The sequence below is a fragment of the Paenibacillus sp. WC2504 genome (genome assembly GCF_052682475.1).
The window spans coordinates 3037642-3152984 of sequence record NZ_JBQZFH010000001.1; the positions used below are offsets into that span (position 1 = coordinate 3037642).

Annotated in this window: 101 protein-coding genes, 1 other RNA gene and 1 pseudogene (1 of these 103 running past the window's edge); 93 read left to right on the top strand and 10 right to left on the bottom strand. The window is 47.1% G+C overall.

Features of this window, described 5'->3' with window-relative positions:
• From ACUN27_RS13260 to ACUN27_RS13305, 10 genes are all read left to right on the top strand, one after another.
• Positions 1–1535, top strand: the 3' portion of a protein-coding gene (locus tag ACUN27_RS13260) for a TCP-1/cpn60 chaperonin family protein (protein WP_326063792.1). 7 nt of this gene lie to the left of the window's left edge; only the last 1535 of its 1542 coding nucleotides appear in the window; the start codon falls outside the window, past its left edge; its stop codon occupies positions 1533–1535.
• A gap of 60 nt (positions 1536–1595) precedes the next feature.
• Positions 1596–2171: a nucleotide exchange factor GrpE gene (gene grpE, locus ACUN27_RS13265; RefSeq protein ID WP_315952260.1), complete on the top strand. Its 576-nt coding sequence runs from the start codon at positions 1596–1598 to the stop codon at positions 2169–2171.
• Positions 2172–2247: 76 nt separating this feature from the next.
• The gene (dnaK, locus tag ACUN27_RS13270; protein WP_326063791.1) at positions 2248–4095 is read left to right on the top strand and encodes a molecular chaperone DnaK; all 1848 of its coding nucleotides are present in this window, start codon (positions 2248–2250) and stop codon (positions 4093–4095) included.
• Positions 4096–4203: 108 nt separating this feature from the next.
• A complete protein-coding gene (dnaJ, locus tag ACUN27_RS13275) occupies positions 4204–5316 on the top strand; it encodes a molecular chaperone DnaJ (RefSeq protein ID WP_315952258.1) in 1113 nt (370 codons plus the stop codon).
• A gap of 242 nt (positions 5317–5558) precedes the next feature.
• Positions 5559–7289 (top strand): alkaline phosphatase, encoded by a 1731-nt coding sequence (locus ACUN27_RS13280; RefSeq protein ID WP_315952257.1) that lies wholly within the window; start codon positions 5559–5561, stop codon positions 7287–7289.
• A gap of 83 nt (positions 7290–7372) precedes the next feature.
• Positions 7373–8050, top strand: coding sequence for an ABC transporter ATP-binding protein (locus tag ACUN27_RS13285; RefSeq protein ID WP_315952256.1), 678 nt, complete (start codon positions 7373–7375; stop codon positions 8048–8050).
• Positions 8047–9270 (top strand): ABC transporter permease, encoded by a 1224-nt coding sequence (locus ACUN27_RS13290; protein ID WP_315952255.1) that lies wholly within the window; start codon positions 8047–8049, stop codon positions 9268–9270. The genes ACUN27_RS13285 and ACUN27_RS13290 overlap by 4 nt, the downstream gene beginning before the upstream one ends.
• Before the next feature lie 17 nt (positions 9271–9287).
• Positions 9288–10082: a hypothetical protein gene (locus tag ACUN27_RS13295; protein WP_315952254.1), complete on the top strand. Its 795-nt coding sequence runs from the start codon at positions 9288–9290 to the stop codon at positions 10080–10082.
• Between the two features lie 78 nt (positions 10083–10160).
• Positions 10161–10310, top strand: coding sequence for a YfhD family protein (locus ACUN27_RS13300; RefSeq protein WP_315952253.1), 150 nt, complete (start codon positions 10161–10163; stop codon positions 10308–10310).
• 1 nt (position 10311) lies between these two features.
• Entirely contained in the window at positions 10312–10587 is a 276-nt protein-coding gene (locus ACUN27_RS13305) for a hypothetical protein (RefSeq protein WP_315952252.1), read from the top strand.
• A 71-nt stretch (positions 10588–10658) separates the two neighbouring features.
• Here the strand turns inward: ACUN27_RS13305 and ACUN27_RS13310 are convergent, their stop codons facing one another.
• Positions 10659–11465 carry a glycerophosphodiester phosphodiesterase gene (locus ACUN27_RS13310; protein ID WP_315952251.1) on the bottom strand — a complete coding sequence of 269 codons (807 nt, stop codon included), beginning with the start codon at positions 11463–11465 and terminating at the stop codon, positions 10659–10661.
• Between the two features lie 237 nt (positions 11466–11702).
• Here ACUN27_RS13310 and prmA point away from each other — a divergent pair, with 237 nt between their 5' ends.
• From prmA to deoC, 5 genes are all read left to right on the top strand, one after another.
• Positions 11703–12677: a 50S ribosomal protein L11 methyltransferase gene (gene prmA, locus ACUN27_RS13315; RefSeq protein ID WP_445559024.1), complete on the top strand. Its 975-nt coding sequence runs from the start codon at positions 11703–11705 to the stop codon at positions 12675–12677.
• A gap of 10 nt (positions 12678–12687) precedes the next feature.
• Positions 12688–13359 carry a site-2 protease family protein gene (locus ACUN27_RS13320; protein ID WP_315952249.1) on the top strand — a complete coding sequence of 224 codons (672 nt, stop codon included), beginning with the start codon at positions 12688–12690 and terminating at the stop codon, positions 13357–13359.
• A 117-nt stretch (positions 13360–13476) separates the two neighbouring features.
• Positions 13477–14244, top strand: coding sequence for a 16S rRNA (uracil(1498)-N(3))-methyltransferase (locus ACUN27_RS13325; RefSeq protein ID WP_315952765.1), 768 nt, complete (start codon positions 13477–13479; stop codon positions 14242–14244).
• A 5-nt stretch (positions 14245–14249) separates the two neighbouring features.
• Positions 14250–15590, top strand: a complete 1341-nt coding sequence (mtaB, locus tag ACUN27_RS13330; protein ID WP_315952248.1) for a tRNA (N(6)-L-threonylcarbamoyladenosine(37)-C(2))-methylthiotransferase MtaB — start codon at positions 14250–14252, stop codon at positions 15588–15590.
• A 118-nt stretch (positions 15591–15708) separates the two neighbouring features.
• Positions 15709–16389 (top strand): deoxyribose-phosphate aldolase, encoded by a 681-nt coding sequence (deoC, locus tag ACUN27_RS13335; RefSeq protein ID WP_315952247.1) that lies wholly within the window; start codon positions 15709–15711, stop codon positions 16387–16389.
• On the opposite strand, the gene ACUN27_RS13340 is transcribed toward deoC, so the two are convergent.
• On the bottom strand, positions 16352–17356 hold the full coding sequence (locus tag ACUN27_RS13340) for a Na/Pi cotransporter family protein (protein WP_326063784.1): 1005 nt from the start codon (positions 17354–17356) through the stop codon (positions 16352–16354). The two genes, deoC and ACUN27_RS13340, sit on opposite strands and share 38 nt — an antisense overlap.
• 120 nt (positions 17357–17476) lie before the next feature.
• Here ACUN27_RS13340 and ACUN27_RS13345 point away from each other — a divergent pair, with 120 nt between their 5' ends.
• From ACUN27_RS13345 to ACUN27_RS13380, 8 genes are all read left to right on the top strand, one after another.
• Positions 17477–18853 carry a class I SAM-dependent rRNA methyltransferase gene (locus ACUN27_RS13345; protein ID WP_326063782.1) on the top strand — a complete coding sequence of 459 codons (1377 nt, stop codon included), beginning with the start codon at positions 17477–17479 and terminating at the stop codon, positions 18851–18853.
• 973 nt (positions 18854–19826) lie between these two features.
• Positions 19827–20945 (top strand): citrate synthase/methylcitrate synthase, encoded by a 1119-nt coding sequence (locus ACUN27_RS13350; protein ID WP_315951521.1) that lies wholly within the window; start codon positions 19827–19829, stop codon positions 20943–20945.
• A 181-nt stretch (positions 20946–21126) separates the two neighbouring features.
• Complete coding sequence (gene addB, locus ACUN27_RS13355) at positions 21127–24654, top strand: helicase-exonuclease AddAB subunit AddB (RefSeq protein ID WP_326063781.1); 3528 nt, start codon at positions 21127–21129, stop codon at positions 24652–24654.
• A gap of 25 nt (positions 24655–24679) precedes the next feature.
• Positions 24680–28642, top strand: coding sequence for a helicase-exonuclease AddAB subunit AddA (gene addA / locus ACUN27_RS13360; protein WP_445559025.1), 3963 nt, complete (start codon positions 24680–24682; stop codon positions 28640–28642).
• A gap of 15 nt (positions 28643–28657) precedes the next feature.
• The gene (locus tag ACUN27_RS13365) at positions 28658–29845 is read left to right on the top strand and encodes an exonuclease SbcCD subunit D (protein ID WP_315951466.1); all 1188 of its coding nucleotides are present in this window, start codon (positions 28658–28660) and stop codon (positions 29843–29845) included.
• Positions 29832–33296, top strand: a complete 3465-nt coding sequence (locus ACUN27_RS13370; RefSeq protein WP_445559026.1) for an AAA family ATPase — start codon at positions 29832–29834, stop codon at positions 33294–33296. Before ACUN27_RS13365 ends, ACUN27_RS13370 begins: the two co-directional genes overlap by 14 nt.
• 122 nt (positions 33297–33418) lie before the next feature.
• The gene (locus tag ACUN27_RS13375; protein ID WP_315951464.1) at positions 33419–34516 is read left to right on the top strand and encodes a hypothetical protein; all 1098 of its coding nucleotides are present in this window, start codon (positions 33419–33421) and stop codon (positions 34514–34516) included.
• Between the two features lie 127 nt (positions 34517–34643).
• Entirely contained in the window at positions 34644–36590 is a 1947-nt protein-coding gene (locus ACUN27_RS13380; RefSeq protein WP_326060578.1) for a stalk domain-containing protein, read from the top strand.
• Positions 36591–36659: 69 nt separating this feature from the next.
• Here ACUN27_RS13380 and ACUN27_RS13385 read toward each other — a convergent pair whose 3' ends face one another.
• Positions 36660–38582, bottom strand: a complete 1923-nt coding sequence (locus ACUN27_RS13385) for an FAD-dependent oxidoreductase (protein ID WP_315951462.1) — start codon at positions 38580–38582, stop codon at positions 36660–36662.
• Positions 38583–38775: 193 nt separating this feature from the next.
• Between ACUN27_RS13385 and rsgA the strand changes: the two genes are divergently transcribed.
• From rsgA to rnpB, 26 genes and pseudogenes are all read left to right on the top strand, one after another.
• Entirely contained in the window at positions 38776–39834 is a 1059-nt protein-coding gene (rsgA, locus tag ACUN27_RS13390) for a ribosome small subunit-dependent GTPase A (RefSeq protein ID WP_445560627.1), read from the top strand.
• 84 nt (positions 39835–39918) lie between these two features.
• A complete protein-coding gene (locus ACUN27_RS13395) occupies positions 39919–40230 on the top strand; it encodes a hypothetical protein (protein WP_445559027.1) in 312 nt (103 codons plus the stop codon).
• Between the two features lie 162 nt (positions 40231–40392).
• Positions 40393–40743 carry a histidine triad nucleotide-binding protein gene (locus tag ACUN27_RS13400; RefSeq protein ID WP_127451851.1) on the top strand — a complete coding sequence of 117 codons (351 nt, stop codon included), beginning with the start codon at positions 40393–40395 and terminating at the stop codon, positions 40741–40743.
• 114 nt (positions 40744–40857) lie between these two features.
• Positions 40858–41031: a 30S ribosomal protein S21 gene (rpsU, locus tag ACUN27_RS13405; protein ID WP_029195880.1), complete on the top strand. Its 174-nt coding sequence runs from the start codon at positions 40858–40860 to the stop codon at positions 41029–41031.
• Positions 41032–41039: 8 nt separating this feature from the next.
• Positions 41040–41483, top strand: coding sequence for a GatB/YqeY domain-containing protein (locus ACUN27_RS13410; protein ID WP_127451853.1), 444 nt, complete (start codon positions 41040–41042; stop codon positions 41481–41483).
• Between the two features lie 140 nt (positions 41484–41623).
• Positions 41624–42295, top strand: a complete 672-nt coding sequence (locus tag ACUN27_RS13415) for an NfeD family protein (RefSeq protein ID WP_445559028.1) — start codon at positions 41624–41626, stop codon at positions 42293–42295.
• 12 nt (positions 42296–42307) lie between these two features.
• Positions 42308–43300 (top strand): flotillin-like protein FloA, encoded by a 993-nt coding sequence (floA, locus tag ACUN27_RS13420; RefSeq protein WP_157321664.1) that lies wholly within the window; start codon positions 42308–42310, stop codon positions 43298–43300.
• Positions 43301–43315: 15 nt separating this feature from the next.
• The gene (locus tag ACUN27_RS13425; protein WP_445559029.1) at positions 43316–43774 is read left to right on the top strand and encodes a hypothetical protein; all 459 of its coding nucleotides are present in this window, start codon (positions 43316–43318) and stop codon (positions 43772–43774) included.
• 159 nt (positions 43775–43933) lie between these two features.
• On the top strand, positions 43934–44212 hold the full coding sequence (gene yqfC, locus ACUN27_RS13430) for a sporulation protein YqfC (protein ID WP_157321660.1): 279 nt from the start codon (positions 43934–43936) through the stop codon (positions 44210–44212).
• Positions 44213–44240: 28 nt separating this feature from the next.
• The gene (gene yqfD / locus ACUN27_RS13435) at positions 44241–45434 is read left to right on the top strand and encodes a sporulation protein YqfD (protein WP_445559030.1); all 1194 of its coding nucleotides are present in this window, start codon (positions 44241–44243) and stop codon (positions 45432–45434) included.
• A 6-nt stretch (positions 45435–45440) separates the two neighbouring features.
• Positions 45441–46406 carry a PhoH family protein gene (locus ACUN27_RS13440; RefSeq protein WP_315951453.1) on the top strand — a complete coding sequence of 322 codons (966 nt, stop codon included), beginning with the start codon at positions 45441–45443 and terminating at the stop codon, positions 46404–46406.
• 40 nt (positions 46407–46446) lie between these two features.
• On the top strand, positions 46447–48675 hold the full coding sequence (locus ACUN27_RS13445) for an HD family phosphohydrolase (RefSeq protein ID WP_315951519.1): 2229 nt from the start codon (positions 46447–46449) through the stop codon (positions 48673–48675).
• A gap of 33 nt (positions 48676–48708) precedes the next feature.
• Entirely contained in the window at positions 48709–49236 is a 528-nt protein-coding gene (gene ybeY / locus ACUN27_RS13450; protein WP_315951517.1) for an rRNA maturation RNase YbeY, read from the top strand.
• Positions 49236–49940 carry a diacylglycerol kinase family protein gene (locus ACUN27_RS13455; protein WP_326060574.1) on the top strand — a complete coding sequence of 235 codons (705 nt, stop codon included), beginning with the start codon at positions 49236–49238 and terminating at the stop codon, positions 49938–49940. Before ybeY ends, ACUN27_RS13455 begins: the two co-directional genes overlap by 1 nt.
• A 16-nt stretch (positions 49941–49956) precedes the next feature.
• A pseudogene (locus ACUN27_RS13460) lies at positions 49957–50385 on the top strand (cytidine deaminase); the annotation flags it as partial.
• Between the two features lie 6 nt (positions 50386–50391).
• Positions 50392–51291: a GTPase Era gene (gene era, locus ACUN27_RS13465; protein ID WP_315951450.1), complete on the top strand. Its 900-nt coding sequence runs from the start codon at positions 50392–50394 to the stop codon at positions 51289–51291.
• A 96-nt stretch (positions 51292–51387) separates the two neighbouring features.
• Complete coding sequence (locus tag ACUN27_RS13470) at positions 51388–51540, top strand: YqzL family protein (RefSeq protein ID WP_127451872.1); 153 nt, start codon at positions 51388–51390, stop codon at positions 51538–51540.
• Positions 51541–51585: 45 nt separating this feature from the next.
• The gene (recO, locus tag ACUN27_RS13475) at positions 51586–52335 is read left to right on the top strand and encodes a DNA repair protein RecO (RefSeq protein WP_315951447.1); all 750 of its coding nucleotides are present in this window, start codon (positions 51586–51588) and stop codon (positions 52333–52335) included.
• A gap of 183 nt (positions 52336–52518) precedes the next feature.
• A complete protein-coding gene (locus ACUN27_RS13480) occupies positions 52519–53334 on the top strand; it encodes a pyruvate, water dikinase regulatory protein (RefSeq protein WP_315951445.1) in 816 nt (271 codons plus the stop codon).
• A 93-nt stretch (positions 53335–53427) separates the two neighbouring features.
• On the top strand, positions 53428–53892 hold the full coding sequence (locus tag ACUN27_RS13485) for a YaiI/YqxD family protein (RefSeq protein ID WP_445559031.1): 465 nt from the start codon (positions 53428–53430) through the stop codon (positions 53890–53892).
• A 49-nt stretch (positions 53893–53941) separates the two neighbouring features.
• A complete protein-coding gene (dnaG, locus tag ACUN27_RS13490) occupies positions 53942–55789 on the top strand; it encodes a DNA primase (RefSeq protein ID WP_315951441.1) in 1848 nt (615 codons plus the stop codon).
• 37 nt (positions 55790–55826) lie between these two features.
• Entirely contained in the window at positions 55827–56942 is a 1116-nt protein-coding gene (gene rpoD / locus ACUN27_RS13495) for an RNA polymerase sigma factor RpoD (RefSeq protein ID WP_127451881.1), read from the top strand.
• A 112-nt stretch (positions 56943–57054) separates the two neighbouring features.
• Positions 57055–57885 (top strand): hypothetical protein, encoded by an 831-nt coding sequence (locus ACUN27_RS13500; RefSeq protein ID WP_445559032.1) that lies wholly within the window; start codon positions 57055–57057, stop codon positions 57883–57885.
• A gap of 3 nt (positions 57886–57888) precedes the next feature.
• On the top strand, positions 57889–58653 hold the full coding sequence (locus tag ACUN27_RS13505) for a tRNA (adenine(22)-N(1))-methyltransferase (RefSeq protein ID WP_445559033.1): 765 nt from the start codon (positions 57889–57891) through the stop codon (positions 58651–58653).
• Positions 58629–59738: a Nif3-like dinuclear metal center hexameric protein gene (locus tag ACUN27_RS13510; RefSeq protein ID WP_326060573.1), complete on the top strand. Its 1110-nt coding sequence runs from the start codon at positions 58629–58631 to the stop codon at positions 59736–59738. The genes ACUN27_RS13505 and ACUN27_RS13510 overlap by 25 nt, the downstream gene beginning before the upstream one ends.
• Before the next feature lie 90 nt (positions 59739–59828).
• An RNA gene (gene rnpB, locus ACUN27_RS13515) (RNase P RNA component class A) lies at positions 59829–60246 on the top strand.
• Positions 60247–60352: 106 nt separating this feature from the next.
• On the opposite strand, the gene ACUN27_RS13520 is transcribed toward rnpB, so the two are convergent.
• Entirely contained in the window at positions 60353–62293 is a 1941-nt protein-coding gene (locus tag ACUN27_RS13520) for a S8 family peptidase (protein WP_326060572.1), read from the bottom strand.
• Between the two features lie 173 nt (positions 62294–62466).
• On the opposite strand from ACUN27_RS13520, the gene ACUN27_RS13525 reads away from it, so the two are divergent.
• From ACUN27_RS13525 to ACUN27_RS13565, 9 genes are all read left to right on the top strand, one after another.
• Positions 62467–62967 carry a YpuI family protein gene (locus ACUN27_RS13525; RefSeq protein WP_127451891.1) on the top strand — a complete coding sequence of 167 codons (501 nt, stop codon included), beginning with the start codon at positions 62467–62469 and terminating at the stop codon, positions 62965–62967.
• Between the two features lie 78 nt (positions 62968–63045).
• Positions 63046–64140, top strand: coding sequence for a glycoside hydrolase family 15 protein (locus tag ACUN27_RS13530; protein WP_326060571.1), 1095 nt, complete (start codon positions 63046–63048; stop codon positions 64138–64140).
• 47 nt (positions 64141–64187) lie between these two features.
• The gene (locus ACUN27_RS13535) at positions 64188–64403 is read left to right on the top strand and encodes a DUF1540 domain-containing protein (protein ID WP_274469359.1); all 216 of its coding nucleotides are present in this window, start codon (positions 64188–64190) and stop codon (positions 64401–64403) included.
• Between the two features lie 2 nt (positions 64404–64405).
• Positions 64406–64831 (top strand): hypothetical protein, encoded by a 426-nt coding sequence (locus ACUN27_RS13540; RefSeq protein ID WP_326060570.1) that lies wholly within the window; start codon positions 64406–64408, stop codon positions 64829–64831.
• A 350-nt stretch (positions 64832–65181) separates the two neighbouring features.
• Complete coding sequence (locus ACUN27_RS13545; protein WP_157322301.1) at positions 65182–66474, top strand: hemolysin family protein; 1293 nt, start codon at positions 65182–65184, stop codon at positions 66472–66474.
• A gap of 145 nt (positions 66475–66619) precedes the next feature.
• Positions 66620–67318 carry a lytic transglycosylase domain-containing protein gene (locus tag ACUN27_RS13550; protein ID WP_326060569.1) on the top strand — a complete coding sequence of 233 codons (699 nt, stop codon included), beginning with the start codon at positions 66620–66622 and terminating at the stop codon, positions 67316–67318.
• Between the two features lie 163 nt (positions 67319–67481).
• Positions 67482–68660 carry a cysteine desulfurase family protein gene (locus tag ACUN27_RS13555; protein WP_445559034.1) on the top strand — a complete coding sequence of 393 codons (1179 nt, stop codon included), beginning with the start codon at positions 67482–67484 and terminating at the stop codon, positions 68658–68660.
• Complete coding sequence (gene thiI / locus ACUN27_RS13560) at positions 68657–69865, top strand: tRNA uracil 4-sulfurtransferase ThiI (protein ID WP_315951431.1); 1209 nt, start codon at positions 68657–68659, stop codon at positions 69863–69865. The genes ACUN27_RS13555 and thiI overlap by 4 nt, the downstream gene beginning before the upstream one ends.
• Before the next feature lie 82 nt (positions 69866–69947).
• Complete coding sequence (locus tag ACUN27_RS13565) at positions 69948–70628, top strand: TerC family protein (RefSeq protein WP_445559035.1); 681 nt, start codon at positions 69948–69950, stop codon at positions 70626–70628.
• 90 nt (positions 70629–70718) lie between these two features.
• Here the strand turns inward: ACUN27_RS13565 and ACUN27_RS13570 are convergent, their stop codons facing one another.
• The gene (locus tag ACUN27_RS13570; protein ID WP_326060566.1) at positions 70719–71927 is read right to left on the bottom strand and encodes an MFS transporter; all 1209 of its coding nucleotides are present in this window, start codon (positions 71925–71927) and stop codon (positions 70719–70721) included.
• A gap of 216 nt (positions 71928–72143) precedes the next feature.
• On the opposite strand from ACUN27_RS13570, the gene ACUN27_RS13575 reads away from it, so the two are divergent.
• The 6 genes from ACUN27_RS13575 to ACUN27_RS13600 all read left to right on the top strand — a co-directional run bounded on the left by ACUN27_RS13575 (position 72144) and on the right by ACUN27_RS13600 (position 76076).
• Complete coding sequence (locus ACUN27_RS13575; RefSeq protein WP_326060565.1) at positions 72144–72626, top strand: LiaI-LiaF-like domain-containing protein; 483 nt, start codon at positions 72144–72146, stop codon at positions 72624–72626.
• A 164-nt stretch (positions 72627–72790) separates the two neighbouring features.
• Positions 72791–74632 (top strand): translational GTPase TypA, encoded by a 1842-nt coding sequence (typA, locus tag ACUN27_RS13580; protein WP_315951427.1) that lies wholly within the window; start codon positions 72791–72793, stop codon positions 74630–74632.
• Between the two features lie 125 nt (positions 74633–74757).
• Positions 74758–75045, top strand: coding sequence for a YlaH-like family protein (locus ACUN27_RS13585; protein ID WP_315951425.1), 288 nt, complete (start codon positions 74758–74760; stop codon positions 75043–75045).
• Complete coding sequence (locus tag ACUN27_RS13590) at positions 75042–75470, top strand: hypothetical protein (RefSeq protein WP_326060564.1); 429 nt, start codon at positions 75042–75044, stop codon at positions 75468–75470. Before ACUN27_RS13585 ends, ACUN27_RS13590 begins: the two co-directional genes overlap by 4 nt.
• A 1-nt stretch (position 75471) precedes the next feature.
• Positions 75472–75753 carry a hypothetical protein gene (locus ACUN27_RS13595; protein ID WP_326060563.1) on the top strand — a complete coding sequence of 94 codons (282 nt, stop codon included), beginning with the start codon at positions 75472–75474 and terminating at the stop codon, positions 75751–75753.
• A gap of 179 nt (positions 75754–75932) precedes the next feature.
• On the top strand, positions 75933–76076 hold the full coding sequence (locus ACUN27_RS13600) for a hypothetical protein (protein WP_315951421.1): 144 nt from the start codon (positions 75933–75935) through the stop codon (positions 76074–76076).
• A gap of 42 nt (positions 76077–76118) precedes the next feature.
• Here ACUN27_RS13600 and ACUN27_RS13605 read toward each other — a convergent pair whose 3' ends face one another.
• On the bottom strand, positions 76119–76664 hold the full coding sequence (locus ACUN27_RS13605) for a YhcN/YlaJ family sporulation lipoprotein (RefSeq protein WP_315951419.1): 546 nt from the start codon (positions 76662–76664) through the stop codon (positions 76119–76121).
• 110 nt (positions 76665–76774) lie between these two features.
• Between ACUN27_RS13605 and ACUN27_RS13610 the strand changes: the two genes are divergently transcribed.
• Complete coding sequence (locus ACUN27_RS13610) at positions 76775–78106, top strand: PhoH family protein (RefSeq protein WP_127451916.1); 1332 nt, start codon at positions 76775–76777, stop codon at positions 78104–78106.
• 54 nt (positions 78107–78160) lie between these two features.
• Here ACUN27_RS13610 and ACUN27_RS13615 read toward each other — a convergent pair whose 3' ends face one another.
• From ACUN27_RS13615 to ACUN27_RS13625, 3 genes are all read right to left on the bottom strand, one after another.
• Complete coding sequence (locus tag ACUN27_RS13615) at positions 78161–78649, bottom strand: hypothetical protein (protein WP_315951415.1); 489 nt, start codon at positions 78647–78649, stop codon at positions 78161–78163.
• Between the two features lie 37 nt (positions 78650–78686).
• Positions 78687–79781 carry a coiled-coil domain-containing protein gene (locus tag ACUN27_RS13620; protein WP_326060561.1) on the bottom strand — a complete coding sequence of 365 codons (1095 nt, stop codon included), beginning with the start codon at positions 79779–79781 and terminating at the stop codon, positions 78687–78689.
• A gap of 103 nt (positions 79782–79884) precedes the next feature.
• Entirely contained in the window at positions 79885–80850 is a 966-nt protein-coding gene (locus ACUN27_RS13625) for a hypothetical protein (protein WP_445559036.1), read from the bottom strand.
• A 90-nt stretch (positions 80851–80940) separates the two neighbouring features.
• Between ACUN27_RS13625 and ACUN27_RS13630 the strand changes: the two genes are divergently transcribed.
• The gene (locus ACUN27_RS13630; RefSeq protein ID WP_445559037.1) at positions 80941–82062 is read left to right on the top strand and encodes a class I SAM-dependent methyltransferase; all 1122 of its coding nucleotides are present in this window, start codon (positions 80941–80943) and stop codon (positions 82060–82062) included.
• A 59-nt stretch (positions 82063–82121) separates the two neighbouring features.
• Here the strand turns inward: ACUN27_RS13630 and ACUN27_RS13635 are convergent, their stop codons facing one another.
• Positions 82122–82352: a DUF2626 domain-containing protein gene (locus ACUN27_RS13635; RefSeq protein WP_028558057.1), complete on the bottom strand. Its 231-nt coding sequence runs from the start codon at positions 82350–82352 to the stop codon at positions 82122–82124.
• Between the two features lie 367 nt (positions 82353–82719).
• Here ACUN27_RS13635 and ACUN27_RS13640 point away from each other — a divergent pair, with 367 nt between their 5' ends.
• The 27 genes from ACUN27_RS13640 to ftsZ all read left to right on the top strand — a co-directional run bounded on the left by ACUN27_RS13640 (position 82720) and on the right by ftsZ (position 115267).
• Positions 82720–83373, top strand: a complete 654-nt coding sequence (locus ACUN27_RS13640; protein ID WP_315951405.1) for an RsfA family transcriptional regulator — start codon at positions 82720–82722, stop codon at positions 83371–83373.
• Positions 83374–83481: 108 nt separating this feature from the next.
• Positions 83482–84441, top strand: a complete 960-nt coding sequence (locus ACUN27_RS13645; RefSeq protein ID WP_315951404.1) for a ketopantoate reductase family protein — start codon at positions 83482–83484, stop codon at positions 84439–84441.
• 15 nt (positions 84442–84456) lie between these two features.
• The gene (locus ACUN27_RS13650) at positions 84457–84858 is read left to right on the top strand and encodes a DUF3397 domain-containing protein (protein WP_315951403.1); all 402 of its coding nucleotides are present in this window, start codon (positions 84457–84459) and stop codon (positions 84856–84858) included.
• 401 nt (positions 84859–85259) lie between these two features.
• The gene (locus tag ACUN27_RS13655; RefSeq protein ID WP_315951401.1) at positions 85260–86942 is read left to right on the top strand and encodes a peptide ABC transporter substrate-binding protein; all 1683 of its coding nucleotides are present in this window, start codon (positions 85260–85262) and stop codon (positions 86940–86942) included.
• Between the two features lie 105 nt (positions 86943–87047).
• Positions 87048–87980 (top strand): ABC transporter permease, encoded by a 933-nt coding sequence (locus tag ACUN27_RS13660; protein WP_315951400.1) that lies wholly within the window; start codon positions 87048–87050, stop codon positions 87978–87980.
• A gap of 3 nt (positions 87981–87983) precedes the next feature.
• Entirely contained in the window at positions 87984–88916 is a 933-nt protein-coding gene (locus ACUN27_RS13665) for an ABC transporter permease (RefSeq protein ID WP_315951399.1), read from the top strand.
• Positions 88917–88932: 16 nt separating this feature from the next.
• The gene (locus ACUN27_RS13670; protein WP_246239275.1) at positions 88933–89967 is read left to right on the top strand and encodes an ABC transporter ATP-binding protein; all 1035 of its coding nucleotides are present in this window, start codon (positions 88933–88935) and stop codon (positions 89965–89967) included.
• On the top strand, positions 89960–90922 hold the full coding sequence (locus tag ACUN27_RS13675) for an ABC transporter ATP-binding protein (RefSeq protein ID WP_157321594.1): 963 nt from the start codon (positions 89960–89962) through the stop codon (positions 90920–90922). Before ACUN27_RS13670 ends, ACUN27_RS13675 begins: the two co-directional genes overlap by 8 nt.
• Before the next feature lie 158 nt (positions 90923–91080).
• Positions 91081–92709 carry a bacillithiol biosynthesis cysteine-adding enzyme BshC gene (gene bshC / locus ACUN27_RS13680; RefSeq protein ID WP_445559038.1) on the top strand — a complete coding sequence of 543 codons (1629 nt, stop codon included), beginning with the start codon at positions 91081–91083 and terminating at the stop codon, positions 92707–92709.
• Positions 92710–92721: 12 nt separating this feature from the next.
• On the top strand, positions 92722–93984 hold the full coding sequence (locus ACUN27_RS13685; protein WP_127451949.1) for an adenosylhomocysteinase: 1263 nt from the start codon (positions 92722–92724) through the stop codon (positions 93982–93984).
• 136 nt (positions 93985–94120) lie between these two features.
• Positions 94121–95215 (top strand): DUF4349 domain-containing protein, encoded by a 1095-nt coding sequence (locus ACUN27_RS13690; protein ID WP_445559039.1) that lies wholly within the window; start codon positions 94121–94123, stop codon positions 95213–95215.
• Positions 95216–95340: 125 nt separating this feature from the next.
• Positions 95341–95778, top strand: coding sequence for a division/cell wall cluster transcriptional repressor MraZ (gene mraZ / locus ACUN27_RS13695; RefSeq protein ID WP_127451955.1), 438 nt, complete (start codon positions 95341–95343; stop codon positions 95776–95778).
• A 27-nt stretch (positions 95779–95805) separates the two neighbouring features.
• The gene (gene rsmH, locus ACUN27_RS13700; protein ID WP_445559040.1) at positions 95806–96756 is read left to right on the top strand and encodes a 16S rRNA (cytosine(1402)-N(4))-methyltransferase RsmH; all 951 of its coding nucleotides are present in this window, start codon (positions 95806–95808) and stop codon (positions 96754–96756) included.
• A gap of 20 nt (positions 96757–96776) precedes the next feature.
• Positions 96777–97211, top strand: a complete 435-nt coding sequence (ftsL2, locus tag ACUN27_RS13705; protein ID WP_315951395.1) for a cell division protein FtsL — start codon at positions 96777–96779, stop codon at positions 97209–97211.
• 15 nt (positions 97212–97226) lie between these two features.
• Positions 97227–99434 carry a penicillin-binding transpeptidase domain-containing protein gene (locus ACUN27_RS13710; protein WP_445559041.1) on the top strand — a complete coding sequence of 736 codons (2208 nt, stop codon included), beginning with the start codon at positions 97227–97229 and terminating at the stop codon, positions 99432–99434.
• 94 nt (positions 99435–99528) lie between these two features.
• Complete coding sequence (locus ACUN27_RS13715; RefSeq protein ID WP_315951393.1) at positions 99529–101457, top strand: stage V sporulation protein D; 1929 nt, start codon at positions 99529–99531, stop codon at positions 101455–101457.
• 111 nt (positions 101458–101568) lie between these two features.
• Positions 101569–103056, top strand: coding sequence for a UDP-N-acetylmuramoyl-L-alanyl-D-glutamate--2,6-diaminopimelate ligase (locus tag ACUN27_RS13720; RefSeq protein WP_326060552.1), 1488 nt, complete (start codon positions 101569–101571; stop codon positions 103054–103056).
• Positions 103053–104435 (top strand): UDP-N-acetylmuramoyl-tripeptide--D-alanyl-D-alanine ligase, encoded by a 1383-nt coding sequence (locus ACUN27_RS13725; RefSeq protein ID WP_445559042.1) that lies wholly within the window; start codon positions 103053–103055, stop codon positions 104433–104435. Before ACUN27_RS13720 ends, ACUN27_RS13725 begins: the two co-directional genes overlap by 4 nt.
• 96 nt (positions 104436–104531) lie before the next feature.
• Entirely contained in the window at positions 104532–105467 is a 936-nt protein-coding gene (mraY, locus tag ACUN27_RS13730) for a phospho-N-acetylmuramoyl-pentapeptide-transferase (RefSeq protein ID WP_127452395.1), read from the top strand.
• 3 nt (positions 105468–105470) lie between these two features.
• Positions 105471–106865 (top strand): UDP-N-acetylmuramoyl-L-alanine--D-glutamate ligase, encoded by a 1395-nt coding sequence (gene murD, locus ACUN27_RS13735; protein ID WP_445559043.1) that lies wholly within the window; start codon positions 105471–105473, stop codon positions 106863–106865.
• 101 nt (positions 106866–106966) lie between these two features.
• Positions 106967–108064, top strand: a complete 1098-nt coding sequence (gene spoVE / locus ACUN27_RS13740; protein WP_445559044.1) for a stage V sporulation protein E — start codon at positions 106967–106969, stop codon at positions 108062–108064.
• 7 nt (positions 108065–108071) lie between these two features.
• Positions 108072–109142 (top strand): undecaprenyldiphospho-muramoylpentapeptide beta-N-acetylglucosaminyltransferase, encoded by a 1071-nt coding sequence (locus ACUN27_RS13745; protein ID WP_326060550.1) that lies wholly within the window; start codon positions 108072–108074, stop codon positions 109140–109142.
• Positions 109143–109342: 200 nt separating this feature from the next.
• A complete protein-coding gene (murB, locus tag ACUN27_RS13750) occupies positions 109343–110248 on the top strand; it encodes a UDP-N-acetylmuramate dehydrogenase (RefSeq protein WP_315951387.1) in 906 nt (301 codons plus the stop codon).
• A 15-nt stretch (positions 110249–110263) separates the two neighbouring features.
• The gene (gene murA, locus ACUN27_RS13755) at positions 110264–111544 is read left to right on the top strand and encodes a UDP-N-acetylglucosamine 1-carboxyvinyltransferase (protein ID WP_445559045.1); all 1281 of its coding nucleotides are present in this window, start codon (positions 110264–110266) and stop codon (positions 111542–111544) included.
• Positions 111545–111659: 115 nt separating this feature from the next.
• Complete coding sequence (locus ACUN27_RS13760) at positions 111660–112550, top strand: cell division protein FtsQ/DivIB (RefSeq protein WP_445559046.1); 891 nt, start codon at positions 111660–111662, stop codon at positions 112548–112550.
• A gap of 302 nt (positions 112551–112852) precedes the next feature.
• Entirely contained in the window at positions 112853–114100 is a 1248-nt protein-coding gene (gene ftsA, locus ACUN27_RS13765; RefSeq protein WP_127451985.1) for a cell division protein FtsA, read from the top strand.
• A gap of 30 nt (positions 114101–114130) precedes the next feature.
• Entirely contained in the window at positions 114131–115267 is a 1137-nt protein-coding gene (gene ftsZ, locus ACUN27_RS13770; RefSeq protein ID WP_157321566.1) for a cell division protein FtsZ, read from the top strand.
• The last annotated feature ends 76 nt before the right edge of the window (positions 115268–115343 follow it).

Below are 115343 nucleotides of genomic sequence, written 5' to 3' on the forward strand. Positions count from 1 at the left end.
GTATCAAGACAGGACACAGCGAGGGCGAAGAACGCTACTCTACATTAGTTAATAATTCAGCCGCCGTTAGGGCTATTTGTTCCGCGGTTGAGGGCACACTGGGGCCTAAGGGGCTGGACACTATGCTGGTTGGCGGACAGGGTGATGTCATCATCACCAATGATGGAGTTACCATTTTAGAGAAAATGGACGTCTCCCATCCCGCAGCCAGATTGATGATTCAAGTCGCGCGGAGCCAGCAGCGACAAATTGGCGACGGCACAACGACAGCGACGGTTCTTGCCGGGGCGCTGGTGCAAGAAGGTGTTGCGCAAGTAACGCGCGGCGTACCGGTTGCCAAGGTCGTCAGCGGGATGCTGCAAGGCATCGAGCTGGCGGTAGAAAGCCTGGAGCGCCGAAGCCGCGCGATCACGGGGCTAAACGATGAGGCGCTGAAGCGCATCGCGATCACGGCAGGCCGAGAGCAGACGGATATCGCGAGGCTCATCGTTCAAGCCGCCGAAGCGGTCGGCGAGGCGAAGCTTCGCGAAGACGGCTATCGCTTCGCAGACAGTGTGATCGCCCATGAAGAGGCGAGCAGCGAGGTCTGGACCGGCATTCTGCTGAACCAGAAGCCGATGAACCTGCATCTCGACCAAGAGCGGCGAGATGCCCGCATTCTTGTTCTGCATGATGCCTTGGAGCCTGAGGCGGTCAGCGAGGAATCGCTGGTCACCGAGGCAGGCTTCCAGCGGTACATGCAGCTGAGAGAGCTTTTCCGCAGCAACCTTGCGTCGCTGCTGGAACTTGGGGTCGGACTCATCGCCTCCGACCGCGGGGTTGACCCCGAGGCGGAGCAGTTCTGCTCCGACCATGGCATCATCGTGCTGCAGCGCTTGTCCCGCAGGGACTTGCAGCACCTCAGCGAGCACACCGGCGCTCGGCCGGTGCGTCGCACGGCGCTGCGTAAGAGCGCGCCGGAGCTTGACGCGGCGCTAGGCCGCGCGGGTTATGCCGCGTACGACGAGCGCCTGGGGCGCGTACGCGTAGCGGCGGGTCACGGTGAGCAGCACGTGACCGTGATCGTCGGCGCGGCGACGCGCGAAGCGGCGCATGAGCGCTCGCGCATCGCCAAGGATGCCGCGTCGGCCGTGCAAGCCGCCGTACGCGGCGGGTACTTGCCCGGAGGCGGCGCGGCGGAGATGGCGGTGGCGCATGATCTGGAACGTGTCCGCGAGACGATGAAGGGCATGGAGGGCTTCGGTGTGGCCGCTGTCGCGGGAGCACTGCGCAAGCCGCTGGCTCAGATCGTTGTCAACGCGGGTTATAATCCGCTTGAGAAGGTTGAAGAGCTGAAAGCGGCGCAGATCGCGCTGGAAACCGACAGCCTCGGAATTGATTGCGACACCGGTCAGGTTACGGATTTCGTCGAAGCCGGCATTGTAGACCCCGCAGATGTGAAAATTCACGCGTTGCAGGCTGCAGGAGAGGTTGCTGCCGCTGTACTGCGTATTCATACCGTGATTAAGATGAAGCAGCCTTTTGAAGAAGAGTAAAGCTGGGCAAACTGACGATAACGAAATTTTGTTGTATTATGTTGAGGAGGTGAAGGACAATTGAGTACTGATAACAAAACAGAAGAGCAAGACGTGAACACTACATACGCAACCGACAATGAGCAAACCGCTGAAAACCAGGAAGATGCAGCAGCTCAAGATACTCAAGCTGAAGCTTCTGCAGAAGCGAGTGAACTAGAGAAGGTGCGTGTGCAAGCCGAAGAAAACTACCAGCGTTTATTGCGCGTTCAAGCGGACTTCGACAACTTCCGCCGCCGTGCTAGAGCGGAGAAGGAAGACTTTGCTAAATATGCTTCACTTAAATTGATTGAGCAGCTTTTGCCGATTGTAGACAACTTCGATCGCGCGTTAGCGTCAAGCAAAGAGACAAAAGATTTCGACGCATTGGCAAAAGGTTTGGAAATGACGTACCGCGGAATGGATCAACTGCTGACGGCTGAAGGATTGAAGCCGATCGAAGCTGTTGGTCAGCCGTTCAACCCGGAATTCCACCAAGCTGTCATGCAAGTGGAGTCTGACGAGTACGAGGAAGGCATTGTCGTTGAGGAGCTGCAAAAAGGCTACATTCTTAAAGACAAAGTTATCCGACCAGCGATGGTGAAAGTTAGCGTTTAGATCTTATCATTTTAGAAATTAAAAATATCTCAATCTATTCAAATGTTCCCTAGGAGCAAAAGGAGGAAGCTTTAACATGAGTAAAGTAATTGGTATTGACTTAGGTACTACAAACTCTTGCGTAGCTGTTATGGAAGGCGGAGAAGCCGTCGTAATTCCTAACCCGGAAGGTAACCGTACGACGCCGTCCGTTGTAGGTTTCAAGAAAGATGGCGAGCGTGTAGTTGGTGAAACAGCAAAACGTCAAGCGATCACAAACCCGGACAAAACGGTTATTTCCATCAAACGTTACATGGGTACAAATCACAAAGAAAACATTGATGGCAAAGATTACACACCACAAGAGATCTCTGCGATCATCTTGCAAAAGCTGAAATCCGACGCGGAAGCTTACCTGGGCCAAACGGTAACACAAGCGGTTATCACAGTTCCAGCTTATTTCAACGACAGCCAACGCCAAGCAACGAAAGATGCTGGTAAAATTGCCGGTCTTGAAGTACTTCGTATCGTCAATGAGCCGACAGCTGCAGCACTTGCTTACGGTTTGGAGAAAACAGAAGACCAAACGATTCTGGTTTATGACCTTGGTGGCGGTACGTTTGACGTTTCCATCCTTGAACTGGGCGATGGCTTCTTCGAAGTTAAAGCGACTAGCGGAGATAACAAACTTGGTGGGGATGACTTTGACCAAGTCGTTATCGATTACCTCGTATCCGAATTCAAAAAAGAGCAAGGTATTGACCTTAGCAAAGATAAAGCAGCGGTTCAACGTCTGAAAGATGCTGCTGAAAAAGCGAAAAAAGAGCTTTCCGGCGTACTGACAACAACGGTTTCCCTACCGTTCATTACAGTTGCTGACGGCGTACCGCAGCACTTGGAGTTAAACCTTACTCGTGCGAAGTTCGAAGAACTTTCCGCTCACTTGGTAGAAAGAACGCTTGGACCAACTCGTCAAGCTTTGCAGGATTCCGGGCTTTCCACTAGCCAAATCGACAAAGTTGTTCTTGTCGGCGGATCCACTCGTATTCCTGCGGTAGTTGAAGCGATCAAAAAATTGACAGGTAAAGAGCCTCACAAAGGCGTTAACCCGGATGAAGTTGTTGCTCTAGGTGCAGCAGTTCAAGCTGGTGTATTAACTGGTGAAGTAAAAGACGTAGTTCTTCTTGACGTAACACCACTTTCCCTTGGTATCGAAACTGCAGGCGGCGTGTTCACGAAAATGATCGATCGCAATACGACGATCCCAACAACGAAATCACAAGTGTACTCCACTTATGCAGATAACCAAACTAGCGTAGAGATTCACGTGCTTCAAGGTGAGCGCTCCATGGCTAGCGGCAACAAAACACTGGGCCGTTTCATGCTTGGTGATATTCCTCCGGCTCCTCGCGGCGTTCCGCAAATCGAAGTTAGCTTCGATATCGATGCCAATGGTATCGTGAACGTGTCCGCTTTGGATAAAGGAACTGGCAAAAGCCAAAAAATCACAATCACTTCTTCCAGCGGCTTAAGCGATGCGGAAGTTGAACAAATGGTGAAAGACGCGGAAGCTCACGCTGAAGAAGACCGCGCTCGTAAAGAGCTTGTAGAAGCTCGCAACGAAGCCGATCAACTTGTTTACTCCGTTGATAAAACGATCAAAGATCTTGGCGACAAAGTAGACCAAGGCGAGATCGATAAAGCAAATGCTGCCAAAGAGAAAGTAACTGCTGCTCTAACTGGCAACGATCTTGAAACGATCAAAGCGGCAACGGCAGAGCTTACAGAAGTGATCCAACAACTTTCTGTGAAGCTGTATGAGCAAGCTTCCGCAGCGCAAGGACCTGATGACGGTGCAGCAGGCGGAGGCGCAGGCGAAGCTCCTAAAGGCAGAGAAAATGTTGTTGACGCGGACTACGAAGTGGTTGACGAACCAAAAAAATAAACATATCCTATAGTAATGCTGGATGTGTAGAAACGAATGAGTCAAAGCCAAGGGGGTTCCCCGTGGCTTTGACTTTCCGTTTGCAGTCTTGAACATGGGAGTGGAACAATGAGTAAACGTGATTATTACGAGGTGCTTGGGGTCGGCAAGGATGCTTCGCAAGAAGACATCAAAAAGGCTTACCGTAAAATGGCGCGTCAGTATCACCCTGACGTGAATAAAGCTGCGGATGCGGAAGATAAATTCAAAGAAGCAAAAGACGCTTATGATGTGCTTAGCGATAGTCAGAAGAAAGCCCAATATGACCAGTTTGGTCACGTTGATCCGAACCAAGGGATGGGCGGCCAAGACTTCAGTGGCGGCTTTGGCGATATTTTTGATATGTTCTTTGGCGGTGGCGGTGGTAACCGTCGTAACCCGAATGCGCCGCAGCGCGGAAACGATTTGCAATATACAATGACAATTGAGTTTAAGGAAGCGATTTTCGGTAAAGAAACCGATATTCATATTCCGCGAACTGAAAATTGCGATACGTGTAACGGCTCTGGCGCAAAGCCAGGAACGAAGCCGGAAACTTGCGGCGGCTGTCACGGCAGCGGTCAGCAAGAAGTTGTACAAAATACGGCGTTCGGGCGCATTGTGAATCGCCGCGTATGTACGCAATGTAATGGCTCCGGTAAAATCATCAAAGAAAAATGCGGAACATGCCATGGCGCAGGAAAAGTGAAAAAACAACGCACCATTCACATCAAGATTCCAGCTGGTGTGGACGACGGCGCACAACTTCGCGTATCAGGCGAAGGAGAAGGCGGAACTCGTGGAGGCCCATCCGGTGATCTTTACGTAGTCATTCGCGTGAAGTCCCATGAATTCTTTGAGCGTGAAGGCAATGATGTCTATTGCGAAGTGCCACTTACCTTTATGCAAGCAGCACTTGGGGATGAGATTGAAATCCCGACACTGACAGAGAAAGTGAAGCTCAAAATTCCGGCTGGCACGCAAACCGATACGTATTTCCGCTTAAAAGGAAAAGGGGTTCCGCACTTACGTGGCTTTGGTCAAGGTGACCAACACGTGAAAGTGATTGTGGTAACGCCTACGAACTTGAGCGAAGATCAGAAGGATTTGCTGCGCCAATTCGGTAAACAAACCGGTGAACATACACATGAGCAGAACCAATCGATTTTCGAACGTATGAAAAGAGCCTTTTTGGGCGACTAAATTCATATTTTTCTATAAGAACCAGAACACTCCCTTGACGTTTTCACAGATTTTGATCTGTTGAAAAGGCCAAGTGGAGTGTTTTTTGTTTGGCTGCAGGGTGCACGTTCACAGGTTTGTTTACATTCAGCTAACAGTATATGGAATCTTTTACATAGCGAATACGTAACGATAACTTCCTCTTAATCTATGAAAGTTATGCTAGATGACGTGAGATACTTTATATTTGGAGGGAATACACCTTGAAAAAAAGCTTGAAACAAATCATGGGTTCCGGTCTAGCAATTTCCTTACTGGCCTTAAACGTAGCAGGCGTAGCATCAGCTGCTGAAACAACTCCGACTACCGTTCCAGCGGAGCAACCGCAATCCAAAAACCTGATCGTACTGATCGGTGACGGCATGGGTCCGGCTGAAGTGACGGCAGCAAGATACTACTCCAAAAAGTTTTTAAATAAAGACCGCTTAGAGCTTGATGGCGGATACTATGTTGGTAAAGCAACTACATACTCGCAAGCAGGTCCATACACGTCGGAATCCGGTGCTGTAACTGACTCCGCTGCAGCTGCTACGGCCTTCTCGACAGGTAACAAAACATACAATAATGCAATCAGCGTGTCTAACGGCGATGTAGCCAAACCATATGGATCGATTATCGAAGCAGCAATGAAACAAGGCAAAGCTACTGGACTTGTATCCACAGATAATATTACTGGAGCAACGCCTGCGGTATGGGCATCCCACGTTCGTCAACGCGGTAACCAAAACGCAATTGCTTCTCAATACTTAGCTAGCGGAGTGAATGTTATCTTCGGTGGCGGTAAAACGAACTTTGTAACAAAAGACGATAAAGGAAAACGTACTGACAAAAATATTATTCCTGACTATGAAGCAAAAGGCTTCAAAACAGCGTTTGATAAAGCTGGTTTAGATGCAATTCCAGCTACAGCTGACCATGCGCTTGGACTTTTCGCAATGAACGAAATTCCATATGTACTGGATCGTGATGCGAGCACACCTAGCTTGCCGCAAATGACGCAAAAAGCACTTGATATTTTATCCCAAAATAAAGATGGTTTCGTACTATTGGTTGAACAAGGACGTATCGATCACGCGGGTCACGCGAACGATCTGCCAGCCAACGTTCAAGAAATGCTGGAGCTGGATGCAACATTCAAAACATTGGTTGATTTCGCGAAAAAAGATGGGAATACTTCCGTTGTTGTCTCGGCTGACCATGAAACAGGCGGTTTGTCCTTGGGGATTAACAATGTGTACGAATTGAATGTAGATTTGTTTAATAAGGAGAAGCACTCCTACGAGTATTTGGATGCGATCTTGAAAGCAGCTCAAACAGCTGATGATGTTCGTAAAATCGTTGCTGACAACATTGGTTTCACCGATTTGTCTGACGAGGAAGTTGCATTGATTTTGAAAGGTGACGGCTCTTCTTATGGACGCGCTGGAGGTTACAACGCTGTTGTATCCAAACGCTTAGCTGTTGGCTGGACGGGACATGGACATACTGCCGTAGACGTTGGGGTATGGGCGTACGGACCGATCGCTTCTTTGGTTAAAGGCGACATCGATAATACGGACATTGCAAAAAGCGGTGCAAAAGTAATTGGCGCTGATCTGGCTGCAGCAACAAAAGAACTGCAAGATAAGTACTTGTACCCATTGTTCAAAGTAACTCGCGATAACAAAACATTGTTTACGGCGAAATCGCTTGCTGAAGCATTAGACATCCAAGTGGTTTGGGATGAAGCAACGAAATCCGTAACACTTTCCAAAGACAACCAAAAGTTGTCCGTACTAGTTGAAACTGGCGCTATTACGGAAAATGGCAGTGAAAGCACACTTGTTGGCAATGTGGACAATGGCAAGCTATACCTGCCGCTAGAAGCATTCAATAAGCTGACTGGCAAAACGATGACATGGGATTCCTTCAACGAGCGCATCGTGAAAAACTAAAAGCAAAGGCAAAGAAAGGACAGGGGATCACGCTTCCCTTGTCCTCTTTTCCTATCTTGGACCTATGAATTTGGAGGACAGCTATGATTGAGTTGAACAATATTTCAAAGTCTTTCACGATGCATGGGCAAAAGCTGCAGATCCTAAGTGTTCCTTCGTGGAGCATTGCGCAAGGGGAACGCATTGCTTTGCTCGGCCCGAGCGGAAGCGGTAAAAGCACGCTGCTGCACTTGCTCAGCGGTGTTATGGTTCCGGACGAAGGGGAAATACGTGTGAACGGCTTACCGCTGCATACGTTTTCACAAAGTAAAAGAGACCGTTTCCGTGCGGAGCATGTCGGTTATATTTTTCAAGATTTTCATTTAATTTCGTCATTGACCGCCAGGCAAAACGTCGAGCTCATTGTCCCAGATACCTGGTCGAAGAAACAGACGAAAGACCAGCTTGACGACTGGTTTGAGAGAGTCGGCTTGAAGGATCGCCAGCATCATATGCCTAATGAGCTATCGAGAGGGCAGCAGCAGAGAGCGGCCATTATTCGTGCCATCCTGACTAAGCCGCAGCTTGTGCTGGCCGATGAGCCTACAGGCAGTTTAGACTGGGAAACAGCTGGCGAGGTCATGTCGCTATTGCTGAACATTTGTGAGATGGAGAAACTCACGCTCGTTACCGTTACTCACGATTTGCATTTGGCGGAAATGTACCCGACACGTGTTCATATAGGTGAAATTAATGAGCTATCGAGGAGAAATGCCGTATGAGATTAGTGGCTTTAGTCTGGAGAAATATGCTTCACCGAAAAACACTCTCACTGCTAACCATTTTATCTGTAACGATTACGGCAGCTTTGGTTGTGTTTTTACTGCTTTGCAGCGAAGGGCTTGAGCAGGGGGCTGAGAAGGGCTACGGTCCCTTCGAGGTAACGATCGGTGCCAAAGGCAGCGCGACGCAGCTTGCTTTGAACACTTATTATCATGTAGGCGCTCCTACAGGAAATGTACCGTTTACACTGCTTAGCGAGCTTCAAAAGGATGAGTCCGTTGATCGCGCCTATGCGATGACGACGGGAGATAACTATAACGGATTTCCTATCGTAGGGATTGAACCCGGCTATTTTGCTTCCCGCTATGGAACAGAGAAGCAGATGGCGGAAGGGAAAATGTATGGGAAGCTTGGCGAGACCATAGTTGGATCTCACATTGCGAGCTCGCTAGGGCTTCATATCGGAGATAAATTCCAAGGCGCGCATGGCTTGATCAAAGGGCTGGAAGAAGCGGAAGGCGAAGATCACGAAGGTGATTCCGCTGAAGAAGAGCATCATCATAATTTTACATATACCGTAGTTGGTATCTTACCGCCATTATTCACTTCCGATGATCGAGCTGTTTTTACGACATTGGATTACGCTTGGGCTGTGCATGAAGGGCAGGATGCTGAACATCGGGAAGTTACCTCCATTCTGATCAAGCCGAAGACGCTGCTAGGTGCACAATCGATCAAAACGAAATACGGTCAAATGAACAATGTTCAAGCGATTTATACAAGCAAAGCAGTTGCTGATGTTGTGAACGTCATCGATAAAGGAACCGGGGCGCTAACGGTTGTAACGATCATCTGCATTTTGCTTGCCGCAGGCACCATCCTTCTTTCGCTTGTCGCAGCCGTGAATGAACGGAAGAAAGACGTCGCTCTACTGCGTTTAATTGGAAAATCCAAAGGATTCATTTGGTCCTCGCTGATTGGAGAAGGATTATTGCTGACAGTGATCGGCCTTGTTTTGGGCATACTGGCAGGCCATCTCGGCGGTTATTTAAGCCGCGAAGCTGTATTCGAATATACAGGTTTGCAGCTGCAATCTTTTCAGTTCATGCAGGGAGAATGGTTGTTAATTGCAGGAACATTAGGAATTGGTATTCTTGCTTCAGCAGGCCCGGCATTGCAGGCCTATCGTGTAGATCCATTGCAATTATTCAAGTCATGAAGTCTGAGGTGATGAAAATGAGAAAAATGCTGTTCACGTCTGTTTTGGCTGTCGTCATACTCGTTTCAGGATGCGGTCAAAAGAAAATGGATACCGCAGGTCAAACGTTCGGCAGTATAGATCAGACCACGATCGAAAGCTCTGTGCCTTCTCCACTTCCAACTGCAAGTGCACAGCCGGTCTCTTCTATTACACTGGACAAAGCAGTTCCCTCCGAATCTCCAAAGCCTACTGCAGAACCTGTAGCGACAACAACCGTTAAAGAAACACAGCCTACACCGCTTCCAACTCCGAAAGTATCGGAGCCACCTAAAGCTGTGCAAAGCGCACCTCCACAAGTTGATGCAACGAATGTCAAAACGGATGCTGCGCCTTCCTCCAGCCCGCAACCGAAGCCTGCGGCCACGGAACCAAGCAAAACCGTAAAGTCATCACCGTCAGCAGCTTCCAACGAAATAAACTGGGATCAGTTTTTTGATAATGAGAAGCAGGATACCCCTTCGGATCGCTTCTGGGATACGAGTGGTAAAACCGTACAAATCAAAGGTTTCATGGGTGAAGTACTCTCCTTTGAAAAACATTGGTTCCTGCTCATACCAAAACCGGGAGCAGAATGTCCTTTTGATAATGGGGATGAAACCTATTGGAATAAAATTATGATCGTATTTGTGCCGGATGATGTCAAACTTCGATACACTTCGGGGCCGCTGCTCATCACAGGCAAGCTGGATGTAGGTGTGAAACTGGATGAATCGGGCTATAAGACGATGTTTCGGCTCTATGATGCTTCTTTCGAGAAAATAAAGGAATAGGCTGTTTCGTATAATAAAGACTCGTTTTGGCAAACTAAAAACTGGATTTTACTATGATAGCTTTTAGGAGGTTCAACGATGAGTGCGAAGCAAAACCAAGAAAAGCAAAGTCATTTACCAGTTGCCAAAAACGAGGATGTAGAATTTTCGGCTGAGGTTGCCGATCGGGACGATTTCGAGGCGGCCGAACGGGCGAAAGCTGCGGATCATAGACAGGAAGAGAATTAACATGGCGGAAAAAGCAATCCTTGCTTATTTCCATTCTCCTGAGCAAGCCGAAGGTGCGGCAGCCAAGCTTAAAGCGCTAAGAGCTGCCGAAGTTCAGGTGGACCGGTTCAATAATGAGATTGGACGCGGCTTTGAATCTGCAATGGCGGATGGTATGTTTAGCGTAGACGGGGATATGAAGTCAGTTGGCCTGGATATCATCCTGGCTGCAGTCATTGACGACTCTGTGTACGATCAAGCATGCCGTGTTATTGAGAACGCCGGCGGTTCCATATAAACGAACAAAAGCATCGTTACCCGTGTAATACGCGAGTAATCGATGCTTTTATATTTTTGCAAAAAGTTAAGTTAATTATGGACGTTCATCAAACGAATGAGCTGATCGGGAGCGTCCGTAATAATGCTTGTGACTCCGAGTGCAAGCATACGCTTCATCATCGGTTTGTCGTTGACCGTCCAAGCGTAAACTTCTTTGTTGTGCGATGCGGCTTCTCTCATGAATTCATCGTTGACTAGCGGGTAGGCCGCAGAGACGACGTCGTAATCTTGACTTTCCCAAAGTGAGGAAGTTTCTGATTTCTGGCTTATAATAAGCCCCGTTTTAATGCGAGGATTCATTTTTTTTACGGTGTGAAGTAAACCGGTATCAAAGGATGTGACGGTGCATTGCTTTTCAAACTCATGAGCACCAATGATATCAACCGTCTTCTGAGCGAGTTGTACACCATGCCCATTATTTTTCAACTCTATATTTAGCTTGATCCGGTCCTTGGCCAGCTCGATCACTTCATCGAGGGTAGGGACGCGGTCACTTTTAAACTTTGGGCTGAACCAATTGCCGGCACTGGCAGATTTGAGCTCAGATGAGGTGACTTCCCACATGTTTTTGTTGATGCCCGTCGTGCGTTGAGCACTGTCATCATGCATGAGCATAACGACTCCGTCCGACGTTTCTTGCACGTCTAGTTCGGCGAATCCAGCTTTATCTGCAATGGCTTGACGGAACGCGCTCAGCGTATTCTCGGGCGCTTTCTTGGAGCTGCCGCGGTGAGCGGTCACTTGGCTGTAGTTATCAGCCAGCAGGGTGGCACTGGCAAAAGGTGCTGTGAGTTCCAGCCCAACAATAATAAGAAAAATGAGGAAAGTTCTTACCATGCGAAGACTCCATTCTAGGATAGTATAAGTGAGGTAATGACCATTGATAACTGTTGTTCACCTGTTATTAAATGTACCACAAATGTATTAGGAGATTATTAAGAAAATAAAAAAATATAGCGCTTACATTCAGGTTATTTTACCCAAGAAGCGAAGTGTAGTACAATGATCCTTGTGAAAATAGCCCTGATGGGCTTATTTTCGCGAAGGTGATAACCGATAGGAGGAGCACGACCGATGCTTTGGCAGGAATTAACCGTACATACGACAGAAGAAGCAATAGAAATGATTACGAACTTTGTTCATGAATTAGGCGCTGGGGGCGTCTCTATTGAAGAATCAGGGACACTAAACAAAGAGCGGGATACGTCATTTGGCCAGCTGTATGAAACGCCTTTTAACGATATTCCGGAAGGAAGAGCTGTGATCAAAGGCTATTTCTACCATGGGACGGACATGGAGCCGGTTATGGCGAATTTAAAGGCTTCGGTCGAACAACTAAGCGAATACGACATTGATACGGGCAATCCAACTTATGAAGTTAGAGAAGTGGATGACGAGGATTGGGCGCACGCTTGGAAACAGTATTTCAAACCGATTCGCATCACGGACCGTCTAACGATTAAACCGACATGGGAAGAGTACACGGCTTCACCTGGTGAACTGATTCTGGAGCTTGATCCTGGCATGGCGTTCGGAACAGGCACACACGCGACAACGTCACTTTGCTTGAAAACGCTGGAGAAGGTGCTTAAGCCAGGGGATGATGTCATTGATGTTGGAACGGGTTCCGGAATTTTGTCCGTTGCAGCTGCCAAGCTCGGGGCTAAGCATGTTTTAGCAGTGGATTTAGATCCTGTTGCTGTGACTAGTGCTGAGGATAATACGAAACAGAATGGGCTCGAGTCTAACATTACAGTGAAATTGAGTGATTTGCTTGGTGTTTTGAAAGAAAGCGAAACAGAAGGCGCTGACAAGCTTGGCGTCACGATTCCTGTGCAGCTGGTTGTCGCTAACATTTTGGCAGAGGTTATTGTTACTTTCGTTGATGATGTTTATGAAGTTCTGCAGCAAGGTGGCTATTACATAACGTCCGGTATTATTACCGCTAAGGAAGAGCTCGTCGAAAAAGCGCTGGTTGCTGCCAACTTTACAATTGTAGAGAAAAACTATGATTCGAATTGGGTTGTAATCGTAGCTAGAAAGCTGTAGGTGTTCATCCATGGGAGGATTATTGTTTTATGACTGGAGTACGCTGCCTTTCGTTATTCTGGTCCTCGTGCTTTCATTTACCATTCATGAATTCGCACACGCGTATAGCGCTTATAAATTAGGAGATTCTACGGCTTATCAATTCGGCAGGGTTTCCTTGAACCCGATGGTGCATTTGGATCTTTTCGGGACCATTATGCTGCTCATTGCCGGGTTCGGTTGGGCGAAACCGGTCCCTGTCAACCGCGGGAATTTCAAAAGCCCCCGTTTAATGGGGATTATCGTTACCGCGGCAGGGCCGATAAGCAACTTGATTCTTGCATTTATCAGTTTATTTGTATTTGCGCTCTTCCAGAAATACGGCTGGCTCGAAGGCATGTCAACGGGAAGCGCCAGTGCAATTCTAATCTTTTTAAAATTAATGGTGAACACGAATTTGACTTTGTTCTTGTTTAACCTTATTCCAATTCCGCCGCTCGATGGATACCGTATCATTCAAGATCTCGTGGATTTGCGATACTCGGAGTCTTTGCAAAAGTTCGAGCAGTGGGCATCGGTCATTTTCCTGCTTGTTGTATTCGTTCGACCGCTGCGTCAGGTGACATTAGATCCTTATTTAGGGTTAGGGAAAAATATCATAGATCTATTTTCCAGGCCAATCGCGTTCATTCTTGGTTTGTAGCTGCCAGTTTCATCCTTTTGTAGCTTTTCTGATTCAAAAAAGGTATGATGGTGAGTGGAAGATTGACCTAGGAATCCAATTGACATGGAAATGAACGAAGATAGAGAGGCTTGGACTATGCAGCGTTATTTTCTCCCGCCCGAGCAGTTTCACCTTGACAATCAGACTGTCACCATTGAGGGAGACGACGCACATCATCTGATGCGCGTGATGCGAGCAGACATCGGCGACAAGGTGATTTGCAGCAATGGATTGGATCGCGAAGTGCTCGTGCGGATTTCTCAGTTAGATAAGGGGCTAGTCACCGCGGAAATCGTGGAGGAACTGCCGATGAACGCTGAGTCAGCGGTTCAGGTCTGGATTGCTCAGAGCCTGCCCAAAGGTGATAAGATGGAAACGATTATTCAAAAAGGGACCGAGATCGGGGCAGCCCGGTTTCTTCCTTTTTTATCAGAGCGTACGATTGTGCAATACGACGCTAAGAAGGAAGCGAAGCGGACGGAACGTTGGCAGAAGATTGCCAAAGAAGCCGCTGAGCAAGCACATCGCAATCGTGTGCCGCAGGTAGAAGCCGTTTATTCGTGGAAGCAGCTGCTTCAGCAGGCCAAAGAAGCGGATGCAGCATGGATCTGCTATGAAAAAGAAGATGGTCAGCAATTGAAGCCAGCCATCCAGGAAGCGCTCGCCGCGGGTAAATTGGGACAAGGAAGCAAAGTCGTTATTGCAGTGGGGCCGGAAGGCGGATTTACGGAACAAGAAATCAAGCAGGCCGAAGAGGCCGGGTTCCGTTCTGTATCGCTAGGGGCTCGTATTTTACGCACGGAGACTGCTGCGATGGTAGGTCTTACGTGTCTTTTCTATGAAACCGGAGAGATGGGAGGATAAGCGTTATGGCAACGGTAGCGTTTCATACATTAGGATGTAAAGTTAATTTCTATGATACAGAGGCCATATGGCAGCTTTTCAAAAATGAGGGATACGAACAGGTCGATTTCGAGCAAACGGCAGACGTTTACGTGATCAATACTTGTACGGTAACGAATACGGGGGATAAAAAGAGCCGTCAAATGATTCGCCGTGCGATTCGTCGCAATCCAGAGGCGATTGTTGCCGTAACAGGCTGTTATGCGCAAACTTCTCCGGCGGAGATCATGGCGATCCCAGGTGTCGATATGGTAATCGGGACACAGGACCGTGACAAAATTATTCCGATTGTGAAACAATTTGAAACGGATCGCCAACCGATTAATGCGGTTCGCAACATCATGAAAACACGTCAGTTTGAAGAACTGGATGTGCCTGATTTTGCCGATCGGACGAGAGCTTTTCTGAAAATTCAAGAGGGCTGCAACAACTTCTGTACGTTTTGTATCATTCCATGGTCCCGCGGGCTAATGCGCAGTCGTGAGCCGCAAAGCGTTATTGCCCAAGCGGAGCAATTAGTGGCTGCCGGCTATCAGGAAATTGTCCTGACGGGTATTCATACCGGCGGATATGGCGAAGATATTGAGGATTACAGCTTGGCTAAATTGCTTTGGGATTTGGACAAAGTCGAAGGTTTGAAACGTATTCGGATTTCTTCAATCGAAGCTAGTCAAATTACGGATGAAGTCATTGAAGTATTGAAATCCTCGGACAAAATGTGCCGTCATCTGCATATTCCTTTGCAGGCCGGTGATGATCGTGTACTAGCGCGCATGCGCAGAAAATATACGACAGCTGAATTCGCCAGCAAAATTGAGCGTCTGCATGAGATTATGCCGGATGTAGCTATTACGACGGACGTAATTGTGGGCTTCCCAGGTGAGACTGAGGAAATGTTCCGCAATGGCGTAGAATTCATGGAACGCATGAAATTCTCTGAGATGCACGTCTTCCCTTATTCCAAGCGGACAGGTACACCAGCGGCGCGGATGGAAGATCAAGTGGATGAGGAAGTCAAAAATACGCGCGTTCATGAGCTGATCGATCTTTCTGAGAAAATGCAGTTAGCTTATGCACAGCAGTTTGTAGGTCAAGTACTGGAAGTAATTCCGGAACGAGCTTACAAAGGAGCACCTGACAGCGGTTTGTATATGGGCTACTCGGATAACTATGTACAGCTTGTTTTCCAAGGTTCGGAAGACATGATCGGCCAAGTTTGCCGTGTGAAAGTGACGGAAGCAGGCGTGAATGAAAGCAAGGGCCAATTGGTTCGAGTGTTGGAAACAGCAGCTGTTGTAAATTTGTAAGTCAAATGTTTAGACGTTAACATTTACCTCTAAGCGCGGTCGCTTCCTGAGATGGCCGCGATAGAGGTTTTCTCTATTAGCAGCAAGGCTGCACAATAAATAGGATGAGGTGTTTCTAATGACTTTAAATGCGAAAGAAATTGCCAAATATATCGATCATACCCTTTTGAAGCCAGATGCGAGTACGGCATCTATTCACAAACTGTGTGAAGAGGCGGCTCAGCACCAATTTTTCAGCGTGTGCGTGAACTCTCAGTTTGTTGGCGTAGCTAGCAAGGCGCTAGAAGGTACCGGCGTGAAAGTTGCAGCGGTTGTGGGTTTCCCGCTTGGAGCAAGCTTGAGCGAAGTAAAAGCATTTGAAGCTGCGAAGGCAGTAGAAAACGGTGCTGCTGAAATCGATACCGTGCTTCCGATTGGTCTGCTTCTAGAAGGTCAATATGATGCCGTTCGTTCGGATATTAAGCAAGTCGTGGATGCTGTCAAAGGAAAAGCGATTGTTAAAGTGATTATGGAAACCGGCTTTTTGAACGATGAGCAAAAAATAATGGCTTGCAAGCTTTCGGAAGAAGCTGGCGCTCATTTTGTCAAAACATCCACAGGATTTGGTCCTGGCGGTGCGACAGTAGAAGATGTACGTCTTATGCGCGCAAACGTATCAGATACGATTGGCGTCAAAGCATCGGGCGGCGTAAGAGATCTGCAAGCAGCGGTTGCGATGATCGAAGCCGGTGCAACTCGTTTAGGCACTAGCTCAGGTGTAGCTATTGTGAACGGAACTCAAGGCGCTTCCACATATTAAGATAGCAAAAAGGTAAGGCGATCAGCGAACAGACGACATTGAAAATCGTCTGCGAACGAGCAATTTGCGACGATGCGTCATCCGCGATCAGTGCCGAAAGGCTGACAAGCTGATGGATGAAGGGGTAAAAGAGGATCGCGCCTCCGACGTTGAGCAGGATATGCGACCAGGCGACGTATCGCCCGGCGCGTGAGGAGCTCATTCCGGCGATCAATGCCGTCACACAGGTGCCGACATTGGCGCCGATTGTGATGGCAATGCCCAGCTCGACGGGGATGCCTTGAATCGCGGCTAGGCCCATGGCCATCGCGATAACCGCTGCGCTGCTGTGCACCAGAGCCGTAACGGCGGCGCCGGCGATGATGCCCCACAGCAAGCTTTGCTTGGCTTCGGTGACAAACCAAGCGAAGAGCCCGCGGGACTGCAGCGCAGGCCCGATCGTTTGCATGATCTCGATGCCGAGCAGCACGAGAGAGAAGCCCGCCACCGCCAGCGCTCCGTAGCGGACGCTGCGCAGCCATTCGCGCCCGCCGGCAGAGTCGGCTGGTTCTTGCCCTCGCGCCGCTGATGGCGGCAAGGGACCGGCCAGCCAGCTCGCCATCCAGATGGCGGCGCTGACAAGCAGGATCGGCACACCGATCCCCCCGAGGCTGAGTCCGATCAGCTCGGTGGTGAGGCAAGTGCCGATGTTGGTGCCGAGAATGACGCCGAGCGTTCTCGGGAAGGTCAAGACGCCGGCGCCGACAAGGCCGATGGCGATGACCGTTATGGCGGTGCTGCTTTGCAGCGCCGCCGTGAGCACGGTGCCGGTGACGAGGCCGCGCACCGGCGTCCGGGTAAACCGCTCCAGCCACAGCTGGAGGCGGGGGCCGGCCCACGATTGAAGCGCTGTTTCCATGAGCTTCATGCCGAAGAGAAATAAAACTAACCCTGCAATCACAGGTAGGATTATGGTATTCATCATCATAGCATTCTCCCTCGCAAATGAACTTTTCATTATCACTCAATATATGTGACCGTACAGACAAGCATGACAAGCACCAAAGAGAGACGGAACGGTATCACACAAAGGACGGCTAATTGATATATGGCAGCAGTATTTTTACATAAGAAACGTAAACCTCGTTTAGAGCAAGGTCACCCATGGGTGTACAAAAGTGAAATTGAGCGCGTAGACGGAGAAGTTGTGCCGGGACAGCTTGTTCCGGTGCAGACACATCTGGGCCAGTATTTAGCGACGGGTTATTACAATGAAGCTTCGCAAATTACGGTCCGAATTGTATCTTACAAGCCACTCGAAGCCATGACGACAGACTTTTTTGTGGAACGGTTCACACGTTGCTTGCAGCATCGCAGCCGCTTCGTAAAAGAGGCAAAATCTTATCGGTTGGTCTATGGTGAAGCGGACTTTTTACCGGGGTTAATTGTAGATAAGTTCGAAGATACGCTTGTTGTACAGATTCTTACGCTGGGTATGGATCGCTGCCGTGAGCAGATTGTTGATGCACTGGTTCAGGTTGTTAAGCCGGCAGGCATCTATGAGCGCAGTGACGTCTCGATCCGTGAGTTGGAAGGTCTGGAGCAAACCAAAGGCTTATTATACGGTGAGTGTCCCAAACATGTGGACATTCTTGAAAATGGTCTGCGCATCCGGGTAGACATCGAAGAAGGCCAGAAAACCGGTTATTTCTTCGACCAACGAGAAAATCGCGCAGCCATCGCTCCGTTGATGACAGGTTGGGGCAATCGAAGTGGTATCGAACTTCGTGAAGTCGAACATGAGGGAGCCATGCAAACATTGCCTGTCAATGCGAACGGCAAAGTCGTGACATTCCCTTTCTGGGACGGCGCCTCAGTACTGGAGTGCTTCTCCCATACCGGCAGCTTTACTCTCAATGCTTGTAAATTCGGCGCGAAAAAAGTGACCTGCCTGGACATTTCCGAGCATGCCATTGAGAGCGCGAGAACAAATGTTGGTTTGAACGGTTTCCAAGACCGTGTCGAGTTCGTAGTCGCAGATGCTTTTGAGTACTTACGGACCCAAGTCAGAGGTTTGGATGAACGGAAAGTGCGAGCCAACGCCGGCAGCGGCGCACAAGGGAAAAAGATTGATACATCCAAGCCGGTTGCTGAAGGCGGCAGGACTTGGGATGTAGTCATTCTCGATCCGCCTGCTTTTGCCAAAACGAAAAGCGCAGTTGAAGGCGCATGCCGCGGCTACAAAGATATTAACCTGCACGGGATGAAGCTTGTGAATGAAGGCGGGTACCTTGTGACGGCGAGCTGCTCGTACCACATGCATCCGGAGCTTTTCCTGGAGACGATTCATGCGGCGGCGACGGATGCAGGCAAGATCCTGCGTTTAGTTGAATTCCGCGGAGCGGGCATGGACCATCCGCGCATTCTCGGTGTGGATGAGGGGCATTACTTGAAATTCGCGATTTTTGAAGTGCGAAGCAAATAAGTTGAGAGGAGCGGGGCCAATGTGGTCTCGCTTTTTTTGGCTAGAAGGGCTTTCAGGGAACTAGGGTCCGTTATTTCATTGAAAAAGCACATTTCCCTTAAGTTAAGGGAACTACTGTTCACTATTTGGCCAATTTCATTGGGAGGACGGCAAATTCCCTCTAACCTTTGCAGAGAGAGGCTCTTGCACAATAAATCAAGCTACTTTACCTACCTTCCACGACCCAACCGTTCTACTCAACATTCTGCAACCTTCCACCTCACCAGACATAGAAAGACTAGCGGAGAATTCCGCTAGGGCAGATCATAAGGGAACTGGCGTCCTCTATTTCGGGGATATCGTACATATTTCCTCGACGAGTGGAACTACAGGGTCTTATCTGACCCCTGCGACAGGCATTTCGGTCGAAATTCGTGGAATAGAGGCCTGTAGTTCCGCTTAGCTGTCATCAGGCTCCTTTTTCTGAAAATAGCGGACTCTAGTTCCCTTTAGTGACCCCATAATAGGATTCTTTCTTGGAATTAGGGATTCCATATCATTGAGATCATAGAGAACTACCCAATTTCATGTGAAAATTGGGGTGGAACTATGTTCAGCGCAACCTCAATGGATGAAATCCAATGAAAACGCCAAAAGTAACTCTAAATTGCTCATTTCATTGGACAAATTCCAACGAAACGGCAATATTTGGCGCTACAACACCACGATTAACTGATTTCATTGGATTTTATCCAGTGAGATCAATAATTGAGCTATTAAATCACAGTGTTCGTTGGATTTCATCCAGTGAATAAATCCTAAAACAGCAAAGAGTGGCACTACTTTTAATGTATAAATAAATGTAATCATGATTATAATGGTGAAATATTTCATTTATCATAACGAAAGAAAATACGAATTGGATGAACATGTCATTTCCGAATATGATGAAGTAAAGCGATTTCACACTTCACAGCGAAAGGAAAATGACGAGATGGCATCCGTAACCGGTTTGGACGGCATTATAGCAGCAGAAACAGAATTGTCCTTGGTCGATGGTCAGAATGGCGTTCTGGTTTATCGCGGATACGAGGCAAAGGAGCTTGCCTTGTACAACAGTTTTGAGGAAGTCGCCTATTTATTGTGGCATGGTGAGCTTCCTTCCACGGATGCGCTTGGCGCGTCAAAAAAACTATGGGCTGAACAACGCAGCATACCTGCCGAACTGAAGGCGGTACTGGATCTGCTGCCCAAGGAAAGTGAAATGATGAGCGTACTTCGCACAGCTACCTCTGTTTTAGGTACAATCAGCCATCAGGAGGCTGAATGGCCACTGCATTTTGAGCGGATTCTTGCGAATACCCTCATGCTGCCAACAATCATTGCTTATCACTATCGGAGATCGCAAGGGTTAGTGCCCATCGATCCTGACCCGCAGTTAGATCATGTGGCCAACTATTTGTACATGCTGACAGGTTCCGTGCCCCAGCAGGTTCATGTGAAGGTTCTAACAGCCTATTTGATTTTAGCGATGGAGCATGGGATGAACGCTTCCACCTTTGCCGGACGTGTTGTGTTATCCACACAATCCGATCTTGCTTCTGCGCTCTGCGCTTCCATAGGCGCAATGAAAGGGCCCTTGCACGGAGGAGCGCCTTCGGAAGTGCTTCATATGCTGGATGCGATTGGAGACAAAGAGAAGGCGGAGACGTGGCTGCGTGATGAGCTGAAGGCGGGTCGAAAACTCATGGGCTTTGGTCACCGCATTTACAAAACGAACGATCCCAGAGCGGAAGCGCTTCGCCAGCTCATGACCGAGTTAGCTGCTGAGGATCCCTGGTTCGATTTGGCCATCCACGTAGAAAAGGTAGCTGTCGAGCTGCTAAATGAATATAAGCCTGGCCGGAGATTGTACGTGAACGTAGAATTTTATGCTGCAGCCGTGATGCGGGCTATTGCGCTTCCGACGTCCCTCTTCACACCTAGCTTTACGCTGAGTAGAATGGTAGGATGGACGGCTCATTTATTGGAACAAGCGAGTTGTAATCGTATTTTTCGGCCGCAATCCGTCTATATCGGCGAATTGCCTTCGTCGCTGCGAAATAATCCCTAACCGGCTAAAACTTTTCATATGAAAAGCCATCCTCCCAATCATGTCTATGCATGTAAGTGGCGGAAGGCTTTTTTTGTTATGCCAGCTTAAGCCCATCATCTGCCACGCCTCTTTTCTACCAAAAGTATGATAGAATAGATAAGATTGATATCTTTTGAGATCAGCTTGAAGGAGGCCCTGTATGTCTATTCGTTTCGTGATCGGCAGAGCCGGCAGCGGAAAAAGTGAACGTTGTTTAATAGAAATGAAACAGCAGTTGGCGGTAGAGCCGGAGGGTGACCCGCTCGTGCTATTAGTGCCGGAGCAGGCAACCTTTCAGGCAGAGCATGCCATTGTGTCCGATCCCGGCATTCGGGGGATGATTCGCGCCCAAGTGTTAAGTTTTCACCGATTGGCATGGCGTGTCATGCAAGAAGAAGGCGGTACAGCGAGACTGCCGATTGATGATATGGGGAAGAAATTGCTGCTTACAAGCATTTTACATAAACAGAAAGAAAAGCTCCGCTTATTTGGCCACTCGGCTGAGCAAATGGGTTTTGTAGATCGTTTGAACCAACTTTTTACGGAGATGAAAAGGTATTGTGTAACGGCTAAGCAGCTCGAAGAGCACGAGCAGAAACGGGCTTCCGTACTTGGGGAGAGCGGTTTGCTTCGAGATAAAATGCATGACATTCAGCTGATTTACCGCCAATTTGAATCCGAGCTGTCCCGGCAGTATTTGGACGGTGAAGATTATTTAACCCTGCTGGCAGAGCAGATTCCGAACTCCGCTTATTTGCGGTCCGCTTCGGTTTGGATTGATGGCTTTCATGGTTTTACACCGCAGGAGTTTGCCGTGCTTGGCGCGTTATTTTCGACCTGCAAGCAGGTGACGATTACGTTGTGCCTCGATCGGGAGCTGCAAGCCGGGGATGCGCCGGATGAGTTGGATTTATTTCACCCTACGGCAACGACGATGGTTCGGCTGCAGGAGCTTATTTGGCAGCTCGGATTGCCGGCAGCCGAGGTTCATCTTCTTGCGCCGGACCGTTCGCCACGTTATGACGATAGTCCGTTGCTGGGATATTTGGAACGCAACTTCGACCGTCGGATTGGCGGTGGAGCACAGCGTTATAAACCGGCAGCACATGAGAAAACTAGCGATCAGCTCGTGATTGCAGAGGCTGTCCACCGCCGTGCTGAAGTAGAGGGCGCTGTGAGGGATATGCTGCAGTTGGTTCGTGAGCATGGCGTGCGTTGGCGTGAAATCGCCGTCATGGTTCGAAATATGGAAGGCTATCAGGATTTATTAAAAGCGGTACTGACCGACTACGAAATACCGCACTTTTTTGATCAAAAGAGGACCGTTTTGCATCACCCGCTGGTTGAATTTATTCGTTCGGCGCTGGAGGTTGTCCAGCACAATTGGCATTATGATGCCGTATTCCGCTGCGTCAAAACGGATTTACTTCTGCCGAGCGAGGCGGCTGATCAGCGAACAGAGTTGGATAAGCTGGAAAACTATGTGCTCGCTTTCGGTATTCAAGGCTACAGGTGGACGGATGGTAAGCCATGGAGCTATAAGTTCCGGGCCAATCTGGAAGAAGCCGATGAAGGTGTACAAGAGCAAACGGCTGAATTAGCCGCTTTGAATAGAAGCAAAGAGTGGGTGGTTAGGCCGCTTCTTGCTTTTGCCAAACGTTTGCAGCAAGCCGGGTCAGTGAAAGCGCAAGTTGAGGCTCTATATGAACTTCTCATTTCGGTACAGGCTCCCGAAAAATTGGAAGCTTGGAGTCAGCAAGCGATTCAGGAAGGCAAGCCGGAGAAAGCCCGTGAGCATGGCCAAATGTGGAACAGTGTCATGGAGATGCTGGATCAGCTCGTAGAGACGATGGGGGACGATGAGCTGTCCCTTGAGATTTTTAACAGCCTCGTAGAGACCGGCATGGAAAGCATGAAGCTAGGGTTAGTGCCGCCTTCGATGGATCAATTATTGATTGGCAGCATGGATCGGACCCGCTCAAGCGGTATTCGTTATGCTTACATATTAGGTGTGAACGATGGCGTAATCCCTGCCCAAATGCCGGAAAAAGGGGTTCTGACGGAAGCGGAACGGAGTGTTCTGATGGAATCCGGTCTTCCGTTGGCGGATGGAAGCCGGCGCAAGCTGTTGGATGAGCAATTTATCGTATATACGTCGTTAACCGTGCCTGGTAAACGACTGTGGATGAGCTATCCACTGGCAGATGAAGAGGGCAAATCGCTGCTGCCATCCGAGCTGATCAAACAAATGCGTCAACTATTTCCCGGGACTGAGACACCGCTATTGCTCGCTGAACCGGCTCCTGAATCTCCGGATAATGAGCAGGCAGCTTATATGGCGCATCCGAATCAGGCGATCTCCTATTTGGCTGTGCGCATGAAGCACTGGATGCTAGGCGGCCGCATGGCGGATTTGTGGTGGGAGACCTACAACTGGTATGCAGATAAGCCCGAGTGGCAGATGAAGCTGCAATCCGTCGTTCAGGCCCTGCGTTACACGAATAAAGAGAACAAAATATCTTCCAAAACGAGCAAGCTGTTATACGGTCAAAATCTGCGGGCGAGTGTCTCACGTATGGAAAAATATGTAGCATGTCCGTTTTCCCACTTTGTATCCCACGGTTTGAGGCTGCAGGAAAGACGCGTCTACCGTCTCGATGCCCCGGATATCGGGCAATTGTTTCATGCCGCATTGAACCAATTTGTCCAAAGATTGCAGCAGGATCAACTGGATTGGGGATCGCTGTCAGCAGAAGAATGCATGGAGCGTTCTGCACAGGTTGTGGACGAGCTTGCCCCGAGACTGCAAGGGGAAATTTTGCTCAGTTCCAGCAGATATGCCTATATCGCGAGAAAATTGAAGCAAGTTGTGGGCAGAGCGGCTGTTGTCTTAGGTGAACATGCGAAACAGGGCCAGTTTGAACCGTTAGGTCTGGAAATCGACTTCGGCCCGGGCAAAGAACTGCCGCCTTTAACCTTTGATTTAGAGAATGGCTGCACTATGGAAATCATTGGTCGTATCGACAGGGTGGACCGGGCGGATGGCGAGCAAGGCGTATTGCTCCGAGTCATTGATTACAAATCAAGCTCAACTTCTTTGCAGTTATCTGAAGTGTATTATGGGCTATCGCTGCAAATGCTCACCTACTTGGATGTCATTATTACACACGCAGAGCGTTGGCTGGGCATTGCGGCGAAGCCGGCGGGCGTACTTTATTTCCATGTGCATAACCCGATGCTGCAGCAAAAAAATGCGCTGGACCCTGCGGCCGTCGAGAAAGAACTTCGGAAACGTTTTAAAATGAAAGGTTTGATCACGGCCGACGCTGAAGTTGCTGGATTGATGGATAGTGAGCTGTTAAAAAGCGCGGGGCACTCGCAATTAATTCCAGTTGCTTTGAAGAAGGACGGAAGCTTCTATTCAAGCTCCTCCGTCGCCACGGATGAACAGTGGGACACGCTTAGGAAATACGTGCGCAAGCAAGTAAAAGGAATAGGAACGAGCATTACCGATGGTCATGTCGACATTGCTCCCTACCGGCTAGGCAAAAAAACAGCCTGCTTGCACTGCTCTTATAAATCGATTTGTCAGTTTGATCCGTTGTTTGAAGGCAATGAAATCCACGTTCTGAGACAGCGGGGGAAAGACCAGCTCTGGTCCGAATTGGAGCAAAATGTTAGCCCGTGAGGAAGACGGAAAGGAGTGCAACGAAGTGAATAAACAACAACAGCCCAAGCCTCCCGGCAGTACGTGGACGGACGATCAATGGGACGCGATTACCCTCAAGGGTCAAAATATGCTCGTTGCCGCTGCGGCCGGATCAGGAAAAACCGCCGTACTTGTGGAACGAATTATCCGGCGAATTTCCGATGAATGGGAGCCCATCGATGTAGACCGGCTGCTGGTCGCAACCTTCACTAAAGCGGCGGCCTCGGAAATGAAGCATCGCATACGCGAAGCGCTGGAGAAAGAACTGATGAAACAGCCGCATTCGCAGCATTTGCGTAAGCAGATCGCGCTGATGGGGCGCGCCTCAATTACAACGCTCCACTCCTTCTGCTTGGAAGTTGTGCAGCGTTACTTCAGCCTCATTCGTCTTGATCCCGGCTTCCGGATCGCGAATGAGACGGAAGCGGAACTGATGCGCCAAGATTTGCTAGGCGAGATGCTTGAGGAATATTACTCCGTAAGCGGAGAGAACAGCGCCTTCTGGCGGCTGGTGGATTCGTTTAGCGGCGAGCGGAACGACGACGCAATCATGCAGCTTATTCAGAAGCTGTATGATGTGTCGCGCAGTCATCCGTGGCCGGAGCATTGGCTCAGAGCGACGGCTTCAATGTTTGGGGCTCCGGAGCCTGCGCCGCAGGAGGTGCCGGATGAGGCAGCCGCCGTTATACAGGAGGCGCTGCCATATGTTGCCGCTACGTCGGCGCCGGCAGACTACGGGATCTGGGAGCAAAGTCTGATCCGCGACCTGGTTTTGGAGTTGGAAGGAGCCGCCGACTTATTGCGGCAGGCGATAGAGATCGCTGATTCGCCAGGCGGGCCAGCTCCTTATTTGGACAACTTGCGAGAGGATTTATTGCTCGTAAATAACCTGCTGGAGACGACCACTTACCCATGGTCCGTTCTGTATCGGGGTTTTCAAACCGTCGAGTTTGGCAAACTCAAAGCCTGCAAAGGCGACGACTACGACAAAGCGCTTCAGGAAGAAGTCAAAGAGCTCCGCAATAAAGTCAAAGAGCAAATTAACAAAATGCAAGAGGAGCTGTTCGGCCGAACCCCGGAACAATTCCATCAGGAAATTGCCGACATGGCGCCGCTTTTGCATACGTTAGTAGATTTGGTTGCGGATTTCGGGCATCGTTATCAGGCAGGTAAACAAGCGAAAGGCTTGATTGATTTTGCTGATTTGGAACATTACTGCTTACAAATTCTAAGTGCGCCTGGCTCCATCCCCGGTGAATTGGTTCCATCTGAGGCAGCGCAGGCTTATCGGAAGCAATTCGCTGAAGTTCTGCTCGACGAGTATCAGGATACGAATCGTGTGCAGGAAGCGATTGTGGAATTGATTTCGAACGCAAACCCTGGTAATCGATTTATGGTTGGCGATGTGAAGCAAAGTATTTACCGATTCCGGCTTGCAGAGCCGGGGCTCTTTCTTGAGAAATATAAAGCTTATCGCTCTAATAAAGATGAGCCATCAGAAGTATCATCCGCAGGCGGGAGAATCGATTTGGCGCGTAACTTCCGCAGCCGTATCGAAGTCGTGGACGCAGTCAATTTTATTTTTAAACAAATGATGAACGAAACCGTAGGCGAAGTCGCGTATGATGAGCGCGCTGAGCTCGTCTATGGAGCGGGATATCCGCCATCTGCCTCGGATTGCTCCGTCGAGATGCTGATCATTGATCGAGGAACAGATGCACCCGACCCGAGTGAATCTTATTCAGCTGATTCGGAAGATAGTGAAGAGATAAATGCCGAAGCTTCACCCGAAGGTGCTGCTGTTGATCCCGTTTTGGAAGCGCAGGAGCTGGAAACCGCGCAATTAGAAGCGCGAACCATCGCTCGCCAAATTCAGGGGCTGATGGGCACCGGCGGCAAGGAAGCTTTTCAAGTATTTGATAAAAGAACCGGCGGTGACCGCTCTGTCACGTACCGGGATATCGTCATCCTGCTGCGCGCCACGCAGATGTGGTCGCCTATCCTCATTGAAGAACTCAAAAAGATGGGCATACCTGCTTACGCAGAGCTAAGTACGGGATATTTTTCCGCAACAGAAGTGGAAGTCATGTTATCCCTTTTGAAAGTCATCGATAACCCGTATCAGGATGTACCGCTTGCTGCTGTATTACGGTCACCGGTGGTTCAGTTAACGGCCGAAGATTTGGCACAGATTCGCATTGCAGATAAATCGGTGCCTTTCTACGACTCTGTGCTGCAAACCGCTGGCAGCGAGAAGACCGAAGAAAATGAGATTTTGCTGCAAAAGCTGAACTACTTCCTGGAGATGCTGGAAACGTGGCGGACCGAGGCGAGACAAGGCTCTTTGGCGGATTTAATCTGGCATATTTACAGACAAACAGGTTACTACGATTTCGCAGGCGGTTTGCCGGGCGGCGTGCAAAGGCAGGCCAACTTAAGGGCGTTGTACGATCGTGCCAGACAATATGAAAGCACATCCTTGCGCGGGTTATTCCGATTCCTTCGTTTTATTGAAAGAATGAAAGAGAGCGGCGGGGATCTAGGCACAGCGCGTGCACTCGGAGAACAAGAAGACGTTGTAAGGATCATGTCGATTCATAAAAGTAAAGGGCTGGAATTCCCTGTTGTTTTCGTGGCGGGGATGGCCAAAATGTTTAACCAACGGGATCTGAACGATTCGTTTCTTTTGCATAAAGAGCTTGGGTTCGGCCCGCGTTTTGTAGACACAACATTGCGTGTAAGCTATCCAACCCTGCCTTCCCTTGCGATTAAAAGAAGGATGAAACTGGAGCTGCTTGCAGAAGAAATGCGGGTGCTTTATGTCGCATTGACAAGAGCAAGAGAAAAACTTTATTTGCTTGGGACTGTCAAATCATTGGATAAGCTCTTGCGCGGTTGGGGCAGGCATCTGTCCAGAACGGAATGGTATTTGCCTGATTTTGAACTGGCGAAAGCCAAAAGTTATCTGGACTGGGTGGGTCCGGCACTGCTGCGGCATCCTCACGCCGGTCTCTGGAGAGAGCGTTTGGGCATTAGCGAAGCTTCTTCAGGAGTACGGTTATTGGAAGATCCTTCGGCATGGAAGTTGACGATTATTAAGCCTGAAAGCTTGCTATCGGATGAAGTGCTGGAAGAGTCAAACTTGGCCCCCGACGGAGACCGAATGGAAAGCATTCGCCGGATTGAGACCGTAACGACGTCAGGTGAGTGGCAGGAATGGCTGGATGATCGGCTGTCATGGTCGTATTCGTACCCTGAAGCACCTAAACTTTTTGCGAAGACGACGGTTTCCGAAATGAAGCGGTTGTCGGAGCTGAATCGAATCTCCGATGAGATGGAAATGCCGGTTGCAACAGAAGTCATTGCTCCAGGAGCTACGACGCAGACTTCCGGGAACGGAAGGTCCATGATTTGGCGCAGGCCTAAATTTATGGAAGAGAAGAAGCTGTCAGCAGCGGAAAAAGGAACTGTCGTTCACGCCGTCATGCAAAATCTCTCCCTGCAGGAAGTACCGACGGAGGCAAGCATTCGGGGGACACTGCAAGAGATGTTAACGAAACAAACGTTGACCGCTGAACAAAGTGAAGTGGTGGATATCCCGGTTGTATTGCGCTTCTTCGAGACCGGAGTTGGACAACGGATGCTTCAGGCCAGGAATGTACAGCGTGAGGTGCCTTTCAGCTATGGGCTGCACGCAGACGAGGTTTATACGGGAACAAATCGTTCCACGAGCGGTGAAACGGTACTGATTCAAGGGGTCATCGATTGTTTATTCGAGGATGAACTCGGCCTGGTTCTGGTTGATTATAAAACGGATGCAGTGAAAGGCAGCAGCGATGAGGAGTTGAAGCTGCGGTATGAGCAGCAAATTTCACTCTACACGCGTGCTGTGGAACATATTTGGAAACGTCCGGTAAATGGAAAGTTTCTGTATTTCTTTGATGGAGCGAAGCTGCTCGAAATGTAAGATGGAGGATGAGGTATGCGAATTTTACACACGGGTGACTGGCATTTTGGCCGAACGTTGGAAGGACGAAGCCGTCTGGAGGAGCAATCCGCTTTTGTGGATGAGCTGGTAGGTATTGTACAAGACCAAGAGATTGACTTGGTCTTAATCGCCGGTGACGTCTATGACAGTGTGAATCCTCCGGCAGCTGCGGAACAGCTTTTTTATGAGAGTATGGCACGTCTCGCCGATGGCGGTAAACGTCATGTAGCCATCATCGCAGGCAACCATGACCATCCGGATCGCGTTGCTGCAGCTGCACCACTTGCGGGCAAACAAAACATCACTTTAATCGGCTTGCCTGTTCCTGATATCCAATCCATAGGAATCCCTCGAACCGGGGAGCTGGCTCGTCTTATTGCACTGCCGTATCCATCGGAGTCGCGTCTCAAGGAGCTGCTCTCAGACGTAGCGGAGGAGGAAGCGCTGCGGAGCAAGTATTCCGAACGAGTGGGGGCGCTTATTCGTAAACAGGCCGCTGCTTTTGAAGCGGGGACGGTTAATTTGATCATGAGTCACCTCTACGTGCTCGGAGGCCTCGAAACCGAATCGGAACGACCGATTCAAGTGGGCGGCGCGTATACCGTAGATACACCAGCGCTGACAGCAGGGGCGCAATATGTGGCGCTAGGTCATTTGCATCGGCCGCAAAATGTAAAAGCAGCTTCGCCTATCCGTTATTGCGGATCGCCAATTGCCTATAGCTTCTCGGAAGCCGGACAAGCCAAATCCGTAACCGTGCTCGATCTGCAGCCTGGACAGGCGGCTGAGCCGAAGGAAATTTTTCTGACCTCTGGACGTCCGCTCGTCAGTTGGAAAGCTAAAGAGGGGATTGGGCAAGTTCACCAATGGTTGGAAGAGAAACGGGATGCTTCCGCATGGATCGACTTGGAGATCAACATGACGGAAGCGATGTCAATCGAACAAATTCAATCGCTACGCAAAGCGTATGACGGTTTCATACACATTCGGCCGATTTATCCGGAGATGGAGGCTGTCAGGGCAGCAGCGCCGAAGGCGGATTTGTCCATGGAGGAGCACTTCACACGCTTCTACTCCCGGCAAACCGGAGGCGCCCAGCCAGAGCCGGAGCTGATTCGGCTGTTCTTGGAGCTGCTGGAGGAAAAGGAACAACTAGGAGGACCTGAATATGCGTCCAATTGAGCTGCAAATGTCCGGGCTCCAAAGCTATCGGGAACTGCAAACGATTGATTTTAACCAGCTGGTAGGAGCGGGTGTGTTCGGTATTTTTGGACCGACAGGGAGTGGGAAATCATCCATTCTCGATGCCATCACGTTATCTTTGTACGGTAAAGTCGAGCGGGCCAGCGGCGGCACGCAAGCGATCATGAATCATGCGGAGCAGACGCTGTTCGTCTCTTTCACTTTTGAGCTCACGAATGCAGCGGGTACAGAACGTTATCGGGTAGAGCGACAATTCAAACGTGGCACGGAAATGTCCATTAACGGAACGATCGCCAGATTATTGCATTTGCAGGACAAGGAAACGATTGTACTTGCGGACAAAGCGGGTGAAGTCAATCAGAAAGTGTTGCATATTCTGGGGTTGTCTATGCAGGATTTTACGAGAGCCGTCGTGCTGCCGCAAGGGAAATTCGCGGAGTTTCTGACGCTGACAGGCAAAGATCGCAGACAAATGCTGCAAAGGCTTTTCCATCTCGAACAATACGGGGATCAGTTGAGCGCCAAAGTAAGCTCCAAAGTGAAAGAAACGGATAGCCTGGTGAAACAGCTGGCGGCCGAACAGATAGGCTTAGGCGACGCCTCGGAGCAAGCGCTGCAAGCAGCGAATGAGCGGCTTCAAGAAGCTGAACGTGAAGCGGTGAGGAGCCGCCTGCATTTGAGTGAACAGGAAAAGTGTTACGAGGAGCACAAGCAGATTTATCACTGGCAGCAAGAGCAAACTGTGTTTGAATCGGAAGCGCAAAAATTGCAGGAACTAGAGCCGCAAATACGCGAGAAAGAGCTTCTCTTGGGATATGCGGAGAAAGCGGAGAAAGTTAAGCCTTATTTGGAACAGCATGTGTTAGCTGTCAAGGATGTACAAAGCGGCCAATCGAAGCTGGAGGCTGCGAAAGTGAGCCAACAAGCATCAGAGGCAGCGTACCAACAAGCGACGGAACGATATGAGCAAGCTCAGCAAGAGCTTTCGTTGAAGGAAGGTCCTCTGTTATTGCGGTTAGACCAATTGCAGCAGGCTCTTGTTATTCAGCAGGAGCTGGATCAAGTTGGCCAGCAAGTAAACCTTGCCCAGCAGCAAGAAAATGAAGTGAAAACAACGTTAGCTGCGCTGCAAATGGATCTTAAGAAGAGCAACGAGACGAAGCAGAAGGCGATTTTGAAACAAACGGAACTGAAGGAACAACTCAAGTTGGCAGAGACCAATACGGCGACTACTCAGCTGTTACATAAAGCGCTTCAGGAGAAAAAGGCGATTGAACAGCTCCAGCAGCAGAAGGAAGACGCTCAAAAGGCGTTCGAAGAGCGAGTTCGTTCACACGCTGCGATTGAGCATGATCAATTGCAAGTAGCAGATAAGCGGAAAGCCATGATGGACAGACTGCACATATGGATCCAACGTTCAAGTGAAGTGAGCTCGGAGGGGCAGCAGCAGAATGCTTCTTCTCATGCCTTTATTCCTGTTTTGCAAGACGAGCTGGTGCAGATGAAGCAGCGTTGGAAAAGGCAAGAACGTCATGCGCTGGCGGCTATATTGGCAGGTGAGCTAACGGATGGAGAACATTGTCCTGTGTGCGGAGCAACCGAGCATCCTTCCAAGCACATACCATCGGCAGAAACGGCAAATGGAGAAGACATCGAGTTGCAGCTTCAACAAGGGGAAGCGCTGCTTCAACGGGTTAAGGAGCGATTATATACCCATGAGCAGCGTTTGAATCGAATGACAGCTGTTATGCAGCAAGTTGTTGAATTGGCGTCGCAACCATCACGATCTCCGCTGGCTGACCACGAAGTTGGGCAAGTATGGAAGGAAGCGGCGGCAGCTCTGGAAGGAGCTGTCTCTCTCCGTGTGGCTGAGTCACATGAAGGAACTGGACTCCCTGGCTTGGAACATCGATGGATGGAAATGGAAAAAGAATGGGAAGCGATTATCTCCCGTGCCGATGAACTCGAAAAGTCGCTTCAAGTTTTATCCAAAGAGTATAGTGCGCTAGAACAACAGACTGTGCAAACCGCCGCGCAGCAGCAAGCAGCTGCGAGTCTATTAACTGAAGCGGAAACTAGACTGACTGCTGTCCAAACCACAATGAACGAACAATTGAAGCAGTGGCAGGTTAGATATTCTGAGCTTTCTTGGGAAGAGATTGACCGGCAACTGGAACAACTGCTGGCCAAAGAAAGGCTAGCTGAGGAGCTTCGCGCACGCATCGAGAAAAGCGTCCCCTTTCTGGATGAGCTGATCGTGAAGATTGAGGAGCTTCAGCGTGCCGTCGTTGAGCAGGATCGGACCGCCCTGCAGCTGCACGAGCGCCTGCAGGGCCTTGCGCAGCTCGCCGCCGACAAGTCGCGGCAGCTCGCGCAGCGCGCGCCCGGCGCGGCTGTGCCGCAGCTCATCGCGGAGGCGACCTCCGCGCTGGAGCAGCTGCGCCTCGCCGCGCAGCAAACCAAGCTCGCGCACGCTGCCGCGCAGCGCGAGCAGTCCCTGGCGGCGCAGCGCTACAGCGCCGCCGCCGAAGCTGCTGCCGCTGCCGCGCGGCAGCTGGCACAGACGGAGCGCGCGCTGAGCGGCGCGCTCGCGGAGAACGGCTTCGCGTCGCGCGAAGCCGCCGAAGCTGCGGCGCTGGCGCCTGAGCAGCGCCGCCAGTGGGCGCAGCTCGCGGCGGAGCACCGCGAGCGTGAGCAGGCGCTGCGCGCCCAGCTGGCGCAGCTGGCAGCGAAGCTGCAGGGCCGCGTGCTGAGCACAGACGCGTGGGCGCAGACGCAGGCGCTGCTGAGCGCCGCGAAGGCCGCTGCGGAGGCTGCGCTGGAGTCGCGGGCCAAGGCGGCCCAGGGCGCCAGCGAGCTAGCGGCGCGGCACGCGCGTTGGTGCGAGCTCGAAGCGCAGCGCGCGGAGCAGGCGAAGCAGCTGGAACGGCTTGGCAAGCTGCAAGCCGTGCTGAAGGCGAACGCCTTCGTCGAGTATTTGGCCGAAGAGCAGCTGATGCAGGTCAGCCGCGCTGCTTCTGAGCGGCTGGGTGAATTGACGCGGCGACGGTATGCGATTGAAGTCGACTCCGGCGGCGGGTTTGTCATCCGTGATGATGCCAATGGAGGTGTCAAGCGCCCTGTTAGCACACTGTCTGGCGGCGAAACCTTCCTGACTTCGTTAGCCCTGGCGCTTGCGCTCTCTGCGCAAATTCAGCTCAAAGGCGAATATCCGTTGGAATTCTTCTTCCTTGACGAAGGCTTCGGTACTTTGGATCAGGAATTGCTGGATATGGTCATTGGCGCTTTGGAAAAACTTCATATGGACAGCTTGGCGGTTGGCGTCATTTCTCACGTGCCGGAGCTGCGAGCTCGTCTAGCCCGCAAATTAATTGTTCAACCGGCGGAGCCGTCCGGGCGTGGAAGCCGTATTATGCTTGAGGAGCAATAGCGCACGAGCTTTCACGATATGCCTTTTTTAGCCTCCTTTCCTATACCGTAGGTAAAATCATCAAGCCGATTCGTACAAGTTGGCATACACTGCTACATCTTTTACGAAGAGGAGAATGGTGAATGGCTACTTTTCATGAGGCTTTGAAACATAAGAATAGAATTTCACCTGTTTTGTTGAAGCGTGCGGAAGTTGTTGCAGTTGGCGTTGGTTATATGGACCCAAGCAAGCCTGCGCTAGGTTCAGGTGTCATCGTGTACACCCAGAAGAAAATCGTTCCCTCTAGTATGAATAGCCTCAAAGGCACGCTTGCCAAAGCGGGTTCATCAGTACCCATTCGTTTTGTTTCTGCTGGCGAATTCAAACGGCATGTAGCAGCTCCAAAACCGAAAGCAGCGAAAATAGGCGGCTATCAAGGTAAACATCGTCCTGTTCCCGGTGGTGTAAGCTTGGGGAAAGTGGATCCGGATTCTACAGGAACAGGCGGCCTTATCGTAACGAAGAACAATCAGCTGTATATTTTGAGCAATAACCATGTACTGGTCAAAAATAACACATCAGCGTCAGTCACAACCGTACAACCTGGTCCCGCGGACGGCGGTCAAGCGCCAGCAGATACGCTTGGAAGGCTTTTTGAGTTCACCAAATTAATCCCTAACGGTGTCAATTTCCAGGATTCTGCGCTTGCAAAACCAACTTCGAACAGCTTGCTGAATCCAAGATATTTAATCCGTGCATCCGGTCGGCTGATTACAGTGCCAGGTCATGTGAACACTTACCCCGTCGGGTTGCAATTGATGAAGTCAGGCCGTACAAGCGGATTTGTCAGAGGAACGATTGAAGCTAATCATGCTGACGTGCGCGTGACTTATGGAGGGACACTTGGCGTTCTGACATTCCGTAATCAATTGGTCATTCGCGGTACTAGAGGACCAGTTTCCCTTCCGGGGGATTCCGGATCGGTATGGCTGCGTTCCAGTGACAACTTTGCTGCGGGGCTTAATTTCGCCGGGAGTGATAATGGCATGCTTTCGATTAGTAACCCGATCGATGTCGTCATGTCCCGCTATGGGGTGAGGACGGCTGTTCCTGCGGCCAAAGGCACATTCAAAGCAGGCGTAATTAGAGGACATGCGGCTCGAGGAAGTCGTACTCTCGTGAAGCCTCTTTCTGTAGGACAACGCAAACGTATTCGCGCTGTGCGCGCTATTTCGAAGTAAGACAGAGCTGGAAAGGATGCAAGTCCTTTCCGGTTCTTTTTTTTCTGATAGTGCTACTTTCCGGTCATGTGTACGTATGAAGTATAGGCATGACATTTACCAGAAGGCTGAAGGGAGTCATTTTTTCTTGAAAAAATTATATAAAAGAATCAGCATCATGTCGCTCGTTGTTGGCGTATTGGCTGCCAGTTTGGCTAGCTCGCCTGCGCCTGTGCATGCAGATATCGTATGGGATCACTGGCAGAAAGCGGAAGCGCTGGTTGCCGGCGGCAATGAGGCGGAGGCTGTCACACACTGGCAGTTTCTTGCGGATCACTACGCGAGCTCCGGTGAATGGGAGAATGCAGCGCTTTTTTACGGGAAATTAGCTTCCTATTTCGATGTCACCGGAGATTATGAACAAGCCATTCCTGATTACGAGCTGGAAAATGAGTATTGGGTCAAAGCGGGCCGAGATTGGGGAGCCGTTAAGCTGCAGCGTGCGGATCAAATTCGGACAACTGTTGAGCTATATAGACAGGAGCGCGATCAGTCCGCTATTCGGGAGCTAACAGTACCTCCAAACGGCAAATTGGCCAAGTTTGAACCTGCCTTCGGTACATATCTGGGGATGTATGCGGAACAGGATCCCAAAGTGGGCAACACCTTTTCGAAGACGGAATCTGTATACGGTAAAAAGCACGCAATTTATTTGGCCTATGCGCATTGGGGGCAAAACTTTCCGGCTATGTACGCGAAAAGAGCCAAGGATGCAGGCGGCGCGCTGCAGATCGCTTGGGAGCCTGATGATGGTTTGGACCCGGTAACGGATGGCGCGTATCTGCGGAAATGGGCGCAGGATGCGAAAGCCGCGGGTATCCCGATCTTTTTGCGTTTTGCGGGCGAAATGAATGGCGCTTGGGTCAAATGGCACGGGAACCCCGCTCAATATATAGCGAAATTCCGCATGCTGCATGATGTATTTGCGGCTGAGGCGCCGAATGTGGCGATGGTATGGAGCCCTGGGGACGTTCCTGCGAATGATATCGATCCCTATTATCCGGGCGACGACTATGTCGACTGGGTGGGCGTCAGTTTATATATTGAGCCTTACGAAAACGGGGACCCGTCGCTGCCTTCCATGTTAGCTACAAGCAATGTAGAGAGACTGACAAGGCTCTACAATACGTACTCTGATCGCAAGCCGTTAATGCTTAGTGAAACGGGAGTTCCGCACTACCAGCACACGGCTGGAGAAGATTTTACGGAATGGGCGAAGCTGAATTTACAGCGGCTATATGAAATTATGCCCTACAAATATCCAAGGTTAAAAGCAATTACTTACTTTAATGTGAATCAGGGAATGAATAATGCCAAAAACGATTACTCCCTGTCCAGTTCCTCAGATATTCAAAATTACTATTCCAAACTGATTGCAAATCCCTATTTGCTCTCGAAAGTGAGCGATTCCGCTCAGCCAGCAGATGGGGTTGGGTATGTACCGGTCGATGCGGATCATCAGTCCTTTACGAAGAAAACCGAATTCGTACCTTTTATCAAGATACCTGAGGTTTACATCGGGAAAGTCGAATATATCCTCAATGGACGAGTCATTGCTGCTCAGACTGAACTGCCCTATGGATTGGAAATGCGTGCTGGAGAAGTTCCTGAAGGTTCTGTTCTTCAAATACGTGTGTTGAACAAAGCAGGTAAGCAAGTCTCCCTGCGTACTTTTGGCATATCGGCTCAGGTGTCTGTCGAAATTGACGGAAAAGATCAGGTTTTTGAGCAGGCTCCTGCCATCGTAAATGGATCTACGCTAACACCTCTTCGCGCCATCTTTGAAGCCATGGGTGCGAAAGTGGAGTACGAAGCGGCGACAAGAACAGTGAACGCCAAAAAAGGAAACACAACAGTACGCTTAACGCTGGATCAGAAAACGGTATATGTGAACGGTAAAGCCGTTCAGCTGGAAGAGCCCGCGCGGCTTGTAAACGGCTATACACTTGCTCCAGCCAGATTCGTGGGAGAAACATTTGGCGGCAAAGTGGCTTGGGATGGAAGCAGTCGAACCGTTACGATTTCAACCAAATAGAATCCAGTAACAAAAACGGCTCCAGCTTTGACTTAACGTCAGTGCTGGAGCCGTTTTTCATATCAAGTCTTATACACTTTGAAGAGCTTGCTCTACTTCTTGAACAACCGCTAGGGCAGCTGTGCGTGCGCTTGAGAATGCGCGTTCTGCGAGTTCCCCTTTGCCCGTACAACCGTCTCCGCAGAAGTAGAAAGGTACATTTTCCACCCGAATAGGGAGGAGATGGTTCGTTGAAATGTTTTTCACGCTGGATACCATCGCTTTCTTGGACACCCTTTTCACCGCGGTGAAATCGCGCCAGCCCGGGTAATGCTTATCGAACAAAGCTTCCATCTGCGTATTTTTATTGTCGAGATAGGATTTGCGTTGTTCGTCGCTTTCGAATTGATCGCTCAAGTAGGCGATACCCTGCAGCAATTGTCCGCCTTCCGGCACTAACGTGTGATCCGTTGCGGAAACATCGCTGATAAAGAGCTTGTTGTCCATGTCGCTAATATAGCTGAACGGTCTTGCAACCACCTTGCTCAGTCCTACGTCGTATACCATAACTTCAGTTGCCGTGTTGGACTCATATGGCGCCAAGAATGGTTCCCAAGCGGTACCTTTCAACAACTTAACGACTTGCTGTACCGGCATGGCGAAAATCACTTTATCAAAAGCTTCTTCGCGGTTTTTCGTTTGAAGAACGAATTTCCGGTCTGCATAACGCAAGCTTTCCACGCCTTCTTGAATGGCGATTTCCCATCTGCCTGAAGTTGTGAGCTTTTGCTTAAGTTGGTTGGTGATGACGGCCCAGCTTCCAAGTATATAGTTAACCGGTTTTGAAGAAAGGAACAGGTTGTGGTAGTACTCGCTGATCACTGCGCCGGATACATTGCGCGCATCTTCTGGGGTGATGAAGAAGTTGGAGCAAACGAGATGTTCCCACAGTTCTTTGACATCCTCGTCAGCATTGGATTCAGCCAGATAATCAGCTAAAGTAGCATAATTCTTCAGATTATGGATGTTTGCAATAATGGCGGCAATTTCACCGACGAATCGGACTTTTTGCGCCGTGCTAAGCAAATCCGTTTTGAGAAGGTTGATGGCATCTAGCGGAGCGGTAGTCAGTTGATTATGCTTCGCATAAACGACCTTTCGTTTATCAACTTGTTTGGATGAGAAAGACAAACCCAATTCTCGTTCCATGTTCGTGATGGTATGACGATCTATTCCATAAATGGCATGCGCGCCGTAGTTAAGTGTGAATCCTGCTTTTTCATAAGTAAATGCACGACCGCCAAGCTGCGGACTGCGCTCAAAAAGGATACCTTCAATATGCGGATTCTCCGATAAATAAGCGGCCGCGGTTAATCCGGCTAGGCCTCCACCAATAATAGCTACTTTCATTTTGTGTTCCTCCTTGGGGACTGGTTCTAGCTGCAGCGGTGCGTTAGGCTCGCTTACACGAATGCCCACCCACATCCAAGCTAAGTTGTTTTTCATCATATCGACTAAATCAGAATGCTCCTGGTTGCACCAAGTTCGAATTGTGCCGTTATACATGCACACGAGCAGTTCTACTTTTTTCGGTTCAGGCAGCCAATGCAGCAAGCTCTCAGAGAGTACATTCAGCTGACGCTGTTCCTCCGTTTTTACGGTTTCATTTTGTAAGGATAAGGCTTGTAAACTACGGATGAGAAGTGGTGAAACGCGAATATTAGACGCTAAGTCTAAAAATAGGCGGTTGATATGCCCTTCAAGCGACTGCACCTTGGAAGGAGTCATTTTCACCCATTCCTGAATCAGTTGGATTTGTTTGCTGTAAAGGTCAGCGATGATGGCGTCTTTACTTTTAAAATAATGGTAAAAAGTGCCTTTGGACGTTCCGGTTGCTGCGATAATGTCATCAACAGACACGTTCTCGTAACCTTTTTCCATAAACATCGATAAGGCGACGTCCATCATGACATCACGCTTTTTGCGGGTGGTTGCCCTCATGAATTGGCTCATCCGCTCACTCCATTCCAACTATCGATTTATTCCTATTATATGCAAAATTAGACCGATAGTCTACAAGTGAATTGACCGATGTATAAATTGTTTGTAGGAAAAAATAATCTAAATGATTGTTTACCGTGTGATGGTGATATCCGTAGTCTATACTTCTTATTAGAACGACATGAGAGGATGAATTTAACACTTGATGAAAGAAGAATTAGGCTGGAATTTATTTTTTGAAAAAGCATTCGAACCTTATCTGGAAGAAGGATACCAAGCAGGACGTGTATCCTTGGAACATAAACATATGTACCGCGTTCAAACGGAATCCGGTGAAGCACTGGCAGAGGTTTCAGGGAAGATGCGCCATCTCGCCGTTCGCCGCGAAGACTACCCCGCTGTAGGCGATTGGGTTGTTGTCTCTGTGCGTGAAGAGGAACAACGAGCAACCATCCATGCTGTTCTGCCGCGTAAGAGTAAGTTTTCCCGGAAAGTTGCCGGTCAAGTCACGGAAGAGCAAATTGTCGCTACTAACATAGATACTGTATTTCTGGTTACTGCGTTAAATCTCGATTTTAATGTTCGGCGTATAGAGCGGTATTTAGTACTCGCCTGGGAAAGCGGGGCTAATCCCGTTATTGTCCTTAGTAAAGCGGACTTATGCGAAGATCCGGAAGCATTGGCGGCAGAGGTAGCGGCAGTTGCGGTAGGCGTACCTATTCATATCATCAGTTCTGCTGAAAACAGAGGACTTGAAGAATTGGCTGCTTATGTAACACTCGGTAAAACAGTCGCGCTTCTCGGATCTTCAGGTGTAGGCAAATCTACCTTAGTGAACCGTATTTACGGCAAAGAAATTTTAGAAACCGGAGATATTCGTGAAGGCGATGACAAAGGGAAGCATACGACGACTCACCGTGAATTGATAACGCTGCCTGGGGGAGGAATCCTTATCGACACGCCCGGCATGCGCGAGTTGCAGCTTTGGGATGCGTCCGAGGGTTTGAGCACTTCCTTCCAAGACATTGAAGAGCTGGCAGTGCAGTGTTACTTCCAAGATTGCAGACATGAGAATGAACCCAAATGTGCTGTGAAAGGCGCCCTGGAGGATGGCACACTTCCGCAAGAACGATTTTCTAACTATGTAAAATTGCAGAAGGAGCTCGCTTATTTGGCACGCAAAGAAGATAAAGGTCTTCAAGCAGCCGAGAAAGCGAAATGGAAGAAGATCCATCAGTCTTTAAAAAGCCAGATCAACCGCTAAGATGTTTTTGCAAATCCTTCATGTGAGCAAAGTAGCCTTTTGCCTAGAGCTGAATATGCTGTAGAAAAAAGGAGGCATGAGCCCATGAAACATCCTGAAATTCATGAGATTTGCAAAAAACATATGTACCGTTATGTCAGTGTAACGATGACGAACGGTGCTGTTTATGATGGCATTGTCGAAAATGTGGATGATGACAATTTATACTTAGCTGTGCCAATCGGCGGTATGGATCATGAACAAATGAGAGCGTTCCTGCCTTACGGAGGTTATCCGTATCCGTTTTATGGCTACCCGTACCCTGGTTACGGATATGGATTTGGACGCCGGAGATTTGCAAGGCAAGTATTGCCATTAGCCGGCTTACTAGCTTTATCACTACTTCCTTATTACTAATAGAAATCCAAATTTTATCGAGAAATCTCGTCTTGCAGCTGCGGGGTTTCTTTTTTTTGCTATTGTTCCTTGTAATAGGACGGAATGGGTTGGATTTTTTCACGCGTTTCCGATAAAATTAAACGTATAGATGTTTAAGAAAGTGGAGGGACTAGCCCATTTATGAGTGATTGTATTTTTTGCAAAATTGTTGCGGGGGAACTACCCTCGAAAAAGGTATTTGAGAATGAGGAAATTCTAGCATTTCATGACATTCAACCTGCCGCCCCGATCCATGTGCTTATTATTCCTAAGAAACACATCGCCTCACTAGCGGATGCCCAAGCGGAAGACTGGTCTACTATTGGGCAAATGCAAGCGGCCGCGGCGCAAGTTGCTAGAGAACTAGACGTTGAAGAGTCAGGTTATCGTGTCATCACAAATGTTGGTGCAAATGCGGGACAAATTGTTCACCATATCCATTATCACTTGATGGGCGGGGCGCGTTTAGCTCCTCTGGGAGTTCATAATTAGGATCAACTTTTTGGAAACCTAACTATTCGATTGACACCCTAATTACTATCACCTATAATGAGATTTGATGAACCGTTTGATCCTAGATGGTCTGTTCGGAGGGAGGGAAATCTGTTGTCAGAAACTCGAGTTCGTAAGAACGAAACTATAGATGCTGCACTTCGTCGCTTTAAGCGTTCCATCGCTAAGGATGGCATTCTAGCAGAAGTTAAGAAACGTAAACATTATGACAAGCCTAGCGTTAAGCGTAAGCTTAAATCTGAGGCTGCTCGCAAGAGAAAGTTCTAGGAGGCAATATGAGCTTAAGCGATCGATTGAACGAAGATATGAAGCAAGCGATGAAGAGTCAGGACAAGTTCAAACTCTCTGTAATTCGAATGGTTAGATCAACAATTAAGAATTCTGAGATTGATCTGAAAAGATCCTTAGATGACAATGAAGTGCTTGACGTACTAACTCGTGAAATCAAGCAGCGTAAGGATTCCCTCCAAGAATTTACGAAGGCCGGCAGAGATGATCTGGCCGAGAACCTGCAGGCGGAACTTGTCATTCTAGCTGAGTACATGCCGCAACAGCTTTCTGAGGAAGAAGTGAAAGCCATTGTACAGCAGACCATCCAGCAAATTGGTGCTTCTTCCAAAGCGGATATGGGCAAAGTGATGACGGCATTGATGCCACAGGTTAAAGGGCGCGCTGATGGTAAACTTATAAATCAGTTGGTCCAACAATTATTGGGATAATACTTAATTATGTTTGAATGACAAGACCGAGCGGATATAATATCCTCTCGGTCTTTTTATTTTCCTGCAAAATGAAACAGTTTGTTGGGTAAGACGTACATATTAATGATAAGGAACAATCAGGAAAGGAGTGGAAGATGATGTTTGCAGAAAACTTATCGGCCTTTCTGACCCATCCCATTACTGCGACCGTGTTATTGATGGTCGGTATTATTGGAATCGCTTTAGAGCTTCTTTTTTTCAGCAGCGGTTTGCTTGCGTTAGCGGGCGTAGCTGGTTTTGCTCTTTATTTTCTTGGGTTTTATTTGGCGGGATTTGCCGGGTTCGGTGACTTGGCCGTGTTTGGCATTGGCTTAGTGCTTCTTATTTTGGAACTGGTCGTTCCAAGTTTCGGGATTCTTAGTGTGCTAGGTGCCATATGCCTATTTGGCGGAGTGCTGCTCGCTTCTTCGAACCCTATGGATGCCGCGGTCATGCTGGGAATCGCGTTATTGGTAGCCATTGTTGTCATTGCCTATGCCATTAAAACTTTTAAACACCGCGGGGTGTGGAATCGATTTATTTTGAAGGAGCAGCTGACAACGGACAAGGGCTTTACGTCCAGCCCGGACAGAACGCATTTAATAGGGCTTACAGGGCAATCGGTAACGCCATTGCGGCCGGCTGGCACAGCGATCATTCAGGGAGAACGCGTAGATGTCGTGACGGACGGGAGCTTTATTTCGAATGCCAAGGAAATTATCGTTGTAGACGTTGAAGGGGCTCGTGTTGTTGTGAAAGAGATTGAAACTAAGCAGGCTAATCATCTTTAGGAGGAAAAATGAATGAATATTGAACCAGGGTTATATTTAGTACTGCTCGCGGCTATCATCATTATTGCGCTTTCGATATTGCTCAGTGTTGTTCCGGTCATGTTGTGGATTTCAGCCCTAGCATCAGGAGTGCGGATTAGCATTATTACTTTAATTGCTATGAGACTGCGTCGAGTTACACCAAGCAGAATCGTGAACCCGATGATTAAAGCGACCAAAGCCGGTCTTGATTTAAGCATCAATCAGTTGGAGAGTCACTTCCTTGCCGGCGGTAATGTCGACAGAGTCGTGAACGCCCTGATTGCCGCCCACAGGGCCAAAATCCATTTGGAATTTGAACGTGCGGCAGCAATCGATTTGGCAGGCCGCGATGTGCTGCAAGCCGTACAGATGAGTGTCAATCCGCGTGTCATTGAAACTCCGAACGTTTCAGCTGTTGCCAAGAACGGGATTGAAGTCAAGGTTATTGCCAGAGTGACGGTACGCGCTAATATCGAGCGTTTAGTCGGTGGCGCCGGGGAAGAAACCATCATTGCCCGCGTCGGCGAGGGGATTGTCACCACGGTTGGTTCCAGCGATTCACATAAAGACGTTCTCGAAAATCCGGATCTCATTTCCCGAACGGTTCTTGGCAAAGGGTTGGATGCCGGAACGGCTTTTGAAATTTTGTCTATCGATATTGCAGACGTAGATGTCGGGAAAAACATCGGTGCACATCTGCAAACGGAACAAGCGGAAGCTGACAAGCGTATCGCTCAAGCGAAAGCCGAGGAAAGACGAGCCATGGCGGTTGCGGCTGAGCAGGAGATGAAAGCTAAGGTCGTAGAGATGCGTGCAAAAGTAGTCGAATCGGAGTCGCAGGTGCCTCTTGCGATGTCAGAAGCACTGCGCAGCGGCAAACTCGGCGTAATGGATTATATGAATCTCAAAAATATTGACGCAGACACTCAAATGCGCTCAACACTCGGTAAAATTAACGACGGTAAGAGCGAGAAAGACTCCTAGGCATGAGGTGATTGCGTGGAACAGCTCATTGAATTTCTATTTAAACATTGGTATTTGGTTATTATTGCGATTACCTTCTTGTATCAACTACAGAACAAAGGGCGCCGAGCGAGTCAAAAAGGGCAGAGAATGGGCATGCCGACATTTGGGGAGTCCCCTGGTCAAGCTCAGCGGCGTTCTGAGGCCAGGGAACTGGAGCGGAAAGTTAATGCTCCAACTGAGCCTCCGGGAGGCTTACGAGACGAACTCCGTCGTCCTAGCGCGTCGCATAACGCAGCATCTAATCCGAAGACGAAAGTTTCTCCTTTTAGTTCCCCTAAGCAATCGGATTTAGGGGGCTCGTCCGTTTATGAAGGCGATCTTACAGCGCCAACTCCATTTCCAGAGTCACCTAATCAAGATCAGCTTCTGCAAGGTGTTGTGTGGGCTGAAATTCTGGGTCCTCCACGGTCGAAAAAGTCTTATCGAAGATAGCAGCCAAAGAAGCAGGCACCTCTCTCGAACAATCGGGAAAGGTGCTTTTTGTTTTCCAGTTTTTTCACATAAATCCGGTGCAAACCGCATAATTTGGTAGAAAGCTATGCGACTTTTCTGTCGTTATGATCATCCAGTTAGAGGGGGTAGTGCCCAGCTATGCGTCGCTTGAGCCGCAAATGGAACCAGTTCACGGCCAAAATTCTGGATCTTCCCCAGGATGTGGTGCAGGACTTGCCGCGAATCACGATGATCGGCAACGTGCAGCTTTATGTGGAGAATCACCGGGGCGTACTCCATTTTTCCAGTGAAAACTTAAAGCTTGAGTTAACGAAAGGGACGCTTGAAGTGTTCGGTAAAAACTTGGTCATTCGAGCGATTCTCTCGGAGGAAGTTTTTATTGAAGGCTTGATCGACGATGTCAGATACATGCCATAGATGAAAGACGGGGAAGGGGTGCTGGGTTATGAAACAATCAATGTTCATTGCCCGTTTGCGCGGGTATGTGCGCATTCAAATTCGGGGAAATGGATGTGAAAAGCTGATTAATCCCATGATGGAGAAGGCGTTCTCCATATGGGATATTAAAGCTGCCGAAGATGGCAAGCTCGAGCTTAATATCCTGATTAAAGATTTCTTCAAGCTTAAGCCGCTTCTCAAACGGACAGGCTGCCGGGTGCATGTCCTAGAGCGGTACGGGCTTCCTTTTTTTATGGAGAGATTGGGGCGCAGAAAGGTCTTTCTGGGCGGGATAGCTGCATTTATTATCGGGTTATACGTATTAACCTCGCTTGTCTGGCAAATCACCGTGGAGGGCAATGACCGCATCTCGGAAGCGGAAATTCTACAGGCAGCCTCCAAACAAGGCATACATATGTATCAGTGGAAATTCCGGCTGAAAAAGGCGGAGGATTTGTCGCGAGAGATACAGGGTATGCTGCCTGGAACGGCATGGGTTGGCGTAGAAATACGTGGGACGCATATCACGATTAAAGTGGTGGAAGCAACGATACCTGAAAAGCAGGATCTTAAGAATCCACGCAATCTCGTTGCCGCTAAAAACGCGCTTGTGACAGAGATTTTATCGGAGAAAGGCAAACCAATGGTAAAGCCCAATACGTATGTGAAAAAAGGGGACGTGCTTATTTCGGGCACGATTGGAGATGAGCAGAATAGCCAAGTGGTCGTTGCTAGCGGCAAGGTAAGAGGTATCGTTTGGTATACCTCCCGAATTGAGTCCCCGCTTACGAAAACTTATAAAGCATATACAGGAGAGGCAACTACTCGCAATTATCTCGTATTCGGTACAAGAGCTTTACAAGTTAGCGGCTATGGAAATTTGGGTTATGAGCATTTTGAAACGATTCCGGAACGTAAAACATTGGCCTGGCGCTCTTTTACATTGCCTATCAGTTGGTTGCATGAAAAGGTCATGGAGGTTGAAGTCGTACAAGAGCCCATTGATCCCGCAATCGCTAAAAAGACAGGCCTGGAGCAGGCTAGAGCGAAGTTGCTCAGCGCTACAGGGCCAGATGCTAGACTCGTAGGTGAAAAAATTTTGCATGAAAAATCAGAGAATGGTAAAATTTATATAGACGTGCATTTTGAAGTCGAAGAGAATATCGCCGAAGAACAACCAATTGTCATACGAGGAGAATGAGACCTGTTGGTAGAAAACGCACAATCCGTAAAACTAACATTGAAAAACCCGACCGAAGGGCTGGCATTGTTTGGTCCCCAGGACAAATTTCTGCATGTAATTGAAAGAGAGATTAACGCGCAAATTTTTACGCGTGAAGCCGAAATAACGATTCAAGGTCCGGCTGCGGAAGTGAATTCGCTTCAGCAGCTTTTTGAAGTTCTTCTGCAGCTCATCCGCAATAACTACACGTTGACAGAGCGGGATGTGCTGTATGCCGTTGAGCTCGCCAAGCAGATGAAAGCGGATCAATTGCTGGATTTGTTCAAAGGAGAGATTACGACAACGCACCGCGGTAAACCAATTCGCGTCAAAACGATTGGACAGCGGAAATACGTAGAGACGATCAAGAAGAAAGATATCGTTTTTGGAATTGGACCTGCCGGTACAGGCAAAACCTATTTGGCTGTCGTACTCGCCGTTACGCGTCTGAAAGAAGGCGCTGTCAAAAGAATTATTTTAACGCGGCCGGCGGTTGAAGCAGGGGAAAGTCTGGGCTTTTTACCCGGCGATCTACAGGAAAAAGTTGACCCCTATTTGCGCCCATTGTATGATGCTCTTAATGATGTCTTGGGACCTGATCAGGTAGCGAAGTCTTTAGAGCGCGGTCTGATCGAGATTGCTCCGCTAGCGTATATGCGCGGGAGAACCTTGGACGATTCATTTATTATTCTAGATGAAGCCCAAAATACGACACCTGAACAAATGAAAATGTTTCTAACACGGCTCGGTTTTGGATCCAAAATGGTCATTACCGGTGACGTGACGCAAATCGATTTGCCGCGCGGCAAGTCATCAGGACTTGTAGAAGCTGCTCGAATTCTTGATGGGATTGAGGAGCTTGGCTTTATTTACTTTGATGAGCAGGACGTTGTGAGACATTCACTCGTTCAGAAGATCATTGTGGCCTACAATGCTGAGAAGGATAAGTAACTGTGCTGGTTTGTCAGGTAGAGAGGAATGACCTTCCGTGATGAAAAATGAAGTGCAAATGAAAGGTAAATTTCATTACCAGCTGAACGGATGGAAATACAGTACGGGTATTCGGATACTGTTGTTTCTCTTGCTGGCTTTAGTTTTCTATATATCTCTTTATGCAAAGCTCGTTCCTCAGGTTTATGACATTGAGCTAGGAACAACCAGTGAAACAACGATTTATGCGCCAAGACAAATTGAGAACGCGATAGCGACGGAACAAGCGAAAGAAGATGCGGCGAAGCGGGTTCAGCCTGTTTACCGCATTGTAAATCTCAAAAATGATACGATGATTGACGCCATTTATGATAAATTATTACAAATTAATGCCGATGAAGAAGTGAAATTCGATGACAAAGTCAGCATTTTCCGTCGTGTAATTCCTCAGTTGATCAGTGACTTGGAGAATCAGTCGATCAAATCGCTCAGCACAAGCGCTCAGTATAATGAAACGCTGATTGAGCAGATCCAACAAGGTTTAGCCGAGCAGCAGTATCCGCTGCCTGAGGAGTCTTACTTCAAGCTTCCTCGCTTGACCAAGGATGACTTGACGGCCATGCGCCCTGTAACCAAGGATATCGTTACGAAGTTGATGAACGATCAAATTCTTGACGCTCAGACGGCAAGAGCTAAAGTGGCCGAGATGGTGAATACGTCGAACCTGGCGAAAAATACGATGCGTGAAATGGTTACAGAGATTGCTCGGGCCGTCATCACGCCGAATAAGTTCTTTGATCAAAAGGGTACTGATGATGCCAAAGGACAAGCTAGAGAGAATGTTAAACCGGTGTACATCAACAAAAATGATGTGCTCGTGAAGGTCGGAGATGTCATCACCGAAGAGATTTATGCAAGATTGGACAAACTGGAATTGCTCAAAAGCAAAGCGAATCACTTGCCTCAAATTGGTTTAGCGATGCTCTCCGCTTTATTGTCTTTTGTTATTTCTATGTTCGTTCGGCAGAGCCAGCTTGCTATTAAATACAATAACTCTCAGCTTCTGATGCTGATTTTGATTTTTTTAATCAATATCACGTGTATGAAAATCATCTCACTTGTCCAAAACTTGGACTATCCGTTTATCGGCTACCTGGCACCGACTGCATTAGGAAGTATTCTGATTGCCATTTTATTGGATTCTCCGCTGGCTTTTATTTCATCGGTCTTATTCTCTTTAATGGCAAGTATTATTTTTAATACGGAGCATACGCTTCTTTTTGACTTCCGGTACGGGTTAGTGTCCCTGGTTATTTGTTACAGTGCGGTATTTACGATTCAACGAGCTAGCCAGCGCGCTACAATCTTGAAAGCGGGCCTGATGATTGCGTTTTTCGCAATGCTTACGATCACATCCATGCTGCTTATGGAAGATCATTTCCAGCAGCGCGAAGCGATCATGTCGCTTTCCTTCGCCGCTGCCGGTGGATTATTAACGGTTGTTTTCGTTATTGGCTTGCTGCCGTTCTTCGAGGTTGCCTTCGGCATTCTTTCACCGCTTAAACTGGTGGAGCTTTCGAACCCGAATCATCCCTTGCTGCGAAAGCTGCTTACGGAGACACCAGGAACTTACCATCACAGTGTCATGGTCGGTAATTTATCTGAGGCGGCTGCTGAGTCCATCGGCGCAGACGGACTTCTCTGCAGAGTCGGCTCTTATTATCACGATATCGGAAAGACGAAAAGACCGAGTTATTTCATCGAAAATCAAACCAATATTGAGAACCCGCATGACCGCATCGATCCGAATTTAAGCAAATCCATCATTATCGCTCATCCTCGTGATGGCGTGGAGATGCTGAAGGATTACAAAATGCCCAAAGCGATCAGAGATATTGCCGAACAGCATCATGGTACAACGCTGCTGCATTTTTTCTATCACAAAGCGGTAAAGCAGGCCGAAGAAGAAGGCAGCGAGAAGGAGATCCGCGAAGAGGATTTCCGTTACACGGGGCCTAAAGCACAGTCTAAAGAAGCCGCTATTGTGGGAATTGCTGACAGTGTTGAGGCAGCCGTTCGTTCATTGCGCAATCCAACATTGGAGCAAATCGATTCCATGGTGCACAAAATCATCAAATCCAGATTAGATGATGGTCAATTCAATGAATGTGACATCACGCTTAAGGAACTGGACAAAATCGCAAAAACATTGAACGAGACCTTGCTGGGCATTTTCCATGCGAGGATTGAGTATCCAAACGAACTGTCGCCTAAGAAAACAGGGACATAACCAACTGACAGGAGGGGGCCGCACATGGCAAGCATGGATTTAACGCTAGAGTGGAGCAGTGAGCAGGAAGAGAAAGAGATCACGCCGGCTTTTATAGAGAAAATCGAGGAATTGCTGCGTTTAGCTGGTGAGCTTGAAGGCGTTACAGCTGGTGAAGTTGCCCTTACGTTCGTCGATGATGAAGCGATCCAAGAGCTAAATAAACAGTATCGCGATCTGGATAAGCCTACCGATGTGCTGTCTTTTGCGATGAGCGAGTTCGGCGAAGATGAGATTCAGATTAACTATGAAGATAATGAGCAGTATAGCGGAGAAGGACTCGAAGATGATGAGACGGTGTCCGAAGCATTCATTGAACCGCTAGGGGATATTATTATTTCGGTTCCGCGCGCAATTGCTCAAGCGGAAGATTATGGACATTCTGTAGAACGCGAACTTGGCTTCTTGTTTGTTCACGGATTCTTGCATTTAATCGGCTACGATCACCAAAGTGAAGAGGAAGAGAAGATTATGTTTGCTAAGCAGGAGGACATTTTGCAGAAAGCAGGTTTAACCCGCTAATGTCAGACGGCTTCCGTAAATGGCGCAGAAGCTTCCGGTATGCCTATGAAGGAATCAAATATGCCTTAGATACGCAACGCAATATGAAATTCCATTTTTGCGTTGCTTTTCTTGTTTTGTTGGCTGCTTTGTTTGCACGATTGCCCAAAACGGATATTCTGTTTATCTTACTAGCCGTAACCTTAATGATTGTAACAGAACTGATTAATACGGCTGTGGAAAAGACGGTGGATCTGGCGATGCCGGAGCGCCATCCGTTAGCCAAAATCGCAAAGGACGTCGCCGCGGCGTCCGTCTTGGTGTCTGCCGGTTTTGCAGTCATCGTTGGGATGATTGTTTTCTATGAACCGATTGATCAGCTTCTGCGTGCATCCAGAACACAGGATACGCAGATATCCGCAGGGACGATTTGGGTACTCATCGCCTTGGTCATTCTGACCGTTATTGTCATCGAAACGCGTTTCTCGGACAAAGGGAAGTTAGTCCGTCCCAGTTTATTGACGGCAATTGCTTTCTCGATCTCCACGGTTATTGTCATATTCGTCTCACAGACGATTGTTGCGCTGCTTGCGTATACGCTCGCTGCACTTATATTTATTATGCTATACGACAAAAAGACACGTCCATTTCCTGCGCTTTTTCTAGGAGCGCTTATTGGTACAGTTGTCACAATCCTAGCTTTATCTTGCCTAAACATGTTATAACGTTACTAATACAGAAAGAAGGATGATGGCCATGAATCAACAAGAACTCATTCAACACGCTAAAGAAGCGATGAAGAGAGCTTACACGCCATATTCTCATTTTAACGTAGGCGCGGCTCTTCTGGATGCGGAGGGCCATGTTCATTACGGCTGTAATGTAGAGAATGCCGCATACGGGCCTACGAACTGCGCTGAGCGGACTGCGCTTTTCCGCGCAATTGCAGATGGGCACAAAGCAGGCTCCTTTCGGGCCATTGCTGTCATGGGAGATACGGAAGAACCAATTTCACCTTGTGGCGTTTGCCGACAGGTACTAGTTGAGCTATGTGGGCCGGATATGCCCGTTTATCTTGGTAATCTCAAAGGGGATTTTGCTGAAACAACGGTTTCCGCTTTATTGCCGGGCGCTTTTACAACGAAAGATTTGCATTCAAATGGAGGATAATTAGAAGTGGCTAAAAAAGAATTTAAATCAGGCTTTGTCGCAATCATCGGACGTCCGAACGTTGGGAAATCAACGTTGATGAATCAAATCATCGGACAAAAAATCGCTATCATGTCAGACAAGCCTCAAACAACAAGAAACAAGATCCATGGTGTATATACGTCAGCAAATGGACAGATTGTCTTCTTGGATACTCCAGGTATTCATAAGCCGACTTCCAAATTAGGTGATTATATGAGTAAAGTTGCTCATGGCACCCTAGGAGAGGTAGATGCCGTTCTTTTCCTTGTTGATGTCGTTGACGGTATTGGCGGCGGAGACAGATATATTATTGAACAGTTAAAGCATGTTGAAACGCCGGTTATTTTGGTCTTAAACAAAATTGATCTTGTGCAACCGGAAGCGTTGCTTGCCATCATCACACAGTACAAAGATCTGTATAACTTTGCAGAAATTGTGCCGGTTTCGGCGCTCAAAGGCAATAACGTAACGACGCTTTTAGAGCAAATTATTAAATATTTACCGGAAGGGCCACAATACTACCCAGCTGATCAGATCACTGATCATCCGGAGCAGTTCGTGTGCGCAGAGCTTGTTCGCGAGAAAATACTGCATTTGACCCGCGAAGAGATTCCGCATTCCATTGCTGTCCAAATCGAGGATATGCGTGTGGAATCCAACGGTGTTGTGCATATTTCCGCGGTTATCTTTGTCGAACGCGATTCCCAGAAAGGTATCGTTATCGGTAAACAAGGCAGCTTACTCAAAGAAATCGGCCGGCAAGCCCGTAGAGATATCGAAACGCTGCTTGGCTCCAAAACCTTTTTAGAGCTTTGGGTAAAAGTCAAGAAAGACTGGAGAAACCAAGACAGGGTGCTGAAGGATCTCGGTTTCCGCCACGATTAATTGTCGATTACCTATGAGTTCCAGTTATTTGTCCGCATAGAGAAGCTTTCTCTGCACATCCTATGAACATCACGTTCGATGGGGAGGATGCTGAACATGAAAGATTTTTCGTGGACGTATTTTTCAAAGACCGGTGATGTAGATGCCTATCTTTTGTACAAACAAGTTACCGGGCAACCCGGCATGGACACGGATGTACAGGAAGAGGATCAAAGTAATGAAGAGCCGCTTGAAGGTCTGAATTTGTAGGTGAACGATTCGTAAACTCAGAGCGGCGAACATGGGGGAAATCATTTGCTGCGTAGTGTACAGGGGATCGTACTCCGTAGTATGGACTATGGAGAGGGGAACAAGATCATTAGTCTGTTCACCCCCGAGCTAGGTAAGGTTGGAGTCATGGCTCGGGGTGCGAAGAAAGTGAAAAGTAGACATGCCGCCGTTACGCAGCTTTTTACGTACGGCGATTTTGTTTTTTTTAAAACGCGCGGCCAAATGGGATCATTGAATTCTGCGGAAATCATTGAAGCGCATCATGCTTTGCGAGAAGATTTGCACATGTCTGCACATGCCTCTTATTTGGCTGAAATGACGGATCGTATGCTTGGCGATGAAGAAGGCAGTACTTATCTGTTTGAGCAGCTGAAAGCGGGTTTAATGGCGATCGAAGAGGGCAAGGATATGCAAATCGTTGTTCACCTCTATGAAATGAAAATGTTTGAGTTGGCGGGTTATTTGCCTGTCACTGACGCGTGTGTTTCTTGCGGTGAAACCTCAGACATCACCCACTTTAGTCCTTCCATGGGCGGTACATTGTGCAGTAGATGCCGTTATAAAGATACTGTTGCCATTCGTGTTGGGGAAGGCGCGCTCAAGCTGCTTAAATTATTCCCGCGCATGGATATGCGCAGACTTGGCGCCGTGCAGGTCAAGGATGAAACGAAGGCACAGCTTAAGATATGCATGAGAACTTATATGGATATACATATCGGTGTGAAATGGAAATCAAGAGACTTTATCGAACAAATGGAAAAATACAATATATAAACTTGGTCTTATTTGACATGTGTTGTTCGCTTTGATATGATGTGGTGGAAAACACCTCGCCTTTGTGCTGTCCGCATATCGGTGAGTTTTTTTATGCTTACGTTCTGTTCGAAACTACTTCACATACAAATGCTAATGTAGGGCCTGGTCCCTGCTGATATGGTTGAAAGGGGCTATAGGAAAATGGATCATCCATTACCTACTCGAGTTTATGTCGTTTCTGATTCTGTCGGGGAAACAGGGGAGTCTGTTGTACGCGCAGCTGCCATGCAATTTCATCCCGTTCCTGTGGAGATTGTTAGGGCGCCGTTTATTCATGATATCGAAGGCATCGATAAAGTGATTAATGCGATTCGAATTCATGGCGGTATTGTTGTTTTTACCTTGGTCATACCGGAACTTCGTGACGATCTGATTGCCAAAGCAAAAGAGCACGGCATCCCGCATATCGATCTGCTTGGACCCGTGGTGAACACCTTAGAGCAGGCCCTGCGCCAAGAGCCGCGTAGACAGCCAGGTATGATTCACCCGCTCGATGAGGACTATTTTAAAAAGGTTGAAGCAGTTGAGTTTGCGGTTAAATATGATGATGGCCGAGATTTTAGCGGTATTCAAAAAGCAGATATCATCCTTCTCGGCGTTTCCCGAACGTCCAAAACGCCTTTATCCATGTATTTAGCACACAAAAGATTTAAAGTGGCTAACGTACCCTTAGTACCTGAAATGCAGCCTCCTGCTGCTATCTATACGGTTTCAAAGGATAAAATTATCGGCCTTCGGATTGATCCGGATAAGCTGAATGTGATTCGCCAAGAGCGGCTTCGCACACTCGGACTTGCAGAAAATGCAACCTATGCGAATGTGGAACGTATTAAAATAGAACTGGCTTTTGCTGACAAAATTATGAGCAAAATCGGTTGTGTCATTTTTGATGTCTCGAATCGCGCCGTAGAGGAAACGGCAAGTCTGGTTATGGATCATATTGAACATGTCCAGTAAGGTTTTATGTTTCTACTTGCAGGATTTTTTAGAAGTTCATCGTATATAATAGTACGGTGAGATTTCGTCAAAAAAGGGCGTGGGCTGAACCGTATGGGTGCGAGAAGTATAATCGTTGATGCCGATGCTTGTCCCGTGAAGTCCGAAATAGAAGAAGCAGGCAGGCAGTTCGGTGTACAAGTTGTTCTAGTTGCTTCGTTTGATCATCGGATGAAGATGAACCCTGGTGTTAGGGTTGTACAAGTGGATCGCTCCGATCAATCCGTTGATTTGTATATCGCCAATCAAATTAAGTCTGGTGATATTTTGGTGACGCAGGATTTCGGTCTCGCAGCGCTTGGCTTAGCTAAAGGCTCGTATTGTTTGACGAATCGGGGTCAGGAATATACGGACAGCTCGATTGATTTCTTGTTGGATCGCCGTCATACTTCAGCAAAGATGCGAAGAGCGGGCAAACATTCAAAGGGGCCAAAACCCTTTACGGATGAGGATCGTAAATATTTTCTACAGGGTTTGACAAAACTTTTAAAAAAATTGCAGGAAATCGAGAAAGAGTAGCGAATAGTACTTAGTCGGAAAAGCGACCTGAATTGTGGGTGGAAATAACATGAGGTACGGACGCATACCTGAAGAGGTCATTGAGGCTGTACTGAAGCGCCATGACATCGTTGATGTGATTGGCAGGCACGTACATTTGAGCAAACAAGGGCATTATATGAAAGGGCTATGTCCTTTCCATTCAGAAAAGAGCCCTTCCTTCACTGTTACGCCGGAAAAACAAATTTATCGTTGCTTCGGGTGCAATGTAGGCGGGAATTTAATTCGTTTCGTTATGGAAATAGAAGGCCTAAGTTTCTCAGAAGCCATTACGAAGCTGGCGGAAGAAGCGGATATCCCGATTACTTGGGAGGAAGCGTCCGAGGAGCAGACGGAGCAACAGCAAGAGAAAGCAGCCCTGCTGAAAGCCTATGACTTTGCTGCTAAACTTTATCATTATATTTTAGGCAATACAGAGCAAGGCAAAGTGGCAAAAGGGTACTTGGCTTCAAGAGGTATTTCGGATAAGCTGATCGATACGTTTCAAATCGGTTATGCCCCTGCAATGTGGGATACGTTAGTCCAGCAACTAGTGAAGCGTGAGTTCGATCTCTCCCTGATGGAGAAGGGCGGATTAATTTCAGCCAAACACGAAGGAACTGGCTACGTGGATAAATTCAGGGAGCGTATTATGTTCCCCATTTGCGATGCTGCCGGTAAGGTCATTGCGTTTGGCGGAAGGTCAATGGGGGATGCTCAGCCCAAGTATCTAAATAGTCCCGAGTCTGCTCTTTTTAATAAAAGCAGGACCATGTATAATCTTCACTTGGCTAGACCTAATATGCGAAAACTGCAGCAAGCGGTCCTTTTTGAAGGCTATGTAGATGTGATCAAAGCTTGGGAAGCAGGTATTAGCAATGGTGTCGCCACGATGGGAACTGCACTGACGAAAGAACACGCGGCGCTGCTGAACCGTAACGCCGACCAAATCGTCGTATGTTACGACGGGGATAATGCCGGACAATCGGCTGCTTTCAAAAGCATTCCGATCCTGGAAGAGACGGGAAGCCGAGTTACCGTAGCGATGCTGCCGGATGGCAAGGACCCCGATGATTATGTAAAACAATATGGTTTTGACCGATTCGTACGGGAGATTATTGAACCTGCCGTACCGTCGATGAAATATAAGCTTTTGTACATCCGCAAAAATTTTAAGTTGCATGAGGACGGTGACCGACTTCGTTATCTGCAATCCGCTGTGAAGTTAATTAGTGAACTACATTCTCCGATGGAAAGAGAACATTACTTGAAGCAGTTGGCTTCTGAATTCCCGGATTCCTCTTATGAGGCGATGAAGTTAGACCTTCACGAAATCTTGCTGCAATCGGAAAAAAACCGACCGGATGGGGATAATAAACCAATTCTGTGGAATAATGTTATGAATAATGGGAGAACAGCGGAACGAACACGCAAGAAAACGCCTTCGCTTTTGCCAGCTTATCACAATGCTGAACGATTGATTTTGGCTGTTATGATGCATGATCGCGATGTTTGCGCGCACGTGGAAGAACAGCTGGGAGATCAATTCAATGTTGAAGCTCACGCAGTCTTAGCTGCTTATTTATATGCTTACTACGCTCAGAATGCTGAGCCGGATGCAAGCCGATACATTGCCATGCTGCAAGACGAACAGCTGGAGAGCTTGGCCAGTTCCATCGTTATGATGGGAGCGGGTCATGGAATGAACGAACAAGTGATTGACGACTATATTCGCCAAATTCGTAAAGTTCCAATGCAAGAAGAAATTGAACGCAAGAAAGAAGAACGTGTTCGCGCCGAGCGCGAGGGCGACCATCTTCGAGCAGCACAAATTGCAATTGAAATTATCGCCCTAGAAAAACGATTGAAGTCAACGTAGAACTACTGAATTGACTAGGGAGGAGGGAGTCCGTACTATGGCGAATGATCAGCGTACAGAACTAGAGACAGAGTTGACCTTGGACCAGGTGAAAGACCAGCTTATCGAGCAAGGGAAAAAGCGGTCCTCACTAACTTACAAGGATATTATGGAAAAATTAGCTCCCTTCGATCAGGATCCTGAGCAAATCGATGAGTTTTTTGAGCAGCTATCGGAGCAAGGTATCGATGTTGGGAATGAATCGGATGACGATTCCATGAATCCTGAAGAAAATGATCGCGATGAATTTAACTTCGATGATGATCTGGCATTGCCGCCAGGGATTAAGATTAATGATCCAGTTCGGATGTATTTGAAAGAAATTGGTCGTGTACCGCTTCTTTCTGCGGAAGATGAAGTGGGTTTAGCCAAACGGATTGAGAACGGGGACGAAGAGGCGAAGCGGCGCCTGGCAGAAGCGAACCTAAGACTCGTTGTAAGTATCGCCAAAAGATATGTAGGCCGTGGCATGTTGTTCTTGGACTTGATCCAAGAAGGGAATATGGGGCTTATTAAAGCGGTTGAGAAGTTTGACCACACGAAAGGTTACAAGTTCTCTACGTATGCAACTTGGTGGATTCGTCAAGCCATCACCCGCGCAATTGCAGACCAAGCGAGAACGATTCGTATTCCTGTACATATGGTCGAAACCATCAACAAATTGATTCGTGTTTCCCGTCAATTGCTGCAAGAGCTTGGGCGCGAACCCACTCCTGAAGAAATTGCAAAAGAGATGGATCTGAGTACGGATAAAGTACGTGAAATCATGAAAATTGCACAAGAGCCTGTATCATTGGAAACACCAATTGGTGAAGAAGATGACTCGCATTTGGGAGATTTCATTGAAGACCAAGAAGCGTTAGCGCCGGCAGATGCTGCTGCTTATGAACTTCTGAAAGAGCAACTAGAGGACGTATTGGATACGTTGACTGAGAGAGAAGAGAATGTGCTTCGCTTACGTTTCGGTCTGGATGATGGCCGTACACGCACATTGGAAGAAGTAGGTAAAGTGTTCGGTGTTACACGTGAACGGATTCGTCAAATTGAAGCAAAAGCTTTGCGTAAATTGAGACATCCTAGCCGTAGTAAACGTTTGAAGGATTTCTTGGAATAAATCGCTGTGAGAGGGCCCTGCCAGTTTCGGCGGGGTCTTTTTTTATTGCAAAAGTACTACTAAAACCAAAGCATGAAATCACCGATAAAGTAGTAGGAAGGTGAGCGATGATATGGATACAGAGAAAAGAAAAGTAATAGTTAAAGAAATCGATCACTGGCGGAGAAGCAAACTGCTTCCTGAACACTATTGTGATTTTCTGTTGAATTTGTACATGGATGAAACAACTCCGAAACAAGCATCCATCATGGGGGTTTCTGCCTCTTCGATTGCAAACAGTTCTTGGAAAATATGGTTAGGCATAATGGCGGTCATAGCCGCTCTGGCCTTATCTGCTCTTAATTTTAACTCTTTTGGAATGCCAATGCAAATTGGAATTTCCGCACTTTTTGTCATCGTTTGTTATGCGTTTGCGTATCGTCAATTTCCTAAATCCCCCGTGATTTCTTATCTTCTTTGCGGTGTTTCTTCAATAGCTTTACTGCTGCTGGGAATATATTTAATGGATATGTATCAGGTGAATTCTCCTTATACGTATATTGGTTATTTGGCGTTTTGCAGTGTCGTGTGGTTAATCAACGGCGTCATAGGGAAAATGGGGATTTTCCAATTCTGCGGTTGGTTAGGGCTGGTAGGAACTTACGGTTGGTTGCTTTTGCAAAAACTGAGCAATCCAGGTTGGTTCTCACTTGAAATTAGTTGGATTCCGGTTAGTATTGTACTTATATGGATTGCTTGGCTTGCGCATCATACCAATAAGCAAGCAGCAAGTGTGCTTCTAGTTGTCGGCGTTTTGGTTTGGTTTATCCCTGAAGCGATGACGTTTCTGACAGATGTTGATATGAGTTCCCGCGTCATTCAATTATCGTTTACAGGGAAGTTGGTTTCTGCGGGCGCGGCATTTTTCTTGCTGCGTAAAAAATGGGTAGAGTGGGTCGTTTAAGTGATGGTAAAATTATCGAAGAGATTGCAAATGATTGCAGATCGTGTGCCAGTAGGTTCTAAGGTGGCGGACATTGGTTCCGACCATGCTTTGCTGCCGACCTTTTTGGCTCAACAAGGCATGATTGTGTTTGCCGTAGCAGGTGAAGTTAATCCTGGTCCTTTCGAGGCGGCGACACGTCAAGTGCTTGAGAGCGGTTTGTCTAAAAAAATAAGCGTAAGATCCGGTGACGGTCTGGCGGTCATTGAACCAGGTGAAGTGAATGTCATCACGATTGCCGGTATGGGCGGCAGTTTAATGGCGAGTATTTTAGAAGCAGGCAAGCAAAAGCTCGAAGGTGTTACGCATTTGATTTTACAGCCGAATGTCGGCGAAGATCAGGTTCGCAAATGGCTGCTTGCAGAAGGCTGGAATTTGGTTGCAGAAGCCATCTTGGAAGAAGACGGGAAGATCTATGAGATTTTGACGGCAACAGCAGGAAGTGCTCAGGACAAGAACTCTCAGGAAGCTCTTTATGCCGAACGTACGTTGTCTGGCGGGATCGTTGTGAGCAAAGAGCGGCTGCTTCAAATGGGACCTTATTTATTAGAAGAAGCTCCTGAGGTATGGTTCAGCAAGTGGGATAGCGAATTGAAGAAATTGGCGATGATTGAAGGTCAATTGAAGCTTTCAACAGCGGAAGCATCAGCCGTGAAAGCTGAGCAAATCGCGCAAGAAATCAAGGAAATAAAGGAGGTACTCGCTTGTTTGCAAAAGGTCAAACCGTAATTCAGCTGTTTGAACAGCTGGCACCCAAGCATTATGCGATGCCTGATGATAAAATTGGCTTACAGTTGGGCTCTTTGCAAAAGGAGATTCAGAAGGTGCTCGTTGCCCTGGATGTTAATGATGAAGTGGTGGACGAAGCGATTCGACTAGGCGCTAATCTTATTATTGCTCATCATGCGATCATTTTCAGGCCGCTTGCCCATCTTCAGACGGATACGCCAGCAGGCAGACTCTATGAAAAATTAATCAAAAACGACATTGCCGTCTATATCGCACATACGAATCTGGATGTGGCCGAAGGTGGAGTCAATGATATGATGGCGGATAAACTCGGCCTCAAAGAGCTCACGCATCTCGAGGATGTGCATACAGAGAAGCTGCAAAAGCTAGTCGTCTTCGTGCCTGAGACGCATCACCAGGCAGTGCTGGATGCCCTCTTCACCGCGGGAGCGGGGTGGATTGGGCAGTACAGCCACTGCAGTTTCAACATCCCCGGAACGGGGACGTTCCTTCCGCAGGAAGGGACTCACCCGTATATCGGGGAAGCAGGAAAGCTTGAACGCGTACAGGAAGTACGCGTCGAGACGATCGTAACCGCCAGCGTCCAGCGCAAGGCGGTACAAGCAATGTTGAAGGCCCACCCCTACGAGGAGGTGGCCTATGACCTCTACCCGATGGACCTCAAGGGTAGAGTGTTCGGTCTCGGGCGCGTGGGCAAGCTGCCCGCGCCGATGACGCTTCGCGAGCTGACGGAGCTCGCGAAGACGGCTTTCGACGTGCCGATGGTGCGCGTCGTAGGTGATCTATCACGGCCCATCCGCAAGGTGGCCGTGCTCGGTGGTTCCGGCGGCCGCTATATGCGGCACGCCATGTTTACCGGCGCCGATGTGCTGGTCACCGGCGACATTGACTACCATACCGCGCACGATGCGCTCGCGGCAGGGCTGACTTTGATCGACGTTGGGCATAACGTCGAGAAGATCATGAAGCGCGGCGTAGCGGACTATCTCGCCGCGCAATTAACCAAAACGGATACGCAAGTGTTGGCCTCCGAAGTGAACACGGAACCATTCCAGTTCCTGTAGGCTACTCCTTTAGAATTGCTAATGGCAGGCGAGGAAACGAACAACAGTTGTATTTCGGAGACATTCCTAGTATACTAGCAAATGCGTCGGAAAGTTTGACAGACAATCGCTGGCTGTGGGTAAGCCACAGCGAGAGGAAAGTCCGGGCTCCATAAGGCAGGGTGCTGGATAACGTCCAGTCAGCGCGAGTTGAAGGATAGGGCCACAGAAATGGACCGCCGATGGCTCATCTTCGGATGAGATCAGGCAAGGGTGGAACCGTGGTGTAAGAGACCACGAGGTTCTATGGTGACATAGATCCTGGTAAACCCCACTTGGAGCAAGACCTAGAGGAACGCTAGCTGTCTTCGAGACAGCAGTCTTCGCCTGAGACGCGTTCGGGTTGGTCGCTTGAGCTGTGCAGCAATGTATGGCCTAGATAGATGATTGTCGCTTCAATGGTGGCAGGGGACAGACGCCCGTTATGACCACCGGAAGTACAGAACCCGGCTTACGGCAAACTTTCCATACTGTCGGTTACCCGCAAGGCTTCGGCTTTGCGGGTATTTCATTTTTTGCAAGCAAAAAGGCCACCCTAGGTTTCGAATAAATCGAAACCATAGGGCAGCCTTTTTTTATTTGTACAAGGCAACTCCTGCATATTTCTTGGAAACAAGATTCATCTGCCGAAACCAGCGGGAAGGCCAGTCGAATCCGATATTCGGTTGTTCTTCCGCTTTTTGAACGGCTTTGACGACGTCGATCAGACCATACCCGAAGTATTTATCATGACCCGGGGTACCAATATCTTGTGCAGTGTCTCTCATTATTTGATAAACTTCCGTATTTTTCAAATTAGGGTTTGTAGAGCGGATCAAAGCTGCTAATGCTGTCACATGCGGGCTCGCCATGGAAGTGCCTGACAATGCGGCATATTGATTGTTAGGATACGTACTTGCGATACTCACACCCGGCGCCGTTACATCAATATAGTCTCCGTAATTGGAAAAAGGAGCTTTGTTGTTCTCTGCATCGCTGGCTGCGACAGCGAACACCTCAGGATAAGCGGCCGGGAAGCCTGGCCGTTCCGTATTGTCATTTCCGCTTGCCGCGATTAATGCCACGTCTTTGTCGTAGGCATATTTAATAGCATCATGCAGAAATCCGGAATCCGCATAGTTGCCTAAACTTAAATTCATCACTTTGGCACCATGATCAGCAGCCCAGATAATGCCTTGAGCCACGGAATAAGTGCTGCCTGCGCCGGTTTGATCCAAGACTTTAACCGGCAGTACTTTGTTATACCAACTGATTCCTGCTACTCCTAAATTATTGTTAACCAGAGCTGCAATGACTCCTGTTACGTGAGTTCCGTGCCCAACATCATCCTGCGGTTGATCAGCGCTGCTGATCACATTATAACCAGGCAGAAGCTTATCTTTTAAATCTGGATGCTGCAAGTCCACTCCTGTGTCTACAACAGCCACAATGACATCTTTAGTGCCTCGGTTTAACTGCCAACCTTGTTCAGTTTCAATCAGTGGTAGATTCCATTGATACCTGCTGTACAAATTGTCATTAGGCTTGAAATTCGGAGCAATGCTCGTTGTTTCGTCAGGGCTTGTTGTGCTGTCAGTGCTATCGGCATAGTCGCTTGAATCCTTTGCATCGGAAGCTTCTTGATCATCATAATAATCATTGGTCAAATATAAGAAATGAGGCTCAACATAAGCGACATCCCATTTTTTAAAATAGGCCATTAAAGCTTTAGCTTCCATGCCTTCCGTGCGGAAAACATAAGTGTAGCCCAGCTTTTGCATCGAATTGGCTTTGATTTCCGACTTAATTTGAGATAATTGAGCTTCGGTAGGGTCTTTCTTGAACTTAACGACAACTTCGTTTTGATGATAGTGGCTCGTGCCTTGATTATCTTCCGGATGATCCACCACTTTGTCTTTTAAAGTATCTGTATCTACTGACTCGACTTTCCAACGATTTTCGTTTGGATAAGGCTCCAGACGTAAATTTTTCATCTGATGGTCAGTTACTTGATGAAGAATGTCCTGATGAATAACGCCTATGAGCGAAGAGTTACCGTCTGTAGATGGAGTCCCCTGGACAAAAAACACCTGCTGCGCGGCCCCAAATTTCGGTGACTGATAATGCTTGCCTGACTCTGTAGCTGCTTTGGCTTCCGCTAAATACTTACTTGCTTGATCTTTGTAGGATGCAGGAATTTCTCCAACTTTTATCCCTTGATCCAAAGCTTGTTTGTTTTTTGACCAAATCAGAACATCCATTTTTTCATGCTGTGTCTTCATATCCCCAAGCACTTTGGCTGCGGACTCACCTGATTCAATTTGCGAAATCATCTTGGTGTAATCAATGGAGCACTGGGAGCGGCATAAATCATCAGTTAACTTCACATCTTGCTGTAGTAAGGAAAGCTTCTGATCCGTCTCATACTTCGCGCTGTAAACCTCAGGACCAGGTGTATTCTCGTTATTCGAGTGGTGGGGAAATAGAACGAAACCTAATCCAAGAACTAGACAAATAGAAGATAGATAACGCCACATCGATAGTCCTCCTTCTGAACTCGTTTCTCCGCTTCTGTCAGCAAATGCAGTGTCTTTGATTAGAGTGAGGTTCGAGGGATTCTTTTATGCATGGAATCGGGAGTTTTACATATACCTTTTCAGGTTAATTTATGGTAGGATAGGAATAGCGCAATTAGAGGAGGTCTTCATAAATGGCTGTTTTTAATGTCAAAAATATTTGTGATTCAACACGAACGAAGTTAAAAGAAACAACCGCTAAAATGGAGCTGTTTCTGAATCAACATTCGCTTTCACAACTCAATGTAGAGAATGATCCCGCTATGGATGAATTTTATCGTGGTTATCTCCAAGATACGCGTCATCTATTAGTTTTCTGTGAAGTGGCCTATGAGAAATTGGGCGTAAGCTTGAGACGACCAACTTTTAATGTTGATTTTTCGGAAAAAGTATTGTATGAGGTATATCATACTTGCGTGAATACATTTTTCTATCCTAAGAATGAATGCTACTCCGAGGATGGGCGTTATGCTTATACCGGACAAGATGCTATTCGTTTCCGCAAAAAGCCTTCCCGTGATGTGAGAGATTTAACCATTGAATTGTCTAAAGTATTCGAAGAGCTTCGCGAAGATCTGGCTTATTATGAGACAGATTACATCACGCAGCGCCGTATGCAAGGTGAAAAAGTATAATTGTGATGTAAAATTACAAAAGATATAAGGGATGCGGCTAGTAGCGCATCTCTTTTCTTTTAAAAGGGGACATGGTGCATGCAGCGTGAACAGTTAATCAACCACTCGATCTCGATTATTAAAGGCAATCAGCATCCTCGCGGGGGGTACATCGCATCTCCACTTTTCCCGCCTTATGCATACAGTTGGCTGCGAGACGGAACATTTATAGCAAATGCAATGGATTGTGTGGGGGAGACAGACAGCTCAGCGCTTTTCCATAGATGGGTTGCTGGAGTATTAAAGAACAAACGTTCGCATGTTGATGCGCTTATACATAAACACAATAACAAAGAGTGGATCGACCGTTCCGAGTTTTTGGGGACACGATATCATCTGGATGGCCGAGACGATGTTTCGGAATGGGGCCACTTTCAATTGGATGGTTATGGGGCTTGGCTGTGGGGACTTACGGAACATGTGAAAACGACCGGGAATAAAGAGATGCTGAATGAACTCCGAGAAAGTATTGAGATTACAGTTGATTATTTGATGACGTTCTGGCATTACCCGAACTTTGATTGTTGGGAAGAGTTTCCAGATTATGTTCATCCTGCAACGCTGGCCTGTGTGTATGGCGGTTTGAAGGCACTGGGAGAATTAGAGCAGCGTCCTCAGCTGTTGGAGAAGGCGTCTATGGTTAAGAACTTCATCCTTAACAATTGCGTCTACGAGGGCCGATTTGTGAAGTCTGTTCACTGTCTGGATGAAATATGGAAACCAGCCTTAACGGGCGTAGATGCAAGTCTGCTGTGGCTTGCCGTTCCATTTGGCGTATGCGAAGCAGACGAGCCTATTATGCGGAAAACGGTACAAATGATTGAGAGTGAACTGAAACACGAGGGTATTCAGCGCTATGTCGAAGACCGTTACTATGGCGGCGGTGAATGGCTTCTGCTAACGGCCTGGTATGGGTTGTATCAAGTAGAACTCGGAAACCGTGATGAGGCGCAGCGCTGTCTGGAATGGATCATAAGCAAAGCTGATCACCTTGGACGCCTTCCTGAACAAGTCCCTGATCAACTCAGAGAGTCTTCTGCGTATTCGGAGTGGTTGGGCAAATGGGGGGAACCCGCGTTGCCGCTGCTATGGTCTCACGCGATGTTCTTGGTGCTATCTGACAGTCTTGCCTGAGCATAGCTCGCCCTAATAGCGGGCAAATTGTTAGTGGGGTGATGACTATGCCAGATGTAAAATGTTCAGTTGCCAACTGCGAATATTGGACGCAAGGTAACAACTGCAACGCAGGAACCATCATGATTGAAGTAGATCAGCATGCCAACGCCAGTTACAATGAAGAATTTGCAGGGGAATCATTCGATACCGATCATCAAGATGCAGCGAGCAAAGCCGCGAACACTTGCTGCCACACCTTTCAAGCAAAGAAGAAGCAGTAATCATGCGCCAGCATGGAGGCAATTTGGATAAAACCACCAAGGAGCGGTTCCAGAGGGAGCAGCTTAGGACTGAAAGTGGTTTGAACAACAAGGAAGAATATGCAGCCGAGATAACAGCGCCCTCGCGGAGAATTCATTATGCCGAGCCTTATCAAGCAAAACATGCAGAGGTTCAGAAGTCGGATGTTTCCGATGAGGAAATCGACGATTTAGTTGAAGCTGTTACGCGCAATAAAGCGGTAGGATACATCGCTTTGTTCGTCGCGTTGGCTTCACTCTTTGTATGGCCTGTACTGCTTGGCGTATCGGGCATTGTGTTAGGGGTTATTGCATTCCTGATGGGCAATAAGGGAATCGGTACCTGGTCAGTTGTGCTTGGTTTTATAGCTGTTGCTGCCTATTTTTTACTGTTTCCTTTTTACTCTTAGTGTTGGACAAACATGGTGGAAAAGCAAGCCGAGATATCGGCTTGTTTTTCTTTTTTAGAAAGAAAATCAGGTATTTTCGTGTTTTAGAGGGGTAATTAGCGGGTTAAGACTCATTATGGCATCATTTTAAACCCTATACTCCCGTTTGCTCGTACTATTTGGCTTCAAGAGTCATATTCGCACCTTTGAATGATTACAGTATTATTATATAATGAAAAGTGATAATTCAACTTTAAATTAAAATTAAGGGAGGTGTACCTACTCTCCTTGGTGCGTCTAACCGCGCTTGACAGGGGATAGGTAAGGTATTGGAAGATCCTTTGCCCGAAACGTTAATTAGCTTCTTATTAATGTTTGGACTGGTGTTACTGAATGGTTTTTTTGTCGCAGCTGAATTCGCGATGGTGAAAGTAAGAGGTAGTCGAATTGATTCCCTTGTAGATGAAGGTCGCCGTAATGCGAAATTTGCGCAAGGAATTATGAACAATCTCGATGCGTACTTAGGTGCTTGTCAGCTCGGGATTACACTTACTTCGTTGGGACTTGGTTATGTCGGGGAGCCGACCTTTGCAAAAATTTTGGAACCATTATTCGCTCCGCTGAATTTACCAGATTCGGTGTTCCACACGATTACCTTTATTATTGCCTTTTCATTGATGACTACTTTGCATATTACACTGGGCGAGCAATTCCCCAAAACCTATGCAATTCGTAAAGCTGAACAGATCACGTTGCTTTCCTCGGGACCGATGGTCTTATTTTACAAAATCATGTATCCATTTATTTGGTTGCTTAACGGGATCTCCAACTGGATGCTTCGCCGCGCCGGCATTGAACCGACAACGGAACATGAATCGGCGCATACGGAGGATGAAATTCGCGTCCTCATGAAAGAAAGTCACAAAAATGGACTTATAGATAATACAGAGCTTACGCTTGTTGATAATATATTCGGATTCGCCGAGACAACAGCCAGAGAAATTATGATTCCAAGAACTGAGATGGAATGTTTGTATGCAGGGCTTTCTTATTCGGAGAATCTAGCGATAGCGATTAAGGAAATGCGCACACGCTATCCGGTATGTGATCCGGACAAAGACAACATTATCGGCTTCGTTCACATCAAGGATTTGCTCAAGCCGGATGCTAACTTGAAAGGCATCAAGAAAATTATCCGCCCGATTACGACGGTGCCGGACTCCATTCATATCAGTGACTTGCTGAAAATGATGCAAAAAAGAAAGAGCCAGATGGCGCTGCTTATTGATGAATACGGCGGAACATCAGGACTTGTCACACTGGAAGACATCATGGAAGAAATCGTTGGTGAAATTCAGGATGAGTTTGACGAGGAACGTCCAACGATCGAAATCAAAGATGAGAACACGTTTTCTATTGACGGTCTGCTCTTGATCGATGAAGTGAATGATTACTTCGGGCTTGATATCGAGTCCGACGATTATGATACTATTGGCGGTTGGATCTACTCACAGACAGAGATTCCGCCTAGCAAGAATCAACAAGTGACCTATAACGATGAATTCTTGTTCATCGTGGAAGAAACGGATCATTTGCGAATTTCAAGATTAATTGTTAGAAAAATGACGGAGCAAGATGAGTTTCTACAACAGAACATCTCTTGAACGGATAGAGGGACAGTCGAATGACTGTCCCTTTTTTTTATTTTGCGGGGCTCGCAGGGAGGAAACGGAAATTTTAGGATAGTCGGAAGGGCACAAAACGTGTACAATAAAAACAACGAATGATATACGAAACGAGGTCTGACGGATGAACAGCACGAACAGTATTGATCCAAGAGTTCTAAAAGAGCTGCTGCAGCTTCAGGTGATGGGGAGAATTAATTTGTTATCCGGGGATACCGACACATCCAGTACGGATGATTCCAGTGACTTCAGCACGCTGCTGAATACGTTAATGGGACAAGCTTCTGGTTCTGGTCTTGACGGTCAATCCTTGCTCAATCCGATGACAGCGAATAACGTACCTGGTTCCTTGGGCGCTTTGAATAAAGCCTACACCCCTCACCAAAGTTGGAGCCGCACGACTTCTACTTCACAGTTTGATGATTTGATTAAAGAGGCCAGTGCGAAATATGGCGTTGATGAATCACTTGTGAAAGCAGTCATTCAGCAGGAATCTGATTTCAATCATCAGGCGGTTTCCCCGGCTGGCGCTAAAGGTTTAATGCAGCTAATGGACGGCACCGGACGCGGCTATGGCGTGACGAATCCGTTTGATCCTAAGCAGAACGTGGATGCAGGTACGCATTTCTTGAGCAATCTGATCCAAAAGTACAATGGCAATGAAGGAGTTGCTCTTGCTGCGTATAATGCCGGTCCAGGTCGTGTGGATCGCTTAGGTATTAAGAATGACCAGGACTTATCTAATAAATTGCACCAATTACCGAAGGAAACGCAAGCATATGTTTCTCAGGTATTAGGGCATAAGATGAAATTTTCACTCTAAGCGGCAATTTCAAAAAGCTGATTTTCGCATGAATCATGCGGAGATCGGCTTTTTGTGTTCGTCGGTATGCTTGAGTTATGAGCAGTTTTAAGCTTTAATGATGAAAGGAAATTATTTTGATTGCGCAACTGCAGGGCATGGAAAAAGGGGAATCAGCAAGAACATGCTATATTTGGATAACGCGGCAACCACACCGCCATATAACGAAGTCGTCGATACGATAGCAGAAGTTATGAAATTGCATTATGGAAACCCATCCTCCATTCATGGATTAGGTGTCCAAGCAGAGAAGCTGCTGCAGAGCGCTAAAGAAGTGATTGCGGGAGCTTTAGGCGTAGTGCCAGCTAGTATTATCTGCACGTCCGGAGGAACGGAGAGTAATAATCTAGCCATACGAGGTGCTGCCTACCACTATCAGAACCGAGGCAAGCATCTAATCACTACACAAATTGAACACCCATCTGTGAAGGAAGTTTTCCTTAGTTTGGAGCGAGAAGGATTTCGCGTAACCTATTTGCCCGTTAACCGGAACGGCTGTCTGGAAGTAGAGACGCTTCGCGAGGCCCTTTGTGAAGATACCATATTGGTCAGCGTCATGTATGTCAATAACGAAGTAGGCACAATTCAGCCGATTCAGGCGATCGGGCAGTTACTTGCCAAGTATCCGAAAGTGATGTTTCATGTAGATGCTGTGCAAGGCATCGCAAAACTTCCATTTTCGATAAAAGAATGGGGCATAGATTTATGCAGTGTTTCTGCGCACAAGTTTCGCGGACCCAAAGGGGCGGGCTTTTTGTACCGCAGAGAGGGTGTGCAGCTGAGACCGCAGCTCGTTGGCGGGGGCCAAGAAGATGGACTTCGCTCAGGAACGGAGAACGTTCCGCTCATCGTTGGGATGGCCAAGGCGCTGCGCCTATCCATGCAAAACTTGCCAGCGAAGCTGGAGCATAAATACCGTCTAAGACGTCATCTTGTAGACGGTATTCTAACGATTCCGGAGCTAACCTTAATGGGATCCGAGCGTCATGAGGAGATGGCTCCGCACATTGTCCATTTTGCTTTTACCGGAATGAAAGCGGAAGTTGTCGTTCATGCGTTAGAGCAAAGACAAATCTATATTTCAACGAAATCAGCTTGTGCTTCAGATGCCACTGATCCCAGTGAAGTTATGCTGGCGTTAGGGTGTACGCGTGAGCAAGCGGTCAGCGGGCTTAGAGTCAGCTTTTCGGATGATCATAAAATAGAGGATATTGACCAATTTTTGCTAGCACTTAGGGAAGTTGTGAACGAACTTTCTCCCATGTTAAGCAAATCAACAGCCAGAAAGGGGCAGCAAAAATGAAACCGGATTGTTTAATCTTGCGTTTTGGTGAATTGACACTGAAAGGCAGGAATCGTAAGCGTTTTGAGCATAGCGTCATCAAGCAAATTCGTAAAGTTTTAGGGGCATTTCCAGATTTGAGGTATATTCCGGAGTACGGGCGCGTATATGTGGAGCTAGGGGGAGCAGCGTATGAAGAGGCTTCGGAGGCCTTGCAGCGCGTGTTTGGACTGGCATCGTTCAGCCCGGCCTACCATGCTTCTATGGAGCCAGAAGCGATTAAAGAAGTTGCACTGCGCATTATGCAAAATTTTCCTAAACCTCCAAGTACCTTTAAGGTGAATGTCCGGAGGGTCAATAAATCTTTTCCGTTAGACTCCCAGGAAATGAATTATCTCATCGGTGGCTACATTCTTGAAGCAATCCCTGGTTTGCAAGTGGATGTTCGCCATCCAGAAATCGAACTTCGTGTAGAAATTCGTGAAGATCAAGTCCTTTTGTATGCAGAAGTTCTCGAGGGAGCGGGCGGATTCCCGGCAGGCACGAGCGGCAAGGCGCTGCTGATGCTTTCCGGAGGGATTGATAGTCCTGTAGCAGGGTGGTTAGGGATGCGAAAAGGGCTGACTCTCGAAGCGATACACTTTCACAGTTATCCTTATACAAGCGAGCGGGCAAAAGATAAAGTGATAGATCTAGCTCACCAGCTTTCAGGGTATACAGATTCTATCAGGCTGCACCTCGTGCCATTTACGGAAGTGCAGACGTCCATACACCGTGAATATAAGGATAACTTATTAGTCACGCTGATCCGAAGAGCTATGTATCGCATTGCGGAGCAAATTGCCGATCGTGAAGGTCTAAGCGCGTTGGTAACTGGAGAAAGCTTAGGACAGGTGGCCAGTCAAACGCTGCCAAGCTTGAATGTGATCGGCCGTGTAGTTACCTTGCCGATTTTGCAGCCGCTGATGATGATGGACAAGCAAGAAATTATTCGAATTGCCGAAACCATCGGCACATTCCCGATTTCCATTTTACCTTATGAAGATTGCTGCTCTTTATTTCTTCCTCCTTCTCCGAGCACCAATCCGAATCTGCAAATGGTCGAGCGAATCGAGAACGGCATGAACTTTTTACCGGAATTAATTCAGAAAGCCGTGGAACAAACCGAAACAATTGAAATCGTACATGGTCAAATGAAGAAGGTGCCCGATCAGCATTTCTTCTAAATGCTTCTACGGCGCCGAACAGTAGGTGACTTCATCACCACTCTTCACCAGCTTGCCATGCATCCCGGGAGGAAGATAAAGCATGATTGATGCGCTCATATTGTTTTTACAAATTATGTTGATAAATATTGTGCTTAGCGGCGATAATGCAGTTGTTATTGCGCTGGCGAGTAAAAATCTTCCCGTTGAACAGCGTAAGCTGGCCGTGTGGTGGGGGGCTTTCGGAGCCATAGCGTTGCGGCTTGTGCTGACATTAGTAGCTGTAAGCCTTCTCGATATTCCCTATATTCAAGCGGGCGGATCGATCTTATTGTTCTGGATTGCCATCAAACTACTGACCGATGATGATAGCCATGCGAATGTGAAAGAGGCTTCAACGCTGGGCAAAGCGATCTGGACTATTATCGTCGCGGATTTCGTGATGAGTCTTGACAACGTGCTGGCGATTGCAGCCAAAGGCAACGGCAACAATACGGTCGTCATATTGGGGATTGGACTTAGTATCCCGATCATCATTTGGGGAAGCACGCTAGTTATGAATTTGCTGCACAAATATCCGGTTCTTGTTCTTTTAGGGGCAGGAATTCTTGGCTATACAGCAGGTGAAATGTTCGTAAAAGACGAGAAAATGATCGATTGGTTCCTTCACGATTACGAGTTTCTACATGTTTGGATTCCGATTGTAGCATCCGCGCTTGTCATTGTGATTGGGGTATCCGTGAAATGGTTGAGATTGATGCAATTAAAAACAAGAAACGAATAGGGAACAGAAACCGCCAAGCTGGTCTTATCCAGCGAAGCGGTTTTTTTTGGCAGGAGAACCTCAGCGTAGCGGCAGAGTCCGTTACATTCCTTATCGCTGTGGAAGCTGGATGCTGCGCCAAACGTGCCAAAAGCTCCATCCGTATATAAGCAGAAACACAATGATTAGTACGCTTGAGAAGCGGTACATGAGCGCATAGCTGCCACTTAAGTTCGCCAAAGCGCCAAGAACCATGGCACCCAGTCCTATGCCTAAGTCGTTGGCGGAGAAGAAGGTTCCGTTGGCCGCGCCACGCCGATTAGGGGCTGCGCGAGCAATCGTCCATGCCTGCAAGGCAGGCTGAATGGAACCAAAGCCGATCCCATAGCAAAGTGCCGCAATTGCCAAGCTGAGTTCTGTGTGAGCGTATGAAAGCAGAAGCAGTCCGGTTATCGTGAAAAGTGCTCCAGGCAGCAGCACCCATTCAGGTCCTTTTCGATCAAAAAGCACGCCAGTTATAGGTCGTACAATGAGCACCATGGAAGCATTGCATAGAAAAAAACAACCTACATTAGAAATACCGGCTTCAAGGCCGAACAAAGTGATGAAAGTCACGATCCCTCCATAACAAATGGCCGTACACAGCAGTAAAATGGAGGGGAGCAAAGCCGTACGTTCCCATAGGCGATCAATTAGCTTCGGCTTTTGAACTGACTTTTCGACAGGAAAAGGTTTGGAGTAGGAAATAAAAAGTGAACTAAATAAGGAGAGCACAGCCAGCAGTGTAGAAATCAAAAGAACGCGATGGAAACTGTAGGTTTGCATAATCCATAATCCGGTAAGAGGAGCAAGCGCCATGGCAAACGTATTGGATAATCCGTAATATCCCATACCTTCCCCGCGCCGTTCGGGCGGAATGATATCAGCGATTACCGTTCCTAAGGATGTCGTAGATATGCCCCAACCAATCCCGTGAACGAATCGCGCGGCAAGAATGAGTGTAATGACAGCCATATACGAATAGCCGGCTATCGTAAGCGCACAGATCGTTAAGCCAACTAGCAACACGTGCTTTCTACCTAGGAGGTCAAGCGCTCTGCCGGCAAATGGGCGGGTTAGAAGTGAGGAAATGGTAAAAATACCGATAACGAGCCCGACTTGAAAGTCATTCCCCCCTAACTGCGATATATGTGTAGGAATGGTTGGGATCAGCATTTGAAAGCTAAAAAAGAGCAGTAAATTGGACAATGATGTGACGAGAAAGGCTTTGGTCCAGAGTGGTTTTCGTTTTTTCTTTTCATTTTCAGATAAAGATTTCATGTGGCCTCCCATGTTGAACGTATGCAGACCTGCTAGATCGAGGGAAATCAGGCAGCACGCCTTTAAGTATGCCCCAAGGAAGGTAATTGAACGCAAAAAACGGCGTACCCGCAAATAGCTTGCAGGCTAGCAATTTTGAGCAAGGTACGATAAACTACTTGTTGAATGGTGTCGAAAGTGACATCGAATTGACAAGTGAAATAGGAGGGAATTGTTATGGCTAGAAATAGCTACTCCATCGGTATCCTGTTAATTGGCCTGGCCGTATTATTGCTTCTTGGGAAATTAGGCGTTATTCACTTTATTTTTTCCTTCTTCTGGCCTCTTGTTTTGCTTGCACCCGGACTGCTTTTTCACATTTTGTTTTTTAATCGCACTTGGCCGGCAGGCGTGCTTGTCCCTGGAGGTATTTTGACGACATATGGTTTGATGTTCTTTTTCTGCAATATATTTGGTTGGGGTTCAATGAGCTATCTCTGGCCAGGATTCATACTCGGCGTAGCCATCGGATTATATGAGTTGCATCTGTTTGATCGTGGAAGCGACCGTGGGGTGTGGATCGGCGCACTAGTGCTTGGTATCCTTTCAGCTGTACTTTTCGGAATCACGCTGCTTGTCAAATTAGGGATATATGTAATCGCTTTGATCCTTGTTGCAGCGGGGCTTCTTATGATTTTCCGCAGGAAAAATGTGTGGTAAACCGGATGTGTTTTATGTAAAAGTTTTATGTTGCTCGTCAATTATCTTGCATAATGTCGAGAAACTGCGTATAATAAACATAAATGTCAAGCGTCGGCGCTTTTGTCCGACGCTTGTTTTATGAACAGAGACGAAAATTATAGGGTAGAGAGGGTTTGACATTCATGCAAGCAAGAGAAAAGATCCGCAATATTGCAATTATCGCTCACGTTGACCACGGCAAAACAACACTCGTTGATAAATTACTTCAACAATCCGGTACATTCCGTGACAATGAAGCTGTCCAAGAAAGAGCGATGGACTCAAACGATCTCGAAAGAGAACGCGGTATTACCATTCTTGCAAAAAATACAGCGATTAATTATAAAGATTACCTTATTAATATCGTAGATACACCTGGACACGCCGACTTTGGCGGTGAAGTAGAACGTATCATGAAGATGGTTGACGGCGTTTTGCTCGTTGTTGATGCCTTCGAAGGTACAATGCCGCAAACCAAGTTCGTTCTTCGCAAAGCCCTTGAAAGCAACTTGAAGCCTGTTGTTGTCGTTAACAAAATTGACCGTCCGAACGCTCGTCCAGCTGAAGTTGTGGATGAAGTGCTAGACTTGTTCATTGAACTTGGTGCTACGGATGAGCAGCTTGATTTCCACGTGGTTTATGCTTCCGCGTTACAAGGTACTTCCAGTCTTGACCCTGATAAACAAGATCAGAACATGGAAGCTATCTATGAAACAATCGTTACACACATTCCTTCTCCAACTGAAGATGTGGATCAACCGCTGCAATTCCTCGTTACACTGATGGATTACAACGAATACCTTGGTCGTATCGGCGTAGGTCGTGTGAACCGCGGTAAAATCCGTCAAGGCCAAACCGTTGCGGTTATGACTCGTGAAGGCGGTCAAAAGCAAGCGAGAATCGAGAAGCTATTCGGCTTCAATGGTTTGAAACGAATTGAGATTGAAGAAGCGGCTGCAGGGGACATCATTGCCATAGCCGGTATCAAAGATATCAACATTGGTGAAACGGTAGCAGATCCAGCGAACCCTGAAGCTTTGCCGGTATTGAAAATCGATGAGCCGACACTGCAAATGACATTTGTCGTGAATAACTCGCCGTTCGCAGGTCGCGAAGGTAAATGGGTTACTTCCCGTAAAATTCGTGAGCGTCTGTACAAAGAACTTGAAACAGACGTAAGTTTACGCGTTGAAGATACCGACAGCCCTGATGCTTTCATCGTATCTGGCCGCGGTGAGCTTCACTTAGGTATTTTGATCGAAAACATGCGTCGTGAAGGCTTTGAATTGCAAGTTTCCAAACCGGAAGTTATCATCCGTCAAGTTGACGGTCAAAAAATGGAGCCGATCGAGCGTTTGATCATCGACGTTCCAGAAGACAGCATGGGTTCCGTTATGGAGAGCTTAGGCTCACGTAAAGCGGAAATGGTCAATATGATCAACAACGGCAGCGGCAACGTTCGTCTTGAGTTCTTGATTCCAGCACGTGGTTTGATCGGTTACAGAACGAACTTCTTAACATTGACTCGTGGTTATGGAATTATGAACCACGCTTTCGACAGCTATGGTCCATACCAAGGAGCTAACGTTGGTGGACGTCATGAAGGCGTGCTTGTATCCAGCGAAACAGGCGTTTCCACGCTGTACGGAATTCTTTCCGTAGAAGATCGCGGTATCCTGTTCGTTCACCCACAAACGGAAGTTTACGAAGGCATGATCGTTGGTGAGCACACACGCGACAACGATATCATCGTGAACATTTGTAAAGAAAAAGCGGTAAACAACATCCGTTCCGCGAACAAAGAGGAAACCGTGAAAATGAAAACTCCTCGCGTATACTCTTTGGAGCAAGCTCTTGAGTATTTGAACGATGATGAGTACTGCGAAATTACGCCAAAATCCGTTCGTATTCGCAAAAAGATCTTGAACAAAAGCGAACGTGAACGTGCTGAGAAACAACGTAAAGTGGCTGAAGCGAACGTCTAGTTCACAAAGTGTTCTAAATAGGGGAAATGTCAGCCTTCCGGCTGCATTTCCCTTTATTTATTTGTGCAATTAAGCGATAATAAATAAGTTGACTTTACTTTTGAAGCGAAATGGAGTGTATGGTATTGACAGCGTTGAATGAATGGTTTGGAAATCACATTTACATCACTTATTTGTTAATCTTCATATTTATGTCTTATGTGTATAACAAAGTTTTTCGGACTCGCAAATTACCGGTTCTTAAGACAGCCGTTGTATACTTGCTTATGGCCATCGGTTCCATCATGCTGCTTGGTTTTCAGCTGGTAGGACTGCCGATTGTACTTTGCTTGACTGTAGCCATTTCTCTTATGTTTCTAGTTCGGGTACGTTATTTTATCGAAAAAAGAAGCGGGAGCAGTAACCCGGAATGACGAGATATTGGCTAACTCCAATTGTGAATAATTCGCCATTAATGCTTGGGGCTGACCGTATCAATTGCACGCCATTGAAAGCGTTGGAGTCGTTCCGAGAAATGGCAAATGGGAAGCACCCCAGATTGCTTGCGATGTTTAAATCCAGCCTGCTCTTAAGCGACGACGAGGAGTTATGCGGCTCAGAACTTGTAGAGCTGGATCTCGAGCAGTCTAAGGCGATCAGCTTTGATGGTAAGCCCTTTCATCTCTCGCATTGTGCAGAATCCTTTCTTGACCGTTTGCTTACACGTAAAGAGGCTCTTGAGCTTGTCTCCTCCTTGAAGTGTGATGTGGATTCTGAACATAGCAATTGGATAAATCAATGGCTTCGTTGGTTGGAGTCGGGTTATGATGTCATTTTACTCAGAGAGGATGGGCATTAAAATGAATCTCCAAGATACTTTTTTCAATTGGCTGCAAATGCAGATCGTCAGTGAAGCAAGACCAAGTGACGAGGCTGCCAAAGAAACACTTGATTTTTTTGCAATGATGCTGCATGAGGATCATGGCGTATGCCATATTGAACTAGTTGACGAAACGGATCCAATGAAAATTCACATTTCCTATGAACGTGAAGGAATCAAGAGCAGACAAAGCTTCGATCGTGAATCCGCTGAAAAGCTACTGGATGATATTAATGCCAATCCTATTTACAATAATCAATAGGCAGGAATTTTGGCGACATAACTTTTTTAATCCTACGTACAATAAGGTATATCTGGGTTAAAAAGGAGTGTTCGCATGACCTGAAAATAGATACATAATGGTGGAACGCTTGCCACCAGCTATGCTATACTGTTAGTGTAAGTAGCGTTTTCAACCACCTAGTAGGAGGCGCAAGCGATATGGCTGAACACATCACAGCTTTACCGGAGCAATTAATTGATCGCGCCCCAATGATGACAACAGTTGAATATGAGAAAACTTTTGCGTGCCGAGTAATTGTCAAGCCATCCGGCCAAGTTTTTGATGCGATAAAAAAAGCCTAGATCTGCTGTGTGCAGTCAGGCTTTTTGTTATCTTTCCGCGAATTATGGATTTGGATTCCCGGCCTGGTTCGCGTCATTAGGTCCTGTATTGTCTTGGGGATTGCGTATATCACGCGGCAATTGCGGCATAGCCCGACCCATGATATCCGCCATTTGCTCAGCGAACCCGGTAATCGGCCTTCCTGCTTTTACGTTATCCCGAATGTTGCGCAGCCGTTGATCTAGATCAAGATCTGCTGTTACGATGGCATTCACACCATAGGGATCTTTTTTGAGAGCTTCCGCTACCGAATATTTGACGGTGCCCACTCTCGAGCGATCCATATCTTTTCTGAGGTTGATGCCAACGACAGCAGTATTGCCGAATACAACACAATGCGCACTTTCAACTTGCGGGATACTGGTGGCTAGGCTTTCCAAACGTTCCGCAACAGCTTTAGAATCTTTGATCTCCAGCTTTTGTGGAGCAATTTGTTGTACCTTTACTTGTTTTTGATTTGTATCTTGAGAGGGGGCACCGCTTTTCGGCGCTTGACTACAGCCAACCGCGAGGGTCAGTACCAACGATAATACGCACAATAGTCTCACTTGAATCGATCCTTTCCTTGAATCTCGCGTTTAGTTTGTCCTGCACAGCTAGGTTGTATGTATGAAATATAACCAATGATCTGACGCCAAATCTGGGAGGGGACACACCAATGAAAAAAATTTACGTGTTAGATACCAATGTACTGCTTCAGGACCCTAATGCATTATTCGCGTTCGAAGATAATGAAGTAGTCATACCCGCCGTGGTGTTGGAGGAAATCGATTCTAAGAAACGAAATGCGGATGAAATAGGCCGAAATGCGAGACATGTCTCCCGATTACTTGATGGATTAAGGACCAAAGGTACCTTGTCTGACGGCATTAGCCTTGAACGAGGCGGAAGCATTAAAGTGGAGCTTAACCATCGAAGTTTTGCGAAGCTGCAGGATACTTTCTCTGAATTAACCAATGATAACCGCATACTTGCCGTGGCGCTCAACTATCATCTGGAAGAGCAGGCGAATGATATTCCGAGGCCTGTTATCATCGTTAGTAAAGATACGCTGGTACGGATCAAAGCTGATGTGCTGGGCATTCCTGCACAAGACTATTTAACCGATCGCATCGTAGCTCAAACAGATATGTACACAGGCTGCATCACCTTATATGTTCATCCGTCTGTGATTGACGAATTTTACTCATATCGGTTCTTAACCGTGACTTCATTGAATTTGGGTTATATGCTTCACCCGCATGAATTTGTTATCTTACGGGATGAGCTGGGTTCTTCGAAATCCGCTCTGCTGAAAGTAACGACAGATGCCAAAAAACTTGAGCCGCTCTTTATGAGTAACGATCCCATCTGGGGAATTGCCGCGCGAAATGCGCAGCAGCGCATGGCTCTTGAGCTTTTGCTCAATGACGATATCCCGCTCGTCACCCTGACTGGGAAAGCGGGAACTGGTAAGACGCTATTAACGCTTGCTGCGGGTCTCATGAAAATTGAAGATGACCGCAAATACAAAAAGCTGCTTATTGCTCGACCAGTTGTTCCTATGGGCAAGGATATTGGTTATCTGCCTGGCGAAAAAGAAGAGAAGCTGCGCCCATGGATGCAGCCGATCTATGATAATCTCGAGTATTTGTTTGATACGAAGAAACCCGGAGATATTGAGAAGGTACTGGCTGGTCTCGGCAGCATTCAAGTCGAAGCACTCACTTACATTCGTGGGCGTTCCATCCCAGGACAGTTCATCATTATCGATGAGGCACAAAACTTATCCAAACACGAGATCAAAACGATCGTATCTCGGGTTGGCGAAGGCAGCAAAATCGTTCTATTAGGCGATCCAGATCAAATTGATCATCCTTATCTGGATGCTTCCAGCAACGGATTAACCTACGTGGTCGAACGGTTCAAGCAAGAGGGCATCAGCGGTCATATTACGCTGGAGCGAGGCGAACGTTCCCATTTGGCCCAGTTAGCGGCTGATTTACTCTAGTACGAATAAACCCCTCCTCCCGGATGATCTGGGAAAGAGGGGTTTATTTGTGTGTTATGCGAGCACTTCGATGCGGCATCGATAAGCTTTGGCGATGCCTTGCATAAGCTCTTCGAGCTGACGATCGACAACATAAATATCACGGCCATGATCCTTGTAAAGGGCAAGAAGATGTTCTTCGATTTGCAGCGAGGCTTGATCGACATCCGCTTGCTTGCTGTCTTCTGTAAATCGGAAGGAGACGACCAGCTTCTCGTACAAGTAGTTATTCTCACCTTCGCTAGTAAATCCATAATCGCTGAAAAGATCCGTTAACTCAGCATCTGATGGCAGCAGCAGCAATTTCATTTGATCTGTATTAACGTTGAGTCCCGCCATCACCTCTATAACGGCGAATTTCTCGGCTTCCGAGCTGACAATGATCATTTCGTTGTCTTGATCGAAGACGTTTGCTTTGCCTGCCAGAGCTTTTTCGATTTGCGTATAGAAATCAACCAGCTTGCCATCAGGTACATCCATTAAAAGTCCAATTTTTGCTTCCATGCTAAGTCCTCACTTTATTTAATTATCCATAGCTAGTTTACAGGGATAATTTGAGTTTCACAACTGCGGTGCCGTTTTTCGTTTCCACACTGACGACATCCAGGTAACTGACGATTTTTTTGGGGATGAAGCCTAGTTGGAATTCCTTCGAGAAATCTTCAATTGTCGTATCTGGCAGCTGAAAACCGTTGAATTCAAGCTTATCCACCGCAAACCGAACTTCATTCATGTCGGGATTTTCCTTCAACAAGAACCGGCCTTCGATTGTCATCTGAATTTGATCTTTTTGACCTTTTGCGATAATGGAACCGTCGGTAAATTGAAAATTCAAATTTTGCAGCGACTCATTTTTGCCGTGCAGATAGGCGTTGAAATCCGTATCGCTGATCGTAATGACCGGATTTTTGATAGAAGATAAGTCCATGAATTTATTTTCTTTCGTTACATATTGCGGGAGTTCCCGAAATGCCGCGGACAAATTTTTCAAATACTCGCGGAACAAAGGGACGCCTTCTGATTTCCATTGATCGTTTAAACTCTTTATCTGTTCTTGAATGACCCCAGCTTGAGCGCTGACTGCGAGTTGTTTGTCCAATTCATCTTGGAGTTTGACGAGCCTTTCCCGCTGCCCAAGATAGTTATCTTTCGTTTTTTGCAGATCGGCACGGGATGTTTCGAGCTCTTTTTGTAAGCTTTTCAATTTATTAAACGAATCTGTAAAAGCTGCTAACGCGCGGTGATCATTGGATATGATCATTTGCAAATACTCGAACATGCGCAAAGCATCGGCGAAAGAACGAACGGAAAACAGCAGCATCCAGATCGAATCCCGATCTCCTGTGTAATATGCCCTCATCACATTGCCGGCGTGTTTGCGAGTGCTGTCAACATGACTGTTTTGTTTCGTGATATCTTGTTCATTTTGCTTGATTTGCAGGACAATTTTGGCGTCTTGTTCATTAAGCCGGTTTACTTCTTTATCGATTTCAAAAATGGTAAGTCCTTTCTGGACGAGTTCCTTGGCTTCGTCAACTCCTGGCTGTTTCTCTTCAGCTAGAGCAGGATGGAGCGGAAGCGTAAGCTGCATCATCAGCAGGATGGACAACATCATGGCTAGGAATTTATATCTCATTGAACGCATTCTCCCCCTATGAACAGATTATCATATTTCTATTAATTGAAGCACAAAAAAATACTTACCTCGGGGGACGAAGTAAGTATTTCCTATAGGTTTCTTATTTTTTGACAGGCGCTATGAGCTTCAGAATCTCATCAAAACTTTTGACATTCTTCGGTACTTCCTTCGTTAAAGCAGTTGCTTGATTGATAGCGTCGTACGTTTGATGAAGGACGATATGGTTCTCTTGGGGCTTGCCATCCACGGTCATTTGAAACACAACATCGATGGATTGATCTCGGATAAAACCGCTGTCGTCAATCGCGACGAACATTTTGCTTGGAGCTTTCAGCTGGATGGCACCAGGCGGTGATTTCTTTAGCTGATCCGCTTTGTCGGCCGGTATAAAGCCGTTATTTTGAAGAGTTCCGATAAACTCAGGCAGCTTAGTTTGAAACACGGTATTAATGTCTTTCTCATTTTTGCTTGTAAGCTCAACACTGATGGACTTGGCTGTTGATCCGTCCTTTAGCTTGACAGGCTCCTTGGCTTCTTTGTACCATTTTGGATCAATGCCGCTAAATACTAGATTGCCTAATGAGGTGGAAAGTTGAGAAGTGTTTTTCAACGTATCCAACGTTAATGGACTCTTGCTGGTTTGGCTCATTTGCTGCAAATCAATCGCATAATACTCGTCCGCCGTCTTATTTAATGCTGGCATATTAAAATACATTTTGTTATCTTTAATGAGAATTGGTATCTCGAAAGGGGACGTAGAGCCCTTAGGGGTAATTTTCAAATCCGTTTGGAATTGGAGCGGTTCTACATTGCTGATTCCTTTCCAATCTATCGTGCTGTCTTTGACCAAAGTTAAAAGGCTATTCGTCAAAGGGTTGGATGTTTTCAACAAAGCATCACTGAAGGCGAGTGTTGTGCTACCTTCAAAGGTGTAAGATTTCATTTCCTTCTGTTTATTGAGAGATTGTTCCAAAGCTTCTTTTACTTTTGTATTGTCTGTACAAGCTGTCAACGATAGCAAGCTGATGGCTGTTACCGCTGTAAGGGTTATCCATTTCTTTGACATGCGTGTTTTGTCTCTCCTTCCATGATCCTTATTCATTATAATGGTTTCCTGCTGCTTTGTCTTTAAGTAAAGAAATGGAGATGGCTTCAAATGGAAATTAAACTCGGACATCCGGAATTGGTTTCAACGATCATTCACGCCATACATACCGCAGAAAAACAGGCGATTTCGTTCCGGGACTATATGGAGCTATGCCTCTATAGCGAACCTTATGGGTATTATCGAAATGATAGCCTCAAAATCGGGAAAGAAGGCGATTTTTATACCAGTTCTTCCATCGGATCTGTGATGGGGGAAATGATAGCCTCCTTTATTGGAGATGAGCTTCAGAGAAGGGAACTTCTCGGTTCGGAACCGCTGCATCTCGTTGAGTGGGGCGGGGGAAACGGTCGCATGGCCCAACATCTCTTGGATGAATTGAAAAGAAGTGCACCGTCTGTTTACGAACGAGTAACCTATACGATAATTGAAACTAGTGCTTTTCACCGTGGACTTCAGCGTACTGCTTTGCATATGCACGAGCAGCTTCTTCGGTTTACAAGTGAGCAGGAATGGTTGGATGAGGAACCTCAAGCGAATATGTTTATTTTGGCAAATGAACTGTTGGATGCTTTTCCGGTCCATCGAATCCGATATGTAGATGGGATTTATCAGGAATCTTATGTCAAGTGGCAGGAACGAGATCGGATTTTTAGTGAGATTTGGCTTCCTATTAAGTCCAAGCCTCTATTAGACACCATAGACTGTCTAAAGGTTCATTGGTTAGATGGCCAAGTCGGTGAGCTTAATCTTGAGAGCGGAGCTTGGATATCACGAATTTCCAAGCGGATGACTAGCGGCAGTTGTCTTATAATTGACTATGGCGACGCCGAAGAAGAGTTGTTCGCGGCCCACAGGCACTTGGGCACATTGATGTGCTACCGGAAGCACCAAGCGCACGAGAATCCGTGGATCTATCAAGGTGAACAGGATCTAACTTCCCATGTAAACTTTAGTGCGGTGGAAGCAGCTGCTCTTCAGAGTGGTTTTGCCAATTGCCGGCTTGTGACACAGAAAGATTTTCTAGTGGAACGTGGTATTTTGGAAAAATTGCAAAATCATTACGATCCCAATCCCTTTAGTGAAGTTTCTAAGCGCAACAGGGCCATCAGGCAGTTGCTCCTTAGTGATCAAATGAGCGAACTGTTCAAGGTGCTGATTGCTGCGAAATGAAAAAAGGTGAACCGATGGACAACCATCGGCTCACCTTTTTGTTTGTTGTTGTCCTTGTACTAAATGGACATTTTGAAAAATGACCAGTACGTAAACCCACTGAAGGAAATAATCATATATCCCCAGAACAACAATATGTAAGTTCGTTCTGACAAGCGCATATAGCCTAGAATGACGAATACAGCTGTTTGGAAAAAGAAAATCAGAGACATAGGTATCATATCGCCAGCTAAACTCATCAGTGCGATAACAAGTGTCCAAAAACCTAGAACCCGAAACATGCGATCCATTCTCGTTACATCCCCCTCTCGTACCACGTTGCACTTTAACTACAACACATTATACCTTTTGAACTGAACAGTGTAAACCGTCAAACGGTGACGAAATTGCAAACATTTCATCATATAGATGTAGTATGTCTTTTTATCGGAATCCCATGTATGAGTGTCAAAAAATTTGGCAATACCATTTAGTATCAAATAGATTCTATGAACTCTAGTACGGGCATAGAAATAGTAATAATGGCACGAATCAATTTATACACGGGTACTCACGAATTGGTTCTTCTTTATTCATACTGAAAGATGGCCCTCTGAATCTTGGGTTCACCTCTTTCAGTTCGTTGCATCTGTACATTATGTTAGGAGGTTTAACCTTATGTCGGCTATAAGACAAGATGCTTGGAGCGATGAAGACGATTTGATCTTAGCGGAAGTGACTTTGCGTCACATTAGAGAGGGAAGTACGCAATTATCTGCGTTTGAAGAAGTTGGGGAGCGAATTGGACGTACGGCAGCAGCATGCGGATTTCGATGGAACAGTTTTGTAAGAAAAAAATACGAGGCGGCCATCCAAATTGCGAAAGCTCAGCGCCAGAAAAGGACACAGCTTAAAAAACATGCGGCTGTATCCATTTCCGGATCATCTTCCATTGGGTTATTGGATGCTCCGGAATTGTCAACGGGCAAAACGGAAGCTTTTACAGAAGAAACGTTATCTATTGATGCCGTGATCAGGTTCTTGAGACAATGGAGAAATACGTATCAAGAAATGAATCGTCATATTAAAAACTTGGAAAAAGAACTGCAGGACAAAGAAGACGAACTAGATAGATTGGGCAGAGAAAACAATAAGCTCAATAAACAAGTGAACGAAGTTGAAACAGACTATCGGGTTGTTAATGATGATTACAAGGCGCTGATTCAAATTATGGACCGTGCGCGGAAGATGGCCTTTTTGGTGGAAGAAGAGGAAGAAGAGAAGCCGCGTTTCAAGATGGATGCGAACGGCAATTTAGAGAGAGTAGAGTAAACCAACCTGCTGTATAGTTCAAAGAAAAGCTTCAGATCAAGGTGAATCCTTGGACTGAGGCTTTTTTGTTGTATAATGATGACGAATGCTATGAGTGGAGGAACTGGAATGCGAATGATGATAGTTGGAGCAGGCTCGTTAGGTCTTTTATTTGCTGCAAAATTGTCTGCTTTTTGTGAAAAGTTAACTGTAATTACACGAACAAAAGAACAAGCCGACCTGCTTGCTCAAGATGGCATAATGCTACGCGGAACGACCGAGCGAATTAGAACAACTCGCGGCGGTTTCATAGAATTTAGTCATTACCAAGACGACAAGGATTCTTTGACTCGTGCTACCGGTCCTGTACAACCATATGATTATATATTTCTCATGGTCAAGCAACCTGCAATTACGAAAGAACTCGCGCAATATATAGATTCTCGGCGCTCAGAGATTACTTATCTCGTTAGTTTCCAGAACGGAATCGGACATGAGGATGTGCTGAGTGAAGATGACAGAGAAAATAAGCTGCTTCTTGCTGTGACGACAGAGGGAGCTAGGCGGGAAAGTCAGACCGAGGTCTCTCACACAGGTCATGGCATAACATACTTAGGTGCGTCTAAGCGTACTGATCCTGTTCATAAAAAAACCACGCACTTTTTGTTAGTAAACTTGCTGGAAGAGGCAGGATTTCGGACAAAGATGTCGAAGAACATGGAGGTAAGAATTTGGAGTAAACTGATTATTAATGCCGTGATTAATCCGCTTACAGCTATTTTGCGTGTGAAAAATGGGGAGTTATTGGAATCAACTTGGACAAAGGAACTAATGCTGGACCTTTACCGAGAGGCTTGTTTCGTGGCTGAGGCCAAAGAGATCAAGCTGCCTGATGAATTATGGCAAAACATTGTTTCTGTGTGTAAGGCTACAAGTAGGAATCATTCATCTATGCTACAGGACATCGAACAGTCCAGGACAACGGAAATAGACCGCATAAACGGAAGTCTATTGCAAATGGCCGAAGAACTGAACCTCGATCTTCCTGCACATCGTACGGTGTACCGATTAGTGAAAGCACTAGAATAAATTAGGTGGTTGAAGATGATGGATGTACTGATGAATTGGATTTCCACACTTTATGCAGTCCTGGCTGTTGCACCGTTTATTACTTTTGTTTTATTATGGTTTCTAGTGTTTTACTTCCTTCGTGATAAGAAGATGACGACTAGACTGACCATGGATGTTACGACCTTTTTTCTACTCGGTTCGGTTTCGCTAATGTGGAATCAATTATTTCATACAAACTTTGGATTCTGGATGATCGCCCTTGTTCTGCTTATTGCTTTTGGTATTATTGGTGGTTATCAAACGCATTTGAAAGGGAAAACAGACTTGCTTAAAGTAAGCAGAGTGGTTTGGAGGCTTAGCTTTTTAGGGCTTTCGATGCTTTACATTTTGCTTTTTTTCGTCCATATTGGCAAAAATTACATTTTTTCGACATAAAACAAAGTCTCTTTTGTTGAAATTAGACGAAAAAAGAGACTTTTCTTCTGTTCTTTGTAATATTTATTTGAGATTTGTAGAAAATAACAATGAAAATCGTGTAGATTTTATTGACCGATGGTTGTATAATTAGAATCCGGAAGACACTATAAATTCCAATGTTTCTAACATTTATTCTTACTTAGGTAAATTAAGTCTGGACAAAGCTTGGTTATATGTTATAATTCCTTGCGTAGAGTCTAGTAAATTTTTTTACCAGAGGTTCACGTGAGATATTATGACATGTCTGAAGCGGTTTCATTTATTTTCGGGTCTGAGGTGTGAGGTTGATGTTAATAAAACTATCAAATGCACCTAACCATAGATATTCTAGACATACATAATTTTAGAGGAGGCGTTTTATGAAAGCGACAAAGTGGGTTACAACAGCAGTAGCATTAACACTTATGGGTAGCGTAGCGATTGGTTGCGCGAAGAATGAGGGAACTCCTTCCGCGTCCCCATCCGGAGATACGAAAGGTACTGCAGCACCAGCTTCCAACAAACCGCAAGAAATTAAAATTAACTTCACTGCGGAGCCGCCAATTATGGATAGCTCCAAAGCAACAGCAAATGCTGCATTTACCTTTATCAGCGCATTTAACGAAGGTCTTTACCGTACAGACAAAGACGGCAAAGCCGTTGCTGGTCTTGCTAAAGATTTCCCGAAAATCTCCCCTGATGGTTTGACTTACACAATCGATATTCGTGACAACGCGAATTGGTCTGACGGTCAACCTGTTAAAGCACAAGATTTCGTTTATTCCTTCAAACGTACATTAGATCCTGCTACAAAAGGGCAATATAGTTTCGTAGTAGCTTGGATTAAAGGTGGAGAAGCTGTTACTAAAGCTAAAACGCCTGAAGAAGTTAAAAAAGCTCAAGATGCTCTTGGTGTAAAAGCGATCAGCGACAAACAACTTCAAATCACGCTTGAGAAACCAGTTACTTTCTTTACACAAATGCTTGCGTTCGGAACTTTCTTGCCACAACGTGAAGATTTCGTAACAAAAGCTGGCGATAAATACGGCGCGGAAGCTGATAAAGTTATCGGTGCAGGTCCATTCATTCTTAGCAAATGGGATCATGGCCAAACGCTTGAACTTGTTAAAAATGAGAAGTACTGGGATGCTGCAAACGTAAAAATTACAAAAGCAACAATTAACATCGTAAAAGATTCCAATACAGGTCTTAACCTGTATGAAACTGACGCAGCTGATTTGACTGAAATCAACCGCGATCAATTGAAACTGTACGCTGGTAAGCCGGACAACCTGCCTAAACCAGAGTTGACTAACTCCTACTTGATGTACCAAACGAAAAAAGTTCCAGCCTTGGCTAACAAAAAGATCCGTCAAGCGTTAGGAATGGCAATCGATCGTCAAGCTTATGTTGATACCGTTCTTGCTAATGGTTCCGTACCTTCAACAGGTCTTGTACCTGGTGGTACTTCCGACGGTGCAGGAGGCGATTTCCGTAAGTCTGCTGGCGATACACAACCAAAATTCGATGCTGCTAAAGCAAAAGAATTGCTTGCTGAAGGTTTGAAAGAAGCTGGCTTGACAGCTCTTCCAAAAATGAAAGTGAATGCAGATGACACTGAAACTGCTAAAAAATCACTTGAGTTCATCCTTGCACAATGGAAACAAAACCTTGGATACGAAGCAGAAGCGAACCCGGTTCCACACGCACTCCGTATCGAATTGTCTTCCAAACATGACTTCGACATCGTTCTTTCCCTATGGGGCGCAGATTACAACGATCCAATGACATTCTTGGATATGTGGGTAACAGGCGGAGAGTTTGACGAAGGTGACTACAGCAACCCAGAGTATGACAAACTAGTTAAAGCAGCTCAAGCAGAAGTAGATCCGTCCAAACGTGCTAAAAATCTAGTCGATGCTGAGAAAATCCTCATGGACGATCAAGGTGTAGCACCACTTTACTTCCGTACTCGCGCTTACTTGAAAAAACCGAATATCGATGGTTTGATTCTTCCATCCTTCGGTCAAGAGTGGGAATTGAAATGGGCTTCTGTTAAATAATTAATGAAATATAAGTAATGATTCAAAGGAAGGGGCCGTTCGCACCTCGTGGGAGCGGCCTCTTCTAAATTTCTTAGAGCTGTAAATTATTTAAGGAGGAGCAATATGGTCAAGTTCATTCTTCGCCGTTTCTTATATGCGCTTATCACGTTATGGCTGATCGCATCATTTACATTCGTATTGATGAAAAACTTACCAGGGAATCCACTAGGAGAAGGCGCTGAAAAGATCCCTAAAGCTACGAGAGATATGCTGCTGAAGCAATACGGACTAGATAAGCCGTTATGGGAACAGTATTTGACTTTCTTGAACAATATCATCCATGGCGATCTAGGAGCTTCCTTTCAATTCCCTGCACACAAAGTTACAGATATTATCAAACAAGCGTTCCCTTCTTCACTGGAACTTGGTTTGATCTCAATCGCTATTGCGATTATTGCTGGTCTTACACTAGGGATTATTGCGGCGCTTAAACATAACAAAGCGGGCGATTACACAGCTATGTTTATCGCGATTTTGGGTGTTTCTATCCCATCCTTTGTTCTAGGTCCATTGCTTTCGTATTATGTTGGCGTTAAATGGGGGATTCTTCCAGCAGGTTTGTGGAAAGGACCAAGCTATCGTATTTTGCCGGCGATCGCGCTCTCATTCGGAACCATTGCCATTTTGGCTCGCTTGATGCGTACTTCGATGTTAGATGTTCTTAACCAAGATTACATTAAAACAGCTAAATCGAAAGGTTTATCCAACTTTACGGTTGTTGTAAGGCATACAATTCGAAATGCGATATTACCGGTTATCACCATTATCGGCCCAATATTTGTAAACGTTATTACAGGTACCCTTGTCGTTGAACAAATTTTCTCTGTACCAGGTTTGGGTAAACACTTCGTTTCTTCGGTTTATTCCAACGATTACACCATGATTTCTGGGTTAACGATTTTCTATTCAGCTATCCTTATTTTGGTTATCTTTATCACCGACATTGTGTATGGTTTTGTAGACCCTAGAATTCGTCTTGGGAAAGGCGGGAAATAATACATGCAAACTCCGAATAATGCAACAGAGACTAGCTACAAGTTTGCTCCCGTTGCAAAAGAAACATTAACTGGCGAAAGAATCGTAAGACCTTCGCTTAATTATTGGCAGGACGCTTGGAGACGACTTAAGAAAAATAGACTGGCTATGGCTGGCTTAATTATATTGGTTGCTTTAATCGTATTGGCGATTATCGTTCCATTTGTTTCAAGCTACGATTATCAGACGCAAGATCTTAAAATAAAAAATCTCGGGCCAAACGCCCAACATTGGTTCGGTACAGACGACTTTGGCCGTGATGTGTGGACACGTGTATGGTGGGGAACTCGAATCTCGTTATTCATCGGGATTGTGGCCGCGTTGATTGACTTAGTTGTCGGTGTTATCTATGGTGGTATTTCCGCTTATTACGGCGGGAAAGTGGATGAAGTGATGCAGCGTGCGATTGAAATCGTTTATGCGATTCCATTCTTGCTGATTGCGATCCTGCTTATCATGGTTATTGGTTCAGGTATTTCATCTATTATTTTGGCGATGGCAATAACGGGTTGGGTTCCTATGGCTCGTTTGGTACGCGGTCAAATGCTGACGCTCAAAGAACAAGAATTCGTACTTGCTTCTCGCACACTTGGCGCATCGCCAATGAGAATCATTTTGCGCAGCTTGATTCCGAATGCACTTGGGATCATCATCGTACAAATTACTTTCGTTGTTCCATCAGCGATTTTTACTGAAGCATTCTTAAGCTTTATCGGTCTTGGCGTAAAGCCGCCGCTGGCATCACTGGGTAACTTGTTGTCTGACGGCGCCAACTATATTCGGTTATATCCGCATCGCCTCATTTTCCCGACAATCATTTTCAGCTTAATTTTGTTAAGCTTCAATTTGCTCGGCGATGGGCTTCGTGATGCGCTGGATCCAAAAATGCGCAAGTAAGAAGGGGTGAATAATGATGAGCACCAAAGACAATTTGCTTGAAGTGAAAGATTTGCGAGTTTCTTTCCGTACGTATGCGGGGGAAGTTCAAGCTGTTCGCGGCGTATCTTTTTCTTTGAAAAAAGGTGAAGTGTTGGCGATTGTAGGCGAATCCGGTTGCGGTAAATCCGTTACGGCACAAACGCTCATGCGTTTAATTCCTACTCCGCCTAGTTATATAAAAAGCGGCTCTATCATGTTTGACGGAAAAACGGATATTACCAAACTTTCCAACAAACAAATGGAAAAAATTCGCGGATCCGAAATCGGTATGATTTTCCAAGATCCGATGACCTCCCTGAATCCGACGATGAAAATCGGCGATCAAATTACAGAAGGTCTTATCAAGCATGAAGGGTTAAGCAAGAAGGCAGCAACCGAGAAAGCTATTGAAATTTTAAAGCTTGTCGGAATCAACTCGCCGGAAGGCCGTATCCATCAATATCCGCATGAGCTCTCCGGTGGTATGCGTCAACGTGTTATGATCGCGATTGCGCTGGCTTGTTCTCCTAAGCTTCTAATTGCGGATGAGCCAACAACGGCTCTGGACGTTACGATTCAAGCTCAAATCATCGATTTGATGAAAACTATTTCCGTGAAGACGGACTCATCTATTATTTTAATTACGCATGACCTCGGAGTTGTAGCTGATATGGCGCAGCGCGTCGTGGTTATGTACGCAGGTAAAATTATCGAGCAAGGAACTGTAGACGAGATTTTCTACAATCCGCAGCATCCGTACACATGGGGTTTGCTTCGTTCCGTACCGCGCTTGGATACAAATGCGAACGAAGAACTTGTACCGATTCCTGGTACGCCGCCAGATCTATTTGCACCTCCAAAAGGTTGTGCATTTGCAGCTAGATGCCCATACGCAATGAATCACTGCTTGGAAGTAGATCCGGAACACACTACGCTATCCGAGACGCATAGTTCTGCTTGCTGGCTGTTGCATCCTGATGCGCCGAAAGTTGAACGTCCTGTTGGAGTGGGAGGTCATCAACATGTCTAATGCCAATAAACCAATTCTGCAAATTCGCAATATGAAGAAGCATTTTAATCTTGGTAACGGGAAAGTGTTGAAAGCCGTTGACAATTTTTCCATCGAAATCAACCGCGGTGAAACATTCGGTCTCGTAGGAGAATCTGGGTGTGGTAAATCCACGGCAGGTAGAACGATTATTAAGCTATATGATGCGACAGAAGGCGAAGTTATTTTCGACGGCGAAGATGTCCATAAGCTGAAAGGCAAAAAGCTGAAAGAATTTAACCGGAATATGCAAATGGTATTCCAAGATCCTTACGCATCCTTGAATCCACGTATGACAGTTGGGAATATCATCGCCGAAGGTATTGATATTCATGGACTGTACAGCGGTGCGAAACGCAAGGAGCGCGTTATGGAGCTGCTTCGCGCAGTTGGTTTGAATGATGAGCATGCGAACCGTTTCCCACATGAGTTCTCCGGTGGTCAACGTCAGCGTATCGGGATTGCCCGGGCGCTTGCGATTGAGCCGAAATTCATTATTGCCGATGAGCCGATCTCGGCATTGGACGTTTCCGTACAAGCTCAAGTTGTCAACTTGTTTAAGAGATTACAGAAGGAAATGGGCCTGACTTACTTGTTTATCGCGCATGATTTGGCGATGGTGAAGCACATTTCTGACCGTATCGGAGTTATGTATCTCGGCAACTTGGTTGAAGTTACAACATCCGATGATCTTTACGCGAAACCGCTGCATCCGTATACGCAATCGCTACTTTCAGCGATTCCGATTCCAGATCCGGAAATCGAGCGCACACGTGAGCGTATCATTCTTCAAGGCGACGTACCAAGCCCGCTCAACCCGCCTAGCGGTTGTCCGTTCCGTACGCGTTGTCCGCAAGCGATGCCGCAATGTGCGGAATCCATGCCGCCTAGCAAAGAAGTGGAACCGAATCACTTCGTAGCTTGTCATTTGTACTAAGCTCTCATTTGCCGTCCCGAAAGGGGCGGCTTTTTGGCATTCGTGTATTCAATTGTAATGATTTGAAATACAGTTTTGACGATTGGATGCCTACCGTGTACAATCAAAGGATAGTCGTTTTATTTGGTATGAAGAGGGGACACTAGTCGCATATGCAAATGGAAACTTTTCATTGGAAAAAAAGTCAGAAAGTAGCTGAAGATTATATTCAACAGTCAGCAGAAGCTGCACCATTATTTCCATATCATTTTGGAAATCAAGAAGATTGGCAATCTCGCGTTAAGTGGCTGGACGAAGGGCATTCCGCCCGGAAGGCTGATCGCGGACGCTTGGTGGAAGTGCTGAAAACATACAATGAGCGAATTGGTAATACCGGGGCTGCCCTAGATCAGATTACCGCGCTAGCGAGCCAAGAGGCACTTGCCATTGTTGGAGGACAGCAAGCAGGGCTGTTTGGCGGTTCGCTGCTTGTTTTGTACAAAGCCATCACGATTATTCAACTCGCTCGTGAGTGGAGCTCCAAATTAAATCGTCCAGTCGTACCTGTTTTTTGGATCGCTGGCGAAGACCATGATTTTGATGAAGTAAATCATATGTACGTCCTGTCCAATACGCAGCAGATTGACAAAATGAAGGTGGATCACCCAACAGGGCACCGCACGTCAGTCAGCAAGCTTCCACTGGAGCCTGAAGCGTGGAAGGACGCCTTGGCGGCCTTGGATCAGTCCTTGATGGATACAGAGTTCAAAGCTTCCTTGATGGCGAAATTAGAAAGCACGACGGAAGGCAGCGCTACGTTATCCGATGCTTTTGCCCGTTGGATGGCTGTTCTGTTTGGCGAGTACGGACTTGTTCTGATTGATTCCGATGAACCCGCGCTTCGTGCGATAGAAACGGAGATGTTCGAGCAGCTTGTTTTGCAAAATGAAGCCTTCGCTGCATCTCTCATGAAGAGTCAAGACGAAGTGCAGCGGGCAGGTTACAGCAGTCAAGCGGAAATTGCAGAGGATGCGGCTAATCTTTTCGTTTACGCTGGAGGACATCGTTTGCTGCTGCATCGAGAAGGTGAATATTTTACAGATAAGAAAAAGGAATATCGCTTCACGAAAGAGCAGCTGCATGATCTGGCGGTTACGAGCCCTGAGCAGTTGAGCAATAACGTCATGTCCAGACCGCTTATGCAGGAGTTTCTGTTCCCTGTGTTGGCCAGTGTGTTAGGTGCCGGTGAAATTGCCTACTGGGCGCTCACGAAGCAGGGGTTTGAGCAGTTTGGTATGAAAATGCCGATTGTTGTTCCGCGCTTGGAATTTACCTTGATTGAAGGCACCGTTCAGAAGCAGATGCACAAATATGATTTTACGTTTGAGGATGTTCTGCACCGTTTTGAGCAAAAGAAACAGGATTGGCTGGATGCGCAAGATACAATGCAGCTAGGCGAGCGTTTCGATAAGGTGAAAACTGAGTTTGAGGCCAGCTATGCGCCTCTTGTTGAATCACTGGCCCAAATTAATCCAGGCATTAAAAAGCTTGGAGATACGAACTTGACGAAGATTATAGAACAGATAGAATTCCTACAAAATAAAGCTTCGGATGCGTACAAAACACAGTTTGATGCGACGTTAAGACAGTTAGAGCGCATTCGACTAACCATAATACCGTTAGCAAAGCCGCAAGAAAGAGTGTATAATGGGTGTGTTTATATGAATCGATATGGGAATGATTGGCTGCGTGCGCTTGTCGAGACGCCGATTCCTGTGGACGGTTTGCACCGTGTTTATTATTTGTAGGAGGAAATATATATGACAACTGTTGAAAAAAGTATTGTTACGGATATGGCGTTGGCACCTGAAGGCCATTTGAAAATTGATTGGGTTCAGGCGCATATGCCTGTTTTGAACCGAATTCGTGAGCAATTTGAAAAAGAGCAGCCTTTTAAAGGGTTAAAAGTAACGATCTCCTTGCACTTGGAAGCCAAAACAGCTTACTTGGCTAAAGTGGTAAAAGCAGGCGGAGCGGAAGTTACGATTACAGGCAGTAATCCTCTTTCTACACAGGATGACGTTTGTGCTGCGCTTGTCGAGGACGGCATTACGGTATTCGCGAAATACAACCCTAGCCCGGAAGAGTACAAGGAATTGTTGATTAAAGCGCTTGAAACGAAGCCGGACCTGATCATTGACGATGGTGGGGATCTGGTATCCATTCTTCACTCCGAGCGTAAAGATCTCGCTGCTCAAGTCCGCGGCGGTGCGGAAGAAACAACAACCGGTATCCTTCGTTTGAAAGCGATGGAAAAAGAAGGGAAGCTGGAATTCCCGATGGTTGCTGTGAATGATGCCTTCTGCAAGTACTTGTTTGACAACCGCTACGGCACGGGCCAATCCGTTTGGGACGGGATTAACCGTACAACGAACTTGGTTGTTGCGGGTAAAACAGTTGTTGTTGTCGGCTACGGTTGGTGCGGTAAAGGTGTTGCGATGCGAGCCAAAGGTCTTGGCGCTAATGTTATCGTAACAGAGATTGACGCTATCAAAGGCGTTGAAGCCTACATGGACGGTTTTGCTGTAATGCCGATGATTGAAGCGGCGAAATTAGGTGATTTCTTTGTGACGGTAACGGGCAACAAGGATGTTATCCGCGGCGAACACTATAAAGTCATGAAGGATGGCGCTATTCTTTCGAATGCAGGCCATTTCGATGTAGAAGTTAACAAACCTGAACTTGAAGCACAATCGGTATCCAAACGTACCGTTCGTCGCAACATTGAAGAATATCAGCTGGCGGATGGCCGTAAAATCTATGTATTGGCTGAAGGTCGCCTTGTGAACCTAGCGGCAGGTGACGGACACCCGGCTGAAATCATGGATATGACGTTTGCTCTGCAAGCAATGTCTCTAAAATATGTGAATGACGAATATAATAAATTAGGGAAAACAGTTGTTAACGTCCCTTATGTATTGGATGAGCAAGTGGCCAGATTCAAATTGGAGTCGTTAGGCACTAGCATTGATTCCTTAAGTGATGAGCAAAAGCTGTACCTTGACAGTTGGGCAGAGCATTAAAAGAACTAGAGAACCTTTCGGACCGCCTTTCAGTGGTCTGAGAGGTTTTTTTATTTGTAAAGATTTTGCAACATTTTTTATTCGCTATCCGTTTATAGGGTGTAAATCCTATATTTGGTAGCGAGGAGATGGCAAGATGGGGGTCAAAAAGTGGGGTCAAAAGGTTGCGTTGCTGCTTGCTGTGTGTATGCTGATAGGCAGTCTAGTAGCTGGATGCAGTTCATCCAAAAATGATGAAACCGCATCGTCTTCAGAGCAAAAAATGAGTTCAAACATTGGAGCATTGACGAAAGAAGCGCCACGTGCCGAAAGTCAAAATGCTGCGGCTCCCGCCGCTCAGGCGAAGGCAGCGAGTGACCTCAAAGGGGTAGCGGCAGAGTCAGGAACGGCTCAAACGCCGGCCGATGGCAAAGATGCGACGATGACTGTCATGCCGGCATTGGGCAGCGATGAAGCGGCGGGGTTTAATCGTAAGCTGATTTACCGGGCTAATTTGGTCATGCCCGTAGATGACTACGGGAAGGCTCAAACAGCGCTTAGAGACCTTGTGACTTTGAGTGGAGCTTACATCCTGCAGTTTTCGGAAAACGCCAATACAGGAGAGAGGGGCGGCACGTATACCATCAAAGTAGCGGCTAACGGTTTTGTTTCTTTGTTGGATGGCTTAGAGAAGATCAGTCCGTCTTTGCAAAGGAATGTGCAAGGGCAGGATGTAACGGAAGAGTACGTTGATCTCAGTTCACGTTTGAAGGCCAAACAGCTGGTTGAAACGAGATTGCTCGGTTTTATGGAAAAAGCTTCAAAGACAGATGATTTGCTGGCCTTCTCGAATGAGCTCTCGAAAGTGCAGGAAGCGATCGAGCAGATCAAAGGTCGGATGAGGTATTTGGATCAAAACGTCGCTTACTCCACGATTGAAATTCGGATGTATCAACAAACCGATAAGAAGCCGCTCCTCTCGGATCCAAGCAAACTTAGCTTAAACGAGCGAATCCAGAAAGCATGGAACTCTAGCCTTAATGTACTAGTAGCTGTGCTGCAAGGTATCCTTGTTTTCCTGGCGGCTGCATTCCCGATCCTCGTTATTGTACTGTTGATCGGTATACCGATTTGGGTATACAGGCGCAAAAGAAACAAGCAATTGGCCGCGATGCGAAATCAACTCAAAGAGCAAAATGCTTCTTTAAACTCACTTGAAGATGACAAACAAGGAACAATAGACGCAGAATAGACCCAAAAATGAAAATTTTTTCACAAATCCTGCTCAAAAAGCAGGATTTGTTGCGTTATTGGCGAATTAACATTAAAAAGTGGTGAAAAGTGGTACGAAGTGGAGGGAAAGGGGGGCGCCATGCTATGTTCATGGGGGAATATCAACATAGCATAGACGAAAAGGGCCGAATGATCATCCCGGCCAAATTTCGTGAAGCCCTTGGCGAATCCTTCGTTATCACTCGCGGTCTAGATCAGTGTTTGTTCGTGTACCCTCGCTCCGAGTGGGCGATTCTCGAACAAAAACTGAAGGCATTGCCGCTGATGAAATCAGATGCACGTGCATTCACCCGTTTTTTCTTCTCGGGCGCAACCGAATGTGACCTTGATAAACAAGGTCGGGCGAATATTCCAGGCAATCTCGTCGATCATGCCAAGCTTGAAAAAGATTGCGTCGTTATCGGTGTTTCCAACCGAGTAGAGATTTGGAGTAAGCAAATTTGGGAAAGCTATGCCAATGAATCGGAACAGTCGTTCAATGAAATAGCTGAGAAACTCGTCGACTTTAATTTTGATTTATAGATGCTTGAAATTTAGGAGGACACCAAGTTGTTTCATCATGTGACGGTATTAAAAGAAGAATCAGTTGAAGGTTTACATATAAAGCCTGATGGCGTATACGTGGATTGTACGATGGGAGGTGCGGGGCATAGTTCCCTGATAGCTTCTAAATTAGGTCCTGATGGGTTACTGATTGCCCTTGACCAGGACGATGTTGCTCTAGCTAATGCTCAAACCGTACTCGCTCCATACCTGGATCGTGTGAAAATCGTGAAAAGCAACTTCAGAGATTTAGAGCAAGTGCTCATGAATGAGCCGAGAGCACTACGTGATGGGAAACCGCAGGTTGATGGGATTCTCTTCGATCTTGGCGTATCGTCCCCGCAGCTGGATGATGGCGAGAGAGGCTTCTCCTATCATCAAGATGCAGAGCTTGATATGAGAATGGATCGTACGACGGAATTAACCGCCAAAACGATCGTCAATGAATGGGCTCCTGAACGAATTGCAAAAATTTTGTTTGAATATGGGGAAGAGAAGTTTTCACGGCGCATTGCAGGCGTCATTGCCGAAGCACGTACCAAAGGGCCGATTGAAACCACGGGTGAGCTTGTTGAGCTGATTAAGGAAGGAATTCCTGCAGCCGCAAGAAGAACAGGCGGCCACCCGGCTAAGAGAAGCTTTCAAGCGCTGCGCATAGCTGTTAACGATGAGTTGGGCGCTTTAGAGGAAGCGTTGGAGCAATCTGTGAGATGTTTGGCTCCGGAGGGTAGAGTAGCGGTTATTACGTTCCATTCTTTGGAGGATCGCATTTGCAAGCAATTTTTCGTCAAAAATGTGGAGAAATGTACGTGTCCACCGGCGTTTCCAATGTGTGTTTGCGATAAATCCGGTGATCTTAAATTAGTAACACGTAAACCGATCATACCTAGTGAGAATGAACTTGAGGTGAACCAAAGAGCAAGATCCGCCAAATTACGTATTGCCGAAAAGCTTTGACACAAAAGGAGGAAGTTGATATGCCATCTTACATCCAGGGGAATTTAGCTCTTGACCGGAAACGAACGGTTCCAGCAGCTAAGGTTAAGATTAAAGAGACAACGAAAGTTGTTTACCGCAATAAATCGCTGCCGACCCAAGAAAAAATGCTGTATCTGTTCACGGTTCTCCTCTGTGTCCTTGTTGCAGGAGTGATCATTTGGCGGTACGCATCCATCTATCAAATGAATGCAAGCATATTGAAAATGCAAGTAGAAATTCGCGAGATTCAAGCTCAGAACAGCGCTTTGAAGCAGGAAGTAGAGAAACTGCAAAGTCCTGATCGTCTAAAAGAGGAAGCTGTGCGCCTGGGGTTTAATTTAGATGATGGCAAGAAGGTAAGTTTAGAGACTCCGGCCAAATCGAAAACTAGCACTAGCAGCAGTAAAAATACCAAAGTAGCTTCTAAACCGTAACGGGCAGGTATCGATATGACAAAAAAAATTAAGCTGCGTTCTTTACTCATTGGAGGGTTTTTTACCCTTCTTTTTGTTGTCCTTATTGCTAAAGTCTATTGGATCCAAGTGGTAGATGCCTCTTGGTTGCTAGAACAAGCGGAAGAAAAATGGGAGACGGACAAAATTATCGCGCCTGTTCGCGGGACCATTCTGGATCGAAATAATAAAGTGCTCGCTGAAGAAGGTACCGCCTACACCGTTACGCTGAATCCCAAAATGATTGATGGTCTGCATGCGGCGGATGATATTGCCAGAGGGTTGGCGGATATTTTGAAAGAATCCGATGTGACCAAAGCAACGCTTGAAAACAAGATCCGCGAGCTGGCCACGAGGAAGAAACCGGACGGCAGCGATTTCGCGGTCAATGTCGAAATTCGCAACGAAGGCTGGAAAATTGACAAGGAAAAGGCGGATCAAGTTCGTGACTTCATCGCAACCATGCAAACGCGATTGAATAAATCGGCAAAAACGAATATCGGAATCGGGATTATTGAAGAAAAGAAACGGTATTACCCAGGGGAAACGCTTGCTGCGCATATTCTAGGATATACGAACAAAGAAGGTAAAGCCTCACTTGGCTTAGAGCTGAAGCTGGATGACACGCTGAAGGGCGTTCCTGGCATGCTGAGCTATGAAAAAGACGGCAAAGGCGTGGAGCTGCCGGATGCCAAAGTTGATTTTAAACCGGCGGAAGACGGAAATAATGTACGGCTCACCATTGACAAGAACATTCAGTTCTATTTGGAGAGTGCGCTGGCCAAAGTAAATGATAAGTGGCATCCCAAAAGCTTAACGGCTATTGCAGTCGATCCGCAAACGATGGAAATTTTGGGTATGGCGAACACACCGACCTTTAATCCGAATACGTATTGGACCATTAAAGATCAAAGTGATTTTAAAAATAATGCAGTAGCTTCCCGTTATGAGCCTGGCTCGACATTCAAGATTGTCACTTTAGCAGGTACGGTAGAAGAGGGGTTATTTAATCCTAATGAGATGTACCAGTCAGGTATGATTCGTGTGCAGGATAGAGAGCTGCATGACCACAACCGTGTGGGTTGGGGCAAAATTTCATATCTGGATGGTCTTAAGCGTTCAAGTAACGTAGCATTCGTTAAATTAGGGATTGAGAAACTCACGCAACCTAAACTCAAGAGTTATATAGAGAAATTTGGATTTAACGAAAAAACAAATATCGATATGCCCAATGAAGTATCTGGACTTATCGACATGAAGTATCCATCTGAGTATGCAACTGCAACGTATGGGCAAGGGAAAGTCGTTGTTACGGCAATTCAGCAAACGGCAGCTTATGCAGCAATGGCGAACGGCGGTAAATTAATGTGGCCGCACATTGTGAAGGACATCTTGGATCCCAAAACAGGGAAAACCATTCAATCCTTCGCGCCGCAAGTCGTGCGTCAAGTCGTGAGCGAGAAGACGGCAGCTACGGTTAGTGGCTACTTGGAACAAGTCGTTTCCGACCAAGATATTGGAACAGGTAAGCTGGCCTATATGGAAGGTTACCGCGTAGCCGGCAAAACAGGTACAGCAAACTTGGTACTTCCTGGAGAAAAAACATATTCAACCAATACCTGGGTTATCTCTTTTATTGGTTATGCACCCGTTGAAGATCCGAAAATCCTTGTCACGCTGATCGCAGATCAGCCTGATCTCGGCGGCAATTACCATTTGGGCGGACAAGTTCTAGCGCCGGCTTTTAAAGATATTGTTGGGGAATCCCTGCAATATATGGGGGTTAAATCAAGCAAGCAAACACAAATGGTTGCCAAAGAAGCGAATAAATTAAAAGTGCCTAACTTCATGGAAATGACATCAGCGAATGCGAAAGCAGCGGCGAAGGAGAGTAATTTGTCATTGGAAGTATTTGGAAAGGGAGAACAAGTTGTCGAACAATTCCCTAAACCAGGAACTGAAATCTTATCCACGCAACGAATATATGTGGCCATGCAAAACGTTACTGAAATGCCGCTTCCTAACTTAGTGGGTCGATCCTTGCGCGATGCTGTAGAAGCCTGTTCCTTCTTTAAAGTGGACTGCCAAACTTCTGGCGAAGGTTATGTCTCGGATCAAACGAGCTCAGGTGAGGGGGAAGGGCGTAGCGCAACACTGACGCTGAAACCATTAAGCGATAAACCGGCAGTGACAGGTACAAAGTAGCCTGAAAGTGGCAGGCTTGTTCTAACCCCTGTTTGTCCCGAATAGTCATGTTAGGAATGAGACTGACTTATTTGGGAAGGGAGATTGAACGTTCATGCGTGCTTCTAACGTTACTGTTCGCCGCAGATTGTTTACTGCGCTCATCATTGGCACGATTATTTTCACTGCACTTATTCTCCGCTTGGCCTACGTCCAGCTATGGATTGGACAAGACTTGGCGAATAAAGCGGAGGATAGCTGGAGGAGACAGATTGAGTTTGCGCCGAAACGAGGAGAGATTCAGGATCGCAACGGGATCACTTTGACTTATAGCATGAGCACGCCGACGATCGTGGCGATACCGGTTCAAATTCAAGATCCTCAGAGTACGGCTGCTAAACTGGCGGAAGTGCTTCAAGGAAATGCGGATGATATCTATAAGCAAATTACGAAAAAAACGTCCCAAGTCGACATCAAGCCGTCCGGTCGGAAAATAACGATTGAGAAAGCGCAGGAAGTCCGTAATCTGCACCTTCCCGGGGTTGTAGTCGCCGAAGATAATAAACGATATTACCCATATGGCAGTTTGGCCGCACACATTCTGGGTTTTGCCGGCATAGATAAAGGTCTTACAGGGATTGAAGCAAAATACGATAAGGAATTGACGGGAATCCCCGGCAACATTTCTTATATGACAGATGCAGCGGGCAGGCCGCTGGCAGGGACGACGGATAAGTATACAAGCCCGAAAGACGGGCTCAACGTAAAACTGACCATCGATAATCATCTGCAGTCCGTGATGGAAAGAGAATTGGACCAAGCCATGGTTCAGTATCAAGCGCAAAATGTCGTCGCAATTATGATGGACCCGAATAATGGAGAGATATTGGCCATGGGCAGCAGACCGACCTACGAGCCGGGCAATTATAAGAACTATCCGGCTGAAACGTATAACAGGAACTTGCCGATTTGGAAAACGTATGAGCCAGGTTCGACGTTTAAAATTATTACGCTTGCAGCAGCTTTGGAAGAAAAGAAAGTGGATCTCAAGAACGAACCTTTCTATGACCCTGGTTTTATTGAAGTTGGGGGAGCCAGACTGCGTTGTTGGAAACGTGGCGGCCATGGTAGTGAAACGATGCTTCAGGTTGTTCAAAACTCTTGCAACCCAGGCTTTGTCGTCATGGGACAGCGGCTCGGCAAAGAGAAGTTGTTTGACTACATTTCCAAATTTGGCTTTGGGAAAAAGACAGGCATCGACCTCGGCGGTGAAGAGAACGGGATTATGTTCAAACCTTCTCAGGTTGGGCCCGTGGAACTTGCAACGACCGCTTTCGGTCAAGGGGTTTCCGTAACGCCGATTCAACAAATTACAGCTGTATCTGCAGCAATCAATGGCGGGAAACTGTTTAAGCCTTATGTGGCCAAATCGTTCTCGAACCCGGACACGGGTGAAGTCGTTGATGTCGTAGAGCCGGAGCTTGTGCGCAATGTCATTTCCGAGGGAACCTCGAAACAGGTCCGGGAAGCGCTCGAAAGCGTAGTAGCGCTAGGTACAGGGCGCAATGCCTTTATCGACGGCTACCGGGTCGGAGGGAAAACGGGAACCGCGCAAAAGGTTATCAACGGCCGCTATTCACCCGATGAGCATATCGTGTCCTTTATCGGATTTGCCCCTGCGGATAACCCCAAAGTTGTTATTTATGCGGCAGTGGATGACCCCAAAGGCATTCAATTTGGCGGCTTGATCGCAGCGCCTTTAGTTAAGAACATGATGGCTGACGCTTTGCGCTATATGAAGGTTGAGCCAAATAAGCAGCAGCTCGATAAAGAGTACCGATATGGGGAAACACCGGTTGTTGAGGTGCCGGACTTGGTTGGAGCGTCAGTTGATGATATATTAGAAGATCTGAACATGAATTTTAAGCTGGCGAAGTCCGGTAATGGCAAATATGTGATCAGCCAAGCGCCGAAAGCAGGTACAAGGGTTGATCAAGGTTCAACGATTCGTATTTTTTTATCGAACAATGAGCCGCCACAATAGGGAGTTAGGTTCCGATTCAAAAAAAGATTTGCAAGTAAGACATGTTTAGCTTTTCCATATGCATAAAATTGTCCATAATAGATAGGAAAAATGTTAAGGAGAGGGTTGCTCATGAAACTGCAGGAGCTTGCTTCCGCACTGCTCATTACCCACATACATGGAAATGCGGATACGGAGATTACGGGGATTGAAGCAGACTCTCGTAAAATTAAACCAGGCGATATATTTTTGTGCATCCCAGGACTGACGGTTGACGGCCATGATTACGCCCCAAAAGCTATTGCGCTTGGGGCTTCTGCGCTTGTTACCGAAAGAGTGCTGGATTTGCCGGTTCCACAATTGGTGGTGAAAGATGCCAGATACGCGATGGCCGCATTGTCTGCTCACTTCTACGGATATCCGAGTAAGGAATTAAAGTTAATTGGAATTACAGGGACCAACGGCAAAACAACATCGACCTACTTGCTGGAAAAAATATTGCGCGATCAAGGCTTTACCACGGGTCTGATGGGCACGATTCAAATGAAAATCGGTGATACTTACACCGAGATGGAGCGGACAACGCAAGAGTCCGTTGATTTGCAGCGCAGTTTCCGCAGCATGTGCGAGGCAGGAACAGATTACTGCATTATGGAGGTTTCAAGTCATGCTTTGGAGCTGGGCCGTGTGAAGGGGATTCACTTCCGCTCAGGCATTTTTACGAACTTGTCCCAGGATCATCTGGATTACCACAAAACCATGGAAGCATATGCAGCGGCAAAAGGGCTTTTGTTCTCCAGATTGGGCAACGGGTTTTCAGGTAATTCCCAAGATCGTCAGTATGCGATCTTGAATGCGGATGATGCGGCATCAGAGACGTTCAACAGACTTACAGCCGCACAAGTGATTACATACGGGATAGAGCAGCCATGTGATGTTCGTGCGACTGACATTCGGATTACTGCAAAAGGCACAGCTTTCCGATTAATCTCTTTTGCTGGAGAAGCGTTCTTCGAAATGAAATTGGTCGGCAAATTTAATGTATATAACGCTCTTGGGTCAATCGCAGCCGCATTGGCGGAAGGCATTCCGTTAGAGGCGATTCGGAACAGCTTGGAAAGTATTGCTGTCGTAGATGGACGGATGGAGGTCGTGGATGAGGGCCAGGATTACTTGGTTCTGGTTGACTACGCCCATACGCCGGATGGACTAGAGAATGCACTTTCTACGGTCCGTGAATTTGCCGAGGGCAAAGTCATTACCGTATTTGGTTGTGGAGGAGATCGCGACAGAACGAAGCGCCCCTTGATGGGGAAGGTAACAGCGGCCTATAGCGATTATTTATATGTGACTTCCGACAATCCCCGCACCGAGAATCCGGATGCCATCCTTCAGGACATTGTTCCCGGTCTTCAGGAGGTCAGTTATCCCGAAAATAACTATGAATTGATTCCGGATCGTAAAAAAGCGATACAAAAGGCTATTGATGGGGCAGGCCCCAAAGATGTAATATTGATAGCGGGAAAAGGCCACGAAACGTATCAGGATATCATGGGGGTCAAGCATGATTTCGATGATCGTTTGGTGGCTAAGGCTGCGATAAAGGGGAGAAATCGATGATCCAGCGTACATTAGAACAAATTGCAGAAATGTTGGGGAGTGAGGTTCGAGGGACTGAAGCTGCCGTGAGCGTTGCGGGCGTCTCAACCGATACTCGCTCGATTCCGGCCGGCAGTCTATTCGTCCCGCTGATTGGAGAAAATTTTGACGGGCACGCCTATGCAGAGGAAGCTTATCATAAAGGAGCAGCGGCTGTTTTATGGCAGGAGGATCGCGGAGATGCACCAGCAGGTGTTCCCTATGTCCCAGTGGCAGATACGCTGGCAGCTTTACAGCAATTAGCTAAGGCTTATCGGAAGCAACTGTCTGTGCGCATCATAGGCATAACGGGCAGTAACGGCAAAACAACGACGAAAGATTTGGTCGCAGCGGTTTTGGGTAGTACGTATAAAGTGCATAAAACCAAAGGGAATTTAAATAATCATATCGGTTTGCCGGTTACGCTCTTACAGCTGGAGGAAACGACAGAGTTTGCCGTTGTTGAAATGGGGATGAGCGGACGGGGCGAGATCGAGCTGCTAAGCGATTTGGCCGAGCCGGATGCTTCGATCATCACAATGATCGGCGAGTCCCACATGCTTCAGCTGGGTTCGAGGGAAGAAATTGCCCGGGCGAAAGTGGAGATCGTAAGCGGCATGCCAAGCGGCAGCCTGCTAGTGTACAACGGTGACGAGCCGCTCATTGAGATGGCTCTTGCAGAGCGCAGCTTGCCGGAAGGGCTTCACCGTCTCCGCTTCGGACACGGCAAGGACAATGCGAAATACCCGACCGCGATTCGTATGGATGCGGACGGAGCGCACTTCCAGGTCAATTCACCGGATTACGCGGAATTGTACATTCCTTTGCTCGGCACGCATAACGTCATCAACGCGTTAGCGGCCGTCGCCATCGGCGAAGCCTTCGGCGTTCAGCCGGAAGCCATTGCAGCGGGGCTCCGCTCGCTGGAGATGACAAGCATGCGCATCGAGAAGCTGACGGCAGCCTCAGGGCTGACTGTACTCAACGATGCGTACAATGCCAGCCCGGCTTCCATGCGGGCGGCCATTACACTGACCGAGACGCTGGGCGGCTTCGGTCGGAAGTTCCTCGTGCTCGGCGACATGCTGGAGCTTGGCGAGCACGAAGAGCAGTTCCATCGCGAAATTGGCGCGATGGTATCGCCGGAACGTGTAGACTACGTCTTCACGTTCGGCCGTTTGGGCCGCTTCATTGCAGAGGAAGCGGCGGTGCGCCTCTCGAAGGATCGCGTGCGCGCCTTCGAGGACAAGGAGCTGCTCGCGAGCGAGCTAGCCGCTTTGGCACAGCCGGAGGACATTGTGCTTGTGAAGGGCTCGCGCGGTATGCGGCTTGAGCAAGTCGTGAATGCTTTACTCACCTAATAGGAACAGAATGAACTTATTATGAAACAGTAGATCGTTTTCGGATAACGGAAACGAGCAGGGGGAACCAACGTGGAAAACGCAATTTTATTAACGATGGGCGTCGCATTTGTGCTTGCGCTTATTATGGGGCCGCTTTGTATTCCGATTTTGCGGCGTATGAAGTTTGGCCAACAAATCCGTGAGGATGGCCCACAGGGACATTTGAAGAAACAAGGAACACCAACGATGGGCGGCATCATCATTCTAATTGCCCTGGCTTTGGCAAGCCTTCGTTTTGCTGATAAAAATACAGATCTTCTCATCTTGCTGATTGCTTCACTAGGCTACGGCCTCGTAGGTTTTCTGGACGATTACATCAAAATTATTTTCAAACGCTCGCTTGGACTTACAGCGAAACAAAAACTGTTCGGGCAGCTGCTGATCTCGGCTATTGTTTGTTACCTGCTGGTGAGGGAAGGACATAGCACGGACTTATATATCCCTTTTGTGGAGTTCCACTTCAATCCTGGCTGGTTGTACTTCCCACTGATGGCGATCCTCATGTTAGGCGCGTCTAACGCGGTGAATTTCACCGATGGGTTGGATGGTTTGCTGGCAGGGACAAGTGCAATTGCATTTGGCGCGTATACGGTGATTGCGATGAACAACACACAGCCGGAAGCAGCGATTTTCTCAGCGGCCATGGTGGGTGCTGTGCTTGGTTTTCTCGTCTTTAACGCACATCCGGCGAAAGTGTTTATGGGAGATACAGGCTCGCTTGGCATCGGCGGCGGCTTAGTGGCTGTTGCGATTTTGACCAAAGCGGAGCTGCTGCTGGCGGTTGTCGGCGGCGTGTTCCTGATCGAAATTTTATCTGTTGTTATTCAAGTTGTTTCCTTCAAGACCAGGGGCAAGCGTGTTTTCAAAATGAGTCCGATCCATCATCACTTTGAACTGGTCGGATGGTCGGAATGGCGTGTTGTTATTACATTCTGGGTCGTAGGTCTTGTACTTGCTGCACTCGGATTATATATGAATGAGGTGTTGTAGAACATGATGCATCCGCGGGAATATCGTGGACTTGAAGTGGTTGTTTTGGGCTTGGCTCGCAGCGGTGTCGCTGCGGCTAAGCTTTTTCATCAACAAGGAGCCTTGGTCACCGTTAATGACAAAAAAGAGCGGAGCGCATGCCCTGAAGCCGACGAATTGGAGGCTCTGGGTATTTCTGTTGTATGCGGGTTTCATCCGGAGTCCTTGGTCCATGAGGGTGTTGCGCTCGTTGTGAAAAACCCGGGTATCCCGTACTCGGTTGAGCCGATCCGCAAAGCTTTGGAGCTTGGCATTGAAGTCGTTACGGAAGTAGAAGTCGCCTATCAGTTCTGTGAAGCGCCGATTATCGGGATTACTGGTTCAAACGGGAAGACAACAACGACAACATTGATTGGATTAATGCTGGATTCAGCAGGCATGTCGCCTGTCGTGGCGGGGAATATCGGGCGTGCTCTTACGGAAGCAACGCCTGAAGTGACGGCCGACAATTGGATGGTTGTGGAGCTAAGCTCCTTTCAACTCAAAGGGACGACTTCGTTCCGTCCGAAAATTGCGCTGTTCTTGAATTTGTACGAAACTCATCTGGACTACCATGGTTCGATGGATGATTATATTGCCTCAAAAGCGAAGCTGTTTGCCAATCAAACAGAAGAAGATACGGCTATATTAAATTGGGATCATCCGGTATGCCAATCGCTTATTCCTACGCTAAAAGCGAAGCTTTTCCCATTCTCCAGGAAAGAAGCGTTGTCTTACGGTGTTTATTATGACAAATCGTCAGATAACCTTGTTTATGCGAATGGCCGAGGTGAAATTGTGCCGATTATGCCAGCACGCGAAATGGGAATGCCGGGCAGCTTTAACATTGAGAACGCTTTGGCGGCAGCGGCAGCGGCCCTCACAGCAGGTGTAGAGCCGCACACGATCGCAGATGTGCTTAGAAGCTTCAAAGGCGTAGAGCACCGTCTGGAGTTCGTGAGAGAACTGAAGGGGGTCACTTTCTACAATAACTCGAAAGCGACAAACGCTGTGGCTACGATTAGCTCAATTGAAGCCTTCGACCAAAAGTTAGTTTTAATTGCAGGAGGCTTGGATCGAGGCTCTGATTATATGGAGCTGCTGCCTACGTTCGGGGAGCGAGTGAAAGGGATTGTCACACTCGGACAAACAAAAGAGAAAATTAAACATATTGCCGAGCTGGCAGGGATTAGCCGTATTCAAACCGTCGATACTGCTAAGGATGCAGCGGATGCAATTTCGCAAGCCGTTCAGCTTGCTTGGCAGATGTGTGAAGAGGGAGATATCGTCCTTCTTTCGCCGGCTTGTGCAAGTTGGGATATGTTCCCCTCCTTTGAGGACAGGGGACGCATGTTTAAGGAGTCCGTGCATAACCTTTAAATAGGGCTTATCCACATGTGTTTGCTGGCAGGTGACGGTCGTCGCCTGCTCGGCTATCCATCCTATGGATGTGGCCCAGAACACATAAAGAGGTGTCTGTTATGGGTAAATCACGGTCTGCTCCTGATATTTGGATTATTATTCCAACCTTGCTGCTTTTGACAATTGGCATTATTATGGTTTACAGTGCGAGCAGTGTACTGGCCTTTCGGGAATTCGGCGATTCCCTGTATTACCTGAAACGGCAGTTTATTTTTGCTGTTTTAGGGATCATTGCGATGTTTTTTACGATGAATGTCGATTATCTCGTTTGGAAAAAGGTAGCGCGCATTACACTGATCGTATGTTGCTTCATGCTGATTATTGTGCTTATTCCTGGCATCGGGGTTGTGCGCGGCGGAGCCAGGAGCTGGCTCGGGATTGGCGCCTTCGGTATACAACCGTCGGAGTTTATGAAGATGGGGATGATTCTGTACTTATCCAAATTGTTATCGGAGCAGCAATCCAAAATCACCCAATTTACCAAAGGGTTATTGCCTCCGCTAGGGATTATGGGGTTAGCCTTCGGCTTGATTATGCTGCAGCCTGACCTTGGAACCGGCGCTGTTCTGGTCGGAGCTTCACTGCTTATCATTTTTATCTCAGGCGCACGATTGCTTCATCTTTCATATCTGGGTATGATAGGGGTTGCCGGTTTTATTGGGCTCATCATTGCTGCTCCGTATCGCTTGAAACGGATTACTGCTTTTTTAGATCCTTGGCAGGACCCGCTTGGTGCAGGCTATCAATCTATTCAATCTCTCTATGCAATTGGTCCAGGCGGCTTAGTAGGGTTGGGACTTGGTATGAGCCGTCAGAAATACAGTTATTTGCCTGAGCCGCAAACCGATTTTATTTTCTCCATCATTGCTGAAGAACTTGGTTTTATTGGCGGTACCTTAGTGCTTTTATTATTTACCATCTTAGTATGGCGCGGTATGCGGGCAGCGATTACAGCACCGGATACGTTTGCAAGTTTAATTGCTGTCGGCATTATCGGCATGATTGCTGTTCAGGTTATTATTAATATCGGTGTTGTCATTGGTATGTTTCCAGTTACCGGTATTACATTGCCATTCATAAGTGCAGGTGGTTCGTCATTGACGCTTATGCTGACATCCGTCGGCATCCTTCTCAATATATCCCGTTATTCGAGGTGACAAAGGAATGAAAACAATTGTCTTTACCGGAGGAGGCTCCGCAGGACATGTTACGCCTAACATTGCTCTTATGCATAAGCTGAAAGAGTTAGGTTGGGAAATTAAATACATAGGCTCGGCTACAGGCATCGAGAAAGACATCATCGAGCGCGAAGGTGTTCCTTTTTACCCGATATCTTCTGGGAAATTGCGTCGATATTTTGATCTGAAAAATTTCAAAGACCCTTTTAGAGTGATGAAAGGTGTTTATGAATCTTATAGATTGCTCCGTCGTCTGAAGCCCGCCATCGTCTTTTCGAAGGGCGGGTTCGTTTCCGTACCGGTTGTTTTGGGCAGTCGCATGAACAAAGTGCCGGTCATTATTCATGAATCCGATATGACGCCAGGACTGGCTAACAAAATATCGATTCCTATGGCAACGAAAGTATGTGTCACATTTCCGGAGTCCATGCAGCATGTCAACAAAGAGAAAGCGGTTCTTACCGGTTTGCCGATTCGCGAACATATTCGGAGCGGGAAAGCCTCCAGAGGCTACCAGCTTTGCGATTTTCATAAGCAAAAACCCGTTATTTTGATCATGGGGGGAAGCCTGGGCTCGCAGGTCATCAACCAAGCAGTCAGAGGAAATCTTCCCCGGTTGCTGGAACAATTTCAAATTGTTCATTTGTGCGGGAAGGGCAATATTGCGGCAGAGTTTGCCGGGACGCGGGGATATAAACAATTCGAATATTTGAATGAGGAACTCCCGGATGTCTTAGCTATGACAGACCTTGTGATTTCCCGGGCCGGCGCTACGTCGATTTATGAGTTTTTGGTATTGGAAAAACCGATGCTGCTTATTCCCTTATCTCTGCAAGCGAGCCGTGGCGATCAGATTCTGAACGCCAAGTCGTTTCAGAAAGCCGGTTACGCGGATGTTATGCAGGAAGATGAGCTTACAGCTGAATCGCTGCAATCCCGCCTGGAGGCTCTTTATGCAAACAGAGAAACTTATAAAGCAGCTATGCAATCCCGCAACGACAGCGATGCTGTTGCTGCGATCGTTAAATTGATTGAATCCTACAGCTTATCGAGTTAGTTTTTCGAAAGCGAATGGGCGATTGTCACACTCTATCCGATTTTACATAAACTATACTATAACCGTGACAGACACCTAAGGCTTGATATGGCGCCAAAGTTTGAAGCCCGGCCATCTTCAACTTGGTCCGTATTTTTGAAATTATGGAGATTAAGATGATTCGATAATTTCGCCCTATGTTCTGTGAAGGAGGTTTTCCCATGCAGCAGTTAATATCCGACTTAAAGGCAGCAAATATTGGCGAGATTCGAACGAATGAGCGACTGGCCCCTTATACGACTTGGAAAATCGGTGGTCCGGCCGATTGCCTTATCCTCCCGAACACGAAGGAGCAGGTTGCTGCAGTCATCCGTTTTCTGCATCAACGTGGAGTACCATGGACGATTATCGGTCGTGGCTCTAACCTGCTTGTCAGTGACAAAGGAATTAGAGGGGTAGTTATCAAACTTGGCTCTGCGCTGGAAACTTTGCGCTTTGAAGGTGCGACGGTTTATGCAGGCGGTTCCTATTCGTTCATTAAATTGTCTGTGCTAGCAGCCAAGGAAGGTTTAACCGGACTGGAGTTTGCTTCGGGCATTCCCGGTTCTGTGGGAGGCGCCGTCTACATGAATGCAGGGGCTCACGGGTCCGATGTGTCACGCATACTCAAGCAGGCTGAAGTCATCCTGGACACAGGGGAATTGGTCACGATGCTGGCAGAGGATTTGCAGTATGCCTATCGGCATTCTATTCTGCACACTCTCCCTGGCATCGTAACAGAAGCTGTCTTTGAATTACAGGTTGGAGAACGCAAAGAAATCGCGGGAGCCATGGCGGCTTACCGGGATCGGCGTCTTCGCACACAACCGCTTCAATTAGCTTGTGCTGGAAGTGTATTCCGCAACCCCGCAGGGGGATTCGCCGCAAAGCTCATCGAAGAGGCTGGCCTGAAAGGCAAACGTGTCGGTGGAGCGCAAATCTCCACGCTGCACGCCAATTTCATTGTGAACACCGGAGATGCTAAAGCCGAGGACGTTCTCACTCTCATCGCAGAAGTACAGCAGATCGTACAGAAACAGTACGGCATATCGCTAGTACCGGAAGTTTTGGTGATGGGTGAGAGGTAAATCGGAGGTGGAACTTTGGAGAAGCTCGTTATCGAAGGTGGAAAACCTCTCACGGGAGCCATCCAGATACACGGCGCTAAAAACGCCGCATTACCAATCTTAGCAGCATGCATCCTGGCTAGCGGCACTCATACTCTGCATAATGTTCCTAATTTGCTCGATATCGACACCATGCTCCGCATTCTTCGTGCGTTGGGCTGCCGTGCCGAACAGCAAGGGGATACGGTATCTATTACAACATCCACAGCTAATTCCTCGCATATTCCAGAAGAATTGATGGGGCAGATGCGTTCATCCATCTTTCTTATGGGACCGCTGCTCGCTAGATTTGGCAGTGTCACCGTGTATCAACCCGGAGGCTGCGCAATCGGCGAACGTAAAATTGATTTGCACCTGAAAGGGCTGCAAGCTTTAGGAGCCAACATCGAAGAATTCGCAAACAAAATTGTTTGCACAGCCGAATCGCTTCATGGCAGTGAAATCGTTCTTGATTTCCCGAGCGTCGGAGCTACGGAAAATATCATGATGGCTGCTGTGAAAGCGGAAGGCATCACAACGATTTATAATGCGGCCCGCGAACCGGAAATTCAGGATCTGCAGAACTTCCTGAACGCCATGGGCGCCGACATTATCGGAGCAGGAACAGATACCATCACCATTCGTGGTGTGGAAACTCTGTTACCTTGCACCTACCGCATCATCCCTGACCGTATCGTGGCCGGAACCTTTATGGTGGCCGCTGCTGCAACGAAAGGGAGCATTACTTTAGAGAAGGTTAACCCTGCTCACTTAACCTCTGTGATTCATGTCCTCAAGCGTGCAGGTGTTCAAATCATCTCTGACGGTGATATAATACATGTAAGCTGTCCGACTAGACCGAAGGCCGTCGAACGTATCGTGACTTCGCCGCATCCGTCTTTTCCTACTGATTTGCAATCACAGGTTATGGTGCTTCTATCTTTAGCAGACGGGATGAGCGTAATGAAAGAAACGATTTTCGAAGGTAGATTCAAGCACGTAGATGAATTGTCCCGTATGGGTGCAGATATCCGTGTAGATATGAGTTCAGCCTTTATTCGAGGCGTTCCCAGGCTGTATGGAGCGACAGTGGAGGCGACGGATTTACGTGCTGGCGCAGCACTTGTTATCGCCGGTCTGGCTGCGCATGGTACGACGATCGTTGAGCAAATTCATCATATTGATAGAGGCTATGATAGAATTGAACATATGCTTTCAAGATTAGGTGCTTCCGTGCATCGACAATCACCTGTTCCAAGTGAGCAAGCGAACAACTGAATGAATTCCGCGCATCCCTTCCTGGATTCAGGCGGGGATTCACGGTTTCATTTGATTGGTACATACAAGATTGTAAATTTTAACCTTCATTCGAAACTATTAGGTGGTGCCCAGCTTGTCTGACGACCGCAATATGCCCGCTCTGCCGCCCGTTCCAAAGCCACGAGCCCGTACGAATAGAAAACTGCTCATCTTCTTATTTATTTTTTTTATCATCATTTTAGTCATTTTGTTTTTTCAGTCTTCTCTAAGCCGTGTAAGTGCCATTGAAGTTGAAGGAAATGAGCTCATGACCTCAGAAGCGATCGGACAAGCCAGCCAGATTGCCGTCGGGGACCGGTTCTTTGCCTTCAGTTCACAAACGATAACACAGCGTGTAGCATCTCTGCCCATGATTAAGACAGCTACGGTGAAGAAGCATTTTCCAGGCAAAGTTCTCATTACCGTGCAGGAGTATCCGAAGGTTGCTTTCCAGATAGCAGCAGATGGCAAAAAGCAAGCGGTGCTTGCCGATGGCGCTGTCGTTGAACTGCCTGCTGGCAGCAGCATTCCACTGGATATGCCCATTTTGACGGGGTGGACGGATGGTGATCCGAATAAAGCAGCACTATGCAAAGTGCTTGGTGAAATTCCGGAGAGTGCGCTCTCGGACATTTCCGAAATCAAACCGGACCCGTCGGAGCCGTACCCTGACAAAATCAAGCTGTACACGAGATCCCAATTTGAAGTGTACACCACGATAGCTTACTTGCCTGAGAAAATTGACAATCTGCCTGCTTATATAGCAAGCTTACAAGAGGATCATATTACTAGCGGCATTATCAAAATGCTAGAAGTAGAATATCATGCTCCTTTTGAACCTAATGAAGATACGAAATCTGATTCGAATAATGCGTCGGGCCACAAAGGTGGAAGCAATGCAGCAGCAAGCCCATCACCCGATCCTAACAAGGATGGGAACAAGTCGACGCCAAAGCCGACTCCAAAAGCGACACCGAAACCGTAATCCCAGAAACAGCGCGTCCTTCCTGATAAAAAAACGGTTTAATGGACTACTCAACCATGAAAATTAATGTTAAAATTAGTTTTATGGTTAAATAGAATTCTATTAACCCTATGAAGTGTACAAGCAATTACTAGACTTGTTTTATCCCTATTCTATTGAAAATTAACTGTTTAAAAAAACGACTTTGCTTCCGTTAAAAAAAATGTTGAAAAAAGAGGGAATATGGCGGTTGTGTGGAATACGTATTTAAGTAATTGTAATGTAAACACAATATTATCCAAGTTATAGGAGGTGCCAGGGGCTTGAGCAACAATGATATCATTGTTAGTTTAGACATCGGTACATCCAAGGTTCGTGCTATTATTGGGGAAGTTGTTAACGGAACCATTAATATAATAGGTGTGGGATCTGCCGAGTCAGAGGGTATTCGTAAAGGCGCAATCGTTGATATTGACCAAACGGTCAACTCCATCCGGAGCGCTGTTGATCATGCTGAACGAATGGTCGGCGTACAAATTTCCGAGGTTTACGTAGGAATTTCAGGGAATCATATTGCTCTTCAATCGAGTCACGGTGTTGTCGCTGTTTCTAATGAAGACCGAGAAATCGGGGAAGAGGATATTGATCGTGTCATTCAAGCGGCAAGAGTCATCGCATTACCTCCCGAGCGTGAAATTATTGGAGTCGTACCCAAGCAATACTTAGTTGATGGACAAGAAGGCATTAACGATCCTCGCGGCATGATCGGCGTTCGCTTAGAAGTGGAAGCGACGATAATCACAGGCGCGAAGACGGGGATACATAATCTGATCCGAGTTGTGGAAAAATCCGAACTTAAGGTCGCAGGCCTCATCTTGATGTCGCTTGCATCCGGACAGTTAGCTCTTTCCAAGGATGAGAAATCAGTAGGAACTGTACTGGTTGATGTTGGTGCAGGTGCAGCGACGATCGCTGTGTTTGAACAAGGGAATCTGACAGCCACATCAACGATTCAAATCGGCGGTGAGTATATCAGCAATGATATCTCGATAGGCCTTCGTACTCAGCTCGAAATCGCAGAGAAAATAAAGCTGAAATACGGTTGCGCATCGGTAGACGACTCAGCCCCCGATCAAATGTTTAAGGTTACACGAATGGGAAGCAATGTGGAAAAAGAGTTTTCGCAAGTTGATCTCGCGAATATTATTGAACCCCGCGTTGAAGAAATTTTCCAAATGATACGTGCAGAAGTGCACCGCCTGGGATATGGCGATCTAGCCGGTGGGTACGTACTCACAGGCGGAACCGTTTGTATGCCAGGTGTACTCGCCATTGCACAAGCTCAACTCGCTACATCTGTTCGAATTGCCGTTCCTGATTTCATCGGAGTGCGTGATCCTTCTTACACGAGTGGTGTTGGCATCATTCAATTCGTTTCCAAGTACATGAAAAACCGGAATACCGCTTTCACCAAAAAAGTGGCATCAAAACCTGTAACAAAAAAATCCTCCGAGAGCTCTAAACCTGGTATTTTGGAACGTGTAAAAAGTTTTTTCAGTGAATTTATATAGTGAACGCAACGTTAGGGGGATATGACTCACATGTTTGAATTTGATATGGATATGGAACAGTTGGCTCAAATAAAGGTCATCGGTGTTGGTGGCGGTGGTAGTAATGCGGTAAATCGAATGATCGAGAACGGCGTTAAGGGCGTTGAGTTTATTACCGTTAACACGGATGCTCAAGCTTTACACCTTGCCAAATCGGTGCATAAATTGCAAATCGGGGACAAGCTGACGCGCGGTCTTGGCGCAGGCGCAAACCCGGATGTAGGGAAGAAAGCGGCAGAAGAGTCAAGGGAGATGATTCTGAACACGCTTCGCGGCGCAGACATGGTATTCGTTACTGCAGGAATGGGTGGCGGTACTGGAACTGGAGCGGCTCCCGTTATTGCTGAAATCGCAAAAGAAGTGGGCGCGTTAACCGTTGGTGTTGTTACTCGTCCGTTTACATTTGAAGGTCGCAAGCGTTCCTTACAAGCAGAGCAAGGGATTGCTGCATTGAAAGAGAAAGTAGACACTCTTATCATTATTCCTAACGACCGTCTCTTGGAAATCGTAGATAAGAAAACGCCGATGCTTGAAGCTTTCCGCGAAGCGGATAACGTACTTCGCCAAGGCGTTCAAGGGATCTCCGATTTGATCGCGGTTCCTGGTTTGATCAACTTGGACTTTGCTGATGTGAAGACAATCATGACAGAACGCGGCTCCGCCCTGATGGGAATCGGAGTGGCAACAGGTGAAAACCGCGCGGCTGAAGCAGCGAAAAAGGCGATTTCCTCGCCACTCTTGGAAACGTCGATCGAAGGTGCTCGTGGGGTTCTGATGAACATCACAGGCGGCGTGAACCTCAGCTTGTACGAAGTCAATGAAGCGGCGGATATTGTGGCATCAGCTTCTGATATTGAAGTGAACATGATTTTCGGAGCAGTTATTGATGATAAGCTGAAAGACGAAATTCTGGTAACGGTCATTGCTACTGGTTTTGAGCATAGAGCATCACCACTGGCTCAACCGGTTAAGCGTCCTGTCAGCGGGCATCAAGAGCAACCACAATCCTCGCCATCCGTTTCTTCCGACCGATTGAACAACCTCAAACCTTTTGGCTCACAGCCATCAAACGATCAATTAGATATTCCGACGTTCCTGCGCAATCGCGGGCGGAATAACGACAAATAATTACACGAAATGTGTAAAGAGACCGAAGTCCTACGTCATGTAGCGGCTTCGGTTTTTTGTTATTTTGAAGGCTTTT

Bases quoted from the DNA above. Each gene is read 5' to 3' on its own strand.
- ACUN27_RS13290 (WP_315952255.1), top strand. From the start codon at position 8,047: ATGAGATTAGTGGCTTTAGTCTGGAGAAATATGCTTCACCGAAAAACA.
- ACUN27_RS13555 (WP_445559034.1), top strand. From the start codon at position 67,482: ATGCTATATTTGGATAACGCGGCAACCACACCGCCATATAACGAAGTC.
- ACUN27_RS13505 (WP_445559033.1), top strand. From the start codon at position 57,889: ATGGTAAAATTATCGAAGAGATTGCAAATGATTGCAGATCGTGTGCCA.
- prmA (WP_445559024.1), top strand. From the start codon at position 11,703: ATGCTTTGGCAGGAATTAACCGTACATACGACAGAAGAAGCAATAGAA.
- ACUN27_RS13660 (WP_315951400.1), top strand. From the start codon at position 87,048: ATGGTCAAGTTCATTCTTCGCCGTTTCTTATATGCGCTTATCACGTTA.
- mraZ (WP_127451955.1), top strand. From the start codon at position 95,341: ATGTTCATGGGGGAATATCAACATAGCATAGACGAAAAGGGCCGAATG.
- ACUN27_RS13620 (WP_326060561.1), bottom strand. From the start codon at position 79,781: ATGAGATATAAATTCCTAGCCATGATGTTGTCCATCCTGCTGATGATG.
- ACUN27_RS13285 (WP_315952256.1), top strand. From the start codon at position 7,373: ATGATTGAGTTGAACAATATTTCAAAGTCTTTCACGATGCATGGGCAA.
- ACUN27_RS13415 (WP_445559028.1), top strand. From the start codon at position 41,624: ATGTTTGCAGAAAACTTATCGGCCTTTCTGACCCATCCCATTACTGCG.
- ACUN27_RS13365 (WP_315951466.1), top strand. From the start codon at position 28,658: ATGCGAATTTTACACACGGGTGACTGGCATTTTGGCCGAACGTTGGAA.
- ACUN27_RS13500 (WP_445559032.1), top strand. From the start codon at position 57,055: ATGGATACAGAGAAAAGAAAAGTAATAGTTAAAGAAATCGATCACTGG.
- ACUN27_RS13665 (WP_315951399.1), top strand. From the start codon at position 87,984: ATGCAAACTCCGAATAATGCAACAGAGACTAGCTACAAGTTTGCTCCC.
- yqfD (WP_445559030.1), top strand. From the start codon at position 44,241: ATGAAACAATCAATGTTCATTGCCCGTTTGCGCGGGTATGTGCGCATT.
- ACUN27_RS13375 (WP_315951464.1), top strand. From the start codon at position 33,419: ATGGCTACTTTTCATGAGGCTTTGAAACATAAGAATAGAATTTCACCT.
- ACUN27_RS13745 (WP_326060550.1), top strand. From the start codon at position 108,072: ATGAAAACAATTGTCTTTACCGGAGGAGGCTCCGCAGGACATGTTACG.
- ACUN27_RS13690 (WP_445559039.1), top strand. From the start codon at position 94,121: ATGGGGGTCAAAAAGTGGGGTCAAAAGGTTGCGTTGCTGCTTGCTGTG.
- ACUN27_RS13350 (WP_315951521.1), top strand. From the start codon at position 19,827: ATGGCATCCGTAACCGGTTTGGACGGCATTATAGCAGCAGAAACAGAA.
- dnaK (WP_326063791.1), top strand. From the start codon at position 2,248: ATGAGTAAAGTAATTGGTATTGACTTAGGTACTACAAACTCTTGCGTA.
- yqfC (WP_157321660.1), top strand. From the start codon at position 43,934: ATGCGTCGCTTGAGCCGCAAATGGAACCAGTTCACGGCCAAAATTCTG.
- ACUN27_RS13720 (WP_326060552.1), top strand. From the start codon at position 101,569: ATGAAACTGCAGGAGCTTGCTTCCGCACTGCTCATTACCCACATACAT.
- thiI (WP_315951431.1), top strand. From the start codon at position 68,657: ATGAAACCGGATTGTTTAATCTTGCGTTTTGGTGAATTGACACTGAAA.
- addB (WP_326063781.1), top strand. From the start codon at position 21,127: ATGTCTATTCGTTTCGTGATCGGCAGAGCCGGCAGCGGAAAAAGTGAA.
- dnaJ (WP_315952258.1), top strand. From the start codon at position 4,204: ATGAGTAAACGTGATTATTACGAGGTGCTTGGGGTCGGCAAGGATGCT.
- ACUN27_RS13295 (WP_315952254.1), top strand. From the start codon at position 9,288: ATGAGAAAAATGCTGTTCACGTCTGTTTTGGCTGTCGTCATACTCGTT.
- ftsZ (WP_157321566.1), top strand. From the start codon at position 114,131: ATGTTTGAATTTGATATGGATATGGAACAGTTGGCTCAAATAAAGGTC.
- ACUN27_RS13565 (WP_445559035.1), top strand. From the start codon at position 69,948: ATGATTGATGCGCTCATATTGTTTTTACAAATTATGTTGATAAATATT.
- floA (WP_157321664.1), top strand. From the start codon at position 42,308: ATGAATATTGAACCAGGGTTATATTTAGTACTGCTCGCGGCTATCATC.
- ACUN27_RS13300 (WP_315952253.1), top strand. From the start codon at position 10,161: ATGAGTGCGAAGCAAAACCAAGAAAAGCAAAGTCATTTACCAGTTGCC.
- ACUN27_RS13650 (WP_315951403.1), top strand. From the start codon at position 84,457: ATGATGGATGTACTGATGAATTGGATTTCCACACTTTATGCAGTCCTG.
- ACUN27_RS13345 (WP_326063782.1), top strand. From the start codon at position 17,477: ATGGCAGCAGTATTTTTACATAAGAAACGTAAACCTCGTTTAGAGCAA.
- ACUN27_RS13370 (WP_445559026.1), top strand. From the start codon at position 29,832: ATGCGTCCAATTGAGCTGCAAATGTCCGGGCTCCAAAGCTATCGGGAA.
- ACUN27_RS13655 (WP_315951401.1), top strand. From the start codon at position 85,260: ATGAAAGCGACAAAGTGGGTTACAACAGCAGTAGCATTAACACTTATG.
- bshC (WP_445559038.1), top strand. From the start codon at position 91,081: ATGGAAACTTTTCATTGGAAAAAAAGTCAGAAAGTAGCTGAAGATTAT.
- ACUN27_RS13385 (WP_315951462.1), bottom strand. From the start codon at position 38,582: ATGAGCCAATTCATGAGGGCAACCACCCGCAAAAAGCGTGATGTCATG.
- ACUN27_RS13670 (WP_246239275.1), top strand. From the start codon at position 88,933: ATGAGCACCAAAGACAATTTGCTTGAAGTGAAAGATTTGCGAGTTTCT.
- murD (WP_445559043.1), top strand. From the start codon at position 105,471: ATGATGCATCCGCGGGAATATCGTGGACTTGAAGTGGTTGTTTTGGGC.
- ACUN27_RS13530 (WP_326060571.1), top strand. From the start codon at position 63,046: ATGCAGCGTGAACAGTTAATCAACCACTCGATCTCGATTATTAAAGGC.
- ACUN27_RS13590 (WP_326060564.1), top strand. From the start codon at position 75,042: ATGACGAGATATTGGCTAACTCCAATTGTGAATAATTCGCCATTAATG.
- ACUN27_RS13725 (WP_445559042.1), top strand. From the start codon at position 103,053: ATGATCCAGCGTACATTAGAACAAATTGCAGAAATGTTGGGGAGTGAG.
- typA (WP_315951427.1), top strand. From the start codon at position 72,791: ATGCAAGCAAGAGAAAAGATCCGCAATATTGCAATTATCGCTCACGTT.
- ACUN27_RS13595 (WP_326060563.1), top strand. From the start codon at position 75,472: ATGAATCTCCAAGATACTTTTTTCAATTGGCTGCAAATGCAGATCGTC.
- spoVE (WP_445559044.1), top strand. From the start codon at position 106,967: ATGGGTAAATCACGGTCTGCTCCTGATATTTGGATTATTATTCCAACC.
- mtaB (WP_315952248.1), top strand. From the start codon at position 14,250: ATGGCAACGGTAGCGTTTCATACATTAGGATGTAAAGTTAATTTCTAT.
- ACUN27_RS13535 (WP_274469359.1), top strand. From the start codon at position 64,188: ATGCCAGATGTAAAATGTTCAGTTGCCAACTGCGAATATTGGACGCAA.
- ACUN27_RS13645 (WP_315951404.1), top strand. From the start codon at position 83,482: ATGCGAATGATGATAGTTGGAGCAGGCTCGTTAGGTCTTTTATTTGCT.
- ACUN27_RS13395 (WP_445559027.1), top strand. From the start codon at position 39,919: ATGAAACATCCTGAAATTCATGAGATTTGCAAAAAACATATGTACCGT.
- deoC (WP_315952247.1), top strand. From the start codon at position 15,709: ATGACTTTAAATGCGAAAGAAATTGCCAAATATATCGATCATACCCTT.
- ACUN27_RS13640 (WP_315951405.1), top strand. From the start codon at position 82,720: ATGTCGGCTATAAGACAAGATGCTTGGAGCGATGAAGACGATTTGATC.
- ACUN27_RS13675 (WP_157321594.1), top strand. From the start codon at position 89,960: ATGTCTAATGCCAATAAACCAATTCTGCAAATTCGCAATATGAAGAAG.
- ACUN27_RS13525 (WP_127451891.1), top strand. From the start codon at position 62,467: ATGGCTGTTTTTAATGTCAAAAATATTTGTGATTCAACACGAACGAAG.
- ACUN27_RS13545 (WP_157322301.1), top strand. From the start codon at position 65,182: ATGTTTGGACTGGTGTTACTGAATGGTTTTTTTGTCGCAGCTGAATTC.
- ACUN27_RS13305 (WP_315952252.1), top strand. From the start codon at position 10,312: ATGGCGGAAAAAGCAATCCTTGCTTATTTCCATTCTCCTGAGCAAGCC.
- ACUN27_RS13550 (WP_326060569.1), top strand. From the start codon at position 66,620: ATGAACAGCACGAACAGTATTGATCCAAGAGTTCTAAAAGAGCTGCTG.
- dnaG (WP_315951441.1), top strand. From the start codon at position 53,942: ATGAGGTACGGACGCATACCTGAAGAGGTCATTGAGGCTGTACTGAAG.
- ACUN27_RS13710 (WP_445559041.1), top strand. From the start codon at position 97,227: ATGACAAAAAAAATTAAGCTGCGTTCTTTACTCATTGGAGGGTTTTTT.
- ACUN27_RS13715 (WP_315951393.1), top strand. From the start codon at position 99,529: ATGCGTGCTTCTAACGTTACTGTTCGCCGCAGATTGTTTACTGCGCTC.
- ACUN27_RS13320 (WP_315952249.1), top strand. From the start codon at position 12,688: ATGGGAGGATTATTGTTTTATGACTGGAGTACGCTGCCTTTCGTTATT.
- ACUN27_RS13635 (WP_028558057.1), bottom strand. From the start codon at position 82,352: ATGGATCGCATGTTTCGGGTTCTAGGTTTTTGGACACTTGTTATCGCA.
- ACUN27_RS13540 (WP_326060570.1), top strand. From the start codon at position 64,406: ATGCGCCAGCATGGAGGCAATTTGGATAAAACCACCAAGGAGCGGTTC.
- ACUN27_RS13310 (WP_315952251.1), bottom strand. From the start codon at position 11,465: ATGGTAAGAACTTTCCTCATTTTTCTTATTATTGTTGGGCTGGAACTC.
- ACUN27_RS13485 (WP_445559031.1), top strand. From the start codon at position 53,428: ATGGGTGCGAGAAGTATAATCGTTGATGCCGATGCTTGTCCCGTGAAG.
- murB (WP_315951387.1), top strand. From the start codon at position 109,343: ATGCAGCAGTTAATATCCGACTTAAAGGCAGCAAATATTGGCGAGATT.
- ACUN27_RS13625 (WP_445559036.1), bottom strand. From the start codon at position 80,850: ATGTCAAAGAAATGGATAACCCTTACAGCGGTAACAGCCATCAGCTTG.
- ACUN27_RS13445 (WP_315951519.1), top strand. From the start codon at position 46,447: ATGAAAAATGAAGTGCAAATGAAAGGTAAATTTCATTACCAGCTGAAC.
- ACUN27_RS13340 (WP_326063784.1), bottom strand. From the start codon at position 17,356: ATGATGATGAATACCATAATCCTACCTGTGATTGCAGGGTTAGTTTTA.
- ybeY (WP_315951517.1), top strand. From the start codon at position 48,709: ATGGATTTAACGCTAGAGTGGAGCAGTGAGCAGGAAGAGAAAGAGATC.
- ACUN27_RS13630 (WP_445559037.1), top strand. From the start codon at position 80,941: ATGGAAATTAAACTCGGACATCCGGAATTGGTTTCAACGATCATTCAC.
- ACUN27_RS13685 (WP_127451949.1), top strand. From the start codon at position 92,722: ATGACAACTGTTGAAAAAAGTATTGTTACGGATATGGCGTTGGCACCT.
- ACUN27_RS13615 (WP_315951415.1), bottom strand. From the start codon at position 78,649: ATGGAAGCAAAAATTGGACTTTTAATGGATGTACCTGATGGCAAGCTG.
- ACUN27_RS13480 (WP_315951445.1), top strand. From the start codon at position 52,519: ATGGATCATCCATTACCTACTCGAGTTTATGTCGTTTCTGATTCTGTC.
- mraY (WP_127452395.1), top strand. From the start codon at position 104,532: ATGGGCGTCGCATTTGTGCTTGCGCTTATTATGGGGCCGCTTTGTATT.
- ACUN27_RS13400 (WP_127451851.1), top strand. From the start codon at position 40,393: ATGAGTGATTGTATTTTTTGCAAAATTGTTGCGGGGGAACTACCCTCG.
- ftsL2 (WP_315951395.1), top strand. From the start codon at position 96,777: ATGCCATCTTACATCCAGGGGAATTTAGCTCTTGACCGGAAACGAACG.
- ACUN27_RS13610 (WP_127451916.1), top strand. From the start codon at position 76,775: ATGAAAAAAATTTACGTGTTAGATACCAATGTACTGCTTCAGGACCCT.
- ACUN27_RS13470 (WP_127451872.1), top strand. From the start codon at position 51,388: ATGAAAGATTTTTCGTGGACGTATTTTTCAAAGACCGGTGATGTAGAT.
- ACUN27_RS13455 (WP_326060574.1), top strand. From the start codon at position 49,236: ATGTCAGACGGCTTCCGTAAATGGCGCAGAAGCTTCCGGTATGCCTAT.
- rsgA (WP_445560627.1), top strand. From the start codon at position 38,776: ATGAAAGAAGAATTAGGCTGGAATTTATTTTTTGAAAAAGCATTCGAA.
- ACUN27_RS13600 (WP_315951421.1), top strand. From the start codon at position 75,933: ATGGCTGAACACATCACAGCTTTACCGGAGCAATTAATTGATCGCGCC.
- rpoD (WP_127451881.1), top strand. From the start codon at position 55,827: ATGGCGAATGATCAGCGTACAGAACTAGAGACAGAGTTGACCTTGGAC.
- ACUN27_RS13575 (WP_326060565.1), top strand. From the start codon at position 72,144: ATGGCTAGAAATAGCTACTCCATCGGTATCCTGTTAATTGGCCTGGCC.
- ACUN27_RS13325 (WP_315952765.1), top strand. From the start codon at position 13,477: ATGCAGCGTTATTTTCTCCCGCCCGAGCAGTTTCACCTTGACAATCAG.
- ACUN27_RS13410 (WP_127451853.1), top strand. From the start codon at position 41,040: ATGAGCTTAAGCGATCGATTGAACGAAGATATGAAGCAAGCGATGAAG.
- ACUN27_RS13520 (WP_326060572.1), bottom strand. From the start codon at position 62,293: ATGTGGCGTTATCTATCTTCTATTTGTCTAGTTCTTGGATTAGGTTTC.
- ACUN27_RS13570 (WP_326060566.1), bottom strand. From the start codon at position 71,927: ATGAAATCTTTATCTGAAAATGAAAAGAAAAAACGAAAACCACTCTGG.